The sequence below is a fragment of the Colwellia sp. MB02u-9 genome (assembly GCF_014077085.1).
GTDB lineage: Bacteria > Pseudomonadota > Gammaproteobacteria > Enterobacterales > Alteromonadaceae > Cognaticolwellia.
In genome coordinates, this window is the sequence record NZ_JACGVF010000100.1 from 230,685 (window position 1) to 321,010 (window position 90,326).

The 90,326-nt window shown below is 39.6% G+C and carries 74 protein-coding genes; 41 read left to right on the top strand and 33 right to left on the bottom strand.

Going from position 1 to position 90,326, the window contains the following annotated elements; all coding sequences use genetic code 11:
• Positions 1 to 503: 503 nt before the first annotated feature.
• Both H4J65_RS17175 and H4J65_RS17180 read right to left on the bottom strand, forming a co-directional pair.
• Positions 504 to 2,726: a diguanylate cyclase gene (locus H4J65_RS17175; RefSeq protein WP_182198919.1), complete on the bottom strand. Its 2,223-nt coding sequence runs from the start codon at positions 2,724 to 2,726 to the stop codon at positions 504 to 506.
• Positions 2,727 to 2,964: 238 nt separating this feature from the next.
• Positions 2,965 to 4,860, bottom strand: a complete 1,896-nt coding sequence (locus tag H4J65_RS17180) for a beta-ketoacyl synthase (protein WP_182198920.1) — start codon at positions 4,858 to 4,860, stop codon at positions 2,965 to 2,967.
• 136 nt (positions 4,861 to 4,996) lie between these two features.
• On the opposite strand from H4J65_RS17180, the gene H4J65_RS17185 reads away from it, so the two are divergent.
• Positions 4,997 to 6,016, top strand: a complete 1,020-nt coding sequence (locus H4J65_RS17185; RefSeq protein ID WP_182136706.1) for a GlxA family transcriptional regulator — start codon at positions 4,997 to 4,999, stop codon at positions 6,014 to 6,016.
• Between the two features lie 150 nt (positions 6,017 to 6,166).
• Here H4J65_RS17185 and H4J65_RS17190 read toward each other — a convergent pair whose 3' ends face one another.
• Positions 6,167 to 6,478 carry a metalloregulator ArsR/SmtB family transcription factor gene (locus H4J65_RS17190; protein WP_220460996.1) on the bottom strand — a complete coding sequence of 104 codons (312 nt, stop codon included), beginning with the start codon at positions 6,476 to 6,478 and terminating at the stop codon, positions 6,167 to 6,169.
• Between the two features lie 159 nt (positions 6,479 to 6,637).
• Between H4J65_RS17190 and H4J65_RS17195 the strand changes: the two genes are divergently transcribed.
• From H4J65_RS17195 to H4J65_RS17205, 3 genes are all read left to right on the top strand, one after another.
• A complete protein-coding gene (locus tag H4J65_RS17195) occupies positions 6,638 to 9,241 on the top strand; it encodes an RND family transporter (protein ID WP_259367645.1) in 2,604 nt (867 codons plus the stop codon).
• Between the two features lie 10 nt (positions 9,242 to 9,251).
• On the top strand, positions 9,252 to 10,127 hold the full coding sequence (locus H4J65_RS17200) for an outer membrane lipoprotein-sorting protein (RefSeq protein ID WP_182198921.1): 876 nt from the start codon (positions 9,252 to 9,254) through the stop codon (positions 10,125 to 10,127).
• A 174-nt stretch (positions 10,128 to 10,301) separates the two neighbouring features.
• The gene (locus tag H4J65_RS17205; protein ID WP_182198922.1) at positions 10,302 to 11,684 is read left to right on the top strand and encodes a hypothetical protein; all 1,383 of its coding nucleotides are present in this window, start codon (positions 10,302 to 10,304) and stop codon (positions 11,682 to 11,684) included.
• 63 nt (positions 11,685 to 11,747) lie between these two features.
• Here the strand turns inward: H4J65_RS17205 and H4J65_RS17210 are convergent, their stop codons facing one another.
• Positions 11,748 to 12,077 (bottom strand): DUF2956 family protein, encoded by a 330-nt coding sequence (locus tag H4J65_RS17210; protein ID WP_182184385.1) that lies wholly within the window; start codon positions 12,075 to 12,077, stop codon positions 11,748 to 11,750.
• Between the two features lie 166 nt (positions 12,078 to 12,243).
• On the opposite strand from H4J65_RS17210, the gene H4J65_RS17215 reads away from it, so the two are divergent.
• The 6 genes from H4J65_RS17215 (at position 12,244) to H4J65_RS17240 (ending at position 16,938) form a co-directional block, all read left to right on the top strand.
• Complete coding sequence (locus H4J65_RS17215) at positions 12,244 to 12,876, top strand: dUTP diphosphatase (protein WP_182198923.1); 633 nt, start codon at positions 12,244 to 12,246, stop codon at positions 12,874 to 12,876.
• 182 nt (positions 12,877 to 13,058) lie between these two features.
• On the top strand, positions 13,059 to 13,724 hold the full coding sequence (locus tag H4J65_RS17220; RefSeq protein WP_182135908.1) for a DUF2726 domain-containing protein: 666 nt from the start codon (positions 13,059 to 13,061) through the stop codon (positions 13,722 to 13,724).
• Positions 13,725 to 13,983: 259 nt separating this feature from the next.
• A complete protein-coding gene (gene mtnN, locus H4J65_RS17225) occupies positions 13,984 to 14,694 on the top strand; it encodes a 5'-methylthioadenosine/S-adenosylhomocysteine nucleosidase (RefSeq protein WP_182198924.1) in 711 nt (236 codons plus the stop codon).
• Complete coding sequence (locus H4J65_RS17230) at positions 14,694 to 15,674, top strand: cobalamin biosynthesis protein (RefSeq protein WP_182198925.1); 981 nt, start codon at positions 14,694 to 14,696, stop codon at positions 15,672 to 15,674. Before mtnN ends, H4J65_RS17230 begins: the two co-directional genes overlap by 1 nt.
• Before the next feature lie 218 nt (positions 15,675 to 15,892).
• A complete protein-coding gene (locus H4J65_RS17235; protein ID WP_182198926.1) occupies positions 15,893 to 16,285 on the top strand; it encodes a rhodanese-like domain-containing protein in 393 nt (130 codons plus the stop codon).
• Between the two features lie 20 nt (positions 16,286 to 16,305).
• Positions 16,306 to 16,938 carry a trimeric intracellular cation channel family protein gene (locus tag H4J65_RS17240; RefSeq protein ID WP_182135912.1) on the top strand — a complete coding sequence of 211 codons (633 nt, stop codon included), beginning with the start codon at positions 16,306 to 16,308 and terminating at the stop codon, positions 16,936 to 16,938.
• 192 nt (positions 16,939 to 17,130) lie between these two features.
• Here H4J65_RS17240 and H4J65_RS17245 read toward each other — a convergent pair whose 3' ends face one another.
• From H4J65_RS17245 to H4J65_RS17270, 6 genes are all read right to left on the bottom strand, one after another.
• A complete protein-coding gene (locus H4J65_RS17245; RefSeq protein ID WP_182198927.1) occupies positions 17,131 to 18,501 on the bottom strand; it encodes a lyase family protein in 1,371 nt (456 codons plus the stop codon).
• 122 nt (positions 18,502 to 18,623) lie between these two features.
• Positions 18,624 to 19,373 (bottom strand): PRC-barrel domain containing protein, encoded by a 750-nt coding sequence (locus H4J65_RS17250; protein WP_182198928.1) that lies wholly within the window; start codon positions 19,371 to 19,373, stop codon positions 18,624 to 18,626.
• A gap of 609 nt (positions 19,374 to 19,982) precedes the next feature.
• Positions 19,983 to 20,438, bottom strand: coding sequence for a large conductance mechanosensitive channel protein MscL (gene mscL, locus H4J65_RS17255; RefSeq protein WP_182198929.1), 456 nt, complete (start codon positions 20,436 to 20,438; stop codon positions 19,983 to 19,985).
• A 68-nt stretch (positions 20,439 to 20,506) separates the two neighbouring features.
• A complete protein-coding gene (locus tag H4J65_RS17260) occupies positions 20,507 to 20,773 on the bottom strand; it encodes a hypothetical protein (protein ID WP_182135916.1) in 267 nt (88 codons plus the stop codon).
• 717 nt (positions 20,774 to 21,490) lie between these two features.
• Positions 21,491 to 21,964: a Dps family protein gene (locus H4J65_RS17265; protein ID WP_182135917.1), complete on the bottom strand. Its 474-nt coding sequence runs from the start codon at positions 21,962 to 21,964 to the stop codon at positions 21,491 to 21,493.
• A 135-nt stretch (positions 21,965 to 22,099) separates the two neighbouring features.
• Complete coding sequence (locus tag H4J65_RS17270) at positions 22,100 to 22,618, bottom strand: flavodoxin family protein (protein WP_182184297.1); 519 nt, start codon at positions 22,616 to 22,618, stop codon at positions 22,100 to 22,102.
• A 533-nt stretch (positions 22,619 to 23,151) separates the two neighbouring features.
• On the opposite strand from H4J65_RS17270, the gene H4J65_RS17275 reads away from it, so the two are divergent.
• From H4J65_RS17275 to H4J65_RS17285, 3 genes are all read left to right on the top strand, one after another.
• Positions 23,152 to 23,823, top strand: a complete 672-nt coding sequence (locus H4J65_RS17275; protein WP_182198930.1) for a tRNA (adenine(22)-N(1))-methyltransferase TrmK — start codon at positions 23,152 to 23,154, stop codon at positions 23,821 to 23,823.
• Between the two features lie 398 nt (positions 23,824 to 24,221).
• Positions 24,222 to 26,222 carry a CHASE domain-containing protein gene (locus H4J65_RS17280; RefSeq protein ID WP_182198931.1) on the top strand — a complete coding sequence of 667 codons (2,001 nt, stop codon included), beginning with the start codon at positions 24,222 to 24,224 and terminating at the stop codon, positions 26,220 to 26,222.
• Between the two features lie 805 nt (positions 26,223 to 27,027).
• Positions 27,028 to 27,228: a hypothetical protein gene (locus tag H4J65_RS17285; RefSeq protein ID WP_182135922.1), complete on the top strand. Its 201-nt coding sequence runs from the start codon at positions 27,028 to 27,030 to the stop codon at positions 27,226 to 27,228.
• 753 nt (positions 27,229 to 27,981) lie between these two features.
• On the opposite strand, the gene H4J65_RS17290 is transcribed toward H4J65_RS17285, so the two are convergent.
• The 5 genes from H4J65_RS17290 to tyrS all read right to left on the bottom strand — a co-directional run bounded on the left by H4J65_RS17290 (position 27,982) and on the right by tyrS (position 31,670).
• Positions 27,982 to 28,263, bottom strand: a complete 282-nt coding sequence (locus H4J65_RS17290) for a hypothetical protein (protein ID WP_182135923.1) — start codon at positions 28,261 to 28,263, stop codon at positions 27,982 to 27,984.
• A 326-nt stretch (positions 28,264 to 28,589) separates the two neighbouring features.
• The gene (locus H4J65_RS17295; RefSeq protein ID WP_182135924.1) at positions 28,590 to 28,913 is read right to left on the bottom strand and encodes a ribonuclease E inhibitor RraB; all 324 of its coding nucleotides are present in this window, start codon (positions 28,911 to 28,913) and stop codon (positions 28,590 to 28,592) included.
• A gap of 194 nt (positions 28,914 to 29,107) precedes the next feature.
• Entirely contained in the window at positions 29,108 to 29,560 is a 453-nt protein-coding gene (locus H4J65_RS17300) for a hypothetical protein (RefSeq protein ID WP_182198932.1), read from the bottom strand.
• Complete coding sequence (locus H4J65_RS17305; RefSeq protein WP_182184301.1) at positions 29,557 to 30,150, bottom strand: DUF4136 domain-containing protein; 594 nt, start codon at positions 30,148 to 30,150, stop codon at positions 29,557 to 29,559. The genes H4J65_RS17300 and H4J65_RS17305 overlap by 4 nt, the downstream gene beginning before the upstream one ends.
• A 320-nt stretch (positions 30,151 to 30,470) precedes the next feature.
• On the bottom strand, positions 30,471 to 31,670 hold the full coding sequence (gene tyrS / locus H4J65_RS17310) for a tyrosine--tRNA ligase (protein WP_182184302.1): 1,200 nt from the start codon (positions 31,668 to 31,670) through the stop codon (positions 30,471 to 30,473).
• A 193-nt stretch (positions 31,671 to 31,863) separates the two neighbouring features.
• Here tyrS and H4J65_RS17315 point away from each other — a divergent pair, with 193 nt between their 5' ends.
• From H4J65_RS17315 to H4J65_RS17335, 5 genes are all read left to right on the top strand, one after another.
• The gene (locus tag H4J65_RS17315; RefSeq protein WP_220460906.1) at positions 31,864 to 33,261 is read left to right on the top strand and encodes an OapA family protein; all 1,398 of its coding nucleotides are present in this window, start codon (positions 31,864 to 31,866) and stop codon (positions 33,259 to 33,261) included.
• A 1-nt stretch (position 33,262) separates the two neighbouring features.
• On the top strand, positions 33,263 to 34,402 hold the full coding sequence (locus H4J65_RS17320; RefSeq protein WP_182198933.1) for an anhydro-N-acetylmuramic acid kinase: 1,140 nt from the start codon (positions 33,263 to 33,265) through the stop codon (positions 34,400 to 34,402).
• A gap of 174 nt (positions 34,403 to 34,576) precedes the next feature.
• The gene (locus H4J65_RS17325; RefSeq protein ID WP_182198934.1) at positions 34,577 to 34,768 is read left to right on the top strand and encodes a hypothetical protein; all 192 of its coding nucleotides are present in this window, start codon (positions 34,577 to 34,579) and stop codon (positions 34,766 to 34,768) included.
• A 233-nt stretch (positions 34,769 to 35,001) separates the two neighbouring features.
• Entirely contained in the window at positions 35,002 to 35,898 is an 897-nt protein-coding gene (locus tag H4J65_RS17330) for a TIGR01777 family oxidoreductase (protein WP_182198935.1), read from the top strand.
• Between the two features lie 473 nt (positions 35,899 to 36,371).
• On the top strand, positions 36,372 to 36,809 hold the full coding sequence (locus tag H4J65_RS17335) for a universal stress protein (protein WP_182198936.1): 438 nt from the start codon (positions 36,372 to 36,374) through the stop codon (positions 36,807 to 36,809).
• 220 nt (positions 36,810 to 37,029) lie between these two features.
• On the opposite strand, the gene ssb is transcribed toward H4J65_RS17335, so the two are convergent.
• Complete coding sequence (gene ssb, locus H4J65_RS17340) at positions 37,030 to 37,707, bottom strand: single-stranded DNA-binding protein (RefSeq protein WP_259367646.1); 678 nt, start codon at positions 37,705 to 37,707, stop codon at positions 37,030 to 37,032.
• A 387-nt stretch (positions 37,708 to 38,094) separates the two neighbouring features.
• Entirely contained in the window at positions 38,095 to 38,487 is a 393-nt protein-coding gene (locus tag H4J65_RS17345; protein WP_182135933.1) for a thioesterase family protein, read from the bottom strand.
• Positions 38,488 to 38,742: 255 nt separating this feature from the next.
• On the opposite strand from H4J65_RS17345, the gene H4J65_RS17350 reads away from it, so the two are divergent.
• Positions 38,743 to 39,441, top strand: coding sequence for a 2OG-Fe(II) oxygenase (locus H4J65_RS17350; protein WP_182198938.1), 699 nt, complete (start codon positions 38,743 to 38,745; stop codon positions 39,439 to 39,441).
• A gap of 264 nt (positions 39,442 to 39,705) precedes the next feature.
• Here the strand turns inward: H4J65_RS17350 and pssA are convergent, their stop codons facing one another.
• Both pssA and H4J65_RS17360 read right to left on the bottom strand, forming a co-directional pair.
• On the bottom strand, positions 39,706 to 41,037 hold the full coding sequence (pssA, locus tag H4J65_RS17355; protein WP_182135935.1) for a CDP-diacylglycerol--serine O-phosphatidyltransferase: 1,332 nt from the start codon (positions 41,035 to 41,037) through the stop codon (positions 39,706 to 39,708).
• A gap of 322 nt (positions 41,038 to 41,359) precedes the next feature.
• Entirely contained in the window at positions 41,360 to 43,390 is a 2,031-nt protein-coding gene (locus H4J65_RS17360) for an NADPH-dependent 2,4-dienoyl-CoA reductase (protein ID WP_182184305.1), read from the bottom strand.
• A 486-nt stretch (positions 43,391 to 43,876) separates the two neighbouring features.
• Between H4J65_RS17360 and H4J65_RS17365 the strand changes: the two genes are divergently transcribed.
• Positions 43,877 to 44,305 carry a hypothetical protein gene (locus H4J65_RS17365; protein WP_310649952.1) on the top strand — a complete coding sequence of 143 codons (429 nt, stop codon included), beginning with the start codon at positions 43,877 to 43,879 and terminating at the stop codon, positions 44,303 to 44,305.
• Between the two features lie 56 nt (positions 44,306 to 44,361).
• Here H4J65_RS17365 and H4J65_RS17370 read toward each other — a convergent pair whose 3' ends face one another.
• Entirely contained in the window at positions 44,362 to 45,726 is a 1,365-nt protein-coding gene (locus H4J65_RS17370) for an MFS transporter (RefSeq protein WP_182135937.1), read from the bottom strand.
• A gap of 371 nt (positions 45,727 to 46,097) precedes the next feature.
• Here H4J65_RS17370 and uvrA point away from each other — a divergent pair, with 371 nt between their 5' ends.
• The 3 genes from uvrA to H4J65_RS17385 all read left to right on the top strand — a co-directional run bounded on the left by uvrA (position 46,098) and on the right by H4J65_RS17385 (position 50,716).
• The gene (uvrA, locus tag H4J65_RS17375; RefSeq protein ID WP_182198939.1) at positions 46,098 to 48,971 is read left to right on the top strand and encodes an excinuclease ABC subunit UvrA; all 2,874 of its coding nucleotides are present in this window, start codon (positions 46,098 to 46,100) and stop codon (positions 48,969 to 48,971) included.
• 154 nt (positions 48,972 to 49,125) lie between these two features.
• Positions 49,126 to 49,803 carry a fused MFS/spermidine synthase gene (locus tag H4J65_RS17380; RefSeq protein ID WP_259367648.1) on the top strand — a complete coding sequence of 226 codons (678 nt, stop codon included), beginning with the start codon at positions 49,126 to 49,128 and terminating at the stop codon, positions 49,801 to 49,803.
• Positions 49,796 to 50,716: a fused MFS/spermidine synthase gene (locus tag H4J65_RS17385; RefSeq protein WP_182198940.1), complete on the top strand. Its 921-nt coding sequence runs from the start codon at positions 49,796 to 49,798 to the stop codon at positions 50,714 to 50,716. Before H4J65_RS17380 ends, H4J65_RS17385 begins: the two co-directional genes overlap by 8 nt.
• Before the next feature lie 142 nt (positions 50,717 to 50,858).
• Here the strand turns inward: H4J65_RS17385 and rluF are convergent, their stop codons facing one another.
• Positions 50,859 to 51,827 (bottom strand): 23S rRNA pseudouridine(2604) synthase RluF, encoded by a 969-nt coding sequence (gene rluF, locus H4J65_RS17390; RefSeq protein ID WP_182198941.1) that lies wholly within the window; start codon positions 51,825 to 51,827, stop codon positions 50,859 to 50,861.
• A gap of 134 nt (positions 51,828 to 51,961) precedes the next feature.
• On the opposite strand from rluF, the gene H4J65_RS17395 reads away from it, so the two are divergent.
• Positions 51,962 to 52,501 carry an NADPH-dependent FMN reductase gene (locus tag H4J65_RS17395; RefSeq protein WP_182184309.1) on the top strand — a complete coding sequence of 180 codons (540 nt, stop codon included), beginning with the start codon at positions 51,962 to 51,964 and terminating at the stop codon, positions 52,499 to 52,501.
• 35 nt (positions 52,502 to 52,536) lie between these two features.
• Here H4J65_RS17395 and H4J65_RS17400 read toward each other — a convergent pair whose 3' ends face one another.
• The 8 genes from H4J65_RS17400 to H4J65_RS17435 form a co-directional block, all read right to left on the bottom strand.
• On the bottom strand, positions 52,537 to 52,704 hold the full coding sequence (locus H4J65_RS17400; RefSeq protein WP_182198942.1) for a hypothetical protein: 168 nt from the start codon (positions 52,702 to 52,704) through the stop codon (positions 52,537 to 52,539).
• Positions 52,705 to 52,714: 10 nt separating this feature from the next.
• Positions 52,715 to 53,326: a DUF2238 domain-containing protein gene (locus H4J65_RS17405; RefSeq protein ID WP_182198943.1), complete on the bottom strand. Its 612-nt coding sequence runs from the start codon at positions 53,324 to 53,326 to the stop codon at positions 52,715 to 52,717.
• Positions 53,327 to 53,391: 65 nt separating this feature from the next.
• Positions 53,392 to 54,102, bottom strand: coding sequence for a DUF6445 family protein (locus tag H4J65_RS17410; protein ID WP_182135968.1), 711 nt, complete (start codon positions 54,100 to 54,102; stop codon positions 53,392 to 53,394).
• Between the two features lie 58 nt (positions 54,103 to 54,160).
• Entirely contained in the window at positions 54,161 to 54,442 is a 282-nt protein-coding gene (locus H4J65_RS17415) for a putative quinol monooxygenase (protein WP_182198944.1), read from the bottom strand.
• Positions 54,443 to 54,558: 116 nt separating this feature from the next.
• Positions 54,559 to 55,359 carry a formyl transferase gene (locus H4J65_RS17420; RefSeq protein ID WP_182198945.1) on the bottom strand — a complete coding sequence of 267 codons (801 nt, stop codon included), beginning with the start codon at positions 55,357 to 55,359 and terminating at the stop codon, positions 54,559 to 54,561.
• A 114-nt stretch (positions 55,360 to 55,473) separates the two neighbouring features.
• The gene (locus H4J65_RS17425) at positions 55,474 to 55,893 is read right to left on the bottom strand and encodes a GNAT family N-acetyltransferase (protein WP_182135945.1); all 420 of its coding nucleotides are present in this window, start codon (positions 55,891 to 55,893) and stop codon (positions 55,474 to 55,476) included.
• 64 nt (positions 55,894 to 55,957) lie between these two features.
• On the bottom strand, positions 55,958 to 56,902 hold the full coding sequence (locus H4J65_RS17430) for a DUF523 and DUF1722 domain-containing protein (protein WP_182184314.1): 945 nt from the start codon (positions 56,900 to 56,902) through the stop codon (positions 55,958 to 55,960).
• A gap of 423 nt (positions 56,903 to 57,325) precedes the next feature.
• On the bottom strand, positions 57,326 to 60,616 hold the full coding sequence (locus H4J65_RS17435; RefSeq protein ID WP_182198946.1) for an amidohydrolase family protein: 3,291 nt from the start codon (positions 60,614 to 60,616) through the stop codon (positions 57,326 to 57,328).
• A 252-nt stretch (positions 60,617 to 60,868) separates the two neighbouring features.
• Between H4J65_RS17435 and H4J65_RS17440 the strand changes: the two genes are divergently transcribed.
• On the top strand, positions 60,869 to 61,162 hold the full coding sequence (locus tag H4J65_RS17440) for a hypothetical protein (protein ID WP_182198947.1): 294 nt from the start codon (positions 60,869 to 60,871) through the stop codon (positions 61,160 to 61,162).
• A 174-nt stretch (positions 61,163 to 61,336) separates the two neighbouring features.
• Here H4J65_RS17440 and H4J65_RS17445 read toward each other — a convergent pair whose 3' ends face one another.
• Together H4J65_RS17445 and mpl are read right to left on the bottom strand one after the other, a co-directional pair.
• The gene (locus H4J65_RS17445; protein WP_182198948.1) at positions 61,337 to 61,549 is read right to left on the bottom strand and encodes a hypothetical protein; all 213 of its coding nucleotides are present in this window, start codon (positions 61,547 to 61,549) and stop codon (positions 61,337 to 61,339) included.
• Positions 61,550 to 61,577: 28 nt separating this feature from the next.
• Positions 61,578 to 62,945, bottom strand: coding sequence for a UDP-N-acetylmuramate:L-alanyl-gamma-D-glutamyl-meso-diaminopimelate ligase (mpl, locus tag H4J65_RS17450; RefSeq protein WP_182198949.1), 1,368 nt, complete (start codon positions 62,943 to 62,945; stop codon positions 61,578 to 61,580).
• 216 nt (positions 62,946 to 63,161) lie between these two features.
• On the opposite strand from mpl, the gene H4J65_RS17455 reads away from it, so the two are divergent.
• The 11 genes from H4J65_RS17455 (at position 63,162) to H4J65_RS17505 (ending at position 76,009) form a co-directional block, all read left to right on the top strand.
• The gene (locus H4J65_RS17455) at positions 63,162 to 64,361 is read left to right on the top strand and encodes a YcbX family protein (RefSeq protein WP_182198950.1); all 1,200 of its coding nucleotides are present in this window, start codon (positions 63,162 to 63,164) and stop codon (positions 64,359 to 64,361) included.
• 14 nt (positions 64,362 to 64,375) lie between these two features.
• Entirely contained in the window at positions 64,376 to 65,119 is a 744-nt protein-coding gene (locus tag H4J65_RS17460; RefSeq protein ID WP_182198951.1) for a 5-oxoprolinase subunit PxpA, read from the top strand.
• 1 nt (position 65,120) lies between these two features.
• Positions 65,121 to 65,924, top strand: coding sequence for a 5-oxoprolinase subunit PxpB (pxpB, locus tag H4J65_RS17465; protein WP_182198952.1), 804 nt, complete (start codon positions 65,121 to 65,123; stop codon positions 65,922 to 65,924).
• Positions 65,921 to 66,991 (top strand): biotin-dependent carboxyltransferase family protein, encoded by a 1,071-nt coding sequence (locus H4J65_RS17470; protein WP_182198953.1) that lies wholly within the window; start codon positions 65,921 to 65,923, stop codon positions 66,989 to 66,991. The genes pxpB and H4J65_RS17470 overlap by 4 nt, the downstream gene beginning before the upstream one ends.
• A 104-nt stretch (positions 66,992 to 67,095) precedes the next feature.
• On the top strand, positions 67,096 to 67,704 hold the full coding sequence (locus tag H4J65_RS17475) for an aminodeoxychorismate/anthranilate synthase component II (RefSeq protein ID WP_182184322.1): 609 nt from the start codon (positions 67,096 to 67,098) through the stop codon (positions 67,702 to 67,704).
• Between the two features lie 125 nt (positions 67,705 to 67,829).
• Positions 67,830 to 68,975, top strand: a complete 1,146-nt coding sequence (locus tag H4J65_RS17480; RefSeq protein ID WP_182198954.1) for an HDOD domain-containing protein — start codon at positions 67,830 to 67,832, stop codon at positions 68,973 to 68,975.
• A 493-nt stretch (positions 68,976 to 69,468) separates the two neighbouring features.
• The gene (locus tag H4J65_RS17485; RefSeq protein WP_182135956.1) at positions 69,469 to 70,683 is read left to right on the top strand and encodes an aspartate aminotransferase family protein; all 1,215 of its coding nucleotides are present in this window, start codon (positions 69,469 to 69,471) and stop codon (positions 70,681 to 70,683) included.
• A gap of 71 nt (positions 70,684 to 70,754) precedes the next feature.
• Entirely contained in the window at positions 70,755 to 71,771 is a 1,017-nt protein-coding gene (gene astA, locus H4J65_RS17490) for an arginine N-succinyltransferase (protein ID WP_182198955.1), read from the top strand.
• 49 nt (positions 71,772 to 71,820) lie between these two features.
• Entirely contained in the window at positions 71,821 to 73,293 is a 1,473-nt protein-coding gene (gene astD / locus H4J65_RS17495; RefSeq protein ID WP_182198956.1) for a succinylglutamate-semialdehyde dehydrogenase, read from the top strand.
• Between the two features lie 314 nt (positions 73,294 to 73,607).
• Entirely contained in the window at positions 73,608 to 74,402 is a 795-nt protein-coding gene (locus tag H4J65_RS17500) for a DUF1338 domain-containing protein (protein WP_182198957.1), read from the top strand.
• Positions 74,403 to 74,548: 146 nt separating this feature from the next.
• Positions 74,549 to 76,009, top strand: coding sequence for a sulfotransferase (locus H4J65_RS17505; protein ID WP_182198958.1), 1,461 nt, complete (start codon positions 74,549 to 74,551; stop codon positions 76,007 to 76,009).
• Between the two features lie 76 nt (positions 76,010 to 76,085).
• Here H4J65_RS17505 and H4J65_RS18230 read toward each other — a convergent pair whose 3' ends face one another.
• Positions 76,086 to 76,439 (bottom strand): DUF3718 domain-containing protein, encoded by a 354-nt coding sequence (locus H4J65_RS18230; protein ID WP_182198959.1) that lies wholly within the window; start codon positions 76,437 to 76,439, stop codon positions 76,086 to 76,088.
• A 258-nt stretch (positions 76,440 to 76,697) separates the two neighbouring features.
• Complete coding sequence (locus H4J65_RS17515) at positions 76,698 to 79,652, bottom strand: TonB-dependent receptor (RefSeq protein WP_182198960.1); 2,955 nt, start codon at positions 79,650 to 79,652, stop codon at positions 76,698 to 76,700.
• A 484-nt stretch (positions 79,653 to 80,136) separates the two neighbouring features.
• On the opposite strand from H4J65_RS17515, the gene H4J65_RS17520 reads away from it, so the two are divergent.
• The 5 genes from H4J65_RS17520 (at position 80,137) to H4J65_RS17540 (ending at position 89,825) form a co-directional block, all read left to right on the top strand.
• Positions 80,137 to 80,478 carry a DUF3802 family protein gene (locus H4J65_RS17520; RefSeq protein ID WP_182184326.1) on the top strand — a complete coding sequence of 114 codons (342 nt, stop codon included), beginning with the start codon at positions 80,137 to 80,139 and terminating at the stop codon, positions 80,476 to 80,478.
• Positions 80,479 to 80,612: 134 nt separating this feature from the next.
• Positions 80,613 to 81,266 carry a single-stranded DNA-binding protein gene (locus H4J65_RS17525; protein WP_182198961.1) on the top strand — a complete coding sequence of 218 codons (654 nt, stop codon included), beginning with the start codon at positions 80,613 to 80,615 and terminating at the stop codon, positions 81,264 to 81,266.
• A gap of 45 nt (positions 81,267 to 81,311) precedes the next feature.
• Entirely contained in the window at positions 81,312 to 83,438 is a 2,127-nt protein-coding gene (locus tag H4J65_RS17530; RefSeq protein ID WP_182198962.1) for a hypothetical protein, read from the top strand.
• Between the two features lie 377 nt (positions 83,439 to 83,815).
• Positions 83,816 to 84,481, top strand: a complete 666-nt coding sequence (locus H4J65_RS17535) for a TVP38/TMEM64 family protein (RefSeq protein WP_182198963.1) — start codon at positions 83,816 to 83,818, stop codon at positions 84,479 to 84,481.
• Between the two features lie 703 nt (positions 84,482 to 85,184).
• Entirely contained in the window at positions 85,185 to 89,825 is a 4,641-nt protein-coding gene (locus H4J65_RS17540; protein ID WP_220465185.1) for a DUF6701 domain-containing protein, read from the top strand.
• The last annotated feature ends 501 nt before the right edge of the window (positions 89,826 to 90,326 follow it).

Genomic DNA, 90,326 nt, shown 5'->3' on the forward strand with positions numbered 1-90,326 from the left:
AACAAGCGGGCTAACAAGAATCAGACTAATATGTTGCTGACGTAACTAAGCTGAATTTGTTTGACATAAATCACTTTAAAATATCGCCTGGCGGTATTTTAAAGTGAAATTTATCAGCAAGCACCTCGACGCATAATAACCATAACGTCAAGCTTACGACTTATCTTTTAATAAAAATTTGAACGCTATAATTACGCTCAAATGACGAGCGTTTTTTTGTTATCAAACCCAGCAGACTCAGACTACACAACGAGCTTTTTATTCTGCCGTATTTATTGCGCAGAAAAAGTCTCATTATACCAATTTTATTAATTAGGTGGTCTACTTTATACGCAGGAAAAATGGCCAAATATAAGGCATTTATTTTAATAACTAGTTGTTCTAATTATTAAATAAATAACGCAGTAGTGGGCTATTTTAACCAGTAAAAATGATCAGATAATTAGTGAGATTGGTATTATTGTTATTGACATAATTTATGTTCATATTAGTCATAACTAAGCTTAGTTATGACTAATATGAACTAACTGATTTATCGATAATTGATTACGACCATTGTCTTTTGCTTGATAGAGTTGTTCATCAGCAAGCGTGATCCAATCAGTAATTTTTTCAGAATATGTCGCATTAGCCGTCACCACGCCAATAGATATAGTGACACTTATCAACTCCCCAGTGTCATGTTCAAATTGATGCTGGGCTATTTCTTGACGTAATTCTTCAAGCTTGTCTAGCATAATGCCTTGCTCATCATGTTGCGCAACAATAATAAATTCTTCACCGCCAAAGCGTGCCACAATATCACTGCGGCGAGGAAACTTATTACTCATGACTTCAGCAATATATTTTAAACAGCGATCACCCATTAAATGACCATATTCATCGTTAAGGTTTTTAAAGTGATCAAGATCTAGCATAGCCACTAACATAGTGGCATTATTTCGCGCCAATATCGCTTGTAACTCACTAAATTTATTGTTCAGATAACGACGATTATATAAACCGGTTAAACTATCTTTATTGGCTAATTTTTTTAGGGCCGTATTCGCTTCATTTAATGCTTGGGTACGTTTTTCTACTATATCTTCTAAAATAAATTGCTGCTTAAGTAAACGCTCTTTCGACTGCTGTAATTCCTCATACAAGATTAAAAAATCAGTAGGCGCCACATAAGGCATAGTTTTATAACCGCTTTTACCTCCACCGTGGGCAAGCTCTTTTAAAGCAAAGGCTAATGGTCTACTCAAAGCGCGAGCAAATTGGTTTGCTAAGACAATCACCAAAATAAAAATAACGAATAACGAGATAAAAATAGTCAAATATTGTTGCTCTACTAAAGCTAAAATTTGCCTATGCTCAATTAAAATAAATATTTTCCAGCCATTATTAAGTACCGATTGACGGTGCAAATAACGCTGTTTATTGGCACCATAAGTGTCAATCGTCAGTAGTTGATGTTTGGCATTCGCTTGATCCAAAGAAAAATTAAATTTCGACAATGTCGCCAGCGCTAAATCCGCATCAGCATAAATAACATTGTCATTTTCATCCGTTAATACCAGATCAATTTCTCGATCATTGGCAGCATAACGATTAACCTGCTTAAACAAATTAAGATTTAGCGAACCTTCAACAATACCAACAGGTTTATTTTTCTTGTTAGTATTATCGTTAGCATAAATTGGCGCACTAATAGCAATAATAGGGTCGGCACCAAAACCTCGACCCAAAAAAACCGAAGAAACATAAAGCGATTGCTGAAAAAAGGCTTGGGAAAAATACGAGCGGTCAGCAACACTAAAGCCACTTTGGGGCAGGTTTTCCATTAAAGCACGCGGTGAAGAAGTCACTAAGTTGCCATCCTGATTAGCAATCAGCATGGTCAAAAAACCAGGATAAATTTCATGTACTTTAGTCAAGGCATCATCATAATTATTGGGCTCAATAACCGATAAGCTATTCGCTACTTGGGCTATTGCTTTCTTATGATCATCAACATAACTTTCAATAATACGCACCACGTACTGACTGCTAATATCAAGCTTATCTTGAAATTGTTGATCTTGAATATTGGTTAAACTTCGACTTAAAAATAAACAAACGCCGACCACAAAAAAAGCCGACATGACCCATAAAATATACTGCAAGTATTGTTTGAGATTTTTCACTAGCGGTGGTTGTTGTGACTTTATCCAACCTCTCAGTTTATCACCGAATACAAAAATCAAGATAACAGCTAAAGCAGTATAAAAAATTCCGTTGATACTTTGTTTAAACAAAGAAAATATTAAATATTCTGGCGCATTAGTCGTAGTGAATTCAATTAACAATGCGGTCAGTGGCATACCAATAACCAACCAATACAAAAAATCTGCTGTTGGTAAATACCAACCACGACTACGCAAATAAGAGACAAAAAGCGCTTCGCAGCCAAAAGTTAAAAAACCAAAGGGATGACCCCAAATAATTAACAACGGCGCGACACAAATCAAAGCACATAATAGGGTCAATGCGGGGCGAAGATAGGCGGCGGCAATAATAAATGCAAGGTTACCAAGCACTAAAAAAATACTATAGGCGAGCTCTATTGGGTAACTATTGAGTAAAGCGCCAGTTAAACCTAAAACTAAGGCGAATAAGATCGGGCCGATTTGACTAGGTTTAGGTTCAACAATGTCATGGTCATTGTCAAGCTTTAGAGCAATTTCAATAGGCGCTATAGCCATATATAATGTACCATTCTAATGGTGATTAAATTACTATGATGTGAACTCTATAGTGACGAAAGCTGCGAAAGTGATTAAAAGTTACTAAAAATATCTCCTCAAAGCAAAATATTTTTATCAACCATAGAATATTAGCCACTTCATATAAATATAACAATTATTGATAGTGCATTAAATACAAAAGCCCTGTCAATATCATTGCAGGGCTTTTGGCAAAGTTTCTAGATTTTTATGAAGATTAAACCATATCGGCAAACGGGTTCTTTGCGGGTAACACTATTTTATTAGTAAAACCGCTAACACTAATATCTTCATCCGTAATAGTAAGATCATCATCCATTAACGTACCATCGCCAAAACGGTAAATAATTTGAAAATCGCCACTATCGGCTTGCGCTTGATATTTAACTCTTGCTTGTTCTACCACAGTGGCTTTATCACGGTAAGTTTGCATCGCAGCAGCGCCGTGGCGTTTTTCCATCATCGCCAAGGTTACCGTTGGAGAAAACAAAGTCGCTGTGGCGTTGTTGCCACCAAAACCTTTCGAGTTAATAAAGGCGACGTCCATATCTTGACAATGCCAATGCTCAGTAGCAATATTTAAACGCTCCTTATAGACATCATCGGCCACTTTATCAATGGTGGTAATACCCGGCATAATATTGTGAGCAAATATACCTAGTGCCATAGCTACCTGATCGCCACTGGCTGGGCCAATAGTATGGCCAACAAAGGCTTTAGGTGCTGCTATCGGCCAATTATTAATATCAAAACTTTTGGCAATACGATCATAAATTAACGATTCAGTAACACGGTTTTGCGGGGTACTCGAGCCATGCGCTAAAATAAAGCTACGTTGTTGAACTGACTCTGCGCCAATGATCGACTTAGCCAAGGAAACTGACTTTGCCATAGTGATATAATTACCGGGTCCTGGTGCTGTAATTGACTTTTTAATACCGTCGGCGTTAGTAAAAACATCCGCCACTGAACCCAAAACATGCATACCAAGCTCTAGCGCTAAGGCATCATCCACTAAAACAATAAACTGCGCGGCCTCACCAATGGTAAAACCACAGTTATCACCAAACGGGCGGCTAGTGCGACGATGGTCGGCAACGCCATTACCATCAATTTTTTTCAAGCCTTCTTCATTGGCCAGTGCACTCATGTTGCCAAAACCTTCAACAACTTCAGGCGTAATAGCACAGTCATTACTACCCACAATGGCCAAGCGAATACGCCCTGCTTGAATATCTTGTACTGCCGCTTTTAAGTTATATAAAAAAGTGGCACATGCGCCGGTAGAGGTAAAGGTTGTTCCGACACTGCCAGTAACATAAGCGTTGATAAAGTCAGTCGACATGGTGTTTAAACCAAGGGCTAAATTTTTTGTTGAAACACGCTCACCTTTTTGGCGATTTTGCATCATGCCACCCAAGCCTTCAGCTTGAGTTTGACCAAATACCGATGCTGAATAGGTACCAATTTCATCTGGGCAAATTTTATCAACAATTTCACTCCAACTATAACCCGTAGAATGAATAGCATCGGCGGCGCCAAAAATAGTCGCTTGTAAACCACGTGGCTGATAACGGCTGTTATATAAACTGGCGGGTTTAAAACCTGTTGGAAATTGGCCCGCGGCTTTAATGGGGTTATCACGAGTTGAGTCATGTTTGACTTCAATTTCACCGGCAATATCAACACGAACACGTTTATCTGCTAGTTCAGTAATTTGCCATGTGCGCGGTAATGGTTTAGGTAAATCACGGGCACGGGTTTCGAAGCTAATCCCCTTTTCGCCAGTGTCCATCGTCAATTTTTGCTGCCATGGCGTCGCATCAGGGTCAAAATGTTCATTTTCAATTTTGCGAATTAATGTACCCGCTAAAATTTCTTCACCAAAACGTTTTTCAACCTCAGATTTATCAACTACCTTACCTTCGGCATCAAGCAAGTGTCCGTCTTGACTGGTCAGTAAATTCATTAATGTTGCTAAACCAACAAAAGTTTCTTGGCGAGCTTCAGCATTTAATTTATCAATAACAATGCGGCGAAAGCCCTGATGAAACGATGTTCTACCTGCGGCATTAATACCGCCCATGCCAACTATAATAGGTAACGCAGTCATGAAAAAATCTCTTTAAATTCAAATATTAATATTTATGTTGATCAGTGTAAGAGTTAGCGAAAATAAATAACATTCATTTATAGCCATAAAATATGTCAAAATAGCCAAACAAGTAGAATAAAGAGTGATGAGGTTAATGAAGACAAAATTTAAACGCCGTAAAGACAATACCATCAAGATTGCCTTGTTGCTTTATGATCAAATGCTAGCAACCAGTGTCAGCCTGCCGGTTGAAATGTTACGTGCGGGAGAAGCGGTGGCTTTGCAAGCAAACCGCCATGCACCGCGTTTGTCTATTCAAATGGTTGCTGAAAGCATTAAACCGATATCAACTCGCGCTTTAATTAAACTACTGCCTGATATTGACATTGACCATGCTCAACGGCCTGATTTTGCCTTTATTCCTAGTTTGTGGCGCAACCCCAGACCGACCATTGCTCAACAACCAAAAATGTTGCAGTGGTTAACTGAGATTTGGGGCAAAGGCTCAACCTTAATTGGCGGTGGTACCGGTGTTTGCTTAATGGCTGAGGCCGGTATTTTAGATTATCACCCAGCAACCACCCATTGGCACTATGTTGAGCAATTTAAACGTGATTATCCAAAAGTAGATTTGAAGCCAGATTTTTTTATCACCCAATCGGAACGCACTTATTGTGCGGCCAGTGTCAATGCCTTAGCTGATATTGTTGTGCATATTATTTTTCAGATTTACGGCCAAAATGCCGCACAACAAGTAGAGCGAAATTTTTCCCATGAAATTAGAAAGCCTTACGAAGAACAGCGTTATTTAGAAGGTGCGGTAGATCGCCACCCTGATGAATTAATCAGCCAAATTCAATTTTGGTTAAAAACCAACTTAAATACTGAGTTAAGCTTAAATGACATCGCGCAGCAGTTCGGCATCAGTCAGCGTTCATTTACTCGCCGATTTAAATACGCCACCGGCATTAATGCGACACAATATTGGCAACAATTAAAAATACAAAGCGCGAAGGAATTATTAGCCGCGAGTAATTTATCCATTCAAGAAGTGGCTTTTCAAGTCGGTTATCAAGACCAAGCAAACTTTACTCGCCTGTTTAAGCAAAGGCTAAATATAACGCCAAAAGCTTACCGGGCGATGGTGAGAAGAAAATTATTTAGTAACGACTAGCACTAAGATAGGACATTTTTTATTGTCCTATCTTAGTGCCTGATTTTTAGTGCTTGAGCTCTAGAGCTTAAGTTTTAGTGCTTAAGCTTTCGCGTGTGATTTTTAGTACTGGGCTTAAATACTGAGCTTAAATACTGAGCTTATTAAAATTTATGCGCAAAATTCACTATGTAACAAGTTAATTAGTTTCACCACTGAAAGGTTGGCGATACTGTAAAATATGGTTTGTGATTCGCGTCGCGTTTTAACTAAATTATCTTGACGTAATCTAGCTAAATGTTGCGATAAGCTTGATTGGCTCAAATCAACAAAATTATTCAATTCATTCACCGACATTTCTTTTTCGCCCAAGTGACATAAAATCAACAGCCGATGTTCATTACTCATTGCTTTCAATAAGTCCGCAGCTTGCGAAGCATTATTACGCATTTCTTTTATATCAATTGCGGCTAACTCGGCCATTTATTACTCGCTATTCATTATCGCAAAAAAATCATTTTATCGCGTAAAGTTATTTATAGTTGGATATTACATTAGATACTGCTAATATAAAAGTACATTACATTTTTCTAATATACCTTAACGTTATAATGAATGTTATAACGTAGACGAGGAAGCATTTTGAACTACCAACGCGTATTAAACTTTGCCATTGCAAAGCCAAAAGTTATCTATAGCTTACTATTGCTGATCACACTATTGAGTGTGGCTATGCTACCCCAAATAGCTATTGATACCGATCCTGAAAATATGCTCAGCCAAGATGCACCGGCGCGGGTATTTCACAATCAAATAAAAACTGACTTTCTGATGCGCGATATGATTGTCGTTGGTTTAGTCAGTAAAAATACTGTCTTTACGCCTGAAATCTTAAGCGTTGTTGAGCAATTAACTAACCAAATTCTGCAACTTGATGGCGTAATTAAACAAGACCTACTATCGCTCAATGTGGTCGACAATATTCGCCAGTTAACTAATGAGCAAGGTGTTAACCAAGGTATTTTATTTGAATACCTGATGAAACAAGCGCCAACTACACTTAAAGCAAGCCAAGACATTCAGCAAGCAGTGAAACGTTTACCCATGCTGAACAACACCTTAGTCTCTGGCGACAACAAAGCGGTCGCCATTTATGTGCCCATTATCGCCAAAGATCAAAGCTACATTATTGCTGAACAAATTCGTCACTTAGCCGCCAATATCAGCACTATTGAGCAAGATAATTTAGCCATTCACATCACAGGTTTACCTGTGGCTGAAGACCAATTTGGCTACGAAATGTTTGTTCAGATGGGTGTCGCGGCGCCATTAGCCGGTTTAGCGATATTTTTATTACTGTGGTTTTTCTTTCGCAATTTTGCCTTGATCATTGCCCCTATGGTGGTGGCTATGGCAACAGTATTAATTATCATGGGCAGCTTAATTGGCTTAGGTTTTACCGTTCATATTATGTCTTCGATGATCGCGATATTTTTGATGCCAATAGCCGTGGTTGATTCTGTGCACATTTTATCAGAATTTGCCGATCGTTTTAAAGCTGGTGATGACGGGTCAAAAACCATTAAAAAAGTGATGGGCCATTTATATAAACCCATGCTATTTACCTCAATTACCTCTGCCGTCGGCTTTTATTCCTTGATGTTAACCCCTATTCCACCGGTAAAAGTTTTTGGCGCCTTTATCGGTACTGGCATTTTATTAGCCTTTGTTTTAACCATTACTTATATCCCTGCCTATATCGCCCGCATGAAGCCTGAAACCTTAGCCAAATTACAGCGCGCTATCGCACTGATGGAACAAAAAGGTAGATTAGCCACCAGCCTAGAGAAATTAGGCGCTTTTTCAGTTAAACGTGGCAAACTTATTTTGATCGCTTTTATCGCTTTATTTGCGGTAAGCCTAGTTGGTGTGAACCGCATTATCATTAATGACAATCCAGTGAATTGGTTTAAAGCGGATCATGAAATTCGTATCGCTGATAAAGTCCTTAATCAACACTTTGCCGGAACCTATGATGCATGGATAGTGTTTAGTAATAACCAGCCACCACCACAAACCGCCCTTAATAGCTTTAGGGAAATACTTGACGGTGCCAATGAGAGCGAAGCAAAAAGCACTATTACAGAGCGTTATAAGCAGTGGGTAAAGCATAATACCCGTGAGAAAGTCAGCTTTTTCACACAAGATTTGTTAATACAGCTTGATGACTTTCGCTTTAGCGCAAGCGCGCTAGAACAACCTTGGCTTGAACAACTTTATAAGATCAGCGCGCAAGCGAACAATGCCCAAAAAATATTTACCGACCCTGAGATGCTTAATTGGCTCGCCACATTACAAAGCGCTATTGTCAATGCAGGTGATGTTGGCAAGGTTAATAGTTTGACCGATATCATTAGTACCGTTAACCGTGAATTAAACTCAGGTGACGATAAAGACTTTGCTATTCCTAGTAGCAGTAATGGTGTCGCACAAACCTTATTGCAATTTCAATCGTCTCATCGCCCACAAGATTTATCACACTTTGTTAGCCAAGATTATCAACGGACACTTTTATGGCTACAAATGAGCAGTGGCGACAATCAGCATATGGCTAACGTGGTGAGTTGGTTAGACGACTACATAGTTAAAAATCCACCGCCTATCGACGTTCAGCATCAATGGGCCGGTAAGTCATACCTCAATGTTGTTTGGCAAGACGCTATGGTCAGCGGCATGATTGATAGCCTGCTGTCGTCATTTGTTGTGGTATTTTTTATTATGGTGCTACTCTTTAGATCGATAAAATATGGCATATTAGCCATGCTGCCCCTAACCTTTACCATCACCATGATTTACGGATTAGTGGGCTGGTTTGGCAAAGCTTATGATATGCCTATCGCGGTGCTTTCAGCATTAACACTGGGCTTGTCTATTGATTTCGCCATTCATTTTCTTCAGCGTGTGCGCGAACTTGAAATTGAAAAGCAAAGCCTAAGTTTAGCATTACAAGCTATGTTTCAAGAACCTAGCCGCGCTATCGCCCGCAATGCCATTGTTATTGCTATTGGTTTTACGCCACTATTATTATCGCCACTGATGCCCTATATCACGGTGGGCTTTTTCTTAGCCAGCATCATGATTTTATCCGCCTTAGTCACCTTAGTATTACTACCCGCGATACTGACACTATTAGCTCGGCGTAATAAGGCTAAGACTACAACTACAAAAAATTTAGCACAATCATAAGGACACCCTGATGAGCATTAACCTAAGTAATCATCTAATAAAAGCAGCAAAAGTTAGTGGCCAAGTTGCCTTGTCGTTTAGCTTACTTTTAGCAACTAACTTTACCTTACAGGCCGCAGAACCTAAGACGCTAGCCAATGAAAGTGCTACGACAAAGGTCACAACAAAACCAGTGCGCGATATTATCGATCAAGCCAACCTTGCTTCATATTATGCCGGTGACGATGGCAGCGCTGAAGCACGGATGATTATTGTTGATGAAAACGGTAACCGCCAAATGCGCCAATTCACCATTTTACGCAAAGATGAAAAAGATCTGGGTGATCAAAATATGTTGGTGTTTTTTTCCCAGCCAAGCAATGTCAAAGACACAGTATTTCGCGTGGAAAAACAACTTGAATCTGATGACAATCGCTGGTTATTTTTACCGGCACTCGATCTCGTTAAGCGTATTTCTGCTGGCGATAAACGCACATCTTTTGTTGGTTCACATTTTTATTATGAAGATGTTTCTGGCCGCAATCCTAAAGAAGATAACTTTACCTTAGTCAGCGAAGATAAAGACAGCTACCTGATTAACGCGGTAGCAAAAGATCGACAAAGTGTCGAATTTAGTCGCTATACAGTGAAAATTGATAAAGCTAATTTTTTACCGATTGAGACTATCTATTTCGACCAAAGCAATCAAGCAGCACGCAAAATGACGGTACTGCAAGTCAAAGACATTGACGGTATCGCCACCGTGATGAAATCACGTATTACCAACCTAAGCAATAATAGCTATACCGAAATGCAATTTCGACATGTTAAATATAACTTGGGCTTACCTGACAATATTTTTAGTGAACGTAGCATGCGCACGCCACCTAAAGCTTGGTTAGAATAATCGCTAAACTATTTACCTAACAGCATCATGCCTATGCCATGCGCACAGGTATTATGGTTAGTCAGATTTTAGCCCGGAAAGTTAACGGCATAAAGGTGAATGGCCGCTATTCATTGTCTCCTTAGATACAAATAATAAGGCGCTAAAGACAAAACGATTAATTTAAAAAAGGTGATGACCATTAATAATAGTTTATTAAGCAAAAGGTTTTTATGCCATACGCTGCTACCTTGTCTGCTAATTTTAGCTACTACCTCCGCTATAGCTAATAATGAAAATATCACCAAGGCGCAGCAGACAACTGACTCTAGTGATGAATGGGCAGAGTCCTGGGTCGAAGCGCCACCTCCGTCACCATGGCAGTTAACCGGTTTTGTTGAGGCTGGCTACGGGCAGTTTTTACAAAATAATATGGTCGAAAATAGCGCGTCACTGAATGAGATTAGCGCTAGAGTCAATCTCGATTATAGCCATGAACTTTTCGAGGCCAGTGGCAAACTTGACAGCTACTATGATGCCGTATTGGCCAAAACCATTTTTCACACCCGAGAACTGAGCATTAGCGCTAGCCCGTTTAGTTTTGTTGATATAAAAGCGGGTAGGCAAGTACTGACTTGGGGCACTGGCGACTATCTGTTTCTCAATGATTTATTTGCTAAAGATTGGCAATCATTTTTTTCTGGCCGAGCCGATGAATACTTAAAAGCGCCATCGAACAGTGTTAGAAGTAACTGGTTTTTTAACCAAGTTAATTTCAGCTTAGTATGGACACCAGAATTCACCCCTGATAACTATATTACTGGCGAACGTTTCTCATTTTATTCGCCACAAGCACAGCAAATAGTCGCGCCAGAACAAGGTTTTTCCGTCGATAGAACCCATAAAGCACAATGGTCTGCTCGCTTAAAAACCCGTATTAATGATGTTGAGTTTTCACTTTATGGTTATCAAGGCTTTTGGCCAACACCTGTGGGCAGTAAAACCTTAGTAGAAAACCTAGGGGGGAATCCCTCTTCAAGCCAAAGCCAAAACCAAGCTTATTTTCCAAGGCTAAATTCATGGGGCGTTAGTGCTTTAGCGCCGTTTAAAGGCGGCATCGTCAACTTTGAATACGCTACGTATAATAGCATTGAAGATCAGCACGGAGATAAGGATCTGATCGCCAATGGCCAACACAGATTGTTAATAGGTTATGAACGCGAGCTAGCGAAAAATTTCACCGCCGGCCTGCAATATTACCTAGAGCGCACTAAGCATTATCAAGCTTTAGTTGATAATAGCCTAGTGCCTGAGCAATTAGTGGCTGAAAATCGCCACTTATTAACCCTGCGTTTAAGCTATCGCGCGCAACGACAAACACTGCTTTATTCACTCTTTACTTTTTATTCGCCTAGCGATAAAGACGGTTATGTTAAACCTGCCGTTAATTATCAATATAATGACCAATGGTTATTCAGTGCTGGCGCTAATGTATTTTTTGGCCGACATGAGTATTCTTTTTTTGGCCAACATCAAGATAATAGCAATGCTTGGTTACGCGTGCGTTATCAGTATTAACCTAGCAAAGCCGTCAATGTAAGCAGATGATATGACTAAAATACTCATCTGCTGATCACTGGTTTACAGCAAAAGAAAGTAAGCCCAGCTCACCAATAACAGTAACCAAGGTAAAGCCGATAGTGCTCTAGCGCTGTTAGCTGAGCTTTCTGGTTTAATGCTTTCGGTAGCTATTGTCTCTGTTGATTCATTCGCTTTCGCTGCGACTGTTTTTTTACGTTGCTTGTCGCGCTCGCGGCCCTTAACTTTTTGTTGCTTCTTATATTCACTGATACCTTTTTCAATACCCTGAGCAATCAATTTTGTTTGCTCTTTGGTTTGTGCTTTTTTTTGCGTGCCTTTAGCAACACGTAACGCTTCATTTTGTACTTCGTTGGACACTTTTGTCGTCACTTGAGCTGTCAAAGTTAAACTCCCTTAATTATTTTTAATCATTATCTAATGATTGTATAATGCCATTATTAACACAATACTTTAACCACAAAGCGTATTAGTTTATGGTTGCTGCGGTAAACTATCGGCAACTAATTTGATTAATACCTATAATATAGAGACAAGCATGAGCGATTCACTTAGCACCGCAAAAAACCAAATTACACAAATGTTATCAATGCAAGATGCGATGAATTCACGGGTTAGCGAAACCTGGCGAGATAACAATTATGAATGGTATCGTGCCATTTGGGTTGAATGTGCAGAAATGCTAGATCACCATGGTTGGAAGTGGTGGAAACACCAAGAAATTGACATCGCACAAGTACAATTAGAACTGGTTGATATTTTTCATTTTGGCTTAAGTTTACGCTTAATGACTGGCGACTCAATTGAAGACATTAGCCAGACCTTAGCCACTGAATTAGGCCAAAACAGTGGCGAGCAAGATTTCAAAGTTGCTTTAGAAGCCTTGGCATCGAAAGCCCTTAGTGATAAAGCCTTTGATGCCTTAGCATTGGCGGACTGCATGCGCTTAATGTCGATGGATTTAAACGAGCTGTTTCGCCAATATGTGGGTAAAAACACCTTGAATTTCTTCCGTCAAGATCACGGTTATAAAGAAGGTAGCTATATTAAAATTTGGCCTGGTGGTGAAGATAACGAAGTGTTAGCAACTTTAGTTAATACCCTAGACGCCAGCGCGGTTGATTTCCAGCAACAACTTTATGTCGCATTAGAAGCTAAGTACCCAAAGTAGTACAAGTAACATAAGTGAAGAAATTAAAATAAAACACTGTAAATCAGTGAGTTGCTTGCCACTTTAACTGTAGTTAATTTTATTAATGCACTACTCAGCAGATAACACCATCTCTGGCTCATTTTTTGCTTTATCTAGCTAACTAAGATAAACGTCAAAAAATTGAACTGCCGGAGATGTATATGGAACTCATTCTATTTGCCATGATCAGCCTAATTGTTATTGTTGGTGTGCTTGTTAGCCGCTTAAATGATAATAGTTTCCCTTTTCCTTTCGATCGTAAAACTGCCCTGTTTACGCCCGCAGAAAAAAACTTTCAAAACCTGGTTGAGCAAGCAATGGGCTCAAGGTATCGCATTATTAATCGCGTTAAACTTGCCGATATTGTTAGCATTCGCAATGGCGTATCAAATCGAGCAGGCCAAACGGCAACAAATAATGCGAATAGTAAATATTTAGATTTTGTTATTTGTGAACGCGATAGCATGAAATTACTCGGCGTCATTGATTTAGTTGACACCCAAGGTAAAGGCTACAAGATTAAAAAAGACTGGTTTGTTAGCGGTACACTTGAAGCAGCAGCCATTCCACATATTCGTATAAAAGTGAAAGCCAATTACACTATCGATGAAATTCGCAGCTGTATTAATAGCCGGATATTAGGTAATAATGCACCTACACAGGCACCAAAAGTCAAAGGTCGAATTATTCCTGCGCCTTTAGTGAAAGCTCGTCCAAAACCATCCGGTGTATTCACCTCTTCAGCCGCGCAAGCAATGTTGGCAAAAGATACGCCCGCCATGGCTAGACAGGTTTCTTCTGCTCAAGTCGCGGCATTACCCCACTAAGTTTATTTATTGCCTGGGTATGTGGTGCTAAATAAAACTCAAGCAGACATTGTTGTCTGCTTTTTTGTTGATAACTACCCACTCCACTTAAAGCGCTGATTTCAGCGTTATGCGAAGAAATCAGCTGAAGGCGCAAGACTTGATAAGCGCTATGCTATTTTCAAATATTGTTAAAAGATTTTATGCGCAAGTCGCGCTATAATCCGCCCATAAACCTTGGCGAAATCTGTTCGCTAAAATCTTTACAGGATAAAAGTTAATGAAAGCAGGCATTATCGGCGCAATGGAGCCAGAAGTTGCAATTTTAAAAGCAAAGTTAGTCAATGGCCAAACATCCACGCATGCTGGATACACATTTTATCAAGGGCAGTTAAATGGCTCTGACGTAGTTATTGTGCAATCAGGTATTGGCAAAGTCGCGGCCGCCTTAGCAACCGCGATACTTATTGATAAATTTCAGCCCGATTACGTGGTTAATACCGGCTCTGCTGGTGGTTTTGACCAAGCACTTAAAGTGGGTGATATTGTCATCAGCTCAGAGCTGCGTTACCACGATGTTGACGTGACCGCTTTCGGTTATGAAATAGGTCAATTACCGGCTAACCCGCCGGCCTATATTCCCCACCCTGAACTTGTTGCCGCGGCAAAAGTGGGTATAAGCTCACTTGATAATGTGCAAACTTTGGTTGGCTTAATCACCACAGGTGATACCTTTATGACTAAAGATGAAGACATTGCCAAAGCTAGAGCTAATTTCCCCACTATGGCGGCAGTGGAAATGGAAGGAGCCGCTATTGCCCATACCTGCCATCAGTTTAATATTCCTTTTGTGGTTATTCGCTCAATGTCTGATATTGCCGGCAAAGAGTCGCCAAGCTCGTTTGAAACTTACCTAGAAACCGCATCGATTAATTCTTCTAAGTTAGTCATTAGCATGTTAGATGCGTTAAAAGGTACAACACTAAACTAATGGCAAACCTGAGTAATATACTAACCAGCTCAGAGCTGTATTCTGCCGCTATAACGCTATTATTGCTCATAGCGTTAAAAGCATTGATCAGTCAGTTTGTTACTCAGCAACCGTTAGCTTTTTTCAATTTTTACTGTCAGCGCCTTGCCGACAAAGTGAATCAACAAAGTAGTAGTCCACGCCAACAAAAAATTTCAGGCTTAATCGCTATTTTAGTAACTTTAGTGCCATTAATGACGATTTTATCGCTATTTGAAATGTTTATTGAAGTGCCTTGGCTTTGGCAGGCGTTATTACTTTACTTTGCATTAGGCAGCTTCGGGTTAACTAAAACCTGCAAAGGGGTGGCACGAGAGTTAGTTGCCAATAACCATTACCAAGCAAAACAAAAAATAGCGCCCTATTTATTACGTGATACCCAGCAACTATCGCCGTTAGGCGTGAGTAAAGCCTGTATTGAGATGCAAGTGCTACGTAGCTCACAATTACTGGTTTGCGTTGGCTTTTATTATCTGCTGTTTGGTCCATTGGCGGCATTAACTTTTCGTTTATTACTTGAAATGCATTATGCTTGGAATATAAAACTTGTGCGTTTTTCCCATTTTGGCGCGGCAGTAAATTATATCGTTACACTACTGCAGTGGTTACCGTCACGCTTATTTTCCTTGCTGCTTTTACTTGGCACAGTTGGCCAAAACACCTTACTGTATTGGCGTTTAATCCGGGGCAAGTTTTTCCAAACCAACAACGCCATATTACTGCATGTACTGGCCTTAAGTTTAGAAATAAAATTGAGCGGTGTCGCTATGTATAATGGTGATAAAGTCCGTAAAGCCAGTTTTAATGACCACGCAAGACAACCGCAAGCCACTGACATTATTCATGCCAGCAAACGGATAAATTACGCATTATACCTGTTTATTTTATTGCTGATGCTATTAGCCATTATTTCTTATTCTGTTGCTGGTCAGGGTAAGTAAGTGTTTCAATTTCAAGTCTAATACCGAGTCATTCAAGCTCAGATGACATAATACCAATGGCTATAACAGCTTTTCGCCATGTTAAATGACGATTAAATGGCGATTAAAAGCCTTTGCTATCACCGCAATTTTGCTAAACTATCAAGCCTAAAACACAAGTCAGCTTAAAATACGTCACTTTAAGTAGAGGCTATATTTTTACTAGATTATAGGAATTTATGATGAAATTTATCACCACAACATTAGCTGTTTTATTGAGCGCATTCTCGCTTTTTACTTTTGCTGAGCAAACCACCACTATTTCACAGCAAGCATTGTTAACCTTAATGGCAACGCCTGCGAATAAAACCGTGATATTAGATGTGCGTACGGCTGAAGAGTTTGCCGAAGGCCATATTGAAGGCGCGATCAATATCAGCCATAAGCAAATTAATGCCAATCTTAATAAAATTATCACCTTGAAAGATCAAACTGTCGTGGTGCATTGTAAATCAGGCCGTCGTGCACTCAGTGCTGAAAATGACTTACGGGCTGCCGGTTTTAGTGATCTTCGCCATCTCGATGGCGATATGAATGCTTGGCAAGCTGCAGATTTACCTCTAATAAAATAACCAAATAAGTACTTTAACAAATGTCAGAATTACTCTATCGGCTTGATCTATTCGGCATTATTGTTTTTGCCTTTTCAGGGGCATTAATGGCCGGGCGCTATAAACTTGACCCCTTTGGTGTGGTGGTGCTGTCTGCGGTGACCGCGATTGGCGGTGGCACCATTCGCGATGTGATTTTACAAACACCCGTATTTTGGGTCGAAAATCCGGTTTATCTTTATGTGATTTTGGCTACTGCGCTACTGACTATTATTTTTATTCGTTGCCCAAAACGCATTCCCAAACGACTTTTATTGGTTTCAGACGCCTTTGGTTTAGCCTTATTTGCTGTATTAGGCACCGAAAAAGCACTCAGCCTAGGTGCAGCAGTTCCTGTCGCTATTGTTATGGGCACAATGTCAGCCGTCGCTGGCGGCATGATACGCGATGTCTTGTGTAATGTAATTCCGATGATTTTAAGAAAAGAAATTTATGCTACCGCCGCTATCTTAGGGGGTACATTATATACCTTATTGCTATATGTTGACTTACCCCAGCATATCGCTATTATTGGCTCAATAATGGGCGCATTGTCGTTACGTTTAGCGGCAATTTATTGGCGCGTGACCTTACCGGCTTTTGATATAATTGAGCAAGAAGACAGTAAGAAATAGCGCTAATTATCGCTAGTGAACTAAGTTAACAACGAGCTTAGTTCACCTAAAAAATTTACACTCAGCATTAACCCCTAGACCTAAGTTAAACCTTATAGACCAAGTTAAAAATCAGCCTGTAGCATGCTATTAATCGGCTATGGGAAATAAACCTTGTCGCCTAATTGTTTCGCCTAACCCTTATATTCAATTTTATCCGCCTGTTAGCCGTTTAGGATCGAGTAATGCAATAAGCTCGGTTTCACTAATATCGGTTAGCTCTAGCGCAACATCTAATACGGTTCTTTTTTCTTGATGCGCTTTTTTGGCTATTTCAGCGCTTTTGTCATAACCAATCAAATTTGTTAGTGCAGTTGCCAGTATCGGGTTTCTTAGCAAGTTTTCATTGATCATTGTATGGTTAACTTGCATGTCTTTGATCACTTTATCAGCAAGTGCCGAGCTGCTTGAACTCAATAGCTGAATGCTTTGCAGTAAAGTATGGCCAATTAACGGTAACATGGTGTTGAGTTGAAAATTGCCCGATTGTCCTGCCAAGGTAATGGTGGTGTCATTACCAATTACCTGAGTGCAAGCCATGAGTACCGCTTCAGGGATCACCGGGTTAACTTTGCCAGGCATAATACTGCTGCCTTTTTGTAGTTCAGGTAGCTGTAATTCATTTAAGCCATTTAACGGCCCACTGCTCAACCAACGAATGTCATTACTGACTTTACTCAAACTAACCGCTGTAGTTTTGAGCAGACCACTGATCTGCACTGCTGTATCTTGAGCACTTATAGCTCGAAAATAATTATCCGCGGGGCTCAATTTTAACCCAGTTCTTTCGCTTAATACCCGCGTTACAATCGCAGCAAACTCAGGATGTGTGTTAACACCTGTACCGATAGCCGTGCCTCCAATAGCCAGTTTGCACAAGCTAGGTAAGCTATTTTTAAGCTGGTCATGTGCATAACTAATTTGGCTGCTCCAGCCACTTATTTCCTGAGCGAAACTCAATGGCATAGCGTCCATTAAATGCGTTCTGCCGGTTTTAATCGTGTTGTGATGTTCACTTGCTTTTGCATCCAAGGTATCGCTCAAATGTTGTAGTGAGGGTAACAATTCATCAGAGATAAGCTTTGCTGCACTTAAGTGGATACATGACGGGATAACGTCATTAGAGCTTTGCCCCATGTTCACGTCATCGTTTGGGTGAAGAGTAATTTTTTGCTGACTATGTCGCTTGACTAACGAGGCAATAACTTCATTCACGTTCATGTTAGTGCTGGTGCCCGAGCCGGTTTGAAATACATCAATGGGAAACTGATTAAGGTGAAAGCCGTCAGCCACTTCTTTGGCAGCCACTTGAATAGCAGCAGATTTATCGGCATCAAGCAGCCCTAACTCTTGATTAGCTTGTGCACAGGCGCTTTTTATTGTCGCTAGTGCCCAAAGAAAGGCCCGCGGCATTTTTAGCTCGCTAATGGTAAAATTAGTCAGGGCTTTGGCCGTTTCACTGCCATATAATATATCGGTTATCTCGCCACTCTTAGAGGTTTTATTGTCGTCATTTTTTTGCATTTAGTTATCCTTTAATTACTTGAGAATAGTAGCTTGAGAATAGTAGCTTGAAAATTTTTCGTCGACTGACTTTATGCCTATGTAATAATAGGCATATTATTGTGAGAATATAGTTAATCTGACTACTTATTGAACATGAGTTTATTTTTAACTTCTGCTAGATACTCAACATCATTCAATTTGTCTTCGTTGTATTCTGGACATGCTTGTATCTGCTCAAAATTAAGATTACAGGTAACCGATTTTTCTTGCCAATTTAACTTATCTAAATGCTTTGGAGAGATCAGTACTTTTTTGCCGCCAGGTAGCCAATCACGGGTATCAACCACAATGTAAAGCAGAGACCAACTATCGGTGTCACAAATGAAGTCTTTGATATAACCTTTTTTGCCATCTAGAGCATCTATACCGTAATGCGTAATCTCATTGGTTGAACGAAGATGATTGCTAGTTTTAGTATCTTCACTTTCGCTGCTATCTTTTGACAATGTGTTGGGATTAACCAAAGCCATTGGGTACGCGTATTCACCCCATGCTCCAGGCCCCACCCAATAGTAACCATAAGCATAATAATCAAAATAGCTCTTTTCAAACTCACGGGAAACTGTTTCGTGTTCATCGATTTGTGGACTGTTCTTAACCTTATCTTTTGTTATAGACACGTTAAGTTGCTGCGCTTCAATGTCGTATTCAAGCAATGATATAGGGCTTATTAAGGTTTTTTCACTTAAGGGTACCCAAGGTTGAATATCAACGACCATAAATCTTATGGTCCAGTGTCTATCATCAAAATACACATCGGTTACCTGCCCAACTTCACCATCTACTGCATGAATAGTACTGCCATTTAGCGCTTCCAAATTGACTAACATCACTTTCTCCATCTTTGTTCGTTATATTTAACAATTAATTTTCATCAAAACGTCAGAATTTTCGCTCTCATACGCCGATAATAATTTACGATGATTTGCGTACAAGTTCCTTACGTTATATATAACAAAATTGCTTGTTATATCGCTTCGAGTACATACTATAATTATAGTTCAAACTTTATTTATTTGAATATAAAAACAAAATAACCTATAAAAGCTTAGATATAAATTTAAACCCACCAAAACAAACAATTAGTACACTAACTAAAAGTCAATGGTCAACACAAACATTTAACAGCTTCGGATTGAGTTTTATCTGACAAAGCTATGGGTTAAAAGTCATAGCGGCAGTGACTAATATGTTCAGTAGCAATGTCATTTTATTAAACTTAACACGCCAGTGTGTTAGTGATGAATAATCAGGCTATAACGGGAATAGCTTTATTTACCTTGTTCAGTGACTCGCCTGATTATTGTTGATATATGGCGTGGCGTTTAGCCACTAGGCATTGACGCGAAACCGTATTCGATTTTCACGTAATTCAACCAGAGCAAAACAATCATGGGCAAAAAATCGAGGGGATAGTAAGGTAGCTTTAAATTGTAAATTTATCCTAAGTTTGCTGTGCATTGTGGGCACTTAGACGCTTTAATATTGATAACTGAATAACAAAATTGGCAATTTTTAGTTGCCTTGTCTACTTGCTTTGACTCTGCGTCTTTTATACGATTAATGCCCTTAACTAAGATGAAGGCAAACCAAGACACGATAATAAAACTGAAGACACTATTAATAAACAAACCATAACTGAGCGTTACCGCACCGTCTTTATTGGCAAGTACTAAGGTGAGATATGGACCACCCTGCACACCATTTTTTAGCACAAAAAACAAATCGGCCAGATCAACGCCGCTGGTAAATAAACCTATGGTTGGCGCAATAACATTAGCCACTAAACTACTGGTAATGGTAGCAAAAGCGCCGCCTACGACAATACCAATAGCTATATCTAGCACATTGCCTTTCAAAGCAAAGGCTTTATATTCCGCAAATATTTTCTTCATATTGCCTCAGTTTTAATGCTTAACTGTCGTTATATCAATAGTGATATCAATAGTTAACCGTTAAACATTCACTTTGTCTGCTTTTTCTTCGGCATAGCAAAGTTCGCGTAAATTGTGGTTGCTGTGCCCGCAATAAGAGACAACATAGCGACACCAAACATGGCATTATTTTTAGCTTCAAAAGCCAAAAGATATAAGCCTAATGCAACAAAGCACAAACCTACGGAAATAAAAGCTTTTGGGTGTAGCGTTATCAACCGAGATGATAGTGCATATTTTGCTGCTTTAGGTTTAGCATGAGCAGCTGTTTTTCGTTTATGTTTATTTGTCGGCATTACCAACTCCTTAGGTTAACACCCGCAAATGCGAGGCTTTAATAGTATAAATCAATTAAGTTCACGCGAAAGAATCATGAGCAGTGACCTTATTGATATCACCACACAATACTCATCTGATGCTTGCTAGCAAAATACTGCTATTAACGAGTGAAATATAGTGGCTTAAATATAAACCAAGCATGAGAGAAACTCGACTTTTTTTATCCTTTTAAAGCACTTATAGGCGTAAATTACACCCACCGGCAATCGCTGATAAATTGTTGGCTATAAGGTTAGTGATTTGAGGTTAGTGAAGTGAGGTATTTATTGTGCTCCTAACATTCATCAGGATTTAAGAGAGTCACTGACTATTTGAATCTAAGAGCGGAGCTAAACAATGAATACACTAATAGCAATTTCATTAATTAGGTGGTCTACTTTATACGCAGGAAAAATGGCCAAATATAAGGCATTTATTTTAATCACTAGTTGTTCTAATTATTAAATAAATAACGCAGTAGTGGGTTATTTTAACCAGTAAAAATGATCAGATAATTAATGAGATTGGTATAATAGTGTTTAATTTGATGACTCATGCTAATGCTTTTAGCCTAGGGCTAACATGACATTATTAACTAAACAAAGAAGAGTATTGGGTTGGTAAGCCGTCGAATAGGTGTCGACTGTGCGACACCTATTATTATGGCTTATGTCTTATGTCTTATGTCTTATGGGTTATGCTTTTGTAGTCGCTCTTAGCATCCAAGCTGTTTTTTCATGTATACGCATACGGTCAGAAACTAGCGATGCCGTTGATTCATCATCAGCACTTTGGGCAATTTTTAAGACTTTACGGCAAGTTTTAATCACTTGTTCGTGACCTTTAGTGAGCAATTCAACCATCTCAGCTGAGCTTGGCACTCCGTCTACTTCTTTAACCGAGCTAAGTTTTGCAAACTCTTTATAAGTACCAGGTGCTGGCACATCAAGTGTTCTAATACGTTCAGCAATATCATCGACAGCAATGGCCAATTCTGTGTAATGCTCTTCAAACATTAAATGTAATTCACGAAATTGTAGGCCAGTTACATTCCAATGAAAGTTATGTGTTTGTAAATATAGCGTGTAAGAGTCTGCTAAAAGCTGCTTTAAACCATCTGAAATTTCTGTTCTATTTTCTTTATTTATACCAATATTTATATCTGTCATTTTATTTCCTCATGTTGAACATAGTGAAAATCATACCTACGCCGACTAAACGGCGAAAGATAGCTGGCTATAATTGCGAAAAACGGCCACTAGCCAACTGTTTAGCGCCCGCTTGAGTAAATTACATTGTGCCATTCATACGGTTTGGTTTAGCTTATTAACAAAATGTTTAACAGCCTTTTCAGCCACTAATACATCAAAGCCATTTTTACAGTCCAAGTGGACAAAACCACCATAGTGTATACCTAAATATTCAAATGTATCTGTAAAAGAATTCATAAAAGAATGGTCTATCACTTCACTGCTTGAAGTCGACACGATATAACCTACTTTACTTTTTAATGCACGCCTTTGATCTTTTAAGGCTTGTACAGACAACAAATCAGACATTCTATCAATGAATATTTTCATTTGAGCGCTCATAGCAAACCAATATACCGGTGAGGCAAAAACTATATTTTCATATTTCAATAACCTATCCATAAGGGGTAAAAAATCATCCCCACAATTTTTATGATTATAATCAAAAGGTGAAATATTCTTTAATGCTAAATCTACAACCTCAATACGTAATTGACCCGCAATTAGATCAATTAATTTCCCTGTATTGCCATCCCGTCTCGAACTACCTATTAGCGCAATAGTTTTATTCATGCTCAAACCTGCTGACAATATAGACAGAAAAACCCCTCATAAAGCTAACTTACAAGCTTGTGGGTTAGTTAATAACTAGCGCGGTAATTAGTCGATTAAACAACTAAAGAACTATGTTAGCGACAATAACGATAACATAGTTTTTATTGCTTTAGATACCGCATCAATCCTTTGTATTAAACGCAGACATCAATAACGACAGGTTATTTCAAGGCTTAGCACTTATTTTTATTCCCATAATAACGCTGTTGAAAATTGTGCTACTGAGTTTATTTTTACTACAAATAAAGGTCTGGCAAGCGCAGAATCAATACCGTAATAGTCAGCGCTAAAGATTAATCTACTACCTGTTTACTGGCGGTAGTTATCAAAAAAACGCCTAATTTTACTGGTTGATTCAAGCCAGTAGAGGGTTGGATGTTGCTCAATTAATTGTCGATGCCTGAGTTAAGTTTAGTTGTTTTTTCAACTTCGCAAAAAGCAATAAAACCATTACAATGCGTTCATTTACAATCGTAATACAGGCTATTTAATTGAAACTCAGTAAAAGATTACAGCATATTGAGCAAATGGTAACCGCGGATTATACCCACATTTGGGATTGCTGCTGTGATCACGGCTTTTTAGGGGCAAGTTTATTGTCTCGACAAGCGGGCCAAAATATACATTTTGTTGATATAGTGCCTGAGCTAATAACAGCAATAGAAAGTAAGCTACAAGAGTTTTTCCCATATTCGATTTCAGCGTGGCAAACACATTGTCTTGATGTCGCCAAGTTACCCTTGCAACAATACCAAGGCAAACACTTAGTCATCATTGCGGGTATTGGCGGTGACTTAATGATCCAATTCATTGATGCTATTCAGCAAAAACATCCCGACATGAAGATTGATTTTTTGCTCTGTCCGGTCAACCAACAATTTGCACTACGTGAAAAATTAATCGCGCTAAAGTTCAGTTTGAAAAATGAAGTGTTAGTTAAAGATAATCGCCGCTACTATGAAGTGATATTGGTTTCATCAACAAGCGATACTCATAAAGAAATTAGCCCTGTAGGTCATGACATTTGGCAATCAGTTAGCGCTGAACAAGCAAGTGTCGTGAAACAGTATTTAGATAAAACACTCAAGCATTACAAGCGAGTTCAACAAGGAAGCACAGTAGATATTGCTCATATCATTAGTGCTTATAATAGCAAAACCTAACACCCCTATTTTAGTGCTTTAACAGCTTGAGCCCAGTGGAAAAAGCGAATGGTCATTTCTCCTGTGCATCATCGCTGGCATGGTCATTGAAATAAGCTTGTTTATATAAAAACCATTCACTTTTACCCTAAAGCTAGACCCTATAGATATAGCGTCTATAAATACAGAATAAAACCCATACCTAACACTTTAAAAACCACCCTTTCTTGGTCAAAGACCGGTTCCAACAATCAGGTATTTAAGGTTAAACCCCGCAAAATCAAAGCTCTCGAATAGTTCAGATATGTGCTTTGGTCTTTTAATACTGTCAATTTCAATTTATAATGCACTGATTGTTCAGAGTGAATCGTACACATTTTTGAAAAAATTAGTGGGGGACTTTTTAGTGGGAGACTTTAATGGCAAGTAAATTTACCGACACAGAAAATAATGCCGACAGGGCGCCAAATAGAAAAAATTTGCTGGCCTTTTTTCGAGGTACTTACTCCCCTTGGCTGATATTTTTATTAAGTTTGTCTGTAACCTATATTGCTTGGTCGCTCACTAACAAATCTCATCAACGTCATACTCAAGACTTATTCACCTTTGAGGTCGCCCAAACCCTTCAAGCGATCGAACAACGTATGCGAGGATATGAGCAAGTCCTGCGCGGCGGTATAGGATTATTTAAAGCCAGTACTCATGTCAGTCGTCAAGAATTTCATGATTATGTCACCAAGTTAGAAGTTGATAAACGTTGGCCTGGCATTCAAGGTATTGGTTATGCTGTTATGTTGAAGCCAAAAGAAAAAGACATATTTGTCAATGCACTGAGGCTAGAAGGCTTTAATGAATTTAATGTTTTTCCAGCAGGTCTGCGTGAACAATACAGTAGCATTCTCTATCTTGAGCCATTCACAGCTAGAAATCAGCGCGCCTTTGGATACGATATGTACTCAGAAAAGTCTCGTCATATCGCCATGGACATTGCTCGCGATAATGGTAATGTCGCACTTTCCGCTAAGGTTAAGCTGGTTCAGGAAAGTGACCATGATTTGCAGAATGGATTTCTCATGTATCTCCCTTTATATCAAAACGGAGCAGCCATTGAAAACATAGCCCAGCGCCAAAAAGAACTCATCGGCTATGTATACAGCCCATTTCGCATGGATGATCTGATTGAAGGCATTCTCTTAAGTGCTAAAAATTACCAAATAAATTTTTCAATATATGACGGAGATTCACAAGCGATAGAAGATCTCCTTTACAGCCCCAAAATTAAGCCAGACTCTGTCTCTAATCCTGATATAAAAGCATTTACACCGCGTTTTTCTGTTGTTAAAACCATTGAGTTTCCAGGCCGAAATTGGACTCTACACTTTCGCAGCACCTACGTTTTTGAAAGTATTCTTAAAAACAACTTAGCTACATTAATCGGTTTTACTGGCACAACTTTATCGCTACTTTTACTGTTTGTACTGCTAAATATTGCCCGTAGCAGTACAAAAGCCCGCGAGGCAAGCGCGGAATCAAAAGTATTGATCGACCGATTAAAAGCAGGCGCTTCAGCTGGAATTGTCGGAATTTATGATTGGGATGTTAAAAATAACATTTTGAATTGGGACTCTGTCATGTACAGATTATATGATATAGACAAGTCAAACGTTGAAAATTTACAACAGGCATGGTTTTCCAGAATACATATAGACGACCAAGCGTATGTTGACGGTGAAATACAGGCGGCGCTTAGAAATGAGCGAGAATATAGCCTCGAATTTCGTGTTTTGTGGCCAGATAACTCAGTGCATTATATTAAAGCGGTCTCAAAAACCTCTTTTGACCATGCTGGTAGAGCGATTCGAATTGTTGGCGTAAATTATGACATTACTGAGCAAAAAAACCTGCAAATACGTCTTAATAAGCAAGCCTCGTATGATCAGTTAACCCAGCTTCCTAATCGTCGTTTGATCAATGACAGATTAAAACAAGCGATAGCTTTTACTGATCGCAATGAAAAAAATATGGCTATTCTTTTTATTGATTTAGACGACTTTAAACAAATAAATGATAGCTATGGCCATCATGTTGGTGATTGGTTATTAATTGAAGTATCCAACCGTATTCAAGCTTGTTTGCGCACTACCGACACCGTTGGACGTTTAGGTGGGGATGAGTTTGTAGTGATTCTCCCTACTATTTATCAGCACGCCGAGGACGTAGCCAATAAAATACGAATAACTTTGGAAAATGATTTTGTCATGGATAATGATGAGCTGCTGACTATTTCCTCAAGTATTGGTGTGGCAATTTATCCTCAGCATGCAACAGAGCAAGCTCTGTTGATGGAGTGCGCCGATAAGGCAATGTATGAGGCAAAGAAAAGAGGACGGAATAAAGTAATGATTTTTGGAGATTTTTAAAGCTTGAAAAATCAAACAATTGAAAACCAAACAACAAATTTTTCTTTGCTGCGCGACAAAATAATGAACACAGCCCAGTATGCCTGCGTTCAAAGATTTTATCACTGAGTTCATCTTCACTGTATAAAAAGGTGCGGCGAACGCCGCCTGAAATACAGTATTTATTAAGTGTATCTATTAAACGGATGAGTTGTTTTCTGGCTATAAGCATCAAGAAATTATTTGCTGTCACCAGTACAATAATGCTAATAGAGCGGCTAATAACTTTCAATAAACTTGTGATATTCAAGTTTATTGAAAGTCGCCAATAACTCAATATCCTCACCTGCTTACTCTATTATTACTGTTGATCTTTACCTTGGTTATTAACAACAAGGCCGATATCTAAGTCATTGTTTATACCGAGATGGACTCACAGTTCAGTAATATGGATGATACTCATCTGAACATCTACATGTAGTAAGTAGGCGTCAAACACATCTAGTACTTTCGACTCGTTGTGCCGGCTTTTCAGGCGCTGTTTTCAGGAGTTGTGGGGAATAATTAGGGCATCTATCTGCTAGTTATTTTCGCTAATAAATTTTGGCAGGAAATGTTCGACAAACTGGCAGTATTCAATGCTCTGTTCTAAAGTATAAGTGAGAAAGGAGAATGATATTTTTACTCAGGTCGTGTGAGTCGGTGTTTATATCAAGGCAGTTCCTTTTGTAGGGTCTTGCATAAAACGTATCTCAAAACAGTTTTAACGTCTCACAAGATCGACTTTAGCTTATAGAAGATATTGGCCAAACAGGAGAAAACTGTCATGTACAAAACTATTACAGCAAAATATAAAGATAAAGATGCCCTTACAAATGTCGCTGATGAACTGGTGAATAAAGATATCCCCAGGGAGAATTTTTTTATCGATGAAAAAATTTCACAGATCAAGGTAATGATGCCAGAGAGTGCAAAACAGGAAATAATGGATATTCTAAATCGTCATGGACCTACTGAAGTTCACTAGGCGATTAACAGGTTAAAGCTGTCACGCAGTGTAGTGACTAACAGCAGATACAGAGCAAAGGAACTGGCATAATAATCTGCGATGGGATAGCTCAATTAGAAATTTTAAAACAGGTGAATAGCCTGTTTTTTTTGACTTAGGTAGAAAAAACTGATCAATAAGTAAGCTATATGATAATAACTAGGAACTGTATAAAACAGCTAACTATTGAGCGACCTAGCTAATTTTCTTGTTAGCGCTTTTTAATACCCCTGATAAAACTAATATGGAAATAACTACAGTAATATCAATCGCTATATGAAAACCAAAATTGAGATATTACGTACCTTATCCAGGAACCAATGATTGAATAAAGAGACTATCTGGATTACATTTGATCAGCAGCTACTTTTAGCAAATTACGCCATATTCCAAGAATACTTTCTCTCTGTTGTGTTCATAGTTCAATTACTGATCATTCATCCATGAAATCTCCAACATTAATTAAATGACTAACAACTGAATAAGAGGAGATGTCCCTTTTATTCTAAAAAAGAGCCCTCTTATTTATTCTATATATTTAACCAAACCTTTGCAGCGATGACCATGGCTAACTTACAGCTAAACTGCAGCTTTCGTTTTAAAAAAACAATGAAAACCCCCTCTTCCAAACTTAAAAAAAACACTACAACATTTTGTAATAACAGCAATAGCTTGGTTGATTTTACGCCACCCAGTTAACACAGCACACACTTATCAGGCCTATTAATTTACTTATATACAGGTACGGCTAATGAGTGCATTTTGTTGCTTAATTTCACTAGCGTTGTTGTCGGTTACTGCGATCGCCAAATCTATTTTAGCTGTAGTGCATTGCTCAGATAGTGCTTTATTCATGAGATAAGTTTGATCTTTTTGTTGCTGGGTTAGCCCTTCAGCGCCGCTGTATTGATCTCTGTCTTCAGGGTTTCTATCTTTTTGGTACGGGGGTGGTTGAGTTGTGCCGCATGCTGTTAAGAAAACGAGCAGCGATAATGGTATTAATTTATTGAACATTGTTGAAACTCCCTGCGCAAATAGCGCTGTATCCTTGTGCCTATGGCACTATATTTCTTTGTGCTTAAAGCACTCTATTATGGATAAATTTTAGTAAACTCAGCACAATATTTCTTATTTAGCTAATGTTAATATCTCATAGTATCAGTTATTTAGAAAACGTTAATAGACACATTTTTAGCAACAATGATATATCAACGAAATCTTTGGGCGAACCGTTATTTTCAACTCAGACTAAGTTAACTCGAGCTAAGCTATATTCACTCAAGTAAGTTAACTCAAGCTATATTAACTCAACTTAGGTTAACTCAAGTCAAATCAAGTTATTAAGCCTCAATACCCCAGCCATCGTTGAAGCCTTCAAATTTTGTTGCTAGCAGCTCAAACTCAGCTTCTTGCGCGACAATAGCGTCATAACTTGGTGTCATGGTTACTGTGCAGTTTAAATCCCACACATTGGGTAACTCGTCGGGTTCTAGCGTTACCACCATGTCTGGCGCTTTTTCAGCTAAATGCTCGATCATAGCTTGCGCTTGTATTTCTTTTTCAAATAAGTGGAAAAATACTACTGGGTGCATTTCATTTAAGTTAATGCCAGCCGCTTGCATTTCAGTTAATACTTGGCCTGTTTCATCGTCGGGGAAGGTCATATCAGATACAATTTATTAAAAACAATGCCTTATTATATACCCAAAGCCATTCAAGATGCTCGTTTGGCTGATAATTAAAAGCTATTTAGGCAAGACAATTATTTTTAGCGCTGGTTGTATAAACGTTGCGCTAGCAAAAATAATTAACGCCGCTTAAATAGCCTTTTAAGCGACGGGTGAGATGATCATTAACACTAATTGAGCGTATTCACTAGCGTGCAAATATTTTGCTGACAAGCGAGTTGGCTTTGCGGATTTACCGTTGGGCAAGTGTTCATAGTAATACGCTGCGTGGCTATTTTTTTAAGCTGTGATGCTCCTATAAGATTACTGGCTAACTTGCAGTCGATATTTTTGAATTTAACGGTAACGACTTGGCACTGTGCTAACGTTATGCAAGTTAAGTTGTTGATCAATGCTTTTTCAAATTTATTCATAATGTTAGCGTCAGTTTCTGGTTTAGCAACATCGGTCATACTTTGACGTAAAAGCGGTTTTTTTTGCTGTAGCTGAGTCTGTTGCGCCAATGGGTACTTAGGTGGCATGGTCGCTTTTTCATTTTCCGACAGAAAATAGCCCAAGCCGAGTAGAATGACCATGGAACAGGTCAGGGTAAATAATGTAATAACTAGCCACTTAATCGTCATGTAAGCTGCTCCTTTAAGTTAACAATTTGGCTTATATTTTTGCCACGAGGATAATCGCGCAACATGCTATCAACCGCTTTACTAATTTTTTCCTGCATTTCGCGGCTATTATCTTGAGGTTTAAAACCTAACGGATAGATACTGCGCCAGACTGAACGTTGATTTTCTGGGTCGATAATATCGATAATCAAACTACCGGGGTCTAGCTTTTTTTCTAACTCTAGGCGCGTGTTTTTGCCTGCTCTTAAACAATAACCACAATATTTCACCTGCTGATCATATTTTTTAAGTTCGGCAAAATTGTTATCAAGCACGTGATAAGCAATAAGTATATCGGCCTTGATAAAAGTTTTATAACGAAAGCCATTTTCGTTAAAGCCTTGCTCAATAGCCAGTTCAATGGTGTTTCGGATAGTGTCGTTGAGGTTTTGTAAATCACCAAAGGCGGAGTTACGACCATAAGTGCTATAGCTTTCAACGGCCGAAAAATCAAAGCCATCACGAAATGACGTGGTAGCACTGTTCATAGATGAACAAGCAACAAGGTTGATTATTAACGCCAAGCAGCTAAGTAATCTAATATTTGTCATGTTAGCTTCAAACAATAAATAATCCCCTAGATTACCAAGCTAGTTGTAAATTACAACTTTTCCTATGATATCGCTCACCTTTAACATCGACATATATCAAGGTGTTAATCTCGCAAGGCCTTGTTCTTAAAAAGATTAAAGTCATCATGGCAATGCAAGAGCAATGATCGAGATGGCTAGAAAAGACCATGTGAACTTAACATTGCCTACATAGATGTCAGTACTTATTTGTTCTGGAAATAAAACTGACGGTACTTACTGTCGATAAAAAAACCAGTAACAACTACTGGCTTCTTAACAACAGGTTAATTTGATAGGGTTTACTTAACCGTAACCTTAGCAAATTTACGTTTACCGACTTGGTATATGGCCGTTGAGCCAACACTGATCATCAGCTTATTGTCGACAACTTTCTCGCCTTCAATTTTCGCCGCACCTTGCTTTATCATCCGCATAGCTTCAGAAGTACTGGCGACTAAACCGGCTTCTTTTAACAAGTTAGTAATGGCAATTTCACCATTTTGGGCCATCACGTCTATGTCTGATATGTCGTCAGGCACAGCACCTTTTTGAAAGCGATTAATAAATTCTTGATGAGCCGCTTCAGCTGCTGCCTTGTCATGAAAACGCTCAATTAGCTCTTTAGCTAAGTCAATTTTCACATCACGAGGATTAGAGCCTGCGGCAATATTTTCTTTATAACCATTAATCACATCAATCGGTTTAAAGCTAAGTAGCTCATAGTAGCGCCACATTAAATCATCAGAAATCGACATGATTTTACCAAACATATCATTCGGTGCGTCAGTAATACCAATATAATTATTTAACGACTTAGACATTTTTTGCACGCCGTCTAAGCCTTCAAGTAATGGCATCATAAGCACAGTTTGTGGACGTTGCCCTTCTGCCTTTTGCAGTTCACGGCCCATTAATAAATTAAATTTCTGGTCGGTACCACCTAATTCAACATCAGCCTCTAAAGCCACTGAGTCCCAACCTTGCACTAAAGGATACATAAACTCATGAATGGCAATGGCTTGGCCGCCGTTATAACGTTTTTTAAAATCGTCGCGTTCCATCATACGCGCAACGGTTTGGCGTGAAGCTAGCTTTAACATACCTGCCGCGCCAAGTTTTTCCATCCACGTTGAGTTAAAGGCAACCGTGGTTTTCGCTGGGTCTAGAATTTTAAATACTTGTTCTTTATACGTTTCAGCGTTTGCTAAAACATCTTCTTTCGTTAAGGCCTTGCGCGTAACATTTTTACCGGTGGGATCACCAATCATGCCAGTAAAGTCACCAATTAAGAAAATAACCTCATGACCTAACTGTTGAAACTGCCGTAACTTATTTATCAATACAGTATGACCCAAATGTAAATCTGGTGCTGTTGGATCAAAACCAGCCTTAATTTTTAACGGTTTTCCTAGTTTTAACTTGGCCAACAATTCATCTTCTAGCAGAATTTCTTCTGCACCGCGTTTTATTTCTGCAAACGCTTGGCTTACATCTGACATGACTAGGCTCCACAGGGGTGTATATACACTTTCCACTTCAAGGTGCGGGTATATAACAAATAAATTAATTAATTGTCGAATTCTACTGTAATTTTAACTGTGGTGAAAACCCTATCATTGTTTAGCACGATATTATTTTGTTATAATAAAAAACAGTTGTCGCATTAAAACTCAATTTATAGGCCTTATCTTTTTGAAAAATATAAAAAATTTATATTTTGCCCTGCCAAAACAGCATCAAATAATTATTACTGCATGTGCTGTTGTAGTGTTATTTTTATTAATCATGCCGTTAAAGAGCAGTGATCAAGCAACGTTGAGTAACGATGTCGAATTTAAAGTGGGCCAGCGCTATCAAGTCGCTATACCCGAGCAGACAGGTTATGTTGATCCGCCCGTTAGTATTCAATTACCCGTTCAACCCATCGACGCGTTACAAATTACACAAGAGCCTATCAGGGATCTGCCGAGTAATATTGAAGAAGACGCGGCACAATTGCAGTGGCAATCGGTCAAGGTAAAAAATGGCGACTCGCTAGCAAAAATATTTAAACGCAATAGCTTAGATGCTACCACCACTTACAAAGTGATCACCGCCGAAGGTGAAGGTAGTAAATTGCTGAAAAAACTCAGTGTTGACGACATCATGCGCATAGGTAAAGACGGTGAAGGTAACTTAGTCTCACTTGAGTATCCGTTATCAAAAAATGAGACCTTATTCGTTAATTTACAAAATCAGCAATATCACGCTTATAAAGAGAGCAAAAGTGTTGAGATACGTGAAGCTATTGCCCATGGCGTGATTAAAGCAAATTTTTGGCTTGCTGCTGCCTCTGCGGGTCTAAATGATGGGCAGATTATCAACTTAGCAAATGTTTTCGGCTGGGATATTGATTTTGCTTTGGATATTCGTGCAGGCGATAGCTTTAATGTGGTTTATGAAAACCAATATGTTGAAGGTGAGTTTATTGGCACTGGCAACATAGTCGCAGCAGAATTTATTAATCAAGGTGAGACTTTTCAAGCCATTCGCTACACTAACGGCGAGTATTACTCTGCAGAAGGCAGAAGTATGCGCCAAGCCTTCTTGCGAGCGCCGGTCAGCTTTAAATATATTAGTTCTAATTTTAAACTCAAACGTTTCCATCCAGTACAAAAACGTTGGAAGGCCCACCGTGGCACCGACTATGCGGCTAAAACAGGTACACCAGTTGTTGCCGCAGGTGATGGTAAGGTCGTACAAGCGGGTTACGACAAGTACAATGGCCACCACGTATTTCTACAGCATGGCAACGGTATTGAAACCAAATATATTCACTTTTCAAAACGGGCCGTTAAAAAAGGCGAACGCGTCAAACAAGGACAGGTCATTGGTTATGTCGGTTCTACCGGCTTAGCAGCAGGACCACATTTGCATTATGAATTTTTACTTAATGGTGTACATCGCAATCCTAGAACGGTGAAACTGCCAGACGCTGAACCTATTAGCAGTAAATATAGACAAGCATTTGACGTGATCGCGAAACAGCGACTAGCAGAGCTTATGGGCTCACGACGTATAATGCTCAGTATGCAGTCAAGCGCGGAATAATATGAACAACAAAATGCGATATATTGGTCTAATGTCAGGCACTAGCGCCGATGGCATTGATCTCGCGTTAGTCGAATTTGATGGTGAACAACCAGAACAAGCCAATGGCGCAAGTTTACTTGCAAGCTATTATCAGGCTTACGATAACAACACCCAACAAAAAATAATGAGTTTATATAACACTAGCGCTAATGAAATTGATCGCGCTGGTAGCCTTAATATCGAGTTAGCTCAGCAATTTTCTCAAGCCATTATAAAATTTTTACAGCAAGAAAAACTCTCTTCAGCAGATATCACCGCCATCGGTTGTCATGGGCAAACCATTCGACACCGCCCGGTGAAAACCTCACAGATAACCACACCTTTTACCCTGCAAATAGGCTGTTTACAAACCTTAGCATTATTGACCGGCATTCGCGTGGTTGGTGACTTTAGAACTAAAGATATTGCTCTAGGTGGCCAAGGAGCGCCATTAGTACCTGCTTTTCACCAAGCTATTTTTGGCTCAACTGAAAAAGACGTTTTTGTGGTCAATATTGGTGGTATTGCTAATATTACTTTTCTGCCAAAAAATGCCCCACATAAAACCACGGGTTTTGATACCGGTCCAGGCAATGCCTTAATGGATTATTGGTTTGAACTGCACCAGTCAGGACGCTATGACGCTAAAGGCCAGTGGGCCAATTCAGGTCAAGTCTGCCATAAATTACTGCAAGCAATGTTAAGTGAACCCTACTTCTCGCAAGCTGCCCCTAAAAGTACTGGTCGAGAGTATTTTAACGCCCAATGGTTAGCAAAATTTACCGACCAAAGTCGATTAAAACCTGCCGATATTCAAGCAACATTAACCGCCTTAACCGCCGAGACGATCGCACAAGAAATTAACCAACTAAGTACCAAGTCTGACGTATACCTTTGTGGTGGCGGCATTGAAAATAATTACTTAGTTTCATTATTAAATCAAAAGCTTAACAAGCATTCAGTAGTAAATACTCAAACCAAAAATATTAATAGTGATTCATTAGAGGCCATGGCATTTGCTTGGCTAGCCTTGGCATTTGATAAAAATATTTTTGGTAACATTCCCGCGGTAACAGGCGCTAACAAGCCGGCTGTTTTAGGTATCAGTGTTAAGCCTTAAAAATAACTAGATCTGAATATTTTTCTCTTTATAATAACTCGTTCCTGTCGAAAAAAAGTACGTTAACTGCAGAATATTTGAACTATTTTGACGATAGTTATTCTAATTAAATTGTAGCGTTTGCTTAATCGAATGCCCAATTCGATATTCGACAACAAACGAGGAGAAAACACAGTGGAATTTAAAGACCTACATATTGGTATGAAATGCGGTAGTAAAAAAGGTAGCGGCACGGTGACTTGGATTGATGGTTCAACCCGCACTATTTATTTGGCAAATACCGATCACAACGATAGTTTTGCCGTTGGCTTTGAAGAGATTATTGAAGATCCTCAAGCGCACAACAAAGAAGACATCTACTACTAAATTTTTTACTTTACTTACCTAATGATATACCTAATGATAAATTAGCTCCTGTGGGAGCTTTTTTATTGCCTGTGTTACATTACTAACACACTGTACTGTTATAGTTTATTGCTACCGTATATTGTTATACAGTGATCCATAAACTAAATTTTTCGGTATAACTATTATATAAAACCTAATATATCTAAGTGATTAATAACTTATTTAGACAAGCGTTAACTCAAGGAACAATGATGAATATTCTTATTACCGGAGGTAGCGGCCTGATAGGTCGAGCACTGATCCAGCACCTGAGTGCCGAACGCATTATTGTTTTAACCCGTAATCCTGCAAAAACCGCTAACATACTGCCTGATAATATTGAATTTATCAGTACACTTGGCGATATTGACTTTAATGAACTTGATGTGGTTATTAATTTAGCCGGTGAAGCCATTGTTGACAAAAGATGGTCAAAGGCACAAAAAAATACTATTTGCCAAAGTCGCTGGAAAATAACCCAAAAGCTAGTTGAAAAAATACAAGCAGCGACTAATCCGCCACATAGTTTAATTTCCGGCAGTGCTATCGGCTTTTATGGCCGCCAAGGCGCATTAGCGATAGATGAGAGCTACCAAGAGATACACGATGAGTTTAGTCACAAGGTTTGCCAAAAGTGGGAAGCAATAGCCCAAACTGCCGCGTCAGATAAAACCCGCGTTTGCATTATAAGAACCGGTATTGTCTTGGCTGAAAACGGTGGTGCGTTGCAAAAAATGTTACTGCCATTCAAATTTGGCCTTGGTGGACCTATTGCTAGCGGTGAGCAATTTATGTCATGGATACACATTGATGACATGGTTGCTGTTTTGTTAGCGGCAGTCTACCAAACTTCACTCACGGGTATTATCAATGCTACAGCGCCTATGCCAGTCAGTAATCAAGAGTTTTCAGAAACCTTAAGTGCCGTACTCAAACGCCCGTGTCTGTTCAGAGTTCCAGCTTTTGTATTACGTGCATTAATGGGCGAGTCAGCAGATTTAGTCCTATATGGCCAAAACGTTTTACCGAGCAAGCTACTCAATAATAACTTTAAGTTTCAATACCCTTCATTAGAGGTAGCACTAAAACAACTCTTAGTTAAGCCATAAAGTGACCTAAACTGGGTTGTAGCTCAAAAGAAAATTTTTCCACACAGTAAGTGCCTTGATATTGTCGACAGTGAAATTTTTCCTGAAAAAATTGTCGCTGGTAATATTGTCGCTGGTAATATTTCCCCTAAAAACACTTTCACTGGTGAGATTTTTACTCGCGAATGTGTTGACGGTAATACCATAGCTACAAGTACTTAGTCACTATTGAGTATGGCGTTATTTATGCTGATGCTTGCTACTTTTCTAACCTGATTTTAAACGACACTCACTAACAACCAAACAGATTATTTAATTGATCAATATATTGATTTGTATCAAAAAGCTTGCGAGTTCAACTTGAACGAACAGCACATTTTTACTATCGTGATAACCAATAACTTAATCGAACCGGGCTTAACCCATAGCCTTTGGTATAAAACAGAAATATCAAAAGTGGTGGCATAAGCGGGGATTACTTTCAGGAGAATAAAATGAAAAAACCTTTATACCTTGTTGCCGTCGATGGCAGTCAGTGGAGTTTACGAGCCGTTGAGCGAGCCATTGATTTAGCCAATAAAACTGGTGCTAAGGTAATGTTATTAATGGTAAAAGATTGGTCATATTTACAACCTGTACTACTTGAAGGTACCTCGCCAATCATAGTAGATCAAACAGCTGAAGAAAACGATACCAGAGCTAAAGTGTTAGCGCCATTAGTTGAAAAATACCACAATGTAAACGTAGAGATCACCACAGATCTTATTTGGGGTGATCCTGCCACCGTAATAAAAGAGCAAATTAAAGCATTACACGCGAATATGCTCTTTGTCGGCCGCCAAGGACGATCTCAGATTGTTGACATATTACTCGGCAGTGTGGCTAATAAATTAGCTCATCATGTCGGCATACCCATTGTGCTAGTGCCATAGTCAATGAGTGAGTTATACCAAGTTGATTAATTATCTGCTCATTTTTAATGCTTAAAATAAAAAAGCAGCACACTTAATTAGTCAAATGGGTGTTAAACAGTAATTTTTATATAACACTTTGGTTTTAAAACGGAAAAAGGTGAGCAGATGCTCACCTTTTTTATATTATTTACCCTATAACAACTGTTTTCTCAGAAGCTAGTTATTAATTAACTATGTGCTAAAACGGGATGTCATCATCAAAATCAATAGTTGGTTCTTGTGGATTCACTTTAGGTGCATTCTGTTGAGAGCCACCTTGTTGCTGCTGAAAACCACCAGAATGTTGCGGCGCAGCCTGTTGTTGGAAGCCACCGGACTGTTGTGAAGATGATTGCTGAGCTGGTTGCTGTTGAAAGCCACCACTTTGCTGTGCAGGTTTATTATAGGCTTGCTGAGGTGCAGCTTGCTGGTTAAAACCACCACTTTGTTGTTGTGGTTGTTGCTGTTGAAAGCCACCTGATTGTTGAGGAGCTTGCTGGTTAAAACCGCCTGCACTGGCTCCGCTACCGCCACGAGAATCTAACATTTGCAGCGTACCGTTAAAGCCTTGAACAACAATTTCAGTCGTGTATTGGTCTTGGCCTTGTTGGTTTTGCCACTTACGTGTTTGCAAAGCGCCTTCAATATAAACTTTAGAACCTTTCTTTAAATATTCACCAGCAATTTCAGCTAGTTTGCCAAACATCACCACACGGTGCCATTCAGTTTTTTCTTTTTGTTCACCCGTTTGCTTGTCTTTCCAAGTTTCAGAAGTTGCAATAGTAAGGTTAGCAACCCCTCCACCATTAGGCATATGACGCACTTCAGGGTCTTTCCCTAAGTTACCTAAAATTATTACTTTATTGACACCAGCCATGAACAAAATCCTATATTTGCAGTAAAGTATTACTTTACTAATTTAGTACTTTCCAAACGTCAACTCGCTCAGAATATTTATTTTTTATAACAATACCTAGATTCTAACACTACGAGTAAAAAATTACGCTAGGTTTGCACTATTTTTGTAAAATACTTTATTGCTAATACCCTAATAACGACCCACCAGAATATAACGGTTTTTCGCTAGTAAACTGGTCTCAGATAAAGTTTTTAAAGCACTTTGATTTTCATCGTAAAAATTCATGTAACCGCACTAACTGAGTGCAATTTTACTTTGCTTGCTCTTAACTCAGGGTGTTTTTATGAAAATCTAACTGAGGTTAATTAAAATAAAGACCGATATAAAAGTAATTGATAACGCTAATTATTCAATGAAATGCTCATTCATAATACTAATTGTTGGTGCTAATATCTTTTGTGATTTTTTAGTTTTATGGTCAAAATGCACCATTACAGCAGTACCTGATGCACATTTTTTATCTTGCTGCCAAGCTTCTTGATAGACGTCAAACGAGCTATTGCCAATGCGGCTAATATAGGTTTTTAATTCGACATCAGTGCCATATTGCAGCTCAGCATGAAACTCAACCGTCGTTTTAGCTAAAATTAATTTCCAATCTGTTAGGTTTAAATCAGGTGAGAACCATTTAAAAACTGGATCGCGTGCGCCCTCAAACCATTGTGCAACTACGGTATTATTAATGTGACCTAGCCCATCCGTTTCACAAAATCTTGGTCTTATACATTCTTTAATCATAATGACTCTCTACATTGCTTTGTTATATAAATAATTAACTATTTTAATTGCTGCTATCAACACTTGAGTAGATCGATAGCTCGGTATTGGGTGATTGTCATTTCATTAAGCCTAATACCAATTGAAAAACCAATTGAAGAACAAGGCTTAGTAAATGAACATTGCGACACATACTACAGAGATTTTTCAGCAAGGTAATTAAATTAGCGCTAGTTTGTTGTATGCTAAAGCCAGATGAGTAATAAGAAAATAGCCATGACAGACTTTATTGAAGTATACCCTAACGCACTCAGTCCCGAGTTTTGTAAAAAATTCATCCTCGATTTTGACAATAGCCCACACCAAGTGCCCGGCAGAACGGGTAACGGCGTTGATACCACTAAAAAGCTCAGCCACGATATTTATCTCGGTCAACATGCAGAGTTTCAACCGGCATTGCAAACAATTTTACAGGCCTGTAGCGAACAAATTACCGATTATATTGGCAAATATTTTTTTAGTTTAATTGGCGGTATATCGCTAACAGTACAACATCCTAAAACCAAGCAGGCCGTAGTATTGACTGTTGATAACTTTGAAGAAGTGGGCAAACCTAACTTATTTAACTTGATAAAGTATTTGTTTCACTTAGCCCCGGTTAACGCCCAACGTTATGAACAAGGTAAGGGTAATTATGGCTATTGGCACTCAGAAATATTTCCACAACCCGGTGAGAACAAAGCGCTGCATAGGGTATTACTGTTTTTAATTTATTTAAATGATGTTGAGGAAGGTGGTGAAACTGACTTTTATTACCAAAATAAAAGCATTAAGCCTAATGCCGGTAGTATGGTTATTGCGCCATGCGGTTTTACTCATACTCACCGAGGCAACATTCCTATTTCATCGAATAAATACGTCTTAACCTCTTGGGTGAGTTTTAATCCAGCCAAACAGATTTATACCCCAAGTTAGCAAAAAAATACCCGCCATTAGGCTTGTATCTTAACGGCTTTGTCAGAAAGAAGTCATTGCGGGACTTAGTGTAAGTCAGCAATTAAAGCTCTACGCCCTTAACGATAAATGATATCAGCTTGCTCAATTTCAGCCTTTATTAGTCACTTGCGCTAAAGTCAGCATTATCAATGCCACTTAGCTTCACATAATAAAAAAGCATAATGTGGTCATTATGCTTTTTAGTTACTGAGTGAAATTGTTAACAAAACTCAACATTCACCACTAAAGAAAGCGTTTGAGTAAGCGATCTATTTGTGTCATACGTAATTTTTTCAGTAGCTTACGAGGTTTATCAGGATAACTTTGTACACTCTCGATGTCGCTTGGTTTATCTATTTTTTTTGTGTGTTGGCTAATACGTTGAAATTCTGCAGTAAATTTATCTAATAATTGACCTTTTTCATCATCAAGCAAAATAGCATTTTCTAAATCTAACGCCCAGGCTCTTGGGTTTAGGTTACTGCCGGTTAACAAGTGATAGCGTTCATCAACCACTAAGCCCTTCAAATGAAAACTGTTATTGTCATGCTGCCATAACCTTAGCGATAACGTGCCATTATCCAAATATTTTTGACGTCGTGACAAGAAAGTTGCTAATAAACGTTCATAAATATAAGGCACAACCTCAACCGTGGAGAAGGTGGCTTCATCGGCATTATAAAAATCATTGGCTTTTTTATCACCCACAATAAAGCTGATTTTAACACCACGCTTTAGTGCGGCATCTAAATCTCTTAATAAAGGTTTAGGTAAATTAAAATAAGGGGTGAAAATAACTAAAGTATCGCGACTGCTGCGTACTAAGTCTCTAATAACACGATTAAGTTGATTGCCTCTGCGACCGCAACCAACAAACATAGACGTTTGAATATCATCAGCTTTATAGTCGCGTTGATCGGCACTAAATGGACGATATGTTGATGACTTTAATAATCGAGTTAAACGAAGAATATTGCGTTTTACTATTTTGCTGTCTGGCAACTCGCCGTGGTTTAATCGTGGTGCCAAACTTGAGTCAATAAAGTAATCTTGCAGGTACTGGCAAAAATTATCCGCTAGCGCTTGGCTGTCTAAGCGATAATAGCGGTCGAGACGATAACGCCCCGCTTGTTGTAAGTACACATCATTAATACTCGCTCCGGTGTACAGCAGCACGTTATCGATCACCATGCCTTTTAAATGTAAAACGCCAAGTAATTCCTTACGTTTAACCGGTACACCGTAAATATTAATCGATACTTGATGTTGCTGTTCAAGTGCTAAATAGAGATCACGATTACCACCAGACTCTTTTTCACCGATCAAACCGCGTTGTGCGCGATGAAAATCAACAAACAAACAAATATCTAATGTTGGGGTCTGCTGTTTTGCTTGATATAAAGCGGCCAGCACTTCTCTGCCTGCTGCATCGTCTTGAATATAAAGCGCAGAAATATAAATACGTGACTTTGCTTGAACAATTTCAGCCAAGAGCATTTGCTTAAAATCAGCAGCGCAATGGGCAATATCTATATCGGTATTTGCGATCCCAACGTTAGAATTAACGATAACCATATTAGCGGTTGCCCGCTTGAGTAGTAGCTAAATTAAGTGTTTTATTATGATTCATTCAATCTAAGTATTATTTTCAAAGTAAACTAGCCTGATTGTACCGCAAGATCCTCTACGAGTTGAAACATATTAATGCCTGTATGTGCAACACGTTGACTTGATGGTGATAAATTGTCGATATTTACAGCAATATCGAGCAGGTTTAATGTTCACAACCACACTAACAAGAAGTAGGTTGTGAACATAGAGCCAGGCTATATTTTATTTTATAAACTGAGCGATAGCCTGTGTAGCAGAGTCATCAGCCGTTTTAAAAACCGTTTGATTAGATTTTAGCGGCCAATTCTGCTGCTTGTCTAATGGCCTGTTTTGCATCAAGTTCAGCCGCAATCTTAGCACCACCAATTAAATGTGCCGTCACGCCTTGTGCTTGCAACTCTTGGTAAAGACCACGTTCAGATTCTTGCCCTGCACAAATAATGATATGGTCTACTGTTAGCGTTTGCTGTTCACCATCAACAGAAATAACTAAACCTTCATCATTAATCTCTTGATAAGTAACGCCCGCTAACATTTTCACGCCATTTTTTTTCAAAGTAGAGCGATGGATCCAACCGGAAGTTTTACCTAAACCGCCGCCCACTTTACTGGTTTTACGTTGAAGTAAATAAACTTCACGAGCAGGGGTTTCTTGAACAGGTTTGCCGGATAAGCCACCATTTTCTTGATACTCTTTATCGATACCCCAGCTTTTTAACCATTTGTCAGGGTTTGTCGTCAACGATTCTTCTTCGACTAAAAATTCAGCGACATCAAACCCAATACCCCCGGCGCCAATAATGGCAACACGCTTACCTATCGGTTCTTTATCGCGTAATACTTGAATATAAGATTTAACTTTCTCATGTTCAATGCCTTTAATGTCAAGCGCTCTGGGTACAATGCCTGTTGCTAGCACTATTTCGTCAAAGCCGGCCGCAATTAACTGTTCTGCGCTTTGTTCTTGATTTAGATTTAAGCCAATGCCTAACAGCTCAATTTGCTTGTTAAAATAACGTAAGGTTTCAAAAAACTCTTCTTTACCTGGTATTTGCTTGGCGTAGTTAAACTGGCCACCAATTTCACTGCCCCGATCAAATATCTCTACACTGTGACCACGTTGAGCGGCATAAACACTAAATGCTAAACCTGCAGGCCCTGAGCCAACCACAGCAATTTTTTTCTTGGCGGTAGTTTTTTCAAAGGTCAATTCAGTTTCATAACAGGCTGTTGGGTTGACCAGACATGACGCACGTTGCTGATTAAACACGTGGTCTAAACACGCTTGGTTACAACCAATGCAGGTATTAATTTCATCACTTTTATTGGCCGCGGCTTTAGCAACAAAATTTTCGTCGGCTAAAAATGGTCGCGCCATTGACACCATATCAGCTTGGCCTGTCGACAATATTTTTTCTGCCACTTCAGGAGTATTAATACGATTTGTGGTAATTAAAGGCACCTTGATCTCTTTTTTCATTCGCTCGGTGATCCAAGTAAATGCGGCGCGTGGCACTGAGGTTGTAATAGTAGGAACACGTGCTTCGTGCCAACCAATACCCGTATTAATTAAAGTCGCGCCTGCTGCCTCAACCGCTTTAGCCATAGTAACAACATCTTGCCAACTATTGCCGCCATCAACTAAGTCGAGCATAGATAAACGAAATATAATAATGAAATCATCGCCAGCGCTTGCTCGCACCGCACGAATAGTTTCAATCGCTAAACGCATTCTGTTTTCAATGCTGCCACCCCATTCATCGGTGCGTTTATTGACTTTTACACAGCTAAATTGGTTAATCAGGTAGCCTTCAGAACCCATAATTTCAACACCGTCATAGCCCGCTCTTTTTGCGAGTTTTGCCGAATAAGCGAAGTCTTTAATCGTGCCTTTGATTTGGCGTACTGACATAGCTTTTGGGGTGAAAGGGTTAATCGGCGACTTTACTTTACTGGCTGAAACACTAAACGGGTGATATGAATATCTGCCGGCATGTAATAACTGCAAACAAATTTTTGTTGGGTATTGATGCACAGCTGTGGTAATTTTTTTGTGTTTACCCACGTGCCAAAATCTACTTAACTCACAACCAAAAGGGGTTAAGCGACCTCGAGTGTTAGGACTAATACCACCGGTAACAATCAAGCCAACACCGCCTTTTGCGCGTGCTTGATAAAATGCTGCGAGTTTATCAAAACCGCCCTTTTCTTCTTCAAGGCCAGTATGCATTGAGCCCATTAATGTTCGGTTAGCTAAGGAGGTAAAGCCTAAATCTAATGGCGCTAATAAGTGTGGAAAGGCAGCATTATTATTCATAGTAAGTCACTTTTGTGGTTGTCATATTAATTTATAGCCATTGAAATAAAGTATCGATCATTCTGAGGTGGCCTGAATAATCCATACCTGCTTTGTCTACATGGATGCAGGTACTTATGTTTAGTCTGCAACAATAAACATCTGCTTTTAATCACACACGTTAGCTATTGTCACTGACTTATTTCGATGGGTATTATATTTAAAGCTAGTTCATGTTTTTTACTCGAACCAGCCAGTGTCTAAAATATCTGCTACTAAGGCAAAACTCAAGCTTTATTTTGACACCTGTCAGATAGGGATTGTTACTGGCTGAATTCACGGTCGTAAAAAGTGCCCGTTTACTTTCGACATAAACTGAGTATGCTGTGCCGTAAACATTGCTATGCTGGGCTGTAGCTCATAAGGAGGGGTATTATTAACATCGACAAAAATAGCATCATTGGTCAAATCACTGAGCAACTGCAGCAGGAATTAGTCTTGGCATTAGTGGCAGCAAATAATGCCCATAAGGCGGCGACCGACGATCAGTCAGTCGCAGAAACACAATATGACACCTTGGCAATAGAGCAAAGTTACCTAGCCGAAGGCCAGTCAAGACGTGTGGACGAGATTCGCTATGCCATTAAACGCTTACAAAGTATTCCTCTGACCGCATTACAGAAAAAACCAGAAATAAACATTGGCTCAGTGGTGCAGTTGGAAAAAGATATTGATAAACAACAGTGGTTTTTTCTTGCGCCCGCGGCTGGTGGTTATCGCTGCAAGTTAGCTGTGCAGAGTAATACCATTAATATCGTGGTTATTACGCCACAGTCGCCTATAGGCGCTGCCATGATGGGAAAAGTGCTTGATGATGAAATCAGTATACAAATAGCAGGAAAAAATATCACTGATTTCATCACCATGGTAAATTAAAAGCCTTTGAGTTTGGCTTAATAACCTTGGAGATTAATGATAAAAGTACACACTCACTATGGATTGAGCAGTGCTTTGATACCAGCAAGATCAGCAGTTTTATCATCCACTTTCAAATAAGCCACCGCCTCGTCATGCATGATAGTAATTTCAATTACGCCCGGCATTTCACTGAGTTGTTGTGCTATGTCACGCGCTTTTTCATCACTAATAATATTGGTTGCAAAACTATAAGCCTTAGATTTTTTCAACGGCTTCATGCCCAAACTTAATAGCAACCAAACCAGCGCAAATAAACCTGTGACTAAAAATATCGTTTGCTCACCAAATTCACCAGCAATAAAGCCGCCAAGAATACCACCAGCAAAAGCGCCTAAAAACTGGCTACTAGAATAAATGCCCATCACACTGCCTTTTACTCCGGCAGGTGCAATGCGTGACAATATTGATGGCATGGTCGCTTCTAAGTAATTAAAGGCGGTAAAAAACATCATGACCAAGACAATTAATGTCGTCAGACTAGTGGGCAGATACCAGAGTAATAATAAGGCTATCGCTAGCAAGGCTACTGCGGCGCTAAACATTTGCGTCTCTTTTTGTTTTTTCAATCCGATGATCATAAAGGGCACCATCAGAAAAAACGAGCCAATTAAGGTCGGTAAATAAAGCTGCCAATGTTGTTCAAGCGCTAAACCATTCTCAACAAATTGCTTTGGTAGAGTGACAAAACACGCGGTTAAAGCCATATGTAAAATAAATACCCCCCAATTTAAACGTGACAATTGCCCGTCACGAATCAAGCGACCAAGTTTTGAGGGCAGTGCAACATTGTCACCTTTAGGGGCGGTATTAATTGAATTAGGGACAATAAATTGAATCGTTAGCATGGCAAATAGGGTTAATATCGCAATAAACCAGAACAAGCCACTCAAACCAAACGCTTGCGCGACTATTGGGCCAATAATCATAGCAATAGTAAATGAAAGTCCAATAAACATACCTATGGTCGCCATGACTTTTGGTCGTTGTTCTTCACGACTTAAGTCTGCCGCTAAGGCCAATATCGCACTGGCTATCGCACCCATACCTTGCAATGCACGACCTAGTACCACACCATAAATAGTTTCTGACATCGCCGCGACAATACTACCGAGAAGAAATATCAACAATCCTACTAAAATAACGGGTTTTCGACCAAATTTATCCGATAAAATCCCCATAGGAATTTGTAACAATGCCTGCGTTAATCCATAGGCACCAATCGCTAAGCCAAGCCAAATAGGGCTATAGCCAATAAGTTCTTCACCATAAATGGCAAACACAGGCAAGATCATAAACAAGCCAAGCATTCGTAAGCCGAATACCGATGCTAACGATATGGCGGCCTTCTTCTCAATACTATTTAAACCAGATGCACTCATGAAGGTGTTAACTCTTAATTTATAGGGGCTATAGCTATACCCTTTCTCGACTTGCTCAAATCTGCATCTTGAAGTGGAACGGGTATATATAAACGCACACATCTTAACACGGGTTTTGAATGAACAAAAACAGAGATTTTAGCTGAATTTGGATTAAAAAACTGTGCAATAATATGCGATTCTAACTTTATGTTCAGGTAAAACAAGCTTTAGGATAATTTACTGTAAAAACAGCCCTACTCGGGTCGTATTTTGTTGTTAATAATTATTTAACCTTGCTAGAACCTAAGGTAATTTACAATCAGTCTGATCTTTGCATACAGGTATTTCGTACAACAAGCCTCGGGCGTTAAACTGGTCACCATATCATTATGAAAAAAATTGAAGTCAGGGGTGCTCGCACTCATAACTTGAAAAATATTAATGTAGATATTCCTCGCGACAAATTAATTGTTATCACCGGTCTTTCCGGCTCAGGCAAGTCTTCCTTAGCCTTTGATACCTTGTACGCTGAAGGACAAAGACGTTATGTAGAATCACTTTCTGCTTATGCGCGCCAATTTTTATCCTTAATGGAAAAGCCTGATGTCGATCACATTGAAGGTTTATCTCCGGCCATTTCAATTGAGCAAAAGTCGACTTCGCACAATCCGCGTTCAACGGTCGGCACTATCACCGAAATATATGATTATTTACGCCTGCTTTATGCTCGTGTTGGTGAACCCCGTTGCCCAACACATCATCAACCGCTAGCGGCACAAACCATTTCACAAATGGTTGATCGGGTATTAGCGCTTGAAGAAGGCACTAAGGTAATGGTCTTAGCACCGGTGCTACAAGACCGTAAAGGTGAGCATGTTAAGTTACTCGATAATCTGGCCGCACAAGGCTATATTCGTGCTCGAATAGATGGCGAAATTTGTGATTTATCCGATCCACCGACCTTAGAGCTACAGAAAAAACATACTATTGAGGTGGTCGTTGACCGTCTTAAAGTGCGTGAAGATATTCAATTACGCCTTGCTGAATCTTTTGAAACCGCGCTTACACTGACCTCAGGTACGGTGAAAATTGGCTTTATGGATGACCCCAAAAGAGAGGAGTTAGTGTTTTCAGCTAATTTTGCCTGCGCGAAATGTGGCTATAGCATGCAAGAATTAGAACCACGTTTGTTCTCTTTCAACAACCCGGCAGGTGCATGTCAAACCTGTGATGGCTTAGGTAATCAACAGTTTTTTGACCAAAGTCGTGTTATTGCCAATCCAGCGTTAAGCTTAGCCGGTGGCGCTATTCGTGGTTGGGATAAGCGTAATTTCTATTATTATCAAATGTTGCAAGCATTAGCTGATCATTATCAATTTCCCTTAGATTTACCCTTCAATGAGTTAGATGAAAAAACTCAACAAGTGATTTTAACCGGCAGTGGCAAACAAAAAATTGAATTTAAATACATGAATGACCGTGGTGACATTGTGATTCGCAAACATCCGTTTGAAGGTATTTTAAATAATATGGATCGCCGCTACCGCGAAACAGAATCTAACGCGGTACGTGAAGAGTTAGCTAAATATCTTAATAGCCAAAGTTGCCCAGACTGTAACGGTAGTCGACTGCGCTTAGAAGCGCGTAATGTTTTTGTGGGTAATACCCCATTAACTGAGGTGGCTGAATATGCCATTGCCGATGCCTTGGCGTTCTTCCAGAACCTGGAGTTAACGGGGCAAAAAGGACAAATTGCTGAAAAAATTCTGAAAGAAGTTTGTGATCGCTTAGGCTTTTTGGTCAATGTCGGTTTAAATTACCTTAACTTGTCACGCGCCGCAGGCACTTTATCCGGTGGTGAGGCGCAACGTATTCGTTTAGCGAGCCAAATAGGAGCCGGTTTAGTCGGGGTGATGTACGTTTTAGATGAGCCATCGATTGGTTTGCATCAACGTGATAATGAACGTTTATTAGAAACCCTGATCCATTTACGTGATTTAGGCAATACCGTTATCGTGGTAGAGCATGATGAAGATGCGATTCGCGCCGCTGACTACGTTATTGATATTGGTCCTGGCGCTGGTGTTCATGGCGGTCATATTATTGCTGAAGGCAATGTTGATGATATTCTAGCATGTGAAGACTCACTTACTGGTAGATACTTATCAGGTAAGGAGCGCATTGAAACACCTAAGGTTAGAGTGCCTTTTGACAAAAATAATGTTGTTGAACTTAAAGGCGCCACAGGTAATAACTTAAAAAATGTTGATTTAGTTATTCCTAATGGCTTAATGACTTGCGTTACTGGCGTTTCAGGCTCAGGAAAATCAACGCTGATTAACGATACCTTGTACAAACTTGCTCATATTGAATTAAATGGTGCAACCACACAAGAACCCGCACCCTATAAAGAAATTATGGGTTTACATTTACTTGATAAAGTCATCGATATTGACCAAAGCCCGATTGGCAGAACGCCACGTTCTAATGCCGCCACTTACACAGGTATGTTTACCGCTATTCGTGATATTTTTGCCGCCACACAAGAGTCGCGATCACGGGGTTATAAAGCCGGTCGCTTTAGCTTTAATGTTAAAGGTGGACGCTGTGAAGCTTGTCAGGGTGACGGCTTAATTAAAGTTGAAATGCATTTTTTACCTGATGTTTATGTACCCTGTGACGTGTGTAAATGTAAACGTTATAACCGTGAAACCTTAGAAGTAAAATACAAAGGCAAAAGCATTCATGAAGTGCTTGATATGACCGTTGAAGATGCTTGTGAGTTTTTCTCACCCATTCCCGCCATAAAACGTAAGTTACAAACCTTGATGGATGTTGGCCTCACTTATATAAAACTGGGTCAGTCAGCCACCACACTTTCGGGCGGTGAAGCACAAAGGGTAAAATTATCGAAAGAGTTATCAAAACGCGATACCGGTAAAACGCTTTACATTTTAGATGAACCCACCACTGGTTTGCATTTTCACGATATTAAACAGTTATTGCAGGTCATTCATCGTTTACGTGACCATGGCAATACCATTGTAGTGATTGAGCATAATTTAGACGTCATAAAAACCGCAGATTGGGTGATAGATTTAGGCCCAGAAGGAGGTTCAGGTGGTGGCGAAATATTAGTCACAGGCACGCCAGAGCAAGTGGCTGAACATAAAGGCTCTCATACTGCGAGATTCTTAAAACCTTTACTCGCTAAAGAAAGAGCAGCTAAAGAGAAAGCAGCTAAAAAATCACGCGCTAAATAAAACATCACATCAACATCAATCCATAGTGATGTTTTTCTTAAAGGCTTGTTTTTTATCACAAGCCTTTTTTGTGCCTAGTATCTCAACGCCGTTATGTTTAAGATAAATGAGTATGCTGACAAAAACAGCGCTAATAACTGAAGTAGTAAGCTAAATGACAAATGAAAATAACCATAATATAGCCTGGCAAAACCCGATGATTTATTTACTGGCCTTCTCTAGTGGCTTTTGTATTATGGGTATTGAACTATTAGGTGGCAGAATTTTAGCGCCATTTTTCGGCAGTAGTGTTCATATTTGGGGCAGCATAATCACAGTATTTATGCTGAGTTTATCTTTTGGCTATTTAGCCGGTGGGAAGTTATCGACCAAAGCGGCTTCTTTACACCGTTACGGATTAATTTTCATCTGTGCGGGGATCGCTATTTTACCGGTAGCCTTTTCTTCACAAGGGATCATGGAAGCTATATTTCTTGCCATTGAAGATACCCGTTATGGTTCATTATTAGCATCAATGGCCTTGTTCTTTGTGCCAACCGTGATATTGGGTATGATTTCACCTTACTCGGTGCGCTTGTTAGTGACTGATAAAAACAAAAGCGGCCAAGTCGCTGGCTTTCTCTACTTTGTTTCAACACTCGGCAGTGCTTTGGGCACCATTATCACCTCGTTTTACTTGGTGTTACTGTTTGAGGTTAACGATATTATTATGGTGTTTAGCAGCGCACTTATTGTGTTGGGTATTACCGCCATGATCTTTCATCGTATCAATCAGTCTAAAAATAGCCTTAATAACCCTACTAGTAATCAGCAAGGATCTGCAGATGAATAAATTAGTCACTAGCCTCCTAATCGCCATCATCAGCAACGCTCTGATTAGTTCAGCCTTAAGTACACAAGCAATGGGCAAAACTATTCACAGTGAGCGTTCGTTATATCGCAACATATTAGTCGAAGAATATAGCGGGTTACGCTGCTTAAAATTCAATGTTAAAAGTGCTAAAACTCAACAAAGTTGTATGTTAGTTGACGATCCGCAACGCTTAGTTTTTAACTATACAAAAATGTTATTTTCGAGTTTATTAATTAACCCTAACCCTGAGCGTATTTTAATTATTGGTTTAGGCGGCGGCACCATGTCAAATGTCTTACACCAAATTTATCCGAAGGCGAGCATCACTAACGTGGAAATAGATCCGGCAGTCATTAAAGTGGCACGAAACTATTTTGGCTTTTTTGAAAATAAAAACATTACCGCGGTAGCACAAGACGGGCGCATTTTTGTTAAACGTGCGGCGATAAAAAAACAGCAATACGATTGGATAATTCTCGACGCCTTTAACGGTGACTACATACCCGAACATTTAATGACCCAAGAGTTCTTACAAGAAGTTAAAAGCTTACTGAGCGATAACGGTGTGGTAGCGGCCAATACCTTCTCGGTGAGTAAGTTATACAATTATGAATCAGCGACTTATAAAGCCGTTTTTGGCGACTTTTTCAATGTTAAAAATAACAACAACAGTAATCGCATTATATTAGCCAGTGCTAAGGCTTTACCTAAAGCTGATATTATCGCCCAGCGCGCTAAAGCGTTAAAAGAAAAGTTATCGCCATTTAATGTCGATATCACCAAAATTAGCCGTAAAATGATCTCAACAGCAACGACGCAAGATTGGCCGCCAGCATCGCCACTATTAACCGATCAGTATTCGCCGGCAAACTTATTAAATTTAAAAAACTGAAGGTAAAACGCTAGGATGATAATCAGCATATTAAAATAATACGGCAGTGGAGTAAGCAAAATTAAACCTGAGTAAATTCGCTTCAGCCTAAGCCAATTTTAGGCGCTGAAATTAATAACTCAACTTAATTTTTCTGCCTAAACTAACTTTTCTTTTTTAAACTTAAACGCTTTTTACCTGATGATGTTGCTGTGGTTTTTTTCACATCGATGCGGGTTAATGTTCGTGAAGCAGCCGGTGATTTCGACGCTATGGTTTTACTGGCATGTTTACTATCTGTTATAGCCACTTTTTCAACTGCAGCATGGTCATCGTCAATAATTTCTGCTTCAGTACTTGCTGCTTCAGTGATTTCTACTGCAGTAAAGTCATCACCCAGTGCGGTTTTACGAGAGCCTGCCACTGCGGTGTTTATCTCCGCCATTTCACTTGTAGTTAAGTCGCGCCACTCTCCCGAACGTAAATTGCCCAGTTCAACATTCATAATGCGCGAGCGTTGTAACTCAGTCACTTCATAATCCAGGTATTCACACATACGGCGAATTTGTCGATTTAAACCTTGGGTAAGAATAATACGAAAAACATATTTACTCTCATGTTTGACAATACAGGGTTTAGTAATAGTGCCTAAAATAGGGACACCTTTTGACATACGCTCAACAAAGCGCTCACTGATCGGCTTATCAACTTTGACAATATATTCTTTATCGTGAGCATTTTCTGCCCGTAATATTTTATTAACAATATCACCGTCACTGGTCAAAAATATCAGCCCTTCTGAGGGTTTATCTAATCTACCGATAGGAAATATGCGCTTAGTATGACCAATAGCATCAATAATATTACCTTTGACTTGCCGCTCAGTGGTACAGGTAATACCAATGGGTTTATTATAAGCAATGTAAACTCGGTCGGTATGATTACTCGCGCTGGCTTTAATCTCATTACCGTCAATACAAACCGTATCACCGGACACAACTTTAGTGCCAAGCTCTGGTACTTTGCCATTAATGGTCACACGATTGTTTTCGATCAATTTATCGGCAAATCGACGCGAACAATAGCCCGAGTCACTAATATATTTGTTTAAACGTTTTTCGTAACTTGACACTGGCTATCCTAAATAAGATCAGTAAATTCTAAATTTGATTGGTGGTATTTTACCTAAATTTTGTCACACTGTAGAGCAATGTTACAAAAAGCTGTAAAAAACTCGATAAACAAGGTTATAAACAAGGAATAAATATGAAAATAATCGCATTTGGTGCAAGTTCAAGCAGTAAATCAATCAACAAAAAACTTGCCACGTATGCCGCTAACCTAGCCGCTGAAGTTCAGGCAAATGTTGACATTGAAATACTCGATTTAAACGACTTTGAACTACCGCTTTTCAGCCAAGATAAGGAAATAGCATTAGGTCAACCTGAAGCCGCGAAAGCCTTCTTCAATAAACTGGGTGAAAGTGACGCCATTATTATTTCATTTGCTGAGCATAACGGCAATTACAGTGCCGCCTATAAAAACTTATTTGATTGGGCCTCGCGCATTGATAAAAAAGTTTATCAAAATAAAGCCATGCTATTATTGGCCACATCTCCTGGACCAGGCGGTGCCGGCAGTGTGTTAGCGTTAGCGACAGGTTCAGCGCCTTACTTCGACGGCCAAGTAAAAGCATCGTTATCTGTACCAAACTTTTTTGATAACTTTGACGTAGAAAATACTAAGCTCACTAATGATGAATTACATCAGCAATTGCTCAACGCCGTGAAACTTTTAATGGCATAATTTTCAGTAAAGACCTAAAAATTACACTGTGATTTTTAGGTCTTTACGCTGTCTTTAACTTGAGTATTAACAATAACACTCGGTTGTTTGGCCTTAGTCTCCACTTTGATTGTTCCTCCTCTATTGCCAACAGAAAAAGAACTACAGCCAGAGACAGTGAATATAATGATTGATAGCCATAATAGCGCCTGATTTACTGTCATATGTTACTCATTAATTGGCTGCTCTTACGCTAATTTTAGCCAGTTGACGGTCATGATATTTAGCTAAGACAATAATGGAAATAATCGCCCCTAATAACGCTAAGGCCATATCTGACTGGGTATCCCAAATATAACCTTGCGTACCCAAAAATGCTTCAGCATTTTCACCTGAGGCGATAGCAACCCACCATTCTATCAATTCATAAAAGGCGCTAAAGGCCAAGCAAATAGCAACAATAATGACATTTAACCAAGCTTTTCCATTAACAATGCTTTTGCGAATAAGGATCTCACGGGCAAGTAAAGCGGGCACAAAGCCTTGGAAAAAATGTCCTACTTTATCGTAATTATTTCGCTCAGACCCCATCCAATCTGCGATAGTATCAAATAAGGGGACTTCGGCGTAGGTATAATGACCACCGACCATTAACACTATGCAATGCAGTAATATCAAATTATAAAGCAAACGCGTTAACTCAAAACGCTGAAAACTTATCACTATCAATACTAAACCTATTAGCGCCGGCAATACTTCTAAAAACCAAGTGAATTGATCTTTTGGCCCAATACCAGACCAAATCAAGACAACAAAAAAACACACTAACCAGAGAACCTTTAACATTTTACTTACTCTTTAATGAATGGCATATTTAATAGACCAAATAAACTTAGTAGCCATATTTCAGCTTACTCTTCTGCTAACCAAAAAAACGTTATCGCCAAGCGCTTAGTTCTTTTTTCATTGCCAAAATAACCACTGGCGCTATGAGCAATATTACCTTTAAATAAAATTAGCCGATTAAATTTATTCTCTATGGCGACATCTTCATACCAAGCATCTTTTGGTAAACTATCGGCTTTAAGGGCATCAACTAAATTTAAGTAAGGTGCTTGCACCAAGTTGCCACCGGCAGCACCATTGCCATATTTTAATCGATAAAAGCTAGTGCCTGAATGCGCTGGCGGATTTTGGCTCAAATACAATACCGCGCCATAACGACATAACTTTCGATTATCAACATGTGGTCTTGCTTCACCCTCTTCAGCTCCCACCAAAATGGCCGTATTACTGTCAACCACCACACTGTCTGATTCAGCAACCCAAAAATTAGCTTTATTAACTTGTGATTTCGCCCAATCTTCAACAAATTGTAAATCACTTTTACTTAAAGCGTTTTTTGAACGCATTCCTGGCCAAAGTTCTTTAGTGTAGGGTGAGCCTAACTTCCACTTCTTTTTGTTATAGCACTTATTCGCTAACTCAACGGCCTTCTTTACTGGGAAAAGATCATCTTGAATCCAATAATTTACCCCCAATTCTGGTTTTTCATAAGGCAGTGTTGGCGAGTTATATGGAATTGAAGGTAACACCATATTTTCATCATATTTTTCATACATACTAATTACTTTCTATATCCTTAACTAAATTCAATAATATCAAAATATTAACCTAAACTCATAGCCTGTAATAATTACCTTTGGGCGCAACACCAAATAGACTCATTGCCGCTTGCATGTCTTCTTGTGGATAATGGGTAATGGCAAGCTGATGACTTTCGATACAATCCCAGCGCTCAATCATCATAAATTGCTCTCCATGCTCATGATGCTTTAAAAGCCCACAGGAAATACACCCTTTAGATGCTGTAATATAGGGCACAAGTGCCTGTAAAAAAGTATAAAGTTCAGCTGACTTTTTTGCTGCAGCAGTGAATTCATTAACCCGTACTATACTCATAATAACCTCTAAACCTGATTGTTCGTTATAATGAAGGGTTTATGGTTAGTTTATTATAAGTCTGACTTTTCGCTAGGATACTGTCATTAAAATGCCGTAGTCACTTTTTAAACACCCTATTTTTCAGTAATCACACTGAGTAAATCTACTATTTCATTTGGCTCATACAAGGCGCCAAAACATCGGGTAAAGGCCGTAATTTGTTCAGTGCTTGGAAAAGTAAAATAATGACCTTGTCCCGCTTGAACAAGCGTTGTGATTTCATCTCCCTGTTCAAGCGTCTTAATCGCTTGCTCGATCAATTGACACCCCCCGACATACAAAGACAACACATGCCACAGATAAGACTTATCCTGTTGCACTGACAATGTTGAATTAGCAATAATACTACCCGTATCTATCGTGCTGTCATCAATAAAGTGCAAACTTGTCGCCAACTGCTTATCGCCATTTAACAGCGCCCAAAACGTTGCCATAACGCCTCGATAATTTGGCAATAACCCAGAATGTAAATTAATCACGCCCTGTTTCGACAGCGCAATAACGGGCGGCTTTAAAATCACCCCGTAACGAATAGAAATAATTAAATCAGCTGAAAATGCTTGAATTTTTGCCAAACCAGCAACTGAATTTATTTGATTTAAGGTTTCTATCTCAATAGCGTATTGCTGAGTAATGTCAGCATAAGTTTTAAAATTCACCGGTAGTTCGGTACTTGCCTGTACTTGCTCAAGCGTGCGATAAACCTCGTGTTGCTCAAATTGCGCTAACTCCTTTAAGGCTTGTGGGCGTGTACTATTGCCACCGACTTTACTGGATAAAAACACCTTAATATTATGCACCTGTAATGAGGGCAATAATAAATTTAACGCCAAGTTACTGGCAATGTCATTATTGAGCAATAAAACAATGTTCATGATAATAATTCCTCTAGCTATTATTTAAAGTGGCTCAACTAAAAAATTAGATAACACCATAAACTTGCATTAAAACTTCCATAAAAGCCAAAATAACCAAAATAATCTATTATTTTATGTGCTTAACTGTTTCATCATATAGTACCGACAACCAGTTTTAGGATAACCTTGCTGCGTCCATTGCACTTGATAACCGTGTTTTTCATAAAATGGCATAGCTTGAAAATTCAACGTATCGAGTAAGGCTTTATTACAACCTCTCGCTAGCGCCGCCTGCTCTATTTGATGTAATATTTTGCTACCGACTTGTTGGCCTCGCAGTGTATCTGATACCCATAAGGTGTTGATCATTAACCAATCACCAAAGGTTCGTCCCGCGGCGCCGGCAACAACATCACCTTTGTCATCGTTTAACTTCACCGCAATGGCTTTACGTTCACTGACTTCCCAATGCGCCCAGTTAAATTCAGCAATTTTTTCATCTAAAAAAGCGATTAACCCTGCTTCAGGGTTTTCAATAACTTCAATCTTCACGCTTGACTCCCATTAATGATCTTAATCGCTTTTTCACTGACTTTTCTAAAAGTCAGTGAAATGTTTATAAACTATTTAATAACATCAACTCTTTTGGGTGCGGCTTCATATAATATGACTCAGTAATGTAGTCATGTGGGAAGCGTCGAAAATGATGGCGTAATAAGGTTATCGGCACAATCAATGGCAGTAAGCCATTACGGTATTGGTCAATAATATCAACTAGTTCAGCTTTGTCATCAACGCTGATAGAGGTTTTTAAATAACCTTGCAGATGTTGCAAGGTATTCACGTGACCTTTTCGAGTGGCTTTTATTTTTAGTATCACCATCATTTTTTTCAAGTATTGCGACATGACCTCACTAGGTACCTCAGCATGGGCCTGCGCCAAGAAATGGCCTAGCTCTTTTGCCAACGCCTGGCTATGACTCATAAAAATGTATTTATGTTGAGCATGAAAACAATTCAGGCTGTGCAATGAAAACACTTCTGCCGATAGTTTTTGCCAACGAGCATAAATAAATACTCGTTGAATAAAGTTTTCGCGCAAGATGGCATCGCCTAACCTGCCTTCTTCTTCAACAGGTAAATCTGGAAAATTTTCCATCAATTTTTGTGCGTAAATACCCACGCCAATACGATCTGGCATATCACCTTTATAAAGTCTCACACGCTCCATACCACAACTGGGTGAGTCTTTTTTCAATATATAACCGCTAAGCTTTTGTTGCCAAGATTGCTGCTGTTGAGCACAATCTTTAAGTCGTTCAGTGACATCTAAATCTGGCGTTCTTGAACCAACGCAATGCACTTTTTCATCGATCAGTACTAACCTAATGGTTTCACGCGGAATACCTAAACCAATATCCACTTCTGGACAGAAGGGGATAAAATCAAAATACTCGCTTAAGGTGTTATTAATATATGCGTTGTTTTTATGACCTGAATCAAACCGCACTTTATGACCTAATAAACAGCTACTAATGCCGATTGATAGTTTATTATCCATGCTTGTTTCCTATGACTGAAAGTTTTTAGCTTTTGCTGAATTTCAGTATAACTAAAAGCCTAATTAAGATAATCATTTAAATAGTATTTTAGCTATATAGTCGGCTCTGTTCGACAAGACTATGATTAGGTGATGAAGCCTGATGCCTAAAAAGTTAACAAACATCTGTCGCCAGGTATCTTTTTCGCGAGGTATTTTTATCTACAGCAGTTAAATTTCATTTAACTTGATGGACTGAAGTCCAACCTAGATAAAGCTTACGGATGATCATGTCGAACTTTAGTCCGTCAACCGCTAAAAAGGCAATGACCGAGATGGCCAAGAACGGCCATATGGTCGTGACATACCCTTCATCCTGAACATAAAAAAACCCGGAAATTTCCGGGTTTTATCAACAGCTACTAATAAAATAAAACTAATACGCTATTTTTCAAAATAGAATTTATCGCGTTTATTATCGTAATTACCCACTTCATTCATGGTATCGGCATTATACAAACGGCCATTAATCATGGTGTAAATCACTTTGTCAGATAAACGAATATCTTTACTGACATCGCCATCAATGACTAAAATATCCGCAAGTTTGCCAACTTTAAGTGAACCTAACTGACTATCTAAACCTAAGGTATGGGCCGGTGCGATGGTTGCAGTGCGAATAGCATTTAATGGCGACATGCCACCTTGTGCCATCATCCACATTTCCCAGTGCATGGCTAAACCTTCGCGCTGACCATGACCACCGGCATTAACCACAACGCCTAAGTCTTGCAGCTCTTTTGCTACTTTGGCAACATTAATGTGGTTGTAGTGATGCAGCGGCGCTTTGGTACGACGCATTGAACGCGGGTCTAAAAACTCGCTCGGTACATACTGGCTCAAACGTGGATGCTGCCATACGTCTGTCGTGTCATACCAATAATGCTCACCTGAAATACCACCGTAAGCCACACCCATAGTGGGTGTGTAAGCCATTTCAGATTGTGACCATAACTGCTTGATGTCGTCATAAATTTTCGCCGTTGAAATTGAATGCTCTAACGTCGTATGGCCATCAATAATCATAGATAAGTTATGTTGTAGCAGTGATCCCCCTTCTGGTACCACTAATATTTCGGCTTCACGCGCGGCTTGGATCATTTGTTGACGTTGATTACGACGCGGTTGGTTGTAGCTTTTAACACTAAACACACCGGCTTTTTTTAAACGTTCAATATGAAATTTAGCATCGGCTAAGCTATCAACATGCGAGGTATAACCTGCAACCGTGGCTCCGTATAAAATACTACCGGTAGAGAATAAACGTGGGCCAACAATATCACCGGCCTTTTGCATTTCACTCGCCGCAAAAAACTCAGTGGTGTCATTTGACGGATCGTGAATCGTAGTTACACCTAACGCTAAACCTGCGTAGTTTTTCCAGTTTTGCTGTGGAATAATTTCATTACTGCCTTGTGGCCCATGTGCATGCGCATCAATCAAGCCCGGCATAATCGACTTACCCCTAATATCAATCACCTTAGCATTTGACGGAATATCGACTTGGCCATTTTTACCTACCGCAATAATTTTATTGCCTTCAACAAGCACTACACCGTTTTCTATCACTTGCTCACCTTCCATAGTGATCACTTTACCGCCAACAAAAGCGACACGACCAGAAGGTTTATCTGCTTTTTCTTTAAAGCCTAAATAGGTTTTCAGCGGCGCGGGTGTTGATGACGCTGTCGCCTGTTCTTCGTTGCTATTAGCCTCGTCTTTATCAACTATTTCTTTGTCGCTTATATCAAATAAGCCAGCAACATTTGCTTGGTATAAATCTGGACCTAAGCTCCAATAAAGCTCATTAGATTCGCCATTCCAGTTGATACCTTCACCAGCACGTAACGACAACTTTTTCACTGGTAAGTTTTTCGCTTTTGGACCAATATCTATCACTTGGCCACGTTCAACAAATGGCGTTACAAAAACCTTAAAGCGTTCAGCAAAAGCTAAATATTTACCATCAGGTGACACCTTATATTCGGTAGCAAACTTACCCTGATAAAGCGCTTGTTCTTTGTTAGAACTTGATGAATTATCTAAATTAATTTTCACCAGTTGCGGTGTTTCACCCTTGCGTAAGACATAAATACGATCATTTTTAGCACCAAAATGCGGCAGTAAACCTGATTCTGTTACCAGTTTTGGCACACCACCCTTAGCACTTACCGTATAAACGCCTGGGTTTAGGCCCCAAGTTGGATCGGTAATATAACCACCAGCCACTTTACGAAACACCACAGTTTTACCATCAGGAGAAAAACTTGGCTCTATGTACTTGCCCGGCTCTTGGGTTAGTACACTGCTTCTACCGCCACGTGATGATACTGAGCGAATTTCACCTAGCTTTTTATCATCCCAAGTACTATAAACCACTGTTCTGCCATCACGCGAAAAACTAGGGTTCAATTCAAAGTGTGATGTTTGTTTGGTTAAACGCTTGGCTTGACCTTTGACTTGGCCATCGGCAATAGAGCGAACATAAATGTGGCCCATTGACTCGTAAACGACTTTTCGGCCATCAGGCGATATTTCAACATCACGCAACATTTTTACGTCAAAGTTGTCTTGATCAATATCTTGTTGAAAACGTAACGCTGTTTGGATTTTTTTCTCGGTTTTTACATGAAAAGGAATAATCGTGCTGGTGTTACTTTCAAGATCGAGTTTGTTAATTACACCACCTGACCAAAACACCATGCCAGTGCTATTAGGTAGCCACGCCATATTAGGGTAAACACCGTGAATCGCCCACGTTTCTTGCATATCGCGATCTAAATTTTCAAAAATTAGCTTTTCTTCGCCGCTTTTTAAGTCATACAAGTATAAATTAGATTGAAAATCGTCTCGGCTAATATAAGCTAAATATTGACCATCAGGTGACGGCACTGGCCGTATCGCTCCACCTTTACCTGAAATAACCACTTTAATTTCACCGCTTTCAAGTGTTAAGCGCTTAATCTTATAAATGCCCTTCTCAGAGTCTTTACTGTAATGAAAAGTTTTACCCGGTGTCGCGTCTTGCGAGAAGTAAACGTATTTACCGTCAGCTGAAAATGCCGGTTCACCTAAATCTTTTTGTTCATTAGGTCGCTTGGTTAACATCACACCGTTGCCGCCGGTTTTGTGATACATCCATACTTCGCCAGCACCCAGAGAACGAGAGCCAGTAAAATGTTTACGGCCAACAATATAGTTACCATCAGGCGACCATGCGGGGCTATTTAATAAACGAAAAGTTTCACTACTGATCGCTTTGCCCGCACTGCCATCAGCTTTCATGACCCATAAATTATCGCCACCGTCTTCATCAGAGGTAAAAGCAATGTGCTTTCCGTCCGGACTAAAACGTGGCTGCATTTGCCAAGCAATATCGGTCATCAAAGCGCTTGCTTCACCACCTTCAATCGGTAAAGTATAAATATCACCCAATAGATCAAAGACTAAGGTTTTACCATCTGGGCTAATATCAACATTCATCCAAGTACCTTGGCGCACGTCAATTTTGGCGCTAGTAAATTCACCTTGGGGGCTGTTGACCGACCACTTTTCAGCGGCGGATTTTTCGGGCGTTTCAGCCACATCATTGTCAGCAAACGCCTGTTGGCCAGCGCTAAAAACTAAGGTCATACTGAGTGCTAGTGAAGAAATTCGAGTAGTAAATTTAGACATTAAATTCCACCTAATTATTGTTATTTACCTACTAGAACACATCAGCATTGAAAATTTAAGTCGAATGCGATAAATAGTCGCTATTTACCGTTCAACACCCATTATTAGCGCGGGGTAAATATAAATATTTATGATGATTAGCATGAATAAAAAATAGACAACTTTTTTATTTTTCAGTATGATATTCAAACAAATTGCAACACTACGATAACAACTAAACAATAAAAACAATAAAAACAAGGACGAATTTTTATGGAAAGATTAAAACAAGCACAGGCGAGTTTAGTGACCACCTATTCACTTTACAATGTCGCCAGTGAACAAAAGTTACCCCCCATTGATGCTAATGATACTAATACCCTAAAAGCGCTATTAGACGTTATTCAAAAACGTGAAGCGATTGCTTACGTACAAAAAATAAAAAAGAGTATTCCTACTGAAGTCACTGAACTAAAAAGATTACTTGCTGATGTTATGCTGCTGCTTGATGGTGTTGATATTAAAGCCCTGAAAGCAAAAAGCAAAATTTCAGCGAATGCTGATTAGTTTATTATCTGAAATTAATACCGTTAAATAAGTACCTTTAGATAAGTAACTTTAAATTGAAGACCTTCATTAAAGCCATCAGTGTAGCGCTACGTGATGCAGATTTATTAATCCCTACTTAGGTTAATAAATCTGCATGATTAATATTAATTAGTTAGTGTCTTTAGCCACTAACTAACTTAATTGAATTGAAGTGAAGTGCATCGAGCAACCCATGGCATGCTTTCTGTTAGCAAGTCTCACTGTGCAAGCACTCATGGCGCTTGCTAAAGTAAAATACTGATGCAGAATTTGTTCTGGTATTACTATCGGTGTTGCTATCGGTGTTGCTATCGGCGCTAGTATCGGCGTAGCGATTAGTATTGCTTGATAAGCCCAGCGTGACATAATTGTTTATGCCATATTTAAATGACAATTATAACTCAGCAAGCGCTAACAATAATTTTTCATGAATACCACCAAATCCACCATTGCTCATAACGACCAGCGTATCACCTGCTTGGGCATTCGCCACAATATTGGCCACCAACTGGCTAATATCTTGACTGACAAAGCATGGCTGAACGCAGTCAGCAATTAATGCCTCTACAGACCACTTAACTTGCTCGCCTTGATAGACAAACACCCTATCCGCGTCGGATAACGATTTTGCCAAGGTGTCTTTATGCACACCTGATTTCATGGTATTTGAGCGTGGCTCTAATATCGCTATTACCCGCCTGCTGCCAACATTTGCCCGCACACCGGCTAATGTTTTGGCAATAGCGGTTGGGTGATGGGCAAAGTCGTCAAACACTCTAACTTGATTCACCTCACCTTTAAGCTCGAGTCGGCGTTTAGTATTAATAAAGCTTGTTAACGCTTCGATAGCGACCTTACTGGGCACCCCAGCATGACGAGCCGCGGCAATCGCCATTAAACCGTTGTCGATATTAAAGTCGCCTATTAACCCCCAATTTACTCGCCCTTGTATTACCCCTTTAAAGCTAACGATAAATTCACTGCCATCCGCCATACATTTTTCTGCATGCCAACCCAAGAGTTTATCTGCTTCAACAACGCTATATTCAGTGGGTGTCCAGCAGCCCATCGCCAGTGTTTCTGTAATGGCAGCTTCATTTTTTGGTGATAAAATAAGACCATTGCTCGGCACCATACGAATAAGGTGGTGAAATTGACGTTGAATATCACTGATATCATGAAAAATATCAGCATGATCAAATTCCATATTATTGATGACGAGTGTATTCGGGCGATAATGGACAAATTTAGAACGTTTATCAAAAAACGCCGTATCGTATTCATCTGCTTCGATAACAAAAAATGGCGCATTACCTAAGCGTGCAGAACAATCAAAATTTTGTGGCACACCACCAATCAAAAAGCCCGGCTCCATTCCAGCGTATTGCAATATCCAGGTTAACATAGAGCTGGTAGTGGTTTTACCGTGGGTACCGGAAACAGCTAACACCCAACGATCTTTTAAAACATGCTCTAATAACCACTGCGGGCCTGAGGTATAAGCAATTTTTCTATCCAGTATGTACTCCACCATCAGATTACCACGCGCCATGGCATTGCCAACAATCACTAAATCAGGCTCATCGTCTAAATGTTCAATTAAGTAACCTGATTTTAATTCGACACCCAGTTGTGCTAGCTGGGTGCTCATGGGTGGGTAAACATTGGCATCACAGCCAGAAACTCGAAAGCCCATTTGCTTAGCAATAGCGGCAATACCGCCCATAAACGTGCCACAAATGCCTAATATATGAATATGCATAAAAACCTATTTAGATAACTCTGACGCGCGTATGCTAGTTCGAGCTAAAATTTAAATCACAATGGGGCAATATACCTTAATCCACCGAAAATACATATTGCAAAGTCGATGCATTTTCCCCACTATCAAAACGATTAACCCTAACGGAAATCATTAATTACCGACTGTAAATAATTAAACCCTTGGCATCACCATTAGTTACATTTGAGAGCGTTCATGAGTAAGCCTATACTACAAAATATCTATGTTTATCCGATAAAGTCTAGCGCCAGCATTGAGCTATCAAATAGCTGGGTTGAAGAACTTGGCTTAGCCTTTGATCGTCGTTTTGTTGTTGCCAGCCCTGATGGGCAGTTTATCACCGCGCGTACGCAGCCGACTTTATGCTTAATTCAAGCGAGTTTAACTGCAACAGGCCTAGTCATTATCGCACCTAACATGCCAGCTTTAGTGATTGAATATCATCACCTGTGCCAAGGGTATATTGCTGTTAACCTGTGGAATGACACTATTAATGCCCAACAATGTCGAGAAAACATTAATCAATGGTTTAGTCACTATCTTGAAAAACCTTGCCAGTTACTCTTTTTTGGCGCAGATTCTCAACGTTTTGTTAAAAACAAAAATAGCCAAGTGGGCTTTGCTGACGCCTACCCTTTACTCCTTATTTCACAAGCATCACTTGATCACTTAAATAAGCAATATAAAGCTGACACCACCACCATTTCCATGACACAATTTCGGCCAAATATCGTCGTGAATAACTGCGATGCTTTTGCAGAAGATAATTGGCAGCACATTCGCATTGGTGAAGTAGAGTTTGAAATAACCACACCTTGCACGCGCTGTATTTTCACCACTATTGATCCCAAGACTAGTGAAAAACATCACCAGCAAGAGCCTTTAAATACTTTGAAAAACTATCGCCAATTAGCTAATGGTGACATTTTATTTGGCCAAAACTTAGTAGCACTTAATCAAGGCCAAATTAAACGTGGCGATAGCCTTGAAGTATTAAAGCGCCAAGCAGCTCCGGTATTTACTGTTAAAAGTAAGTCCATTATTCGTGCAACAAACACCACCCAAGTAAAAAAGGATTCAACATTGACCGTTAAAACAAACAAACCCGTACTCACCTTTAGCAGCTTTAATAAAACCATTACCGGTAATAACAAGCAAACCCTACTTGAACAAGGCGAAGATGCCGGTTTAATATTGCCTTATTCATGCCGCGGTGGCATGTGTGGTAGTTGCAAAGTAAAATTAGAACAAGGTGAAGTAGAGCAACTTTGTCAAGATGGTTTATCCGACCAAGAGCAGCAACAAGGCTATATATTAAGTTGTAGTTGTACGCCGCTTACCGATGTGGTTATTAGTCATCCCGTACGTAAACGACGTAACATCAGTGATGAGTAAATAGAGTATAAAACATGAAGTTGAACTGTGATTTAGGTGAGTTTAAACATAATAACGATGCCGATATTATGCCATTGATTGATATGGCGAATATTGCCTGTGGCTTTCATGGTTCAGATCCCCTCACCATTAAAAAAACCATTAAACTTGCCCAGCAACATCAAGTGATTATCGGGGCGCATCCAAGCTACCCCGATAGAGAAAATTTTGGTCGTCGGTCTCTCCAGCTATCGCAAGATGAATTAATCGCGAATGTACAATATCAAATTGGCTCGTTGCAGGCATTGTGCGCGGTTGAAAATGCTCAGCTTGTCTACGTAAAACCGCATGGCGCGTTATACAACGATATGATGACCAACTTAAGCCTATTTGATGATGTCTGTTTGGCTATTTCACAACTGAACTCTGGTCATAACAAGCCACTATCTTTGATGATACAAGCCATTGCCAACAACGATAAATTTCAGCAAATAGCGAAAAAACATCATCTTTCGCTTTATTTTGAGGCTTTTGCTGACCGAGCTTATTTGGATAACGGTTTTTTAGTGCCACGAACTTCAGCCGGTGCGGTGTTAACCAACAATATTGATGTTGTCAGTCGTTGCCAAGATATACTTAATCAACAACCCTTACTCAGCATCAATCAACAAGCCTTGCAATTTCACATTGATACCTTATGCGTTCATGGTGACACGCCAAACGCCTTGGCAATGATTAAAGCGTTGCGCCAAACCATTAATCAACAAAGGTCGCGTTAATATGATCAGTAATAATCGAGAGCGTATTAACGCCAAGGTTGGCAATAGCACTGAACATGGTGTTAATTTTACCATTGACCTAGTCGCAGAAAACGCTTTATTACTAAGCTGGCAAGCCAAAATATCGCTCACACAACATAATGAAATTATTGCCTTACAAGCTATGATTACCCAGCAGTTGGGTGAGTTAATTATAGAAACAGTGGCAAGCTATCATTGTTTAATGGTTTATTATTGCCCGCAACTTAGCTCAAGCCTGCAAGTGATCGACAAAATTAACCGCGTCGCCAAAAACGCTAGCGATAAACACAGCAATGGCGATGAGCAAGATAATAATCCAAACAATAAATTAGCCCATCAAGCGGCCCATGAGCATTGCATTAAAATACCGGTTTACTACGACCGTGAGCAAAAGTGGGATTTAGCCGACGTTGCCAAGCGCTGTAATATGTCAATGGATGAGGTGATCAAACAACACAGTGCTCACACTTACCACGGCTATGCTTTAGGTTTTACGCCAGGATTTTGTTACTTGGCCAGTTTACCTGAAAGTTTACAGCTGCCTCGCAAGTCTTCGCCGCGCATAAAAGTACCTAAGGGCGCTGTGGCTATTGCTGAGCAGCAAAGTGCTATTTATCCGATTGAAAGTCCCGGTGGTTGGCATATTATCGGCCAAACCCCCTTACCTATGTATGAAAGTCACCATGGTCAGTTCAATGCCACTATTCAGGTTGGGCAAAATGTGCAGTTTTATGCTATTTCAAAAGCTGAATTTCTTGCATTAAAACAAGGTTTAGCAGAATGAAACAAAATTTCCTTGAAATTATCACCATGAATGGTCAAGCAAGTATTCAAGATCTTGGCCGCCTTAATGCTCAGCATCTTGGTTTTAGTGCCAGTGGCGCCGCCGACGAATTTGCTTTCCTTAGTGCCAATAAACTTATCACGAATAAACTCAGCATTAAGCCTGTGCATAATATTGCCAAAACAAATAATAAACTAGCTAATGATGCCGCAATAGAAATAACCTTAGGGCAAATCAGCTTCAAAGCCAATGCCGCTTGCACCATAGCTATAACGGGCGCTGACTGCCAAGCTAAAATCAATAATGTGACTATCAATAACTGGCAATGCCATCAATTACTTGCCGGCGATATTATTGACTTTGCTATGCCAAAAACCCAGTTACATAGTTATCTGACCATACTCGGTGGTTTTACTTGCCAAACAGCACAACAACCCTGGTTAGGCAGCTTAGCTCAAACCGTTAATGAAATGACCTTAGGCTTCACTGGCGAAGTGTTAAGGGTCGGCAGTAAACTTTATTTTTCAACAAAAAATCAGCCTTTAACTGAAGCCACGCTAACACAACAAACTCAGCTAGAATCACTAAAAGCAAATAGACCGACAACGGCGCCAGCCTTATTTTACTCGCAGCAAAAACTGACCTTACGTGTTATGCCCAGTCGCTTATTTTTACAAATGAGTAGCGCACAACAGCAACAATTTTTAACCACTGAATATGTTATTTCACCTGATAGCAATCGCATGGGTTATCGTCTACAGGTTAAGCCCCCACAAACCTCATCGCCATCGCCAGACAAAAAAATACTGACTCAGCCGTTACGCAGCCAGTGTTTATTATCAATGCCAGTAACTTACGGCATGGTGCAATTTCCTGACAACGAACAACCAATTATATTAATGAAAGAGCGACAAACCATGGGTGGTTATCCCGTGCTTGGCACCGTAATGCAAACCGACTTATTTCGTTTAAGCCAAATGCGTCCTGGGGCGGAAGTGGCATTCACCTTAATTACTTACCCACAAGCCCAGCAGCAATTACGCGCATTTTACCAAAAACTATTCTGATACATTTTTTAGCAAGCGCTAAAGATAACCTAAAGGTAGAATGGCGATCGATAAAAGCTTAGAATAGCGCCCGCTTTACGATTTGGTTTTACGCAGGTACTGCTTTGTTATTAATGATCGACAATTATGACTCTTTTACTTTTAACCTAGTGCATTATTTTCAAGCACTGGGACAGGAAGTTAAAGTCTGTAGAAACGATGAAATCAGCTTAGCGGAAATTGCCGCATTAGCACCGCAATATATTGTTATTTCCCCTGGACCTTGTAACCCTGACGCGGCGGGTTTATCGCTAGCGATAATTGAGAGGTTTAAAGGCCAAATTGCCATATTAGGCGTATGCTTAGGACATCAATGCATTGCCCAGCACTTTGGCGCTAAAGTCGTTAAAGCGAGCAAAGTTATGCACGGTAAAACTAGTGTTATTAGCCATAATGAGCAAGGCTTATTTAGCACATTAAAACAGCCATTAACCGTTACACGCTATCACTCCTTAATTGTTGATAAACAATCTTTACCTGATGAACTAGAAATAACTGCTTGGATCACTGAAAATGGACAGCAAGACATCATGGCCTTGCAACATAAATATTTGGCTATTGCCAGTGTACAATTTCATCCTGAATCTGTGTTAACTGAACAGGGTCACCAATTACTGCAAAATTTTATTGATCAATATGCAAATAAAATAGATGATAATGCTGAGCCCAGTTAAGCTTTTAAGATCAAAATATAAACCTCGAAAAATCAATAGCTCCTAATGAAACAGCTTAATAGGCCGATAACCTAGTGAGCACAAAATATTATAAATTGATAACGAATACTGATAATGAAGTCCTGATGCAAATATTTGAAAATAATAAATTAGTTTACGCTATCTATAGTCGAGCACTGAGTCTGACGATTAGTAAAGACTTTGCCAACCTAAAAAGTGGCAAAATAAATATGACTAAGCAACAAGACAGTGAGCAGTTTCACCGTCGACGTGAGTTACTGGCGGTAGAAGAAGAAGCTAACAAAAAAAAAATCATTCAAGCACATGGCCAAGAACATTTTAAAACACAAGTAAAGACTCAGTTTTTTAAGCGGGTTAATGCCCAAGTTGATAAAGAGTTTGATAATAAAGAAAACCTCTACATGAATGTGTTAAAAATAGAAGATGCTGCACCTTCTATTATGGAAATATTGGCCGTAAAAGCCGCCAGTATTAATCGCATCACACCACTAGCGAAAACATTACCTTGGTTATGTAGTGAATTAATCAATTTGGTCAACAAGCCTCAGTACCGTAAACGCTCAGAAATACAAGTAACAGAGCCCCATTTGGCGTTAAGTTATGTTGGTTTAGACAACCTTAAATTGGTCATGCCCATGTTTATGCTCAAACATTGGTTACCCACCCAGACAACACCTTACCCTTTAATGAAAAGAAAACTATGGAACGATAGTTTATCGGTCGCGCTAGCGGCACAACTATTAGCCAAGGAGCAAGGCTTAGATGAATTCACCGCCTTCACCGCCGGCATGTTAAGTAACTTAGGCTTATTAGCGGTTACCCGTGGGGTTTTAAATACCTATAGTGAGCTTTATAATGCAGAGCTACGCAGCGCTTATGAAAGTAAAGATAAAAAACTCCATGATGCTTTAATGACACTCGACGTGGCACCCGAATTATTGCTTGAGCAGTTACTTCAACGCAGCAGTAAAGTGGCGGCAGATATGGTTGAACTCATGCGTTTTGATCGTTTACAAATTACTGAACCCTTATTCGATTTAGCCTACGCGGTTAATATCGATCACATGTGCCCAATTGCTAAGCTAGTCATCAAGGCCAAAGCTTATGTCACTTTTAGAAGCTTGGCAAAAGAAGATCTGATCAACACAGATGAAGCAAAAATACTGCTCACAGCGGGTAAACTAACAAAAAATGACATTGCCTTGCTCAAGAAAAGCGATATCAAGCATATAAAATTGACCTTCAATTAGCGCCTATTGACCTTTCAATGCAGTGTTTGTGTAAATTTACCCTGCCCTTCCAGTCACTAGCAACAGCTGAGCTCCTTACGCTTATTACGCTTACGTTCAAATAAATGGCGATAAAGTCAGCTAAAAGCTAAATTACGCTAATTTATTTTTGATTAATTATGAAACCTTGCCAGTAATTGCAGTTCACCCTAAGTGACATAAGGCGTTAGCCACAGCCATTGAATTAATGAATTCGACCATTTTCGTGAAAAAAAACAGCAAACATAGTTATGCAGTAATAATGAATAAAAACGGCTAAGCCTTTATTTTAAAAGGGCTTCAGCGCATTTTGACAAGACACTGTCTGTTTTTTCTGTCATAATTCGTGCCTATTTTAATTAGTCCTGCCGTTAATAATGCATACTAGTTAATTCATTTAGTTTTGCTAGCGTTGACGCCCAAAGCTAATAAACAACTATTGATTATACTATCCTAAATATAAGAGGAATTTACAATGTCTAACCACTTCCCAGTAAATCGTGAGTTATTTGATGATGTTATGGTACCTAACTATGCACCGTCTGCTGTTATCCCTGTTCGCGGTCTAGGTTCACGTGTTTGGGATCAACAAGATCGTGAGTTTATCGATTTTGCTGGTGGCATTGCCGTTAACTGTTTAGGACATTGTCATCCTGCATTAGTTGCCGCGTTAACCGAACAAGCTAATAAAATTTGGCATTTATCTAATGTGATGACTAACGAGCCGGCATTACGTTTAGCGAAAAAATTAACTGATAGCACCTTTGCAGATAAAGTTTACTTTGCTAACTCTGGCGCAGAAGCTAACGAAGCGGCTTTAAAATTAGCCCGTCGTTTTGCCCTTGAAAACTTTGGTGCAGAAAAATCACAAATTATTGCGTTTAAACAAGGCTTTCATGGTCGCACCTTCTTTACCGTTACGGTTGGTGGTCAAGCAGCTTACTCTGATGGTTTTGGCCCTAAACCTGGTGACATTGACCATGCTGAATATAACAACTTAGACAGTTTAAAAGCCCTTATGTCTGACAAAACTTGTGCCGTAGTCATGGAACCATTACAAGGTGAAGGCGGTGTTGTTTCACCAACAGATGAGTTTGCTAAAGGTGTTCGCGAACTTTGTAACCAACATAACGCTTTATTAATTTTTGATGAAGTTCAAACCGGTGTTGGCCGTTTAGGCGAGCTATATGCCTATATGGGCTTAGGTGTTACACCTGACATTTTAACCTCAGCTAAAGCACTAGGTGGTGGTTTCCCTATTGGCGCTATGCTCACAACAAATGACATTGCTCAACACCTTAAAGTAGGTACGCACGGCAGTACATACGGTGGTAATCCATTAGCCTGCGCTGTCGCCGAAGCAGCACTTGATACCGTTAATACGGTTGAAGTGCTAGACGGAGTTAAAGCCAAAGCAAAACTTTATGTCGCCGGTTTAAATGCGATTAATGCTAAATACCATATGTTTAGCGAAATTCGTGGTAAAGGCTTATTAATTGGTGCGGTATTAACTGAAGCATATAAAGGTCGAGCAAAAGAATTGTTAAATGCGGCACTGGAAGAAGGTCTAATGACCCTTATTGCCGGCGCTAACATTATGCGTTTCGCCCCTTCATTAGTTATACCTGATGAAGATATTGTAGAAGGTTTAGCGCGTTTTGAAAAAGCCGTGGCTAAATTAGCTAAATAAGTCATTCATTATTATAGCGTTCAAATACCTTAAGATACTTAGGTGTTTGAACGTCTCATTGAGAGTTTTCTATGATTATTATACGCCCTATTCAAAACAGTGATTATGATGCACTTCATCGCATTGCTGTGGAGTCAGGACACGGTTTTACATCACTACCGGTCAACGAAACACTGCTAAAAAATCGCATTTCTCACGCTGAAGTTTCTTTCAAAAGCTCGGTTACTGAGCCAGGTAAAGAAGGTTACCTCTTTGTTATGGAGGATACCGAAACAGGCGCTGTTGTTGGCACCAGTGGCATTGAAGCGGCGGTGGGTTTGGATGATGCATTTTATCATTACCATTTAGGTAAGGTTGTACACAGCTCTCGTGAGCTTAATATATATAATACCGTTGAAACATTGTCATTATGCAATGACTATACGGGTGCCTCTGAAATTTGTACTTTATTCTTGAGCGAAAGTCATCGCAAGAATAGTAACGGACGCTTCTTATCACGTGTTCGTTTTCTCTTTATGGCAGAGCACACAGAACGTTTCGCTGAAACCGTTATCGCAGAAATGCGCGGTGTTTCAGACGAAGACGGTTCATCACCTTTTTGGAAGTGGCTAGAAGAGCACTTCTTCTCGCTAGATTTCCCGACGGCAGATTACCTTACCGGTATAGGTAAAAAAGTATTTATTGCTGAGCTGATGCCGAAATACCCGATTTATGTCAACTTGTTGAGCCCAGAAGCACAACGGGTGATTAACAAGGTACATCCAAAAACAGTGCCAGCGTTAAGACTACTTGAAGCTGAAGGCTTCTCCCGTCGTGGTTATGTCGATATTTTTGATGGCGGCCCAACGGTTGAAACACAAACAGCCTTAGTTAAAACTGTCTGTCAAAGTCAACAATGCCAAGTATTGATTGGCGAAGTAGCAACCGACAATAATTATATTATTTGTAATCGCAAAGTAGCAGATTTTAGAGCAACACAAGCTTCCGTGTTATTACGTGAAACAGCGAATCAAGTCGTGGTATCGCAAGCGGTTGCTGATGCGCTAATGGTTAATGAAGGAGATTGGGTGCGCCTAATTTCAAATTAATCATCTAATTAATACACTCATGAGCGATACACGCACAGAGGAATCAACTATGTCACACAATATACAACTTATTAATGGTCACTGGACAGCAGGTTTAGGCCATGAAATTTTTTCAAAAAACCCAGCTAAAAATCAAATTATTTGGCAAGGAAATACCGCTTCTGTAGCACAAGTTGACGAAGCTGTTATGTCTGCGCGTGCAGCGTTCGACACTTGGTCTAATATGACCATTGACGCACGTATTGCTATTGCCGTGAAGTTTGCTGAATTATTGACTGAAAACAAAGAAGCGTTCGCCACCACTATTGCGCTTGAAACCGGCAAACCACTTTGGGAAACCCGCACAGAAGTGGGCGCTATGGTAGGTAAAATAGCGATTTCAGTACGCGCCAATGAAGAACGTACTGGCACGGTTGAAAACCCAATGCCAGGTGCAAAAGCCTTTATTCGTCATAAGCCTCATGGTGTTGTCGCCGTTTACGGTCCTTATAATTTTCCAGGTCACTTGCCCAACGGTCATATCGTTCCTGCACTTATTGCCGGTAATACCATCGTATTCAAACCAAGCGAATTAACGCCTATGGTTGCTGAAGAAACCTTAAAACTATGGTTACAAGCAGGTCTTCAGGCTGGCGTAATCAATATGGTTCAAGGTGAAGTTGAAACGGGTAAAGCACTCGCCAATCACCCACAAATTGATGGCTTATTTTTTACCGGTAGTTCGACTACAGGTCACTTTCTACATGAACAATTTGGTGGCCAACCTGGTAAAATTTTAGCGCTAGAAATGGGCGGTAATAACCCATTAGTTGTTAAAGATGTCAGTGATATCGATGCCGTAGTACACGACATTTTGCAATCAGCCTTCATTACTACAGGTCAACGTTGTACTTGTGCTCGTCGTTTATTTATTGAAGCGGGTGAACAAGGCGATGCTATTTTAGCTAAATTAGTGGCGAGTACAGCAGCCATTAAAATTGGTTATTTTGACGATGAAGAACAACCTTTTATCGGTTCGATGATTTCTGAAAAAGCTGCGCTAAGTTTAGTTGCCGCACAACAACAGCTGCTTGACCTTGGCGCAACATCTCTTGTGATGATGAAGCACCTTGAAGTAGGTACGGGTTTTATCTCACCCGGTATTGTTGATGTAACCAACATCTCAGGTATGCCAGATGATGAGCATTTTGGCCCATTATTAAAAGTGTATCGCTATACTGACTTTGATGCCGCGATCAATGAAGCTAACAATACGGCATTTGGTTTATCTGCTGGCTTATTGAGCGACAGCGAAGCATTATATACTCACTTCTTCCGCCGTATTCGTGCCGGTATCGTCAACTGGAACAAGCCAATCACTGGCGCCAGTAGTGCCGCACCTTTTGGTGGTATTGGCGCCAGCGGTAACCACAGAGCCAGCGCATTTTATGCTGCTGATTACTGTGCCTACCCAGTGGCTTCAGTTGAAGCTGAAAAAGTATCATTACCAGCGACATTAAGCCCTGGTTTATCAATTAAGTAATCTGCAAAATTTTAATTGAAATGAAACTGCACTGTCCATTAAAAAAAGCTGGGATCCGTCCCAGCTTTTTCAAAAATATCGATCAAATATAGCCACCTGTTCTGAGTGGTTACCTAGTGTGCTGTCCTAAAAATTATTTACCTACCGAGTTAAATGCTTAGTTAAAGACCAAGTTAAGAACTGAGTTAACTAGTTGTTTAAATAATTGTTTAACTACTGCTTAACTACTGGTTTAAATAATAAATAGCCTTACATACCATTCAGCCAACTTACGCTACTGACACTAATTTACTTTATGCATTTAGGATTTTCACATGACACACGTTAAAAATTTATTTAATAACATTTGGCAAAACTACTTAGAAGTCACACCTTCAGCTCATAAATTACACCAGCTGTTAAGTACCGGTGACGATTTAATCAACGACCATGTTGCTTACCGCACTTTTAATATTGCGAAAGTAAATATCACAAAAATTTCTACGCATTTGATTAACTTAGGTTACAAAGAATGTGGTGAATACCACTTTGTGGCAAAAAAACTATACGCAAAACACTTTGAGCACTCAGACACTAATTTACCAAAAGTATTTATCAGTGAGCTATTAGTAGAAGAGTTTTCGTTACCCGTACAAGCTATTATTGAGAAAATGGTTGCTGGCATTAATGAAGCGGATATTAACCTTGATAGCTTTTTATACTCAGGCACTCATTGGCAAGTTAGCCACCAAGAATATCTAGACTTGTTGGCCGAAAGTGAATACGCCGCATGGGTTGCTGCCTGGGGCTACCGCGCCAACCATTTCACCGTCAGCATTAACCACTTAGAAAACTATGACTCAATTGAAGCCGTAAATGCCGAAGTGAAAGCCAACGGTTTTACGCTCAATAGTGCCGGTGGAGAGATCAAAGGTGATGAAGCCGTTAAACTAGAGCAATCTTCAACCATGGCTGATCATGCCTTAGTTGAATTCTCAGATAAAACCCTTGCCATTCCAAGCTGTTTTTATGAATTTGCCAAACGCTACCCGATGAAAAACGGTGAACTTTACACAGGTTTTGTTGCTGCATCTGCCGATAAAATTTTTGAAAGCACTAATACTGCTTAAATAGCACGATTAAAACAGTTCACCAAAATCCATCATGGTTTTTGGTGAACTACAACTTTTTATCTTATCTTTTACCTTTCTTTAACTCCAACTCGACGCCAAATTGTAGTAACCTTTATATTCCATTTTTTGATGTAGATAACAAATTGACTGACTTAGAACTGGCCAACAGTGTCTTAAAAGATGTAAAAAATCAACAGCGTACTAACGCAGCTACAACAATCAAAGCATTATTAGCTAAGAATGCCGTTCTTAAAGATAATTGGGGTGCCATCACAAGGTTAGCCATATCGATAGGTGAGTATGAAAACGCCGTTAATTGCAGTAAGAAATATTTAGCAATTGCGCCCAACGAGCCCAAACGCATTATTCAATGTGCAGCAATTTTAGCAGAGTGCAGAGAAATAACTGCGGCAATTGAGCTTGTAACCCCACTGTTGAAAGAAAAAAACACACCCGACGTATTACACTTTTTAGGCACTACTCATAGTCAAATAGGTAATATCGAACTTGCTAAAAAATACTTAGTAGAAGTAGTTAAAGTTGCTCCAAAATCAGCCATATCTTGGCTCACACTTGCGGCGATCCACCCGTTTTCAGAAAATGATGAGCTTTATGCTCAAATCACTTTAATGCAAAAGCAGTTTGCCAATGATCAAAGTACACACAATGCACCATTTTGGTTTGCCTTAGGTAAAGCATCACTAGACGTAAAAGATGACCAACAGGCCTTCGCATATTTCTCACGTGGCTGTGGCTTAATGCATAATGACAAATCTTACCTTCCCAAACAACACAGTAATTTTATTGATGACATTATTACTCATCAAAATGCCGAATATTTAGCAAAGTTACCAAGCTTAGATGAACCTGACATCTGTCCGCCAGTATTTATTATTGGTTTGCCGCGCAGTGGTACAACATTACTTCAACAAATGCTCAGTGCCCATAGCACTATTGACCAAGGTGGAGAGTTAAAATACTTAAGTTATTCAACAGCAGAAATTGGTCAGTCTAAACTCAACAAATTGGCAGATAAAGAGTCCGCAGATAACTTAGCTGTCTTTCAAAAAATACACTCAGACTATCAACGCTTACGCGCCCAACAATTTAGCTTAGATAAACCTATTGTCGATAAAACATTAAGTCTTAATCACCATTTAGGCTTAATATCTAAAGTGTTCCCAAGCGCTGCTATTATTCGCATTACCAGAAACCCAGCAGATAATGCTTGGTCTTGTTTTCGTAATTTTTTCAATCAAGGAATTGGTTGGAGCTATAACTTAGAGAATATTGCTGAGTTCTTTCATCATGAAAACCGTCTTGCCAAGCATTGGCAGTCCTTGCTAGGTAATAGAGTATTAGAAATTAGTTATGAAGATCTTATTAACAAGCCTGAAGCGACATTAAAAAGATGCCTTCATCACATGGGCTTAGCCTATGAAGCAGAAATTTTATCCTTCTACAAAAACAATTCGTTAGTGCAAACAGCCAGTGTTGGGCAAGTTAGAAAACCGATTAATCAAGCTTCAATTAATACTCACCTTTCAGTGCAAGGAAACTTAACTGCGTTTAGCACACGCCTGCAAAAACTAGAAAGTGCTTAAATAAGGGCAAGAGTTATGGTGATTTAACTATAACTCTCGCTTTTAATTACTTTACTACAACTATTTAGACGCACGACTATTTTTTTGTTATGTCTTTGATGGATGCTCTATGCCCGCTTCGGTCTAATATTCTTAACATAGCAGCTGAATTTTTACCATGCTGCTGAACAAAGGCCAAAATATTCACACCATTACACTGCGCATTGTTAACGATAAATGGCTTGCTATAACCCAACGATTTAATATGGTTATGCATTGCAGCGTGATTGCCTGCTAGCGCAGTCATACATAATTGAGTGAAATTAGAATTATCAGCCGCAACCACTACATTTGCTTGGCTCATCGTAGATGAAGCCCCAACCAAAAATATCGCAAAAACTAGTTTTTTACAGTCATCTTCTGATCTCCTAAAAAAATAATAATTAAACACCGATGAAACCTTATTTATATATAGTGGCGTAGATTTTCAAAATAGTTGTAACAAGTTGGTAGGTAGATGTAAGAAAAAAGCAGCCATGCAGCTCAGCCGTATTAAGCACCATCATCCATTAACTAGCTTGTAATAGAATTTATTTTTGCTTAATAACCGGCGATTAAGCCAGAGACAAACGCTTACACTTGGAAACTCTAGACATAAAAAAACCTCGCTAGCGAGGTTTTTAAGTTCAGGGATTTGACAGATCCTTAATTAAAACTCAGCAGAGACGCTTATACGTACATAACGAGGTTGCTGGAAGTTATTCGGTAAACCATAAGTTGGATTTGCTTCACCACGGTAACCACCAAATGCACCATCATAAGAACTATAACGTTCATTAGTTTCATTTTGTTGCGTTACTTTATCGTTATTAGTCACATTAAAAATGTCAGCACGGAAAGTAATTTTACTGTCTTCAATGTAGTAATCGTAAGTCGCAGAGAGATCTAATGTCCAAGTGCTTGACGTTCTACCTTCAGAGCCACGAGTTACTAATTGTCCTTCTTTAACAAATGATTCTGCTTGATAAAGTGAGGCAAAAGCATCGGTAGGGTGAAAACCGAATGAGTTTAGTGGGCGACCCGTAGTGAAGTTCAAGTTTGCGCCTACAGATAAATCTTCTGTAATCGCATAGGCACCATTAATTTTAAGATTGTGACGACGATCATTCGGTAAGTTACCTGTTGCGCCATCAGTTAAGCCTGGTTGGTCAAAGTTAGTGGTTAAACCAGAATCATCTTGGTCGTTATCAGAACGAACAAAACCTTCATTGTTACCCCAACTATGAGACCAAGTATAAGTAACGTTTAATAACCATAAATCATCCCAGGCTCTATTTAGCGTTAAATCTACCGCTGCATATTGACGCTTAGCTTCTGGATAGCCTAACTGGTCAGCAGTAATGGTATAGTCTTTAAGCTCTAAAGGACCGTCGCCATCTGGATCAGTAGTAATAGTGACATCTTCTCCAGGATTAGTTAACACATAATAATGAAAACCAGAACATAATGTACAAGCACCATCTAAAGAGTCATCAAAACCCTTATCAATAGCAACATCTTCTAGCGAGCTACCAAGATCACGGTAAGTTGCTTTTACGCCAAAGCTCCATGAGTCATTAATAACTTGCTCATAACCTAACATGAATTCATCTTGATACATTGGATCTAAGTTAGCATTAACTGTTTCTTTAGTATCTTTTAATTGTCCATTGGCAAATGTAGAAATAGCACCACCACTTCCAGCCACAAAATTAGGCGTAAAGTCTGCATTGATACTTTCCACATCGAACTCTTGACGTGTGTATAATTCATCACCGGCTAAACGCACATTAGTGTTAGTAGCTACTGGTAAGAAATAACGGCCGTAGTTAGCATACACTTTACTTTCGCCATCGCCATTTATATCCCAGCTTAAGCCTAGACGTGGTGCCCATTGGTTTGCAACATCTACGAATTTATCACCGGCTTTGTTATAGTTTTCAAATGATTCATTACGTAAACCAATACGGGCTGTTAAATCGTCAGTAACTTGCCAATTATCTTCTATGTAAAATGCAGCACTTTTCGTTTCAAAGTCACCTTGGTTTACATAGAATTCTTGTCGAACAGTAGCACAATCAAGTACGTCATTTGCTAATTCAGCTGTATCACAACCATCGTATCTGTATGCTACACCGCCAGCACGTTGAGTATCTTCAGTCGCTTCCATTTCTTCATAATCGATACCAAATCTTAACTTGTGATCGTCATGAACATACCAATCGACATCAAAACGATACGCGGTACGTTTGTCATTTTGTATTGATGGAGTAAATAAACCAAAGCCACCAAATTCTTTAGTACTACGACGTTCATAAATTGCTGGTTTGTCACCTAATGGGTTTTCACCCGCATTAAGATTACTATAACTAGCTTCGTTAATTGAATATTGCGCACTTATTTGCAGGTCATCAGTCAATATACCCGTATATTTAAGACCCCAAGTTTTTCCACCACGCTCTTGGATAAAATCACCTAGGTTTCTTGATTTAGTCTTTGTATCGTGACTATATTGACGCTTATTAGTGTCAAGATCCGAACCGTTGTCCCAACCTGTAAATTCTAAAATGTGCTCGTCTGTTATATACCAGTCAATTTTAGCGGCAAATAACGTATCGCTTGCTTCACGCTCATAAAAGTTTGAAAAAGTAGCATAATCACGATCGCGTTTTTCTTGGTTAACTAAACCAAAAAAGAATAATTCATCTTGAATTAATGCACCACTTGCCCATAAATTGTAATTAGTAGTGCCAGTTTTATCTTCACTATTAACTTCATAATACTCACTGCCAGCTTCTTCAATATTATCAGCATCGGTACGCTTAACATCAGGTGAGCTTGCGCGCATTGAACTAGGTTCCCAAAATGCACTTGCACCAAATTTAAATTCGTTTGAACCACTTCTAGTTGTTGCATTGACAACACCACCAGTTGAACGACCAAACTCGGCAGAGTAACCACCTGTTTTAACTTCAAAAGTTTTATACATTTCAAATGGTAATTCTGAACCACCAAGACCGTTACGGAAGTTAGTGGTGTTTATACCGTTAATGTAATAAGTGTTTTCACCAACTGATGAACCACCAAAAGAGGCGTTTTTACCGAAGTCTGAATCACCAGAAACTGTACCTGGTGCTAATAACGCAACAGAAGTTACGTCACGAGCTACTGGTACTTTGGCTAAATATTCTAAATCGACAACTAATTGCGACTCACTTGATGATACATCAATAGCTGATATATTAGCTCCTGTAACACTGATACGCTCAACATTACCAGATTCTAAAGTTAAATCTGCGCTTGTACGACCTACAGAGCTAACTTTGAGTTTATCTTGCTTTACCATCAAGAAGCCGTTTTTTTTAGCTTCTAATGAATAATTACCCGAAGGTAATAATGGGAACTTATAGTTACCTTTGCTGTCAGTTGTTATTGTACGGGTTAAACCCGTATCGATATTAACGATAGTAACCGATACACCTGAAATTGCATTACCTGAATCACTTAAAGATTTACCTACAAGTAATCCGTCATTTGCCATTGCTGGCATTGCTAAACCTAACGATACTGAAACAGCGACTGCTGTTACCGAACGTTTAAATGTTTTAGAAAAATTATTTCTCATGATTGTGTTTCTCTCCAAGATTTATATTATTTTTATATTGTTGCAACATTGTTTTTGTATTGCTCTTATGCTTTTGCAAATATTTCATATGTTACAATATGTGTAAAATATGTAACATTTTTTACATCTTTACTTGAATTGAAGACAGATACAACCCTTTTATTTGTATATTGTATGCAGTGCACAAATAAAAAGCATAGTAAAAACAAATTATTACTATAAAATCGATAACGATCACTACATTTTTGCAATATCATTCAAAAAGACAAGTATGCCAAAATATTTTTTCTGTTTTATATGTATAATTTTGTGTCGAAAGATATGATAAGTTTCTCAAACCACATTTACTGATATACCTGAGCACTTCGATAGATAAATAAACCGGTTATAGTCGCCAAACCTAGCTGAAAATTTAACTGATCGCTTGATTATCAGCTTAATTTACGAGTAGAGTAGGGTTACAATAAAGTGAGATATATATAAAATGGTGACCAATACTGAAGGTTATATTCATGTAATTGAATATTTAACCGCTAATTTAAGCTTATTTGAAAATAGCACCCATAACGTACAGGCCAAAAGCTCGGTGTTAGAGGTAATAGAACAAGAAATGAGTGAACAAATTATTACCTTATGTAATCAAAACGAGACCTTAGCCTTCAATCAACGAAATACTATTATTCGAGAAGCCGATGCCATTGTTTATGACTTACAAGAAATATTGTCCGGTGTAGTTAACAACTCTGTGACAAACGAGCAGTTAGCATTTATTAAAGAATTTACGATGTTAATTAAAAATTTATTTGATACTGAAATTCATAGTTAGCTTATACCTTTACCGTGCGGTTGAGCTTTATGAAAAATAGCCATATTACCGTAGCAATTTTTCAGCTATGGGGCTCAGTAATTAGGCATTATTAACCTGTTAATCACTTATACCCTATAATCACAAGTAGACCTATGTTAGCTGAATTACCCCAAAACCATTTATGTAGCGTAACCCTCTTGGGTAACTTGGTAAATAAACCTGAGATTCGTTATCAAGCCAATCCGGTTATTGCTTTTGCTGAATTTACCTTGGCGACGCACAGTCGTTGGTTTGATAAAACCAGTAATAAATTTAAAGAATGGACTAGCTATCATACGGTAAAAGTTATCGGTGAAATTGTTGAACGTGCGCTTATTCACGCTGATAAAGGTGACATTATATTAGTGCAAGGCTACTTAATTAATAGTAAAAAAAATAACCGTGAAATTATCCACGCGAGTTATGCACAAACTTTCCCTAAAGGTTACGCACAATCTATCAATCAAATTCATTGCAGTGGCAATATTATTTCTGATATTAACGTCCTGACCACAGAGCACAATAAAACCTTAACCGAAATCATTGTGGAATCGAAACAACATATATTTTCCACTGTTACTCAACAAAGCCATGTAGTGACAATACAACGCCCAGTGTATGTTTGGGGTAAACAGGCACTTTATCTTGCTGAACATGGCAAAAGAAATGATCAAATAATAGTTGACGGAAAATTAAGCTATCTGAATAATAAGGACAAAAATCAATTTATCGATGCACAGCAAGCGATTTTACTTGCTAAGCACTAAACGCATGGACTGCTTATTAGTAATTTATATGGAATTCAATACTTTATGGACAAAAATAACGGGTTTAAACATTTTAAGCTGTATTTTATTTGCACCTTGGTCGCCGTTTTCAGTCAAGTGGTACACGCCATAGCGCCAATCGCCAATGATTTGGAATTATCGGCGATCGCTAACTTGAGTAAAGTGGCATTAAAAAATGACCAATGGCTTAGTGTATTACCTGTTATAGGGGATAAAAATCAATATTTTATAGCCACTAAAGCGGGGAAAATTTATCAATTAAATAATAACGAAATAGCTCAATCCGCTTTTTTTGATTTAAAATTAGCCTTAGAAAATCCCAGCATTATCGCACTAACTGCGATTACCTTAGATCCAAATTTCTCCTATCGTGACCGTGATGGCTACCACACTTTTTACACTGCCCATACCGAAGCCAGCCAAAAGACCAGGTCAAAGTTAAGCCCCAAAAACACAAACATTAACGTCCCTTTCGACGCGGTTATCATGCGCTGGCAAATATCGAGTGTACGAAACACTATGCCTAAACTGACTCAACAACATGAAATTATGCGTATTGCCATTGCTGGGCAGCAAGAAAATATTCAGCAATTAAGTTTTAACCCTTATCTTGCCCCTTGGCACAATGATTTTGGTTTACTTTTTATTGCCCTGACGCGCAGTGATACTTTGAAAAATGAAGCGCTTTACGATGGCGCAATACTGCGTATCAAACCAGGAACACAGGGGTTAAATAGCTATACCATTCCTGCCGATAACCCTTTTACAAACATCGCTGATATTCACAATGAAATTGTTTTTATCGCGGGACAAAAAACTGAACATTTTGACTGGATAAAAAATAGTGCGCCTAGCTTACTGGTACAATTTAACCAACCCGATGCTAATGTGCTCATCACAGCGAACATTGGTGATGACTGGCGAAAAGCTATCCCACAAGCACAGATAAAAAAACACTTACCCGCAGTAAGTACTCAACGTAAAACCTTACTTTATCATGGAAGAGAACAAGAAAATTTCCGGGGTAAGGCCTTGCACTTAAGCGAAATAGAAAACAATTGGCAATTGCAAACCATAGTATTACCTTCAATTTTGAGTAGCGACGATAAAAGTCAAGATATCAACCATAAACTCATCAAACCAAATGCAAACGAAACAGCTAAATTTAGTTTACATCAAAGCCACAATGGCGAGCTGTTGTTGCTTGAACATAACCAACAGCGCTTATACACCATTAAAGTGCCTGAAATCGTCAGCAGTAAAACAGCTATCACGGATAATGCATTAAGCACTTCGAATAACAATAGTGCGTTTGCTTTGATGTTTTTATTGAGCTTTATTGTCGCTGGCTATTTTTGGTATTCTAAAAAAAATACCGTTAAAAAACAAAGTGCTTTGCATGAACAATGGGCCAAATTTGAGCTTGATAAGACAAAAAAATCACTATCTCTGTATAAACGCCACGCCAAAACGGCTGAACTAAGCCTTAACCTATCAACAATAACTCGCAGTGAAGTATTATTGAACGATGAGGTTATTTCAACCATCAGTGCTAATTCAACACCCACCTTCTCAAATGATCTGGAAGATCAAGTACTGACTGCTTTTGCGAAAGAGCATAGATTTAAAATGGTTAATGAAAAACAGAGAAGCATTCAATTATGCTTAACCGATGATCAGCAAAACAGTTATCTAATTTACCTGTATTTTCGGGTTGATGATACGCGTCATACCAAACTTAAATATAATAAAGTTATCGACAATGTTATCGACTGGCAATGGCTATTTGCTCAACATATCAACCCAGATAAAACCCCTAAACGAACTATTAAAGTTAAGGTTCCCCGTAAAAAGCCCGCTAATAGTGTGGCAACACAGTCAACTTCTGCACAAAAGTTACGCGCCGAAATATTAGAAGATGATTCAACACCAGCAAAGCACAGTCTGGATATTTCGCTCGATAGCTCAGCTGAAGATAACCTTATAATGAATACAAACGCGCAAAATAGCGAAGCAGAGGCAAGCAATATTGACACTAAGCTAGTGTTTGCTTTAGACAAACTAGTGATGATGAAAAAACAAGGCTATTTAAATGAGCGTGAGTTTACTATCGCCAAAACAAAAATTTTAAAAAATTTAACCAACAACTAATACCGAATACTTAATACTTAATACTTAATACAATACCAGTGATTTCAACCATAGGTTAACTCGTTAACAGCGCTTGTATTTACTAAGAAAGCAGCGCAAAATGCGGCCAATTTTTCGTATTGGCTTGCTTTATGCCAACCTTGTCGCAACAATTTTTCCTGTTAGTATTCATACTTTTTGAAAATGAGTGCCTGCGACTACGGCAGTATTATCATCAGTCGCGTGACTAATGTTTATCATGGCGCTAGCTTTCGTGTTGATATCGAGCAATAACCGCTACTTATTGGTAAAAATAAAACACAAAGTTGCCGCCGCTGATCTTAAGGGCAAACTTTTACCACCATGGGTTTAATATTTAACTAAGGCAAGGCAATCAATTGTTTAAAACAAAGTCAGCATTAAGGTTAAGCCTGTTCGCCAGCATAATATCGTTACTTTTGGCGCTTACCTTAGCGATGCTATTACTCGGTGACTATGGCATGAGTATGCAAAATTATTTGCATACTTTCATTCCATCCACCTTATTCGGTGGTTTAATATTTACCTTGCTTTTTACCCCCGCAATGGCGCTTGGCTTGCCTCGCCAAGTTGCGGCGTTGAGTGCCGGCTATTTATTCAGTGCTGGCTATGGCATGGTCTTAGCAACACTAGCGGCCGTTTTGGGCTGCTTGATAACACTGATACTGGCGCGCAAATTATTTGCTAAAAAAGTGCAAGATTATTACCCTGGGCAACTAGCGAAAGTTAGCCATTTCTTTAGTCAAAACACTTTTTTAAAAGCCCTGACTATCCGCCTTTTACCGGCTGGGTCAAACTTTCTCACTAACGTTCTGGCAGGTACCGCAGGTTCGCCAATAAAGCCTTATGTCTTAGGCTCAGCACTCGGCTTTATGCCGCAAATGACTATATTTGCATTAATGGGCGCTGGCTTACAAGTCAATGGACAACAGCAACTGATAATCAGCATTGTCTTACTGGTCATTGCCCTACTACTGAGTAGCTACTTGTATCGAAAAACTCGACACAAGTTAACTTTGAGTTAGTTAATTTGGTAAATTAAGTGGGTAGATTGAGTGGGTAGATTCGGCTAAAGCCTGAAAATTGCCACAAGTGATTCAATATTTAGTAACTTATGAGCGTTTTTATTAAGTGTTCCACCGCTGATTTGATGATGAAAAATGTAACTATACTCAGTTAAGCCGAGTACTTTTCCATTATTTGTATGCCGCTCAGTTTATTTTAGCTTACCTGACTGGCACTTTAGTTTTACTTAGACTTTGATTTCAGCTCAGCAGCAGGGAACATTGTTTAGGGTTATTGCATTATTATACTGAGCATAATACACTGACATTGTACTGTTGAATTTACCGTCTCCCCTTTTAATTCAAGGCTATCAAGGCCATTCCTAAAACAGTAAAAACAAGGAAAAGTATTTGTCGATACTTTTTGGTAGTAGTAACACAATATTGATTTTCATAGCGCATACGCAATTGTCAGCGCTAATCATCCGATGAGATACACTTGCATAGCGTGTTACAGATACTCAGTACCCGTATTAACTTTACCAAGGTTTGTTATCCGTTTGTCGACTGGCTAAGTTCAAAGCCAACAATAGCATAACAAGATTGGAGCGATAGTTAGCTAGGCTACTAGGCAAATCCAACGTTTAATGAGCAACGAAAGTGACAATGTCACTTTTATACACACTACTATCTATACAACTCATAATTATAAGAAACCAACTTTATGACGTATACCAAGCAATACCTGTTTATTCTACTACTTTTTGTTGTGTCTAGCGCACAAGCAGAACTGCCGCCCCAATTACCCTCCCCTCTAGATAACTTGACGATTTACTCTAGCGCGGCCATCACCATGGGTGCGAGTTCAATCGTTGGTGGTAATATTCAAGTAGAGGCCGCTGCCACGATAGGTGCAAGCTCAACCGTCAGTGGCCACCTTATCGCCGGAGCCGCTGTCACACTTGACGCCACTGTAAAAATTGGTGGCTTTGTTGAGGCCCGTGATGCGGGTACGATTGGTGCAGACTCAACGGTTGCGGGCCACTTTACCACCGGAGACGCAGCAACACTTGGCGCCACGACCATAGATGGCAATATTATTGTTGGTGGCGACCTTACGGCTGGCGCCGCGATACTTGTCGGTACCAAGGCAGTGATCGGGGGTAATGTTAGGTCCGGAGCTTCCTCATCCACAGACTTTGGCGCAAATTCAATAGTTAACGGCGATGCGACAGCCGGAACCGCCCTAACACTTGGGGCCGATGTCGTTATTGAAGGCAATGCTCAGGCTGGGAGCGGCGCTGTAGCGCTTGGTGTAAATTCAGCAGTAGCAGGTAATGCTAGAGCCGGAACTAGTGTTACGCTAGCCGCAGATGCAACTGTTGGGGGGACAATTACAGAAAACAGTAGTGAGACATTTTCTAATGCCCCCAAAGAGCCGATAGATGATCAGAGTCCGGAACTTGCGGCTATACAAGCAGATCTAGCCGCTATGCAAGCTCCGGCAGCAAATCAACTCACTACGTCGATGACCGTAAGTACAACACTTAAAAAAGGTGTTTATCATACAACAGCACTAACCACCACTGCTGGCATTACCATTACCTTGGATGGCGAAGGTGTAGATGGCCATTGGCTTATCAATAGCGACTCCTTCGTTGCCTTTGGTGCCAGTACGGTAATTGAATTAGTCGATGTAACCCCCAACAGCACCATCACTTGGAATGCAGGAGGCTACATATCTGCAGGCGCAAGTGTCAATCTAGTCGGGTCTTTTTTTGCCGGCTCTTACATCCTCACTGGTGCAAGTACTACGCTAGAAGGCGTCAGTGATAGTTGCGGTGGTTTTTTCACCACCACTGGCGCTGTTACCTTAGGTGCCAGTAACTTAATTGGCACCGTTGGTTGTAAACCTACACCACTACTAGAATACCGCTTCGAGGAAGCTACTTGGAATGGTAGTCCCGGTGAGATTTTCGACCACACCGGTAATAACTACAATGCTCAGGTTAACAATAATTCTACACCTCAAATCGCTTCGCCAGCCCTCACAGGTAATCCTGGCACTTGTGGTTATGCTAGTCAAAATGATGGGTCTATTCAGGCAACAGGCTTGCCATTAAATACCACCACTAATGGCATAAAAACCACAGTAACCTTCTGGATGAATTGGAATGGCGAAGATAGTGTCATGCCTATTGGTTGGCAGGTTTACGATATCTGGATGGTCGCTGGCTCAATAGGATTTAACACTGGAAATAATGATATTTATGGTATTTCGAGCGATGGGTTAGCCAATGGCTGGCATCATGTCGCTGTCGAGTTCACCAACGGTAATGTCACTCGTAACCGCATGCACATCGACGGTATAGAACAAGAGCTAACTCAACTTTATGGCTCACCAAACAATAGTCGAGCTTATGTTGCTAGCGAACTACGCATTGGCGGTTGGTCATATAGTGCTGATTATAATTTTCACGGTCTAATCGACGAGGTACGCGTCTACCAAAGTGCTTTAACCACGGGCCAAGTAGAAACTATTATGGCTGAACGGCATCCTTGCTTAACCACAACACCTTTGGCCGTATATCGTTTCGATGAGCCCACTTGGGCAGGCAATGCCGAAGAAATTATTGATGAAACCGGTAATTTTAATACACAAGCGATTAATGGCGCTTTCACTAAATCAGTAAATCCTTCAATTGAGGGTAACCCAGGAACCTGTGGTTATGGCAGCTTTGATGGTGACAATGATTACATAGCGCTACCTAATAGTTTTGAAAACTTAACCGGCAGCTTCACCATAACAGCTTGGATCAACCCAAGTAATCTTGATCCCGGTTCGAGAATATTTCTTGATGATGAAAATGACACCCAAGGCTTTGGCTTTAGTTTAGGTGATCTAGGTAACGGCCAGCTAAGATTTTATTCTCGCGCTATTAACCCTGTTAGTGTTGATACCACGACCTCTATTACGCCAAATACATGGACTTTTGTTGCGGCCGTACACAACAGTGTCACCAAAACTAGGCAGATTTATATTAATGGTGTTGCACAAACCCTTACAGGAGGCAGCACTAGCGATACCTACACGGGCACTTGGGGAGAGGATAATGGCCCAACAACTATTGGCGGAGAAACAGATTTAGGTGAGATCAACAATCGATTTACCGGCGATATCGATGAAGTAAAGGTCTATAGCGGTGCTTTGACTGAAAACCAAATTTCAGCTGTTTATACTGAAACTCATGCTTGTATCCCTGCTATTCACCATTATGAAATTGCTCATGATGGCCAAGGCTTAACCTGTGACGAGGAGACTGTGTTAATTAAAGCCTGTAGCAATGAAAACTGTTCCAATTTGAGTACTGAATCAGTAACACTTGATTTTCTGGCTAACGCTGCTGTTATTAGTTCTCCAAGCTTTGTCGGTAGTACTGACGTAGTTTTTAATCATAGCCTTGCTGAGACCCTGACTTTTTCGCTCGCCAATGCCACCATTACAGCGGCCAACCCTCTTGTATGTGACGATAGCAATGGCACTAGTTGTGAGATGATATTTAGCGATGCGGGTTTCAGATTTCTCTATGGTGACAGCAATAGCACAACCTTGCCCAATCAAACTGCAGGTTCAGTATTTAGCGAAACTTTAAAGCTGCAAGCAGTGCAAAACAGTAATGGTGTATGTACGGGTTTATTTACCGGTAATACCAATGTCGATTTATCGCAGGAAAACCTTGCACCTAATGGCACTAGTGGTCTCAGTTTTAGTATTGATGGTAAGGATATTGCAAAACACTCAGGCGTCACCCGTACCGAATTAAGCTTTGGCGCCGACAGTATTGCAATAATACCGACACCCTTATATCACGATGCGGGACAAATTCGTCTGCATGCCAATTATGACCTAGACGGCGTAACATTATTCGGCAGTAGCAATCCGTTCTGGGTCAGCCCAGCCGAGCTTGTGGTCAGTGCTACATCAGGAATAAGCGACTTAGATGGCGCTACGGCAACCGCCAGCCCAACGCATGCTGCAGGCGAGAGTTTTACGCTAACCGTAAGTGCATTCAATAGCCTTGGCGTCATCACACCAAACTATTCACCTGCACTTAACGCAATACAGCTTAAGCTTGAGCGCACAGGTCCTACCTTAAATGATAGTGTCGACGGTGACTTAACTTATGCCGCAGCGAGCTCGCTAGCAACTAACATTAGTCCTGTATTCAAAAGTGTGACGCTCAATAACTTTTCTTCAGGGCAGTCGGTTTATACTGACGCGCAATATTCAGAAGTGGGCTTACTAAATCTAGACCTTCAAGACAGTAATTATGGTAATGCCGGTATTGTGATTGATGCTACTGATATCAATATTGGTCGCTTTATTCCTGATCATTTCACACAAACCGTAGCAGAACATGGCGCTTTTATGGCGGTTTGTGATACAGCAACCACCTTCGCTTATAGTGGCCAATACCAGATTGATGCCGCTAACGATAGTGTGGGGACAATTTCATACGCCATCAAGCCGATATTTGCCATTACCGCCCGAAATAAACAAGGTGCTATTACCCAAAATTATTATGAAGACAATCAAGGTAGCGCGAATGACTATATGAAGCTCAGCAAGGCGAATGTAAGTATTACTGCGCCCACATTAGACGAAGGTAACAAACTGCCCTTAACAGCCTATATGACTGCGGGTATCTTGAGTCAAAATGATTTAACCGCACAGCCTACCGTTGCATTACCCAAAGGGGTGTTACACTACCAATTGTCAGAGAGTGATAACTTTTTTTATAACCGCTCTGCGAACACACGAGTGGCGCCATTTAACTCAGATATTAACTTTTCTACTGCGACTATCATAGACACAGATACCGTCAACGTGACAAGCACAGTTGATGCCTCACCAAGCGGTGTTGAAATTCGATTTGGCCGCTTAGTGTTACAAAACAGCTTTGGACCTGAAACGTCAGACTTGCCACAACCGATGCAAATTGAACATTTTACTGACAATGGTTTTATTGTCAGCTCAGATAATAATTGCGTCAGTTATGATACCAACAAGATTACACTGAGCAATATTAGTTTAGACCCTGCATTAACCGGTGTACTGCCAGACCCAGAATTGGCGGCAGCAAAGGGGTATTTCATTGCGGGTAAAACACGGACAATTAAATTGGCCGCACCTGGTGCTCCACATCAAGGACAAATCCGTGTGTCGTATGATGCTTTAGATTGGTTGAAATATGATTGGAACCTTAATGGTGAATATGAAGATGACCCTTCAGCGGTTGCCTCGTTTGGCCAGTTTCGAGGTAATGACAGAATCATCTCTTGGAAGGAAGTGTTTAATCAGTGATAGTCAGTAACCTTGAAATAATGACACTAAGGACTATTTCAAGGTTTTCTATCAAGGAGAGTACTAGTTATTAAGTCTACTGCTTAGAGGGTTGTTTTGTAGGTCGAACTTCAGTCCGTCAACCGTTTAGCGCACTAATTAATATCATGGGCCAACAAGTATCTACAGCGACTATTATTGGGTTTGTCAGCCTTAATGCCAAACACGGTTAAATTTCATTTAACTTGATGGACTAAAGTCCAACCTACATGGGGCAACTGTTAAATGGGAAATTAATCTGATGGATTAACCATTTTTGTCGGTCGGACTTCAGTCCGTCAACCGTTTAGCGGGCTAATTAATGTTATGGGCGAAAAAAACATCTGCAGCAGCCATTATTGGGTATATCAGCCTTAATGCCAAACACAGTTAAATTTCATTTAACTTGATGGACTAAAGTCCAACCTACATGGGCAACTGTTATATGGGAAATTAATCTGATGGATTAACCATTTTTTGTAG

Coding starts and splice junctions, on each gene's coding strand:
- ssb (WP_259367646.1), bottom strand. CDS start 37,707: ATGGCTGGTGTCAATAAAGTAATAATTTTAGGTAACTTAGGGAAAGAC.
- astA (WP_182198955.1), top strand. CDS start 70,755: ATGATTATTATACGCCCTATTCAAAACAGTGATTATGATGCACTTCAT.
- H4J65_RS17440 (WP_182198947.1), top strand. CDS start 60,869: ATGGAAAGATTAAAACAAGCACAGGCGAGTTTAGTGACCACCTATTCA.
- H4J65_RS17230 (WP_182198925.1), top strand. CDS start 14,694: ATGGCAAACCTGAGTAATATACTAACCAGCTCAGAGCTGTATTCTGCC.
- mtnN (WP_182198924.1), top strand. CDS start 13,984: ATGAAAGCAGGCATTATCGGCGCAATGGAGCCAGAAGTTGCAATTTTA.
- H4J65_RS17240 (WP_182135912.1), top strand. CDS start 16,306: ATGTCAGAATTACTCTATCGGCTTGATCTATTCGGCATTATTGTTTTT.
- H4J65_RS17525 (WP_182198961.1), top strand. CDS start 80,613: ATGTTAGCTGAATTACCCCAAAACCATTTATGTAGCGTAACCCTCTTG.
- H4J65_RS17405 (WP_182198943.1), bottom strand. CDS start 53,326: ATGTTAAAGGTTCTCTGGTTAGTGTGTTTTTTTGTTGTCTTGATTTGG.
- H4J65_RS17190 (WP_220460996.1), bottom strand. CDS start 6,478: ATGGCCGAGTTAGCCGCAATTGATATAAAAGAAATGCGTAATAATGCT.
- H4J65_RS17515 (WP_182198960.1), bottom strand. CDS start 79,652: ATGAGAAATAATTTTTCTAAAACATTTAAACGTTCGGTAACAGCAGTC.
- H4J65_RS17350 (WP_182198938.1), top strand. CDS start 38,743: ATGACAGACTTTATTGAAGTATACCCTAACGCACTCAGTCCCGAGTTT.
- H4J65_RS17435 (WP_182198946.1), bottom strand. CDS start 60,616: ATGTCTAAATTTACTACTCGAATTTCTTCACTAGCACTCAGTATGACC.
- mpl (WP_182198949.1), bottom strand. CDS start 62,945: ATGCATATTCATATATTAGGCATTTGTGGCACGTTTATGGGCGGTATT.
- H4J65_RS17395 (WP_182184309.1), top strand. CDS start 51,962: ATGAAAATAATCGCATTTGGTGCAAGTTCAAGCAGTAAATCAATCAAC.
- H4J65_RS17180 (WP_182198920.1), bottom strand. CDS start 4,860: ATGACTGCGTTACCTATTATAGTTGGCATGGGCGGTATTAATGCCGCA.
- H4J65_RS17260 (WP_182135916.1), bottom strand. CDS start 20,773: ATGCCGACAAATAAACATAAACGAAAAACAGCTGCTCATGCTAAACCT.
- pssA (WP_182135935.1), bottom strand. CDS start 41,037: ATGGTTATCGTTAATTCTAACGTTGGGATCGCAAATACCGATATAGAT.
- H4J65_RS17540 (WP_220465185.1), top strand. CDS start 85,185: ATGACGTATACCAAGCAATACCTGTTTATTCTACTACTTTTTGTTGTG.
- H4J65_RS17385 (WP_182198940.1), top strand. CDS start 49,796: ATGAATAAATTAGTCACTAGCCTCCTAATCGCCATCATCAGCAACGCT.
- H4J65_RS17265 (WP_182135917.1), bottom strand. CDS start 21,964: ATGACAGATATAAATATTGGTATAAATAAAGAAAATAGAACAGAAATT.
- H4J65_RS17415 (WP_182198944.1), bottom strand. CDS start 54,442: ATGAGTATAGTACGGGTTAATGAATTCACTGCTGCAGCAAAAAAGTCA.
- H4J65_RS17245 (WP_182198927.1), bottom strand. CDS start 18,501: ATGCAAAAAAATGACGACAATAAAACCTCTAAGAGTGGCGAGATAACC.
- H4J65_RS17320 (WP_182198933.1), top strand. CDS start 33,263: ATGAACAACAAAATGCGATATATTGGTCTAATGTCAGGCACTAGCGCC.
- H4J65_RS17370 (WP_182135937.1), bottom strand. CDS start 45,726: ATGAGTGCATCTGGTTTAAATAGTATTGAGAAGAAGGCCGCCATATCG.
- H4J65_RS17430 (WP_182184314.1), bottom strand. CDS start 56,902: ATGGATAATAAACTATCAATCGGCATTAGTAGCTGTTTATTAGGTCAT.
- mscL (WP_182198929.1), bottom strand. CDS start 20,438: ATGAAGAAAATATTTGCGGAATATAAAGCCTTTGCTTTGAAAGGCAAT.
- H4J65_RS17360 (WP_182184305.1), bottom strand. CDS start 43,390: ATGAATAATAATGCTGCCTTTCCACACTTATTAGCGCCATTAGATTTA.
- H4J65_RS17250 (WP_182198928.1), bottom strand. CDS start 19,373: ATGTTAGTCAATTTGGAAGCGCTAAATGGCAGTACTATTCATGCAGTA.
- H4J65_RS17200 (WP_182198921.1), top strand. CDS start 9,252: ATGAGCATTAACCTAAGTAATCATCTAATAAAAGCAGCAAAAGTTAGT.
- tyrS (WP_182184302.1), bottom strand. CDS start 31,670: ATGTCAGATGTAAGCCAAGCGTTTGCAGAAATAAAACGCGGTGCAGAA.
- H4J65_RS17280 (WP_182198931.1), top strand. CDS start 24,222: ATGGCAAGTAAATTTACCGACACAGAAAATAATGCCGACAGGGCGCCA.
- H4J65_RS17445 (WP_182198948.1), bottom strand. CDS start 61,549: ATGTCACGCTGGGCTTATCAAGCAATACTAATCGCTACGCCGATACTA.
- H4J65_RS17380 (WP_259367648.1), top strand. CDS start 49,126: ATGACAAATGAAAATAACCATAATATAGCCTGGCAAAACCCGATGATT.
- H4J65_RS17300 (WP_182198932.1), bottom strand. CDS start 29,560: ATGACGATTAAGTGGCTAGTTATTACATTATTTACCCTGACCTGTTCC.
- H4J65_RS17485 (WP_182135956.1), top strand. CDS start 69,469: ATGTCTAACCACTTCCCAGTAAATCGTGAGTTATTTGATGATGTTATG.
- H4J65_RS17410 (WP_182135968.1), bottom strand. CDS start 54,102: ATGTATGAAAAATATGATGAAAATATGGTGTTACCTTCAATTCCATAT.
- H4J65_RS17455 (WP_182198950.1), top strand. CDS start 63,162: ATGAGTAAGCCTATACTACAAAATATCTATGTTTATCCGATAAAGTCT.
- H4J65_RS17220 (WP_182135908.1), top strand. CDS start 13,059: ATGGAACTCATTCTATTTGCCATGATCAGCCTAATTGTTATTGTTGGT.
- H4J65_RS17295 (WP_182135924.1), bottom strand. CDS start 28,913: ATGACCTTCCCCGACGATGAAACAGGCCAAGTATTAACTGAAATGCAA.
- H4J65_RS17285 (WP_182135922.1), top strand. CDS start 27,028: ATGTACAAAACTATTACAGCAAAATATAAAGATAAAGATGCCCTTACA.
- uvrA (WP_182198939.1), top strand. CDS start 46,098: ATGAAAAAAATTGAAGTCAGGGGTGCTCGCACTCATAACTTGAAAAAT.
- pxpB (WP_182198952.1), top strand. CDS start 65,121: ATGATCAGTAATAATCGAGAGCGTATTAACGCCAAGGTTGGCAATAGC.
- H4J65_RS17175 (WP_182198919.1), bottom strand. CDS start 2,726: ATGGCTATAGCGCCTATTGAAATTGCTCTAAAGCTTGACAATGACCAT.
- H4J65_RS17345 (WP_182135933.1), bottom strand. CDS start 38,487: ATGATTAAAGAATGTATAAGACCAAGATTTTGTGAAACGGATGGGCTA.
- H4J65_RS17335 (WP_182198936.1), top strand. CDS start 36,372: ATGAAAAAACCTTTATACCTTGTTGCCGTCGATGGCAGTCAGTGGAGT.
- H4J65_RS17460 (WP_182198951.1), top strand. CDS start 64,376: ATGAAGTTGAACTGTGATTTAGGTGAGTTTAAACATAATAACGATGCC.
- H4J65_RS17205 (WP_182198922.1), top strand. CDS start 10,302: ATGACCATTAATAATAGTTTATTAAGCAAAAGGTTTTTATGCCATACG.
- H4J65_RS17270 (WP_182184297.1), bottom strand. CDS start 22,618: ATGAATAAAACTATTGCGCTAATAGGTAGTTCGAGACGGGATGGCAAT.
- H4J65_RS17235 (WP_182198926.1), top strand. CDS start 15,893: ATGATGAAATTTATCACCACAACATTAGCTGTTTTATTGAGCGCATTC.
- H4J65_RS17520 (WP_182184326.1), top strand. CDS start 80,137: ATGGTGACCAATACTGAAGGTTATATTCATGTAATTGAATATTTAACC.
- H4J65_RS17480 (WP_182198954.1), top strand. CDS start 67,830: ATGCAAATATTTGAAAATAATAAATTAGTTTACGCTATCTATAGTCGA.
- H4J65_RS17185 (WP_182136706.1), top strand. CDS start 4,997: ATGAAGACAAAATTTAAACGCCGTAAAGACAATACCATCAAGATTGCC.
- H4J65_RS17400 (WP_182198942.1), bottom strand. CDS start 52,704: ATGACAGTAAATCAGGCGCTATTATGGCTATCAATCATTATATTCACT.
- H4J65_RS17470 (WP_182198953.1), top strand. CDS start 65,921: ATGAAACAAAATTTCCTTGAAATTATCACCATGAATGGTCAAGCAAGT.
- H4J65_RS17420 (WP_182198945.1), bottom strand. CDS start 55,359: ATGAACATTGTTTTATTGCTCAATAATGACATTGCCAGTAACTTGGCG.
- H4J65_RS17530 (WP_182198962.1), top strand. CDS start 81,312: ATGGACAAAAATAACGGGTTTAAACATTTTAAGCTGTATTTTATTTGC.
- H4J65_RS17500 (WP_182198957.1), top strand. CDS start 73,608: ATGACACACGTTAAAAATTTATTTAATAACATTTGGCAAAACTACTTA.
- H4J65_RS17305 (WP_182184301.1), bottom strand. CDS start 30,150: ATGACAAATATTAGATTACTTAGCTGCTTGGCGTTAATAATCAACCTT.
- astD (WP_182198956.1), top strand. CDS start 71,821: ATGTCACACAATATACAACTTATTAATGGTCACTGGACAGCAGGTTTA.
- H4J65_RS17290 (WP_182135923.1), bottom strand. CDS start 28,263: ATGTTCAATAAATTAATACCATTATCGCTGCTCGTTTTCTTAACAGCA.
- H4J65_RS17330 (WP_182198935.1), top strand. CDS start 35,002: ATGAATATTCTTATTACCGGAGGTAGCGGCCTGATAGGTCGAGCACTG.
- H4J65_RS17215 (WP_182198923.1), top strand. CDS start 12,244: ATGAGCGATTCACTTAGCACCGCAAAAAACCAAATTACACAAATGTTA.